The sequence below is a fragment of the Virgibacillus oceani genome, from assembly GCF_014638995.1.
In the GTDB taxonomy this organism is placed as follows: domain Bacteria; phylum Bacillota; class Bacilli; order Bacillales; family Amphibacillaceae; genus Virgibacillus_E; species Virgibacillus_E oceani.
In genome coordinates, this window is the sequence record NZ_BMFR01000003.1 from 230,687 (window position 1) to 323,249 (window position 92,563).

A 92,563-nucleotide genomic window follows, 5' to 3' on the forward strand; every position below is an offset into this window, starting at 1 on the left:
ATCACCTTGAGAGGTACCGCCATCACCTGTATATGTTACAGCTACAGCTTTTTTGCCGCGTTTTTTAATTCCTAGAGCTACTCCAGCCGTTTGTGTGTATTGAGCACCAATAATTATTTGTGGGCTTAATGCATTTACGCCCTCCGGAAATTGGTTGCCATGGAAATGCCCTCTAGAGAACAAGAATGCCTGGTATAGTGGAAGACCATGCCAAATAAGCTGTGGCACATCACGATATCCTGGTAAAATAAAATCTTCTTTTTCCAAAGCAAACTGACTGCCAAGCTGGGACGCTTCCTGTCCAGCCGTCGGTGCATAAAATCCAAGGCGTCCCTGGCGATTTAACGCGATTGAACGCTGATCTAATATACGAGTATAAACCATTCTGCGCATAAGCTCTTTCAAATCATCATCTGAAAGATCAGGCAATGCATCTTTATTAACAATCTTCCCATCTTCATTTAGAATTTGGAACATTTCGAACTGACTCTCAACACTATCAAGTACGTGTTTCAAAATAGTTCACCTCTTCCTTTCTTTACATCCGTTTTGGTATTTTCCTTTCTAGCCTTCCCAAAATATGAAAAAATCTGTACCTTTTTTGCTCTTATTCTTGTACCCTGTTTGGATTCATATAAATCATTATTAATATTAATTTCATAAACTGTTACATTCATTTCGCAAAAATTATTGGTACAATTCATAATCTAATTAGAGTTTAGCTCAACATATCATATTGGTCAATTACTTTGTTTGTATTTCTTTTAAATAAATTATCATTTCTAGCCAAAAACAGCTAAACACTTTAATCTGTTACAGTAAATCATTAAAACTGTATTAGTTCTGCATAAAAAGGGACTGCCCTCCGCCATATAACGTTACCCGCACGTTATATAGCGAAGGGCAGTCCCTTGCTAAAAAGCGTTATTCCCCTTGTTTTCCACCTTTACTGTCTGGTACATCTGCTTCATATTTTACATCGATACCTGCTAGATCATAGAATTCCTTCTTTAATGCGTTATAATCAGTTGTTGATGCATTAAATTTATCATTAGCATCCAATACCTTTTGATAGCTTTCATTTATATTAGAAATATGATCAGTTAACTTCTCTTGCTTCATGTCTTTATCCTGAAGCATGGTATACAGTTCCTTCTCCAGCTTTAATGAGTTATTGTACGCATTATTGAGTTTCTCATATGCTTCGTAACGATTCATCATAACATCATACATTTCATTTGCTTTCTTCCTGACCTTATCTTCCTCCAGATCAGCAATCAGCTCTTTAATTTCTTGGAATTCCTCTTTAGAAGCATCGATACTTTCTTTTTCAAGCTTTATTTTATCCGTTCGTTTTTCAATTGATTCAATTGCCTGCTTTGAAAGCTGTTTTATTTTATCAAATTCATCCATACCAAGATCAATTATCTGACTATACAATTGCTGCTCTTCTTTTTCCAATTCAACAATAGAATCCTGTTGTTTCTCAAAAGCATCTTCCAGTGTAACTGCCTTCTCCAAGTGATCATAAATTTCGTCTTTCGTTGATGCACCTGTACAAGCAGATAATAGTATGATGCATAATATAGCCAGAATTACGATTGCTTTTTTTCGAATCACTTGATCTTCCTCCTTCGTTCATTGCTGCGATTGTAAAGATATTTAATATGTAACAATATAACATATGTGAAATGTTACATGCTCTCGCACAATAGATTAGCTTGTCCTATATCAATTTTATGAATTAATAGGATTAAATATGATAAAATCATTGAATGGAACATATGAAATCGCTTATGATAAATTATTAGTAACCATGCACAGATGAGGAGTGGAATACGTGTTAACAATGAAGGATATTGTTCGTGAAGGACATGCGTCATTACGCACAGTTGCTGAAGACGTGAGCCTTCCACCAACAGATGAAGAGAAAACGCTATTACAGGATATGCTTGAATTCTTAAAAAATAGCCAGGATGATAACATCGCCTGTGAATATGATCTTAGACCTGGTGTAGGATTAGCTGCGCCCCAGCTAGGTATTAATAAACGAATGGCAGCAGTTCATTTTGAGGATTTTAAAGGTAAACACTATTCTTACGGATTAATCAATCCTCGTATTGTCAGCCATTCCGTTGAAAAAGCTTACTTATCCGGCGGTGAAGGCTGTCTGTCGGTAGATCGGAATGTTGAAGGATATGTTCCGCGCTATGCACGTATTACGGTTAAAGCAACTGACATAGATGGCAATGACCTGAAACTGCGTCTGCGTGATTATGCTGCTATAGTCTTTCAACATGAAATCGATCATCTGAATGGGGTTATGTTTTATGATCACATTCATAATGACAATCCGTTTCACATACCAGAAAATGCAAAGGCAATAGAATGAACCTTATTTAAAGAAGCTGGGACATAACTAAATTGTTTAATCCAAAGCCGAACATTTCACCATACTACAGAAGGAAATACACGGAGACTCCGGCAGGATGAAAAGCCTAGGTGAGACTACGTAGAGCGATAGCTCAGAGTAGGCTCAGGGGCAGCCCGCGGAAAGCGTAGTGTATTTCCGCAGCGGTATGTATGCACCAACTATGTTCGGATTTTATTTTGGTTAAAACACTTTTGTACCAGGCTGTTTCTTATTAGATTAAATGCAAATGCTTTAGTGCTTTGTAAATACCTTCTTCACCAACATCGGCTGTTACATAGTCAGCAATTTTTTTCAATTCGTGTACAGCATTTCCCATTGCAATACCTGTACCAATTTCCTCTATCATTTCTATATCGTTCAATCCATCCCCAAATGCATACGTATCATTAACTTTTAATCCGCTAGCTTCAATTAGCTTTTGAACACCAATTGCTTTTGAACCACCATCTGGCATGATATCACAAGATAAATCGTGCCAACGAAGGAATCGGAAACTTGTGTGTACGTTTTGAAAGGCTTTTTCCGCATCGCGCTCACAAAACAAAAGTGCTTGATAGATAGATCTATCGTCATAAAATTCAGGGTCTACATCAGGATAGTTGAATTTCAAGCTATCAAAGCTTTCTTTAATATATTTACTGTCCCCTTGTGATGCACGCATTTCTTCAGCACCCATAAATATCATCGGATAGTCACCAGCTAATGAAGCATTATACAGACGTTTCAATTCTTCTTGCCCTAAAGGGTTATCATACACTAATTGCCCTTCAAATACGACATACTGCCCATTGAAACTTACAAACGACTCAATACCAAGCTCTTTTCGAATATTTTCAAACATATATGGCGCCCGACCAGTAGCAATAGCAACATAAACACCATTTTCCTTCAGCTGTTGTATAGCAACCTTTGTTGATAAAGGAATTTTTTTATCAAAATCAACCAACGTTCCATCAATATCAAAAAAGACAATTTTTTTATCCATCTTTCAAACCCCTTTGTTTCATAAATTAACCATTATTTACGATACATTCACTTTTCACTGCGAACAGAAGAATAACACTGATTGATTTAAAAAACACGAAATGAAAAGCAATATATTAGGATGTACAAAAACAGTACTGCATAATAATCAGTTTCTCAGTAAAAAATATCCGTAAATGAAAAGTTTCAGCTAACAAGCATATATTATAGTAAAAATTAATCTTTTTTTACACAAATATAGTATTTTTATTTCAAAATTCCTCAAACAGTACTATACTATAAATAAGAGGGATTGGATCGGTAGAACGTTTTTGCTTTTCTTACTATTTGAAAGGAGACGAAATACCATGTTAAAACGCCTAAAAGAAAAGCTGAAAAAACGCTGGAAGGATTTTTTAGGCCAAGGACGTGTACCAACTACTTGTAAAAAAGACTACCATTAATGTCACCAATCACACAGTAATTACGATATCATACGAAATTTAACCATGCTGCGGAATTGAAGGTATAGCGTAAGCGAATTATTGTCGGAAATAGAAATCCACTAATCGCTGAACGTTTAGCTGGAAAATTAAGTGATGATGACTGACGAGCGGAAATAGATAACTTACAATAGAGAAAAATTTCTTTCATACTAGCTGTTCGTTTTATCGTCAGCTCTATTCAGTAATCATTAAAAAAGAATAAAGAAGAAGTTAGGAGAGATGGAATGATTTACAAAGTATTATATCAGGAGCTGAAACAAGAAATTCCTGTAAGAGAACGCACAAAAAGTCTCTATGTTGAGGCAGAATCCGAAAAAGAAGTACGAACCAAGCTATTAGATCGCAATCTTAATATCGAGTTTATCCAAGTGCTAGATGAGGCCCATTTAGCATACGAAAAACAATCTGAACATTTTATGCTGGAGTCTGTGTAATCTTATGAAATTTGTAAAAAATGATCAGACAGCAGTTTTTGCACTAGGCGGTCTAGGGGAAATTGGAAAAAACACGTATGGTGTGCAATTTCAAGATGAGATAATTTTAATCGATGCTGGAATTAAATTTCCGGAAGATGAATTGCTTGGCATTGATTATGTTATTCCTGATTATACCTACCTGGTACAAAACCAAGATAAAATAAAAGGTTTAATTGTTACACATGGTCATGAAGATCATATAGGGGGCATCCCTTACCTTCTACGTGAAATTAATGTACCAATATATGCTGGAAAACTCGCGATCGGATTAATCAGAAATAAATTAGACGAGCATGGTCTATTAAGAAACGCTAAATTAAATGTTATCGGAGAAGATGATGTTATTAAATTCCGTAAAACATCTGTTGCCTTTTTCCGTACAACACACAGTATCCCGGATTCGTATGGTATCGTTGTCAAAACCCCTCCTGGGAATATCGTTCATACTGGCGATTTTAAATTTGATTTTACTCCAGTTGGAGAGCCAGCAAATTTAACAAAGATGGCAGAAATAGGTAAAGAAGGCGTACTTTGCTTACTTTCCGACAGTACAAATAGTGAAGTGCCTGGATTTACAATGTCTGAACGTGTGGTTGGCGGCAGTATCAATGACATTTTCAGCAAAACGAATGGCAGAATTATTTTTGCAACTTTTGCTTCTAACATCTTTCGTTTACAGCAAGTAGTTGAAGCTGCAGTTAAATTTAATCGTAAAATTGCAGTTTTTGGCCGCAGTATGGAGTCTTCCATCACGATTGGACGAGAATTAGGTTACATTAATGCACCAAAGGAAACTTTTATTGATGCTAACCAAATTAATCGTCTCCCTGCACAAGAGGTAACCATTCTTTGTACTGGATCTCAAGGGGAACCGATGGCAGCTTTATCACGTATTGCAAATGGTACACATAGACAAATCCAAATTATCCCTGGTGACACGGTTGTATTTTCTTCATCTCCAATCCCTGGAAATACAATCAGTGTCAGTCGCACAATTAATAAATTGTACCGTGCTGGCGCAGACGTCATTCACGGTAAACTTACTAATATTCATACGTCAGGCCATGGAAGTCAAGAGGAGCAGAAACTAATGCTGCGCTTGATTAATCCAAAGTACTTCATGCCTATCCATGGTGAATACCGCATGCAAAAGGAGCATACAAAGCTTGCTAAATTATGTGGTATAGATCCTGCAAATTCTTTTATAATGGATAATGGTGATGTACTGTCCTTGGGTAAAGACAACGCAACTATTGCCGGTAAAATTCCTTCTGGATCTGTCTATGTTGATGGCAGCGGTATTGGTGATATCGGAAATATTGTGTTACGTGACAGACGTATACTATCTGAAGAAGGCCTAGTTATTGTTGTGGTAAGCATTAACATGAAAGAATTTAAAATTTCTGCGGGGCCAGATATTATTTCACGTGGATTTGTCTACATGAGAGAGTCAGAAGATCTGATTAATGAGGCACAAAAACTCGTTTCTGCACATTTAACGAAGGTTATGGATCGCAGAACAACACAATGGTCTGAAATTAAGAATGAAATTACAGATACAATTGCACCATTCCTCTATGAAAAAACAAAACGCAGACCAATGGTACTACCAATTATTATGGAAGTTTAATTCACAGGTTTGCGGCCAGGAGTCAATGACGCAAATTAGGTTCCATTGACAGTTGGCCTATCTTTCAAATTAATTGGGATGACATTATAATATAAGCATTAACATAAACTATTTTATGATGATACTTATAAAACGATGTCATCCCTTATTCTATACTAGGAGTTGATTTCATGCTTTGGCTTTATATTATCGTTCCAATTGCTGTCGTATTTGTTGTTGCACTCCTTTATGATCGTAATGCTAAAAGGAACGGACAATCATTTGATACATCGTATAACGGTACTAAGAATCAGCGTGAACAGAATGTCCAGGCACAAAATGATACACAGCGAATGTATGAAAATAACGATTCGTTTTTCAATTATTAATATAAAACCCTTGATACGTCGTGCTTTGAAGATGGTTTAGATATATATAACCTTATTACACTACTTCACTATTTTCGGCATCACTAAATGCAGTGGACCTAAATCCACAGGTCAATTTTCCTCGTTATGAAGAATTGCAGTTGCAACCCCATTGTACTGTGGTTACTAATGTTTTTAGCGTGGCGAGTAATCGCAAACCCGAGCACAAATCCGAAACAACCTACCTTTTGAAAAATAAATATCAGCTTATCTTTACATTAACCTTCTAATTGATTCTTTCATATTTGGGAATTCCACTTTATTATTTGTGAAAAATGCTTTAATTAAATATTGACTATACGTAATTGCTTGATCATATGTTATTTTCCCTGGTAATGGAGCCTGATCTTCTATTACTACATCAATAATGGTTGCTTTGTTTGATGTGAAAGCTTGTTTCATAACATTGGCCAGCTCTTCCTGTTTTTCAACCCGAAAACCATCCCCACCACATGCATCAGCAAATGCCGCAAAGTCAATCTCTCCTAAGTCTGTTTTGTAATGAAGATTACCCATTTCTTCTTGCTCGTATTTAATCATACCAAGTTTACTGTTATTTAAAATAATTAATTTAATCGGTAAATTATATTTAACTGCTGTAACGAAGTCTTGCATAACCATTGTAAAGCCGCCATCACCACAAATACCGACCACCTGTTTTTCTGGATACGCTAATTGAGATGCAATTGCTCCAGGTAATCCAGAACCCATAGAAGCTAGTTTGCCGGAAATAAGAAATTTTTGATTCGTAAACGGGAAGAATCGTGTTGTCCATACTGTTACGTTTCCTACATCACAGGCTATAACAGCATCTTTCTCAACAACCGTTTCCAATTGATACATTACCTGTGGAGCTTGAATTGGATTAGTTTCTTCTTTTTTCTCCTTTTGCATTTGAATATGCCATTTTCTCATTTTGCCCTGATATTTATTCAGAAATGAACGATCTGTCCTTTCCTTAAGTAGCGATGTGAGCATAGGTAGCATTTCATTGACATCACCGCATAAACCGTTCGTAATTGGATAAATATTTCCGATCTTTTCAGCATTAATTTCCAATTGAATCGCCTTCGTATCCTGTGGCAAAAACTCACGATATGGAAAAGAAGTACCGATTAAAAGCAATAAATCAGCTTCCATGATAGCTTGGTAGGCAGGTTTTGTGCCAATCTGACCATGCTGACCTAAATTTAACTCATGATAATCTGGTAAAATTCCTTTACCTAACAGACTTAATACAACCGGGGCCTTAATCTGCTCTGCAAATTCAATAAGCTCACTTCTAGCGTCTTTTGCACCTCTTCCAGCCAATATTACAGGTTTTTTTGCTTGATTGAGCAATTGAACTGCCTTTTGAATAGATTCCTGATCGGGGATCTTTGTTGGTTTGGTAAATCCCTGTGCAGTTAATTTTTTATTGTAATTCTGTTTAACAGCAAATAGATCATCAGGAACAATCAGTACAGCAACACCTTTTTCAGCATATGCAGTTCTGATAGCCATGTTTAACATATCAGGCAATTGTTCGGCAGACTCAGCACGCCTGTTAAATACAGAGACTTCTTCAAGTAATTTTTCTAGATTAATCTCTTGAAATGCATTTGTACCAACATTAGCTGACGTTACTTGGCCAACAATTGCCAGTACCGGTACTTCATCTTCCTTAGCATCATATAAACCATTTAATAAGTGAACTGCACCCGGCCCTGCAATAGATAAACAAACACCAAGATTCCCAGTCAATTTTGCATAAGAGCTTGCCGCTAATGCTCCCACTTCCTCATGGCGAATTTGTATAAAATCTATATAATCCTTTACTTTTCTGAGGTCATCAACAAACTCATTAATTGAATCCCCAGGCATTCCATAAATATGCTCAACCCTCCAATCAATTAGAAGATCTGTAAGTATTTCTCCAGTTCGTTTTTCAAACAAATGTATACACACCCTTTCTTTCAATCACATTCTCATTATTCCATTACCTTTTATTCACAAAAAAAAACCTGTTTCCACAGGTTTTTAAAAGCATTTATTTATCCTCTACTACTAAATGTTTTTCAAATCGGGATATATCTTTATCTGCGCCGATGACTATTAATATATCATCTTCCCTCAATGCATCATCTGCACTTGGAGACACATTAATATCCTTCCCTTGTTTAATCGCCACAACGTTACAACCGTAATTAGCTCGAATATCCAAATCAATTAATGATTTTCCAACCATTTTTTCTCCTACTTTTACTTCAACAATACTATGATCATCAGATAATTCCAGATAATCAAGAATGTTATTTGAAATAATATTATGCGCAATCCGTTTACCCATATCCCGTTCTGGATGGACCACCTGATCTGCGCCAATTTTGTTTAAAATCTTTTCATGGTAATCATTTTGTGCTTTAACAGTAATTTTTTCAATGCCCAAGTCCGTTAAAACAACTGTTGTTAAAATGCTTGCCTGAATGTTATCTCCAATTGCTACAATTACATGATCAATGTTTTTAATACCTAACTCCTTTAATGTTGCTTCATCGGTGGAATCTGCTATTACGGCATGCGATGCAATGTTTTTGAACTCGTTAACTTTATCTTCGTCATTATCAATTGCTAATACTTCCATACCTTCCATACTTAATTCACGGCAGATACTTCCACCAAATCGCCCTAATCCTATTACCGCAAATTCTCGTTTCATCCTGTTTCCTCCATGATCCAAATTACTTCTATATAGTCTACCATATTCTATTGGATAATTATATAACGATAAGGTCTACCCTATCAAATTAACTATACTAAGCATAAGGGGAACGATAATTACTCAAATGTTTGCTCAATAGGGAAATAGTTACGGCTAGAATGTTTAGAACGTACTTATTCAACAGCAGGATCTTAATATAAAGTTGACGTAAACTGCGACGTAATATTCTCGGGTCGCCGTCCGGAATCGCTCCGGGCTGGAAAAGTGTATGATAAGATATCAACTCTAGTTAGTGGTATTATTATAACACTTGTATCACAGATGTTTTGCTTAATAATTCCTTTTATTTATGTAAAACAAAGTATCACGTAAATATGCATATGCACTTACTAGCAGCCCGTATACACGGAGACTCCTGTGGGAGATGAGGCATCGGTGAGACCCCGGAGCGCGTAAGCACGAGGAGGCTCATCAGCCGCCCACGGAAAGTGAAGTGTATACGGGCTGCGGAATCGAAGAGCATCGCAAAATGTAATATTTACTTCGCAGTTTACGGACAATTCGCTGTAGGGATTACGACTACCAAAAAGAAAAATCCGAACTAATTCAAATTCTAATGGAAGAATTCATAGTTCGGATTTCTCTTCGACTAAAATACTTTTACTTTTGTACCAGCTATTTCTATCAATTTAAATTTACATTGCATCCAACATTTGAAACTGTGATTTTACTAAATCAAAATATTCACCGTGTTGACTCATTAATTGTTGATGATTACCATGCTCCAACACTTTTCCGTGCTGCAAAACAAATATTTCATCTGCTTCACGTATAGTAGAAAGTCTATGTGCAATAATGATTGCGGTTCTTCCCTTTAATAATTTGCCAAGTGCAGTCTGGATTTTTACTTCTGTTTCTGTATCAATGCTTGCCGTAGCTTCGTCTAGAATCAATATTCGCGGATCCGCAAGAAGCGCTCTTGCAAATGATAAAAGCTGCCGCTCACCAGCTGACAATATATTTCCACGCTCTTCTACTTCTGTGTTGTATCCGTTTGCTAAGCGACTGATAAATTCATCAGCTCCAACAACCTTAGCTGCTTTTAGAACCTCATCATCAGTAGCATTTGGCCTTCCAAAGCGGATATTTTCCATAATTGTTCCAGAAAAAATAAATGTATCCTGAAGCACGACGCTAATTTGCTGCCGTAAACTATCCAACTTTACATCTCTTAAATTATGCCCATCAATGGAAACAGTTCCTTTTGTCGGATCATAAAATCGGCTTATCAGATTTGCGATAGTTGATTTTCCACTGCCAGTATGACCAACAAGTGCAATGGTTTGACCTTGCTTAATGTCTAACGATATTTCATGTAAAGCAATACGGTCTTCTTCATAGGAGAATTGAACACGATCAAATTCAATCTCCCCTTTCATATCTGTAAACTCAAATCCATCCTCTTTATCCTTAACATTTGGCTGTTCGTCTAGAAATTCAAATATTCTTTCCGATGCCGACATTGCCATTAGCAGCTGGTTATACATCTGCCCAAGCCTTGATATAGGCTCCCAAAACATTCCTAAGAAAAACGCAAATACAACAAAGGTTCCAATTTCAATTCCGCCATAAAGAATCAAATATGCACCATATGTGATTAATATAATCGTTCCAATTGCATTGCTCATCTCAACAAATGGACGAAACAATGCACTCTTTTTCGAAGCGATTCTCCAGCTTTCAAAATTATCCTCATTAACTCCATTAAAGTATTCAGCGTTTTCCTGTTCCTGTGAAAAAGACTGGGTAATCCTGATTCCTTGAATGCCTTCATTCAAATGAGAATTTAGGCGGGATTGCTGAATTCTTACATTTTGCCATGACCGACGAATATTCCGCCTGAGCTTTGTTGAAATATAGAACATAATTGGTAAAACGACCATTATTGCCAATGCCAATTTTGGACTTAGCACTAACAAAATTACGATTATACCCGTTAATGTAACGACATCCATTAGTAAGTTAATAATTCCATTTGTAAAAAGCTCCTGCAGTGATGTAATATCGTTCATTATTCGTACAAGGATAGAGCCCGCTGACCTAGAATCGAAAAACCGATGAGAAAGCCGCTGGACATGGGAAAATAAATGCTGTCTGATATCATAAATAACATTTTGGCCTAATATATTTACCCATTTAATTCTTAATATATTACTGATATAGTTTAATAAATACAAGAAACCAATTCCAAGAACAAGATACGTAAGCAGTGTTGTATCTTTATTGTATATTGCGACATCAAGAGCAACCTTCCCTATTATTATCGGAACGACTAACCTGACAGCAGTTGAAATCAGCATTGCAATGATAGCTCCTGGCAGATAGGTTTTGGAATATGGTTTTATATATTCCAGCAAACGCCACATTTGCTTCCAGTTAAATGGTTTATCTACAGCTTGATCAACAGTATAATAAAACCGTTTAAGATGCCGGCTTTTTGCTGGTTTATTTTTTACTTTAGCCAATTTGAATCCCCCCTTAGCTGACACCATTCATAATTGCTTCACGATCCTGATATTGAATATCATAAATACGCTGATACGGTCCATTGTTATTCAACAGCTGTTCGTGTGTACCACGTTCAAAAATTTTCCCATCCTCAAGCACTAATATTTCGTCCGCGTGCTTTAACGAAGATATCCGATGGGCAATAATAAACGATGTTCTTCCTACCATAACCTCTTTTAACGCCTTTTGAATTTTGAATTCCGTTTCCATATCAACTGCTGATGTAGCATCGTCCAATACTAAAATACTTGGATTAATACAAATAGCCCTGGCAATTGCAATCCGCTGCTTTTGCCCACCTGACAGTCCCATGCCCCGCTCGCCTAACATCGTGTCGTATCCTTTAGGCATTTCCATTATAAACTCGTGTGCTTGTGCTCGCTTTGCAGCATCAATGATTTGTTCATCCGACATGTCGGGATTTCCGTATGAAATATTTTCCCGAATTGATGTTGAAAATAAAAAAGGTTCTTGCAGTACAAATCCGATATGTTTACGTAAAGACTTTAATTGATAGTCTGAAACAGGTTTTCCATCAACTAACACTTCTCCCTTTTCCGGTTCATAAAAGCGGGTGATCAATTGTGTAATGCTTGTTTTACCTGAACCTGTTGCACCAATTAGTCCAATCACTTTTCCAGGATGAGCATCAAATGAAATATTCTTTAAAGCTGAATCGTCATTTTCCGTATACGTTAATGTAACATCCTTAAATGTTACGTGACCTTTGATTGGTGTATTAATTGCATGCTCTTTCTCAACAATATCCTCTTTGGCATCTAAAATCTCAATTAACCGCTCCCCAGACGCTTTTGCCTGTGAAAATAAGTTAATGACAAAGCCTAGGTTCATAAGCGGCCCAAGAATATACCATACTAGACTAAAGAACGCCACTAATTCCCCGGGTGTTACCTTTCCATCAATAACTAGGTAACCACCAAATGCAAGAAGCGCGACAGCACAAACGTTTCCAATAAACTCCATTAACGGGAAGAATTTTGCCCATAATTCTGAAGTTTTAATGTAATTTTGTTTATATGTGCCATTACTGCTTGAAAACCTATCAATCTCAAAGCCTTCCCTGGACAATGACTTTACCGTGTTCATCCCGCTTATGTTTTCTTGAACCCTTGTATTCAAGTTGCCGAACGATTTTCGAATACTTCTAAATGCAGGATGCACGCGCTTATCGAAGCGAAAAACAACTACAGCCAAAAAAGGCATGGCAGCCATCGTTACGATTGTTAACGGAACCGAAAAATAAAACATGACACTTAAACTAAAAAGAATCAATAATGTTATTCGAACAACCTCGGCAAATCCGACCGATAAAAAAAAGCGGAATCCTTCAACATCCGCAGTCAGTCTCGACATTAAATCCCCTGTCTTGGCATTATCATAGTATTTAAATGATAATACTTGGAGTTTTTCATATAATGCATCACGCATTGTATAAACAGATGTAATACCGAATAAATCCCCTAAATATTGATGAAGATACGTAGCAAATCCTTTTACAATCATCACAATCAAAAACGCCAGTGCAATGTAAGGAATAATGTTGTATCTATCCTTCAGTACAACCTCATCGATTGTTTGCTGTAAAATGATTGGATACACTACAGTTATCGCAGTTACAAAAACTAGAAAAAACAATGACCAGAAAAAGTATTTTCTAAATGGCCAATAAAATTGCTTTAATCTTTTAAATGTATCCAATTTCTTCCCTCCTCATGTTTTTACGTAATTACTAATATAACGGGTTCCGAAATAAATTGCTACTCTTTTTGCTTAATTTTTTAAAAAATTTTTAAAAGGGTGAAAGCAGAGTAAATGGGTAGGAGAAGTTATAATTTTCGTACCCCTAACATAACAACGAAATCCATTTTAATTAGGTCGTTTTTTGTTGTGCAAACATATAAGCACCAATACATTAAATAAACCTATACAATTACGTTTTCTTTAAAATTGTCCTTCATTACCGTCCTGACTATTCTCTAAGTAAGTTTGAAGCAACAAAAAAAGCAGGAGCAATTCGAATGCCCTGCTTTTTTGCTGTTATTTATTATGTTATGTGAATACTGAATACTTTTGATTTGCACTTTAAAAAAGTGAATTGCATCTTTATTTTTTCTCTGTATTGCCCAATACACGATTCACACGTTTGCGCAGCATTTTCATACCGCCGCCGCCAGCTTGGAAATGTCTTAATTTACCTTCCTCATCGAACACATAGTATGCTGGTACATATTTGTTATCAAATGCATCTGTTAATGTATGGTCATTATCCACGAAAATCGGCTGTGTAATATCATGTTCCGCTGCAACGCTTTTTACTTGATCAAGGTCTAGATCCTTCTCGGAACGCGGCATATGAACGGCAATCACGTTGAGATCTTCCTTATACTCATCTCTAAATTCATTTACGTTCGGCATTGCTTCTTTACAAAGTCCACAACTAACTGACCAGAAATGAATTAATGTAGGTTTGTTGTCAATTAAATCACTCTTTTGAATCGGATTGCTATTAAACCATTCCGTAGCGCCGTCAAGTTCAGGCATTTGATCTCTTAATTTCATTTTCTTTTCCTCCCGCTGTATCTTCATAGAATACCCAGCTTCATGGGCAAGCTGCACGAAACATACAAAATTTCCGGGTTGTGTTGCCTAATGAGTATGTTTATTCGAGCCATACATGCCCATTTCACTTTTGATTCAAAAAGAAGCCAACCCACAGAAAAAATCTTGTCTAATTTTTAGTGAAGTCAGCTCCTTTAACTATTAATATGTTAATAATTTTTAAAGTGTTTCTTGGCCAGGTTTCCAGTTAGCTGGGCACAAGCCACCAGTTTGAAGTGCTTGTAATACACGTAATGTTTCATCAACATCACGACCAATGTTGTTATGGAAAACTGTTTGATATTGTAATTCACCTTCTGGATTAATGATGAATAATCCACGTAATGCAATACCTTCTTCTTCAATTAATACACCATAATCTCTAGAAACTGCATGATTATGATCAGCAGCTAATGGATATTGTAATTCACCTAATCCATTATCATCACGGCTTGTATTAATCCAAGCTTTATGTGTATGAATAGTATCCGTTGACACGCCAATTACTTCTGCATCTAAGTCTTCAAATTCATCATAGCGATCAGACATTGCTGTAATTTCTGTTGGACAAACGAATGTGAAGTCCATTGGATAGAAAAATAATACTGTCCATTTATCTTCTTTCATGATTTCTTCTAAACTTACTTTTCCAAACTCTTTATTTGGCATTACTGCTTCCATTTCAAAACGAGGAGCTTGTTTTGCTACCATTCTTTCTGCCATATGTAATCCCTCCAGCGTGTAATAATTTAATGTCCATAACAGATTATAGACAATCACTTAATACTAGTCAATATTAAATGATAATTAATTTAAAAAGGTCAATTAATATTCACAATATCGTCAATTACCTGAAACAATCGTCTTTTAGTATGTCCTAATCACTTCATTTTAAACAGAATAATCACAAAATATGAAGTCTATAATCATAAACACTATACTACCCTAACACTCGAACTAGTAATTTGTCTACTAATTGAGAATAGAGTACTGATTAATGTTTAAGTGCCTACATAATAGGGTATTTATTGATAAAGGGTTTCACTTTCGCTATCATAGAAAAATGAGCATTGAGAGGAGTCTACATATGGATATTTTTAAAGATGGTTTAAATTTTGATTTGGGCGGAATTTTAAATGCTTTATTGCCAGTTGCCCTGCAAATAGGATTAATCATTATAGGTTTTATTATCCTTGTTCCGATTGGAAAGAAAATTATTGAGAAATCACTGCAAAAGGCCGGGAAAAATGAAAAGCTATCACCTAGCAGGATGAAAACGTTAGAGAAACTCTTAACGAATTTATTTGCTTATGTAATGATTTTTATATTACTTGTCATGATCCTTGGAACTCTTGACATTAATATTGGACCACTTTTGGCAGGTGCAGGAATTATTGGGTTGGCAATCGGATTTGGTGCCCAAGGACTTGTCAGCGACATTGTTACAGGATTTTTTATCCTATTGGAACGTCAAATTGAAGTGGATGATTATGTAACTGCTGGCGGATTTGATGGAATTTGTGAAGAAGTTGGCTTACGTACGACAAAAATCCGCAGTTTTGATGGGACATTGAATTTTGTTCCTAATAGGCAAATAGCAGGCGTTGCAAATCATTCACGCGGAAACATGCGTGCACTAGTCGACATTGGAATTAGCTATGATGACAAAATTGATGAGGCAATTGTTGTTCTTGAGCAAGTGTGTGCTGAGTTTCAAGCGGATGAACGCTTTAAAGACGGTCCTAATGTATTAGGTGTTCAAAGTATTGGTTCTTCTGATGTTGTCTTGCGTGTTGTTGGACAAACAGAGAATGGTGCACAATTTGGCTGTGAACGGGATATGAGAAAACGAATAAAAGAAACCTTTGACAAAAATAATATCGATATCCCATTCCCGCACCAAGTATTTGTACAAAAAGTAACAAAATAATAATAGTATAAAACCCAGCTCAAATAATAAGAGCTGGGTTTTTTATTTATATGACAGTTACTTCAGCTTTTGTTCTACCATCTGACAGATTTCTTCTGCATTATAGCCCCGTGCGTCAATCACTGGTCCTGCAATACTAGTTTCCTGCATTCCCATCACATTTTCATCCTGACCAGATATAACACAGCAGTCGCAATAAGCTGTGTCTTGTTCAGAACCGAGAGTTACTACCTCATATCCTTTTTCCATAAGTGCATCTTTTACATCTGTAAGTGTTTCCTCTACTCCGATTCTAGCCATACAATCTACCTCCTCTACATACATTAAAGTTTTCGTGTGTAGTTTTTCCTGAAAGAAAAAATGTATGCAGAATGGATCCAGGTTAAAGTAAAGTTATAGGTCGGACTATCACACTAAAATGATCGGAAAATTTTAGTGACTGTTTTTACCCCTATTTCAAGGGCTTCTTCTTTTGGTTGCAGTTTTGAATTATGCAGTCCATATGGTGAATCGACACCGAGCCAAAACATAAAACCAGGAATTTCTTTTAGCATATAACCAAAGTCTTCACCCGTCATTGCTGCATTCGCTTCTTGAAAGGTTACGCCAATTTTCTCAGCCAAATCTCTAAACTTATCTACGTATTTCTGTTCATTATATACCTGATAATAATTTGATCCATAATCAATTGAAATGGAACAGTCATGTATTCTTTCAAAACCGCGGATCATTGCCTCTAATTTCTCCTTAATCATTTCAATTGTATTTGGATCACCAGTTCTTATCGTACCTTCCAAACGTGCTGTTTCTGCGATTGCATTTTGAACAAATCCGCTTTCCATTTTGCCAATTGTTATAACGGCACTCTCTAATGGGTTCAGCCCACGCGAAACAATTTGCTGCAATTGTACGACAAAATTACTTGCCGCAACTGTCATGTCCTTCGTTAAATGTGGATATGCAGCATGTCCGCCCTTCCCAGTAAAGTCTAAAAATAATTCACTCGTGTTTGCAAACAACAAGCCCGGTTTACTGGAAACAGTTCCCACTGGAAGCTCAGGTGCAATGTGTAATGCAAAAATCACATCAGGTTTCCATTTTAAAAACTCATCTGACTTAAGCATTGGCAGTGCACCACCAGGGCCCTCTTCGGCAGGCTGAAAAAGGAATACAGCATTATCGTTAATCGGATGCTCAATCAAATGGTGTAAAGCCCCAAGCGCAATTGTCATATGAAAATCGTGACCGCACGCATGCATTTTCCCTTCATGCAATGATTTAAATGAATAATTCGTTTGTTCCATGATTGGCAATCCATCAATATCTGTACGGAAACCAATTGTTTTGGTTGGATTGGTTCCGGCAACCCGAACAAGGATTCCTGTACGCCATACCTTTACTTCCACTCGTTCCGTCAGTAATGCTCTAATTTTCTCAAGCAACAAGGTTTGTGTTTTAACCTCTTGAAACCCTAATTCTGGAATCTGATGCAGATTTCTTCTGATTTTCTGTAAAGCGGATAATTTCATAGCTGCACCCTGCCCTGCTTTAATTATCTAATTTACGTAATTCTTGTTTGATTTCCGTTTTGGATTTAGTGTTCTGATCGATTTCTTTAAGAACTTTCGCTGGTGTACCCGCCACTAATGTATTTGGAGCTACATCCTTTGTCACAATTGCTCCAGCAGCTACAATTGCACCTTTTCCGACTGTTACCCCTTCTAATACTACGACATTCGCACCGATTACAACATCGTCCTCGATAACTACAGGTTTAGCTGATGGAGGCTCGATAACACCGGCAAGTACGGTACCTGCACCAATATGGCAGTTTTTCCCTACGGTAGCACGTCCGCCTAGCACGGCATTCATATCAATCATCGTCCCCTCACCTACTACGGACCCAATATTGATCATTGCCCCCATCATAATAACAGCTCCATTACCAATCGATACTTGATCACGAATTACTGCGCCCGGTTCTATACGAGCATTAACTCCTTTTAAATCAAGTAAAGGAATAGCTGAATTACGGCGGTCATTCTCCACAACGAAATCGGAAATGGCATCTTCATTGCCTATTAAAAAGGCCTGAACCTCTTCCCATTCCCCAAACAATACACCGCTTTTACTTTCAACAAACGCTTGAATGGAATCGGGATAATTCAATTTATCAAGCTGCAGCCCATTTATGTATACCTTTACAGGTGTACTTTTTTTGCTATTCGAAATAAAACTGATAATTTCATTTGCATCCATCATTTTCATTTTTGTTATTCCCCCTAAATGTTATATTGAACTTACTTTAGCAGACTGAAGGATTACTCGCAACAACTATTCATCAGTTTTTTTGGGCATAAAGCAAATGAAAACAAAACTGATTACTGCTAACACCAGTAAACCCGTATATACAACGTGCAAACCAGTTGTCAGTCCCTCCTGCAAGATGGTTTTAGTCTCTTCAGTCAATAACGCATTTTGGTCAGGATCTAATAATTTATTGGCCGAATCTACGGATACATGGTTTGCCAATCCTTTGTTTTCAATGTATGTCTTCATTTGTCCATTTAACAATCCACCAAGCATTGCGGCACCCAACGCACTTCCGAGTGAACGCATAAACATATTTGCAGCTGTTGCAATCCCACGTTTTTCAAAGCCAACTGAACTTTGAATTGCGACAATAAATGAAGTATTTGTCAGTCCCATCCCTGCACCAATGAAAAACGAACCGATTCCCGCCCATAGTGGACCATTATCGGGGGTTAAAAGAAAAAACAAAATTCCCCCGGTTATTAACGACATACCTCCTAATATAGAGGTGGACCGATAGCCAATAATTAATAATAGCCGCCCAGCAACTGTGGATGCAATTGGCCACCCGATTGACATGGCGGTTAAAGTAAACCCCGCTATTGTCGCGGAATATCCCATTACACCTTGCACAAACGCAGGTAAATAGCTAGAAACTCCAATCAATATCATACCGGTGGTTAAGGAAGTCAGATTTGCTACACTAATGATCCGCTGCTTCCAAATCTCAAAAGGCATCATTGGATCGTTCGTTCGACGCTCCTGAATGACAAACAATAATATTCCAAATAAAGTAATTCCAATAAGCGCAGCCATTAATGGCGAATCCCACGCAATTCCTATGCCTCCTTCAACTAAAATGAACATGAATGAACTGACGGCGGTCACAATCCAAATTGCCCCCGGATAATCAATCGATGTCTTTTGTTTTTCAATATCTTCATGTAAAAAGATTATGATGCCAAGCATGGCGAGCAGTCCAAGCGGGATATTCATCCAAAATACAAATCGCCAGCTAAGAACATCAACAAAGAAACCACCTAACAATGGTCCCGTTACAGCGGAAACACCCCAAACACTAGCTAAATAACCTTGAATTTTAGCCCGTTCCTTTTTGTCATAAATGTCGCCAACAATTGTTGTAGCGATTGGCATCAAAGCCCCAGCGCCAATTCCCTGGATAAATCTGAAAATGATCAGCATTACCATCGAATTACTGAACCCGGAGAATGATGATCCTGTTAAAAAAATGATTACACCAATTACAAAAATAGGCTTTCTTCCAAAAATATCAGAAAGCTTACCAAAAACAAGTACCGTAGCAGCATTTGTTAATAAATATGCCGAAAATACCCAGCTATATAATGAAAATCCACCAAGATCTGCAACAATACTAGGCATTGCTGTAGCCACAATCGTTGCTTCAATAGCTGCCAAAAACATTCCTAACATAACCGAGGCTAATATTAATGGCCTCTTTAACACTTTTCTCTTTTCATTTGTATCCATGTGAATCCCATCTTTTTATTAAAACTAAATACCCCTGTCATACTCTTATGGCAAGGGTAAAAAACTTAAAATCCTTCTATTTATGCTCGTTATTCGTATAATAGTCCCGTTTTATATGTTTTAAAATGGCACGTCTGGTTACTATTCCATCAAAGTAACCATCCTCATCTGCCACACAGACAAATGGATGATTAATAACTGCCTTTAACCCGTCCATAAATGTATTGTTTCTAGACAAACTAGGGATGTCTGTTATCATTACCTCGTGTACTTTCATCTCCGCTAATTTTTCAACTTCAAACCGTTCCAGCCCTAAAATTTCATTTAAAATTTTCGTTTTGCCAATTGTGCCAACCAGCTTATAGGATGAATCTAACACTGGTACAGACGAATATCCGGATTTCACCAATACTAATAATGCATGTTCTAAAGGATTATTTACTTGTACGTGCGCTACTTTTTCAGATGCTATCATTAAATCTCCAATAACAATTTCTGTTAATCGTTTATCCTGTAAAGTACTCATACAAAACGCTCCTTTTCTAATTCATAAAGATTTGCGCCTGTTAAAAGGAGTATACATTTAATCCACATACAGAGTTTACCATACTTCATGTTAACGAATCTATTTATATACCACTTTTTAGTTTACTATTAAAGCAAAATTAAGTTAATAAAAAGCGAATACCATTGTATACTATGGTTAAAGACGGAGTTTGGAACGAGGAAATTTCATGAATACTTATACATTTACGAAGCAAGAAGAAATGGCCCATGCTATTACTCACGGAATCGGAGTATTATTAAGTTTAGCTGGATTATTACTGTTAATTAATTATGCAAACCTTGATAAAAATCCGTGGCAATACATCTCAGTAATTATTTTCGGGTCTTCTATGCTGATCATGTATTTAACTTCGACAGTCGTACATAGCTTGCCTAATGGACGCTGGAAGGATATTTTTCAAATCTTTGACCATGCATCCATTTTTTTATTTATCGCAGGCACGTATACCCCAATCTTACTTGTACATTTAAGAGAAGAAATGGGCATGCTGCTATTTGGAATAGTTTGGGGCATTGCCATAGCAGGAATTATATTTAAAATCTTTTTTGTTAAAAAGTTCCTTGTGTTATCAACTATTTTATACGTTTCAATGGGATGGCTCATTATGTTCGTTTGGCAACCCCTTACAGCCGTTATGCATGAAAACGGTATTCAATTGCTATTGACTGGTGGTCTATTTTACACCTTTGGGGCAATCTTTTACGTGTGGAGGAGTTTTCCTTATCATCATGCAGTATGGCACTTGTTCGTTTTAGCAGGATCCGCATTTCATTTTCTTACTATATTTTATTATGTACTTTAATATATGAGCGTGTTATAAATCTAGTTAACACGCTCTTTTTTCACCACTATTGTCACTAAGTTTTCGGTAGCACCCGATTTGATTAAAAAGGAAACTTATTTAACCATTGTCCTCCATCCATTGTGACTACTTCACCATTAATGTACGAAGCTTTTTCTGAAAGTAGGAAATGGGCAAGTTCAGCAATTTCCTCTGGTTTTCCCAGTCTTCGTAATGGTACTGAATTCAATGTACGCTCGGCTGCTTTTTCAGATTGAAATAACTTCTCTGCTCCCCCGGTGCGCTCGATTGGTCCTGGAGCTATCGCGTTAACTCGGATTCCATATTTAGACCCCCATTCCACCGCTAATGTTCGTGTCATATTTAACACACCTGCTTTTGCCGCGGAGGAATGAATAACACCTGCACCTGCATTCCACGCATATGTTGCAACCATATTTAAAATCGATCCTTTTTTCCCAGTTTCAATCCAGTACTTTCCAACTTCCCGGCTGCAATAGAATGTTCCATTTAACACAATGTCAATCACTGAGTTCCATCCATTTACAGAAAGATCCTCTGCTGCACAGATAAAATTTCCTGCAGCATTATTAACTAAATAATCAATTCCGCCATATTTCTCAACTGTTTTTTTAACCATTCGTTCTGCATCCGTAGGTTTTCTTACATCCATTGGCACGATTAGAATATCACCTGTTGCTCCTGACATTAATTGATCTTTCGTCTGAATTAATTTATCTTCATTTCTTCCAGTGATGACGACATTTGCACCTTCTATTACGAATTTTTCTGCCATATACTTACCCATACCACTAGAACTGCCTGTTACAATAACGGTTTTATTATTCATAACTTCCTCCTAGCTATCTTTTTACTAGATTTTATAAAAGAATATTAATTACTTTCACACAAAATCCGTAAACTGCGACGTAATGAAATGTTTAGACTACCGTTCTGGAAATACACTAATATGATATTTTATAACTTCATACTTTATGGGGATGAGGAAATAAAAAAAGCATATTCATACCTGCTAGCAGCCCGTATACACGGAGACTCCTGTGGGAGATGAGGCAACGGTGAGACCCCGGAGCGACGAGCAAAACATCCACCGAATAAGCTACGAGTTGTGAGGATTGCAGCATCACCGAAAATGCTTGCAACACGACGAACACCCAGCGTGAGGAGGCTCATCAGCCGCCCACGGAAAGCGGAGTGTATACGGGCTGCGGGTTCAAAGAGCAACATAAAATACAAAATTTACGTCGCAGTTTACGTCAACTGTGGAGTAAAAATCAATAAAGTTCTGAAAACAACTTTTAAATAATAGTCCTAACATTATAGTATTGCTATTATTTCAAAATGTCAAAGAGTTAACTGACAATTAAGATAAATCAATAGAACTGATAAAATTTTACGGTATATCAGAAACACTATTCCATGCTATAATTCTATTATCTGAGTTCTTCAGAGCAGAAAGGTTTGACAAGGTATGAATAGACGGTCATTTTTAAAAAAAATTGCTGGCAGTGTTCTTGCTGTCTTTGGTATAGGCGGAGGTACTTATTACTACGCACGTGACATAGAACCAAATATGCTAAACATTAATAAGGAAACAATTGAATCAGCAAAAATCCCAAATGCATTTAACGATTTTAAAATAGTACAATTTTCTGATACACATATCGGTTTTCATTATACCATTGATCAATTAAACGACTTGGTAACAAAAATAAACAATTACAATCCAGATATAATCGTTTTTACTGGTGATCTAGTTGATGAACCAAATACGTATCACTGGAACAATAAACTGATTAAAGTGCTGCGACAATTAAATGCAAAATATGGGAAGTATTGGATTTACGGCAATCATGATCATGGCGGGTATGGAACAAATATTGTAAGAGACGTTATGAAACAATCGGAATTTACATTATTACAAAATAATAATACCATTATTTCAAGAGGAAATGAACATATCAATCTAGCAGGAATAGACGATGTTATGCTCGGTAAACCTGATCTTAAACAGGCGTTGAACGCAGCAAGCCCCAAACTGTTTACTATATTGCTTGCTCATGAGCCCGATTTTGCTGATTGGGCAGTTAAATTCCCTATTGATATACAGTTATCCGGTCATAGTCATGGTGGACAAGTCCGTTTTCCTTTCATTGGACATCTTTATACACCGGCATATGCGGAAAAATATGTACAAGGTAAACATACTTTCAATGATGGCAAATTCACCTTGTATGTCAGCAGGGGCATAGGTACAACCCGTCTGCCGTATCGTTTTCTATGTAAGCCTGAAATACATGTATTTACATTAAAGAGTTCTATTTAATAGCAGTCATACATGCTCCCTTTTCATTAATAAGCATAGGCTATAGTGTAAGCTTTTTATGAAAGGGATGATTAAATCTGAATTATCCAGTAATGTATTTCGATAAACGGCAATACGACGGCAACTCTTTCCCAGATCAAGATGAGCGTGTATTTCCAGTGGTTCCTTTCCTTACTGGACTTGCGGTTGCCCCTTTTCTATATGGGGCATTTTATCCTGGTTTTGGCGGTTACTATCCATACCCACCCCGCCCTCCATATTATCCTTATGGGTACGGCTATGGTCCTGGTTATGGATATGACCCGAATTTCAATAAAGGATATTATTAATTACGATGGTTTGATCCAAAAGTGAATGGATCAGACCATTTTTTATAAGTGAAATGATAAAATTTAACTACTGTAGATACCCAAACCACTAATTAAACCACATCCAAATTCACATTTCACCAAATCTAAACAACCCTAATCGTGCAGCTTTATATATGTAACAGTTTTTTCATAGTTTTTCAAGCATAATCATGCTACACTTGATACGGTCTAAGTTACATGAAGGAGTGTACATATGAAATGTAAAAGTAAATTTGCCCTTCTGTTCATTGTAATGATAATTGTTTTAAGTGCATGCGGTGACAAATATGAGGGTGATATCTCATATGAAGTAAAAGACTTTTCGTTTACAAATCAGAATGGCGAAACAGTAAGCAAAAGTGAATTAGATGGAAAGTTCTGGATTGCCGATTTCATCTATACTAGTTGTACAACGGAATGCCCCCCTATGACATATAACATGCAAAAGCTTCAGCAGCAATTAAAGGAAGCCGGTTTACATGATGTGCAATTAATGTCATTCAGTGTTGATCCGGAAATAGACAAACCAGCTAAATTGAAAGATTACGGTGAGTCACGCGGGATTGATTTCAGTAATTGGAATTTCTTAACGGGTTATGATATGGATACAATCAAAGAATTCTCAATTAAATCCTTTAAAACCCCACTTGAAAAAACTGATGAAGGAGATTTTATGCACGGTATTAACTTTTTCCTTGTTTCCCCTGAAGGCAATGCTATTGAGCAATATAATGGTATGGAAAGAGAAAATATGAAAAAAATTATTGAGGATATTCAGAATTTAAAACAGCAAGCAGAAGGGGCTTAGAGGGCTCCTTTTCGCTTTATCCAATTTCTTCTTGAAAGTGGTCAAGCTTTAAGATACTATATAGACAAGCTATATTAGAAAGGAGGAAAATAGCATGAGTGATACGAAATCGGCACCATTAAGCGAGCTGGCAAAAGCAATTTATACAATAAACCGCCATGCCAAAACTGCTCCAGAGCCACAGCATTTATACTATATAAAAAAAGAAACCATTAAACGGCTGCTGAAGGAAAAACGTGCCCGAAAAATCGGTCTTCACTTTTCAGACCACCCGAAATTCAGTAATCAGCATTCTACACTTCTAGTGAAAGTGGATAATTATTATTTTCATATACCTCCAGCTAAAGAAGACTTCAATGAGCTTGAGCATCTAGGTACACTCGATCAAAACTTTCGAAACCCTCAAACAAAAATGTCTTTATCACAAGCGAAAAAACTAGTATATCAATATATTAACTGGGAGCCAAAAAATCAGCAGAAACCAAAGAAAAAAAAATATACCTCTGCATATTTTACCCCATCATCACTCGGAAAAATGGAATGGCCGCCTAAAAAATCATATCGAAATTTCTAGACTTTAAAAACGCATGTACAAAATTTTGTACATGCGTTTCTCATGCGCTTCTTTTTTTCTTATTAAAAATGAAACGAAACCATTGGACTAGAAAAAGAATACAACCAAAAGCCGCTAAACATTGTAATGAAATTTTTATTAAATTCGTAAATGCGTCCTGCTGGTGAACACTAATAAATAAAATACAAATTAATATAAGTAAACTGGAAATGATGTAGCTGAGGATTCTAGTAGATTGAACTGTTACAAACCATTGAATGATAGGTTGTAATAAATGATAAAAAATTAATATCCCAATAAAAATAAGGATAAAAAATAGCTGTTCTGCACTAAGACCCATCAAAAAAAGCTGTGTGAAATGAATCAAATCAAAACTAGAAAAAAGCACCAAATACAACCCCTTTCAGTATGGTTTATTAGTAAGCATTGACCTTTATTTGCTATAATAAACATAAATTATTCTAAAAAGACTGATTGTTTATGGGAGAGATCTAACGTTGAACAAAGCCTTTATCTATATCATCCTGGGAGCAGCATTATGGGGCACAATTGGCTGGTATGTCAAAAATTTAAACGAATTAGGCTTTACACCTATGGAGGTCGTAACATTAAGAGCGTGGACTACTGCTATTATTTTGCTTATTTATATGCTATTTCGCTCCCCTAAAAAATTAAAGCTCCAATCATTTGGTGATATTAAATATTTTATAGGTACAGGAATTTTCAGTATCATCTTTTTTAACTATTGTATGTTTACAGCAATTGACTTATCTACTATACCTGTCGCAACAGCTTTATTATATACCGCACCTGCTTTCGTAACGATTCTTTCCTACATACTGTTTAAAGAACCGTTAACACGAATAAAGCTACTAGCCCTGTTTATTACATTACTTGGAACCTGTTTTATAGTCGGATTAATCCCATTAAATTTAAATGCATTTAAAATTACCAGTGTCTTATTTGGAATAGGATCTGGACTCGGATATGCTTTGTATAGTATTTTTAGTAAATTTGCATTGAAAAAGTATTCGAGTTTAAGTATAACGACATACACCTTTATGATAGCAAGTGTCACATTACTGCCTTTTTTTCCATACCAAACAAAATTTCATCTATTACTTAACCCTACTGTTTTACTATATGCATTTGGACTAGGATTTCTTCCGACAGCACTAGCTTATATCGTTTATACATATGGATTGAACCAAACGGAAGCATCAAAGGCATCTATCTTAACAACTATAGAGCCTGTCGTGGCAACACTTATTGGCGTCTTTATTTTTCATGAAGCATTTACCTTTATCCAATTGATAGGCATGGTCTGTATTATAGGATCAGTAATTCTAATTCAAGCGTATTCCAATCGGCCAATAAAAAAGAGAAATTGGGAATCTGTATCATGAACAAGTCAATGAAAATTTTTACCTGCAAGTGTGATTTCTATCACTACATTGTTCAGGGTTAACCGTTATCATGGAATTGAATTAACAAATAGGAGGTAATGATAATGGTATTTACCGCTGAACATACACCAGCTGAAATTGTAAAGGTTTTCCCAAAGGCAAGTGATTTATTTAAGCAGCATCGGATTGATTTCTGCTGCGGTGGCGAAAAACCACTGAGTCAAACATTTTCAACAATCGAAATTGATGCAGCAGCAGTGTTATCGGAATTAAACACAGCATACGATAAGTGGCAAAACGAGGATCATGAGATAACAGATTGGGATGCGCTTTCCCCTGCTGAATTAATTGATCATATTGTTCATACGCACCATGCTTATTTAAATGAAGAACTGCCAGCATTAGGACAATTTGTAACGAAAATACTTCGGGTTCACGGGAAAAACCATCCTCACTTAGAGGAATTACACAAGTCATACAATGAATTTAAAGTAGAAATGGAAAAACATATGATCAATGAGGAACAGGAAGTTTTCCCTTTAATCAACGAATATGAAAAGAATCCGAACAGTACACTGCTGCAGCATATTCACGAGGCAAATGGCGGATTGGAGAATGAACATGAAACTGCGGGAAATCTGCTGAAAAGAATGCGGGAAATCACAAATGGCTTTGAACCACCGCAGGATGCATGCAGGTCGTATCGTATTACCTATTCACGATTATCCGATATGGAAACAGATACATTCCAGCACGTTCATTTAGAAAATAATATTTTATTTAAGAAACTGTAAAAAATTAATGTAAAAAAAAGAATGGCAATTTACGCCATTCTTTTTTTTACATAACCCTAATCATCCTATGTTATCATATAGGGAATAACGATTTTGTTTCTCTGCAACAAGTTTCGTTTGTTTTTTTTCTAAACGATTTTCAATTTGCATTAATCTTTTTTCATCCTGCATTAACTCTTGTCTATTTTGATTTACAAGTTGTTCGAAACGTTGTGTTTTTGGTCTCATCTGTAACACTCCTTTATTCGGGTACCTATGTTTGTAAGTTTTCTATACTAAGTATACCCTAATTTTTGATTTATAAATCTAAATTATTTGAACATTATGTGAAACTTTTATACTACTATACTTTTGGAGGGGTAATATTTTGCAGCAATCACTTAATAGAATGGTAAAGAGTATTGAAATATCTGGAATACGGAAATTTTTTAATCTAGTAGCAAATGAAACAGATATTGTTTCTTTAACAATTGGGCAGCCCGATTTCCATACGCCAGAGCATATTAAAAACGCAGCATCTCATGCGTTGATGCAAAACAAAACAACATACACACACAATGCTGGTATCATCGAATTACGCAAAGCAATTTCAGAATATAACGAAGCAAATTATTCCATTTGTTATAATCCCGAAAATGAAATAATTGTTACAACTGGGGCTTCACAGGCACTGGACATAACCTTTCGCACAATTTTAAATCCAAATGATGAAGTTATTCTTCCCGGACCTATCTATCCAGGCTATGAACCACTCATAACATTAGCGGGAGCAAAAGCAATTCATGCGGATACAACGAAAGATAACTTTAAATTAACAAAAGAAGCCTTAGCAAACCATATAACGGACAAAACAAAATGTGTTGTGCTCCCCTACCCATCAAATCCGACAGGGGCTTCATTCACGAAGGAGGAATTATGTGACCTTGTGTCTGTTTTAAAAAATAAAGACATTTTTATTTTGGCAGATGAAATATACAGTGAACTGGTATATGACCATAAGCATGTATCGATTGCGAGTTTTCCTGAGGTTAGGGACAAAACTATTGTTGTTAATGGATTATCGAAATCACATGCAATGACAGGGTTCCGTATCGGTTATCTGCTTGCACCTGCGTGGCTTTCCTCCCACATGTTAAAAGTGCATCAATACAATGTATCCTGCGCTTCTTCCATAAGCCAGTATGCCGCATTAGAGGCTTTAACAGCTGGTCAAGCAGATCCTGCATTAATGTGTGAGTCATACAAAAAGCGGCGGGATTACGTTTATGAAAGATTGGTAAGAATGGGCTTGGATGTAAATATACCTGAAGGAGCTTTTTACTTCTTCCCAAAATTCCCTATTCATAACATGACATCGTTTGAATTGGGATTAGAATTAGCACGTAAAGGAAAAGTAGCATTAGTACCGGGAGAATCGTTCTCTAATTTAGGCAAAGGATATATGCGGCTGTCTTATGCGTATGATTTCAATACGCTTGAAAAAGGGTTGGATCGCTTAGAAGACTTTCTTCAGGTCCAATGACTAAATGCATGAAAAAAGATACTGAAACAGCGTGTGTATAACCATTATTATTATTTTTGCGATTGTTTTACATTATTGTATAAATTTAATAACCTATCCAGTTCCTGACTTATATTTATTGATTCAGCACTAGTAAAACCTTTATCCAAGGCTATTTCTGTCATTTTATTTCGTAAAAATTCAATTCGTTCTAAAAGCTTTTCTGTAGCGCACATTACTATTTCTCTTCAACCTCCCGCTTCGTACCTGTGTTCGATATAGTTAACTTTAGCATAGTTAAAGAATTTATGACAAGCTTTTCAACCCAATAATAAAGATTATTTTAATATGCAAATAACTATTATTATTAGTGGATAAATGTTATTTTTTATATAGACTCTAATAGAGGAGAATTTTGCCATGTATTTTAAACGAAATGAGCCATTACGCTATTCTTTTGACGAGCCTGTTAGCGGTACTTTAACAAAGCTGAATGACCATGATACTGTTACAATTAGTGTTCTCCTTTTGGATATAAGTAATCAAGGTGCCAAAATAAAGTGTAAAAATAATATTGCACTTTCAAAAGAAACGGAAATTAAATTAGCTTATACATTAAATTCCGTCCATTTTCATGCATTAGGCAAGGTGAGCTGGACAAAATCGTATAGTAATTTAATCGAAATTGGCTTACAATTAAATACAGACGAATCGTATCAAAAAAACATGATAGCAGCACTTAAAGAAATTGTAAAAACGAAACAAAAAAATGCCGAGAACGTTTAGTATCCCAACTATTTCGTGTCTCCTTTGCAGCATGCTATAGTGTAAAACCTGAGCTTCAAGAGAGGATGTCTTCTTTGGGTGAAACGAAAAAGAAAAATGAATGGTTAGAATGGGCAAAAGCTATTTTTATTGCAATATTACTTGCTTTTTTTCTGAGAACTTTTGTATTTGCTACATCTATAGTTGAGGGTGACAGCATGTATCCAACATTGGAGGATGGAGAACGAGTAATTTTCAATAAATTTGTTTATTTAATCGGTGAACCGGAACGCGGAGATATCATCATAATCCAGCGCCCTATTAAAAATTATGTGAAAAGAGTTATAGCGTTACCTGGGGAAACAGTAGAAATGAAAAATCATCAATTATTTATAAACGGAGAAAAATATACGGAAACGTTTATTAGCAATGAAGCCATTAATAATACTGGCAATTTTGGACCTGTTAAAGTAAAAGAAGGTAAGTATTTTGTAATGGGTGATAACCGCGCCATCAGCAGAGACAGCAGAAATGGCCTAGGGTTTATTAACGAGGAAGACATTATTGGAAGATCAGAATTTATTATTTATCCATTCGATGACTGGTCAATGACGAGATAGATTTTTAAGGGTCAGACATACTTTGTCCGGCCCTTATTTATTATTCATTATCAAAAACACAGTAACCAATAAACAGCACTATGATTCCAAAACAGATAATCCCAAAAGCAGTTTCCCACATCATGCGACACCCCCTAATATGTAGTAGCATAACAACCCCAATAGATTGTAAAACGTATAGCGTTATCTCTTCCCTATCATACCAGCATTCTCGTCCTAAATAAAGAAAAATATGATAAAATGAAGTTATTCGTGCTAAAATTGTTTACTCGCATTGAAAGTAGGTTTTAGAATGCCCCATTGTCCTTATTGCGGCACAAAAGTTAAAGAAGATGAGCTTTATTGTATTAATTGCGGCAGACAGCAGCCCAATGATGTTTACGATCGTTTGGGAATTAAAAAGCAATTCAATAAACTCTGGTATGTACCTATATTCATTACAATATTTCTTTTATTTACTTCTGGAATATATTACTTGTTCTTGCAAAATAAAACCGCTGAAGCGAAGGAGCTTTATGAGCAAGGTGAAAAAAGTGCACTTGAAGGAGATTACAAAGAAGCAAAAGAACTTTTTCAAGATGCATTTAATCATAAACAAAATATGACTGAGGCAAAAGTTTCCAGAGATTTTATGGGAAATGTTCAAAAGCTTCAGGCAAAATTACAGGATGCTCAAGAACAAGTAGAAAATCAAGAATTTCAGAAAGCCTTGTCGTTCATTAATGAAGCTGAGAAATTACTTAAAAATTTCAATGGTACGATCGTAACGGAATTAATTAATACCATTGTTTCACAGCGACAGTCGACTAAAATTGAACAGCTGAATTATGAATTGCAACAAAGCCCAACTATTGATGATTTGAAAATATTACTATGGGAAGCAGATGCCATCAAAAATGATGAAGCCAAGGCAATAACAGCTACCATTCGCAACCAAATAATTGATTACTCGTTTTCCAAAGCAAGTGAATTACTTAACAAAAAGCAATTCTCCGATGCAAGTATTATGGTCGACGACGGTTTAAAATATGCACCTGAATCAGACAAACTGCAAAGCTTAAAAACAACCATTGATAAGGAGAAAATTGCATTTGAAACCGCACAGCAGCAACGTATTGAGCAAGCAATCAGCACCGCTGCCGAAGAACAGAAGCTAAATGAAAATGATGCCATAGAACTAGTTTCTGTAAAAGCAGAAAGTGATGAACAAGGAAAACTGGTTGTTAAAGGCAAAGTCAAAAGTATTGCAACAATTCCAATCAATTCTGTGCAAATAGAATATTCATTAGCAACAAAGAATGGAGAAGAATTTCTTACAAATGAAATTTATGTTTATCCTGATACACTCTATCCTGATGAAACTGGAAAATTTGAATTTACCCATTTTGATATAGACAAGAAAGAGAAAGACATTGATATAAAGGTTAACAAAATTAAATGGTATACGGATTAAGTGGTCAGAAACCAAAACAGAAGTCAGATACGAAGAAATCGGCGGGACTGCCGATTTCGTTGTTTAAATTATACTAGCCATTAACGGAGTGAACTTCATGCATAAAAAACAATACGGACCAATTATTGTATCTATTCTGATTGTAATCATTGGAGTAACTGGAATGTTTCTTATACACCAGCAATGGCGGTCTGAAGGAGTATCCGTAAATAACCCGGGAATTAATAAAGTAAGTACAAACGAAAAGGTATTGGATCTTAAAACAATCATCCATGATGCTGAAAAAAATGTCATGCAAATTGAAGCACAAAATTCAGAAAGCACCTTAACCGGATCAGGTTTTCTTTATAATGAAAAAGGAGATATCATTACAAATGCCCACGTTGTAAAGGACGCAGATGTTATTTATGTCCGTACAGTAAATGCTAAGATTTTCCCGGCAGCTGTCGTCGGTATTGGCGAGGATACGGATATAGCAGTGATCCGTGTTCCCCAGCTTGCTGGTCAGACACCACTTCCAGTAGCATCTGAGGATGATAAAACGGATATCGGTGACGAGGTTATTGCACTTGGCAGTCCGCATGGATTTCAGAATACAGTTACACTTGGCATTATTTCTGGGACAGAACGAAATTTTTCACTTAACAATTTTAATTATGAAGATATCTATCAAATTTCCGCCCAAATCACTCATGGGAACAGCGGGGGTCCGTTAATAAAACGTTCCACCGGTGAAGTAATCGGGATAAACTCAGTTGGTACTGAAGACGGAACAATTGGATTCAGCATCCCTATCGCGAATGTTTATTCACAAATTGAGGAATGGTCAGCCCAAGCAAAGGCAGATCAGTTAGATTATGCAAGTACATCTGATATTGTCAACAACTTTGATCCCGAACAATTTAAACAAGACGCACAATATTTAATTGAATACTATTTTGATAGTATTCTAGCGCGTGATTATGTCGGTGCCTACACATTGATTGGCAGTGATATGCAGGCAGAAAATACCTATTCGAACTTCAGGGAAGGGTATGTTCATATCACAAATTTGGTATATGATGATTTTTCAGGTACTATTTCAGATGATAACAATATAATAACATCAGTAAACGTAACTTCGGAAACAAAATTGCAAAATCAACAGGAAACGACAAAGAAACAGTACACCTATTCATTTACGATAGGTTATGAAAATGATCAATTAAAAATATTGAATATTGATGTCAAAGAAAATAAAAAGTGAGTTCAACATTGCTGTACTCACTTTTTATAATCCTTTATCAACGCTGCTAATTATCGCCAAAGACATAAATGCTACGTATCTGATGCCTCCGCCGCTATTCCGGAAAGCGAAGTTATATACAGGGGCGTTTTTATTTACGCAACAATTTACTGGAAGGATGAAAAAATATAAGAAAATAGCCGATAATACATGAAATAATTTATGTGCTATTTACTTATTTTTTTATACACATCTAATGAAAACGTCCATACATTTTGGTTGTTTATACATATAGTATAACTGTAAACATTCAGGAGGTGAAATGGTATGCCATACGGTTATGGTGGATACGGTGGTTGTGGATATCAAGGATATGGTTATAACAATAATTTCGCGCTGATAGTGGTGCTTTTCATTCTTCTAATCATTGTAGGAACAGCATTTTATTGCTAATTCATTTTTTCGCTTGTGCTAACGTTTTTAGCACAAGCATTTTTTTAAATTACGATACATTTTTTAAAACCAAATAAAGTAATGTACAATGTTCAAAACAGCTGGTATTTAATAATGTGAGGGAATCTATTTTTTTCAATCTATAAATCAGTGTATTCCGGTGAATATATAAAGCTTTTGCCGCCTTACTTATATTCATATTATTATCACAGTAGGTTATAAAGTTATACCTTAATTCATCGAAGGCATCGTTATCGAGAAGTGGCCGTAAACGCAGCAATAATTTCCCATGCATGTCAGAATCAATTCGAAATGGGAGCATTTCAAGCAATATCTTCCAATTATAATATGTATAAACAGCTGGGCTTATTGCCGTTTTCCGGCCAAACCTTGTAAGTGATTCAGCTTCATGATAAGACTGATATAAACGATCAATGGACGAGCACATATTTCCGGCTGCAATGGACACTTGATGAATATGATAGACAGTCAGCATTTGCAGAAATTGCTGACTTTTATTCATAAACTCTTTCATCATGACAAGATATTCATTCTCATTTTCTGATGTATTCAGCAAAACAATTTTTTCTGTATTTAAAAATGCACAAATACTGGATCCATGTTGACCAAATGCTCTTGTGACACAGTCAAGCAACGTTTTCTTAAAACTATCAAGCAAAAAAGCCTGTTGCTTATCCTGTACGTTTTCAAGCAATGAATCCCCGATATCTATTAATATACAATATCTATTACAGGAATAATCAATTTGCAGCATGCGGCAATATTCCCTAACTCTCTCTTTATTTACTGTTTCATTTAATAAAATGTATTGTACAAATGTTTCTATCGTTTTTGCTTCTAAATCCTCTATATGTGTACGTATCGTTTCGTTCCACATCATCTCTACATACTTTTTTATAAGATCTGCATACGGTTCTACTTCTTTTGGGTCGCCAATAATCCCTAATACTCCAACCGTTTTGTAGTCCAACGTTAATGGTACCGCTACGCCAGGTAAAACATTATTCATTTTTGAGATTTTCTCATTATCATACAATATAGCGTTATTTTCCTGAATTACTTCAATTGAGGGCTTATGCAAACTGCCAATCCGCGATATGTTTGTATCTCCAATAATATACCCTTTTTCATCACTTAAACTTATAGGAAATGGAGAAATTTCTGAAACCGCTTTCACTATTCTTTGTGCATATTGTACGAAGCTATCCATGTCACATCCCCCTTATATTCTAACCGTAATATTATTTTAACACAATTCCGATAGTTTAAATAAGTCCATACTTATGAATAATTTTTGTTCAAATTATACATAGATTTTTATCATAACAATACGTTATAAATAGATATAATCTTAGGAATTATCTAATTACGGTGAATCTGGGGTGAAACTGTTGCAAAAGAAAACGGATATTATCATTGTTGGTGGCGGTGTTATCGGCTCAAGCATTGCATACAATCTACTAAATGATGGGTATAACGGTGAAATTACTATATTTGAAAAAGACAGATTATACGAATTCTCCTCCACTCCAAGGAGTGCCGGTGGAATCAGACAATTATTTACGACAGCTATAAATATTCAAATTAGTCGCTACAGCCTTCAAAAATATAAATCCTTTCCTGAAGATATGGCGATTAATGGGGAAAAAGCTGAAATCGATTTTAAACAACGCGGGTATTTATTTCTCACAAAAAATGAAACAATAAATCAGCTGCAAAAGCAAATGGAATTGCAACGGCATTACGGTGTACCATCAGACCTGTTAACTAAAGAAGAATTGCTGACAATTATTCCTGAGTTAACGATTGATGATTTAGAAGGTGGACTTTACTGCAGCGAAGATGGCTATTTGGATCCCTATTCCGTCATGCAGGGGTATGCAAGAAAGGCAAAGCAGCTAGGCGCAACATATGTATTCAAAGAGGTAGATACAATCTTACGCGATGAATCGGGCTTATTCGGTATTCGTTTATCCAATGGGGACATCTATCGCTCGCCTATCGTAATTAATAGTGCCGGTCCATGGGCTAAAGAGCTTAGCGATACAATCCATCTTCCTTTACCAATTGTTCCATTAAAAAGGCAGATCATTCAATTTGATATTGCAAAACCATTAACCAATGACCTACCATTAACGGTTGATCCGACGGGCGTTTATTTTCGCCACGAAGGAAACCAGCTGATATCTGGTTTCTCTGAAAAAGTAAAGCCAGGTATTGATTTTACTTGGAAACGATCGTTTTTTATGGAACAATTGTGGCCCATATTGGCTCAACGAATCAGCAACTTTGAACAGGCCAAAATAGGTGGTGGATGGGCAGGAATGTATAGCTACAATACAGAGGATCAAAATGCAATAATTGGTGAACATCCCGAACTGAAAGGTTATTATATTGCCTGTGGATTCAGCGGGCACGGAATGCAGCAGGCACCAGCAATTGGAAAAGGATTATCCGAGCTTATTCGAACCGGTCACTATGAAACACTTGATCTGTCGCCACTATGTTTCGAACGCTTTGCAGAAAACCGATTGATAGTCGAAGGTGCGATCGTTTAACAAGACAACCCTACTACAATAGAAAGGATGAACCTAATGTTATTTTTAAATGAAACTGCTATTAAGAATGCTGTGTCAATGAAGGATGTTATCGATGCTATTGATGAAGCCTATCATGTATATGAATCCAATCATTTTCATATGCCAACTCGGATGCAGGTAGTGGACAAGGATAATACATTGCTTTTAATGCCGTGTATAACCAATAATGCCATCGGAACAAAACTTGTTACCTCATTTCCCAATAACACAAAACATCCGGTATTACATGGACTAGTAATCTTAAATGACCATGAAAATGGTGAAATAAGAGCATTGCTTGATGGATCCTTTCTAACAGGATTCAGAACTGGAGCTATTGGCGGTTCCGCAGTACGCCATTTGGCAAAAGCTGATGCTGCGAAACTTGCGATTATCGGGACCGGTGTACAAGGTCTATACCAAGCAATCGCAGCTTGCACGGAACGCCCGATTACAGATATTTACTTATATAATCGTTCGATTGATAGACTTCCAGCGTTTATTGAATCCCTTAAACCTTGGCTTGCAAAAGAGATCCAGATCCATTCAATGGAATCAGCTGACACAGCTATCGAATATGCAGATATTATCATTACCTCCACAACTTCTAAAGTTCCTGTACTCCCAGAAAATCCAGACCTATTAAAAAATAAATTGATTATCGGCATTGGATCGTTTCAACCCACGATGCGGGAATTTCCTGATGTCTTGTATCGCCTAGTGGACCACCTATTTGTTGATACAAACGATGCAATAATAGAATCAGGTGATATTGCCGTCCCAATAGAAAATGGCTGGATAACAAATGATTTTATTCAAACAATGTCTTCCCAAATAATCTCCAAATCTAATATTACTTTACAGCGTGATAAAACAATCGTATTCAAATCTACGGGAATGGCATTGTTTGATGTAGTTGTTGCAAATTTGATCTATCAACAGGCGTTACGCAAAGGGGTTGGTATCCCATTAAACTAAATTGCGTAATACTGGTTTAATCAAATAAATCTGAGGTGGAGGGTGTTATGAATATAATCATTGTTGAGTTTATCTTGTATTGTATTGTCATTTTGGGTATCGGGTATTATTTTAGTCGGCGAAGCAAGACCCACTCGGACTTTTTACTAGGAGGAAAAAAACTTCCTGGCTGGGCACTTGCCTTTTCCGAACGTGCAACAGGAGAATCGGCATGGTTATTATTGGGGTATACTGGATTCGTCTTTATGACAGGATTATCCGGTGTTTGGGTTGCCGCTGGAATTGCGATTGGTATCATCTTTTCATGGCTATTTTTAGCAAAAAAATTCATGAATGAAACCGATAAATATAACGTCTTAACCCTTCCTGATTACTTAGCAGTACGCTTCGGGCAAAAGGCGAAATTAATACGCTGGTTAACGGGGGTATTGATTGCTGGATTTCTGATGTTTTATGTAGGTGCGCAAATGGCAGGTGCAGGCAAGATGCTATTTACTACCTTTGGTCTCGCCCCTGCTGCTGGTGTTATATTAGCTACAATCGTAATCATCGTAGTTTCAATCGGTGGCGGATTTATTTCTGTCGTTTGGACTGATATGATTCAAAGTATTATGATGCTAATCACTTTAGTCGCTTTACCAATTGCTGCCCTAATTTATATTAACACCAATGATTTATCGATCAGTCAATCACTTGTTGAGGCAGGAAATTCCTATAATTCCTGGTTTGGTGGCTTGACGGGATTTGCCATAGGGGTACTATTTTTTAACAACTTCTCATGGTTCTTTGGTTTTTTAGGTGGACAGCCTCAGTTAAGCGCCCGTTTTATGGCGCTTAAGAATAATAAAGAAGCCAACCAAGGAAGTACAGTTGCAATCATTTGGACATTCCTGGCATATGGTGGTGCATTCATGATCGGACTTGCTGCAATTGCCATGTATGACCAAGGCTCGTTTAATGATGTAGAAATCATTTTACCAACAATGATTCTTGATCTCTTCCCCGCCTGGTTTGCTGGCATTTTGCTTGCTGGGGTGCTTGCAGCAATTATAACAACGGCAGATTCCCAGTTGTTAGTCGTGACTAGTTCTGTTAGTGAAGACATTATTCACAAAGCATTAGGAATTGAATTGACTGAAAAACAATTAGTATGGATTTCTCGCTTGTCTGTTGTCATATTCGGCCTAATCGGGATGACAATCGCTCTTGTGTCAGAGTCACTCCTATATCTTGTGGTCAGCTGGGCCTGGGCAGGTGTCGGTTGTACCCTTTCCCCTGCCATTTTAATGACATTTTTCTGGAAACGCTATTCTAGTGCGGGAGTTGTGGCGACCGTTAGTGCTGGATTATTATCTACAATTCTATGGATCAGCACACCATTAGAAGGCATTATAACATCAAAATTCACCACATTTTTTATTGCTTTGCTATTTGGGGTTGTCTTTAGTCTGGTAATGCCGGACAACAAAGAAAAGGTAAACACGATTTCAGCTAAAGAAGCCTTATGAATAGATATATAGCTTGATAAAGTGATAATCCATTATCACGGGCAATGAAATAAACACCACCCGCATCCTATTTTTTGCAGGTGGTGTTTATTATTGAACTGGCCTCAGGAATTTCGTTAAATCTTTTGGTGGCAGCGGTTTACTGAAATAAAATCCCTGCATTTCATCACATTTTTCTTTTTCTAGAAAGGTCAGCTGCTCTATGGTTTCTACTCCTTCAGCGATTACCTTCATATTTAGAGAATGGGACATGTGAATAATGGATTTGACAATGGCTTGATTCTGCTTTTGATTTTCATCCATAAACATTTTATCAATTTTAAGCTTTGTTACTGGAAAGATACTTAAATACTTTAATGATGAATACCCAGTTCCAAAATCATCAATGGACACCAGTACACCAAGCTTTCTTAAGCGTACCATAGTTTCCAGTATATATTCTTCGTTAGACATAGCCATGCTTTCCGTTATTTCTAGTTCCAAATAGTGCGGTCTTAATCCTGTCTCGTTCAAAATTTCTTCTACCTTCTCCACAAGTTCCTTTTGATGAAACTGTTTTGCAGATAGGTTAACACTTACAATTACACGCTGATACCCTTTGTCCTGCCATGCCATATTTTGCCTGCACGCTTCTCTTAGCACCCAATCTCCGATATCAATAATTAATCCTGTCTTTTCTGCAAGCGGGATAAATTCATCAGGGGAAATATATCCTTTTAAAGGGTGATTCCAGCGTAATAATGCCTCAAGGCCAACAATTTTACCTGATCCAAGGTTTTTCTGCGGCTGGTAATGAAGCTCAAATTGTCCTTCCTTTAATGCCTTTCGCAGCTCAGTTTCCATCGTAAGCATTGTTTTAAAATTTTCAGAAATGGAGGATTCAAAAAGATTGTAATTGTTCCGATGTCTTTCTTTAATGACATACATTGCAGAATCAGCATGTTTGATTAAATCATTTGGATTTTTGCCATTTTCCGGAAAAATACTTATCCCAATACTTACGGAAGTAAATATCTCATAATCATCAATTTTTATTGGTTTTTCAAATTCAGCAATTAGTTTCTCCGCCAGTTCAACTGCAGCATTTTTATCTTTTGTATGCCGCTGTAGAATAAGAAATTCGTCCCCGCCCATTCTAGCGATGAATGTGTCTGTCTCGAGAAACGCTTTAAAACGTTCACCGCACGCTCTCAGCAACTGATCACCAAACGCATAACCCAATGTATCGTTTATTTCCTTAAAATAATCTAAATCAATAAAATAAACAGCCAGCAGTTCATTATTTTTCTCAGCTTGATCGATCGCTTCTCTTAATACTTTGTTAAAAAAGTTTCGATTCGGCAAATCAGTAAGCTCGTCATAATAGGCCATAAATTCTATACGCTTTTCATTTTCAATTCGATCAGAGATGTCTTTGACGATAGCAACACGTATTATTTCACCTTGATTGTTGTATGGATGAACCATCATTTCGATATAAAAATGCGTGCCATCTTTCTTCAATGCCGTTAACTCATATGACTTTTCAGGATTGTTATGGATTACTTGTTTCAGCTGATACATGCTCTTTTCGTCAATTAGCGAAGAGATATGGCTATTGATAATTTCCTCCCTGTTATACCCAAACATCTTGGCAAAGGTGGAGTCACAATCTATTACCTTATCATTATCGTACATCACCATACCCTCAGCACTTTTCTGTATTAGCTTGTTAATATATTTTTTAACCTCTTCTGTCTTGTCCTGTAATGAAAGGTGACTCATGATTAAACAATAAACCAAATTATTAATCCTAATCGACTTAACTTCGATCAGTTTGCCATTTTCATTTTTCTGTTCCATTAATAAATGAGATTCATTTTTTTCCTTTAATAGAGCAAAATCCAAATAATCGAGAACAGAAGCACTATCCTTATTCTCCATATTTAACAATGCAAAGGCTGTGTTATTCCCGCTAAGTATTGCTCCATTTTCATGAACAAAAAGAACCGCTTCTTTCAAATTAGCTAAAACCTGCTGATGGATGGGTATTTCCAATTCATAATTAGACATTGACTTCCTCCCCAAAACCTAAAAGCTTGATTATCCGATAATAATTCTTTCTTTTGGATAATGGTATTTCCCGCTCTTTTTATTATTTTTAAACATAAATAAAAATGTGATTATCCCTACCCTGCCTATGAACATTAAAATCATTAGGATTACTTTGCTCAGTGCTGTTAATTCATCCGTTATGCCCAGTGATAGACCGACTGTCCCAAACGCAGAAGTAACTTCAAATAAAATTTGTGATAATGAAAATGGCTCCATTATAGAAATAATAAGAATGGAGAAAAACACAAAGATAAACGCCATTAATGTTACTGTAACAGCCTTCAGCAAATCTTCATCATGTACTTCACGTCTAAACAGACGAATGCTGTTTCCACCCCGTGCATAAGTGATGATAAAAATAACAACCAATGCAAATGTTGTTGTACGAATACCTCCTCCTGCACTGCTCGGTGATGCACCGATAAACATTAAGAATGACATAAATAGATGATTTGGTTCTGTCAGCAAACTAACGTCCATTGTCGCTAATCCGCCACTTCTTGTTGTTACGGATTGAAACAATGAATAGAACAGTATCTCATGCCATGATTTATCATTAAAAAAATTTCCAATATCCAACAGGGCGATGAAAACTGCACCAACAAAAATTAATGAAAAAAATGTAAATGTTGTAACCTTTGTAAATAAAGAAAAACGCATGTTTCTTCGATTATCTGTCCTTGCAAACATAAATTCTTTCAGTTCTACCAGCACAGGATATCCGATCGCCCCGAAAATAATTAAAAGCATATTAATAAATTGGACAAAGTAATCATCTTTAAAAGGTATCAGTGATTGTCCTGTTATATCAAATCCGCCATTTGTTGTAGCACTGATTGTTTGGAAAAAACCGTGTAAATAAGCTTCAGAAGCAGTCGGGAAATATTGAAGAAAATATGTACCAAGAATAATAAAACCAATGAACTCTATCGTAAATAAAACGAACACAATTTGTTTAATTAAACGAACCATACCCTCGAACGTTGTCTGGTTTTGGTCTGTCATAATCAAACGCCGTTCTTTCAAGCCAATTTTTTTACCGAGCAGCAGCCAAATAAATGTTCCAATTGCCATTACACCTACTGCCCCTAATTGAAGAATAAAAGCAAGCAAAATAATGCCTATTGAATTAAAACTTTCAGCAATATTGATGCTGCTTAAACCCGTCACACTCATAGCACTTACCGCAGTGAACAGAACATCTATAAATGGAATATGTACGCCATCCAGATGTCCTACCGGCAATGCCAGGATAATTGTCGAAACGATTACTGCAAGAAAATAAAATACTAATATAAGCTGTACCGGGGATAATTTGCTAACCCAGCGAAACAATGGATGTTGAACAAACATAATGCTACTCCTTAATATCTTCTAATATTATATCGGTTACTGCTTGTAAAACTTTAACCCCATTATAGCAGGCAGGAAAAAGAATTGCTTGCATTTTCGGCAATTTTATATTTTCACGAAAAATTCCATAGCAAAATTGAAAATTATATCTCAAAATAAAAAGGTTAGCAATGGGTGTCTGCTAACCTAATCCTATATTTCTTCTTTAAACTTTTTAATTAATGATTCACCTTGATAGCCTTCCTCGACTAATTTTTGCAGAGTTTCTTTGATTATCCCTTTTTGCCGGTCCACAATTTGACCCATAAATAAAATGTTCATATGGGGGCCAATCTCGTTCACTGAGATAATCTGTGTAATAAACGTTGCAGGTGTATTGCTTTCTTTCGTTATTTTAACCTGGACCATTACTTCATCTTTTTTAGACTTTAAATCATTGAAAAATGTTAGAAGATCATGCTTTACATAAGCTTCAATAACCCAGCGGTTCTGGTCATCTTCCCTGTTTATAATTAATCCGTCTAATAATGGAATCTCATGGTGTATGATATCTTCATCATTACTTTCAAGAATATCCAATGTCTTCAATTTAAACGTCTTCAGTTCACCCACCTCCTAAAGTATATAAAAAATAATCAGCCGCCAATATAGGACATTTCAATTTTTTTCTTGTTTTTGCTTATTTGCTCTGTTCGCTCATCTGAATAGCGATCTTTTCTCTGGTGCCATAACGATGCTAAATTTTCTTTCAATTGCTCTTCCGTCAGTCCCTCACGTAATTCCCTCCGAATGTCATAACCGCTTGATGCAAATAAGCAAGTATACAATTTACCATCCGCTGAAAGCCTGATCCTTGTACATGTCCCGCAAAACGACTCCGTTACAGATGAAATAACCCCAATTTCTCCATCTCCATCTATATAACGGTATCTGGAGGCAACCTCGCCATAGTAATTCTCATCAGCAGGTTCTAAAGGCATTTCCTCATTTATCTGATCGATAATCTGTTTCTTGGAAATAACATTATCCATGTCCCAGCCATTATGATTGCCAACGTCCATAAATTCAATATAGCGCAAAATAATGTCTTTCCCCTTAAAGTACCTCGCCATCGGTAAAATTTGATTATCATTCATTCCTTTTTTTACGACCATATTAATTTTTACTTTTAGTCCAGCTTTTTGTGCTGCCTCGATGCCTTTCAAAACTGGAAGTGTAACAACGCCTTTTCCATTAATAGCCTTAAACACTTCATCATCAATTGCATCTAGACTAATATTAACACGTTTTAATCCAGCTTCTTTTAATTTTTTCGCTTTTCTAGGTAAGAATATGCCATTTGTCGTGAGTGCTATATCATGGATTCCGGGTATTTTATTCAGTTCCATAATGAGCTGATCAAGATTCTTTCGAAGCAACGGCTCTCCACCGGTAATACGAATTTTTTCAACTCCTAATTCTGCAAAACTTTTAGCTAAACGAGTAATTTCCTCAAAGCTCAATAATTCACTTTCAGGTAGAAATGGGTAATCATCACCAAAAATTTCCTTTGGCATGCAATACGAGCACCTGAAATTACATTTATCAATTACAGAAATGCGCAAATCCTTTAATGTTCTGCCAAAATGGTCTTTTATTGCTTTTTCCGACATTGGATTCACCTCTTTAACATATTCATTCAAAAATCCTTTTGACCTTCCTGTTCGTTTAGCAACAATACCTCAATAGGTGCACCTGATTTATAGCCTCTTGTCCCTCCTGGCAAAACCATTAACCCACTGCTGTATGCTAATGAAGTAACAACGTTTGATTTATCCATACCCGCCAAACGTACACCTACTTTTCCATTCTCATAAACCAAATAACTTCTAACAAATCTAGTAAATGGGTTGGGCTTTGGAAAGTCCTCCAGCAACACGGCATCAATTCGTTTTAAAAAAGGCTTATTACTGTACTGCAGCCTCTGGATGATTGGACGGACAAACAATTCAAATCCAACATAACAGGCTGATGGGTTACCTGATAAACCAAATAATAGCTGTTCTTCTCTTACTGCAACCGTTGTTACACTGCCGGGACGCATGGCCACTTTGTTAAAAAGTACATTAGCACCTAATTTATCATAAATCTGAGGCATTAAGTCGAAATCACCAACAGAAACACCTCCAGTAGTAATTAACATGTCTACCTTATGCAGCGCATTCTTTATCGTATCGTAACTTGAAGCAAACTCATCCTCCAGCTTTCCAAAATAAATGACTTGACCGCCTGCCCGCTTAATTTGCGATGCAATCATATATGCATTCGAATTACGGATTTTTCCAGGCTGAAGTTCCTCATTAATGTCTAATAATTCAGTTCCAGTGGCAATGACACCTATTACAGGTTTTTTGGCAACCGTTACCTCACTATACCCAAAAGTTGCAAGTAATGCCTTTACCCCTGGGTTTATATATGTACCAGCTTTGATGAGAATATCATCCATCTCTACCTCTGATCCTTTATTTATGATGTTCTGTCCTTTATCCATAGTACGTTTTATTGCCATGTAATTTTTACCGTTTCGTTCATAGGATTGACAAATCTCAAACATCGCTACACAATCAGCACCTTCAGGAATTTGGGCCCCGGTCATAATTCTGGTCGCTTGCCCTTTTCGTACCCTTTTCGTTGGGACGATTCCCGCACCAATGTGTTCAACCACTTCAAATTCAACAGGATTATGAAGTGATGCTTGCTCCGTATCAGCCGATCGCAGTGCGAAACCATCATAAGGTGATTTAGTAAAGGGTGGAATAGGATGCTTAGCAATAATTGGCTCGGCTAGACGTCTATCATCACAATCGTCCAGGGAAACCTTCTCCAAATTACCCAGTCTACTATAATTCATTACTTTATTTACTGCTACTTGAATAGGTATTGGCTTTCGTATTTCAACCATCTGATTCACCCTTTCACACAAGACTTTATAGTTAGTTTAACAAAGAAAACGCGTAATTGATAATTTTTCCTTCTACATTATTATAACGCTTGTAATTTGATAAGATATGATAAATATCACATCTCAGCTCACAATGTTTGATGAAAATTTATAATGGGTATTATGAAGTATAGAATTTTGGAAACGCTATAAATCAAGTATAATTTAGGGGCGGATTGAAAATGACACTGTTATATATAGTAATTATCATACTAATTGCTGCAGGTGTTTTCATTACAGTTAAATATAAAGGTAAAGATCCAAACTCGGATGCTTCCCTGTCCATTAAAGAAAAAGAAGAATTAAATGAAGACTACCTATCACATGGCACAAGCAATGATGAACAAGAGGACCAAAAGAACATATAGTAAAAAAAGAGCATCGCTTCATGCGGTGTTTTTTTGTTTTATCAATAAATTATTGTATAATTTATTATATTCTATAACTAATTACTTTTAAATGGGAGCGTACAATATGTTTAAACGAGTTAGTTTATTATTTTTACTATTATTGCTGCTTGCGGCTTGCTCAAAGGATGATCCAGTTATCGTAAAAAAGGGTACTAAAGCAGCGGATCCAAATGAAGAACCGGAATTGGTTGAACAGAAAAACAAAGAAGACATAGATCAATTTATTGAATTCGCTCTTCCGGATGAAAAAGTAATGATTAATTTAGAAATGGTGCCGATTCTAAACGAATACCTTTATGCCATGAAGGATCAAGAAATAGCAATTGAACAAATGAAGATGCTCAAAATTGATGCGATTGAAAGGGACATTTATTTACTTGAATTCTCATGTCAGAAGGAATTATGTTCCTATTTACTGCTTGATCAAAGTAAAGAGAATCAGGCTTTTCTTGTGGCGGATTTGGCAAAAGCAATTCAGACAAAGCTTTCACCGGATCATTCAAAAATTCTGCTGCAATTTAATCGAGAAACATTTTTACCCGTTCCATTATCCGATTTAGTCGTAATTGACTTAAAGAATTGGCAGCCTGTATCATTGGTAAATGAAACAAACGAATCAAAACTATTACATTTCAGCTGGCCGATTGTTACTGCTGAGTGGCTTGATGACCATACATTGACAGCAAGAATTCCCACAGTAACAGAACCATCTGCAAATCTTCTCAAGAACTGGCAAGAGACCGGCAGTAAAACGACTAGTATACAATTTAGCATTCAACAAAATGAGTAAGGAGCTTTTAACATGAACAGTACAATTGAAACAATCCTTCGTCACCGTTCCATTCGAAAATTTAAGAACGATCCAATTACACCAGAGCAAATAAAAACGATTGTTAAATGCGCACAGCATGCATCAACCTCCAGTTATGTAATGGCCTACACAATTATCGGCATAACGGACGAAACCATTAAAGAAGAATTAACCACTATTTCTGGACATGAACATGTTAAGAATAGTTCCCATCTCTTTCTATTTTGTGCTGACTTGAATCGTATATATCATTTAGCATCAAAGGAAGACCAAGAAAAAATGAAGGAAAGCATAGAAAGTACCGAACAATTTCTAGTTGCGACAATTGATACTGCTCTTGCAGCACAAAATGCCGTAATTGCCGCAGAATCTATGGGATTAGGTGTTTGTTATATTGGAGGAATTCGTAATAATATCAAATCTGTAAATGATATTCTGGAGCTTCCAGACTATGTAATACCCTTATTCGGTTTAGCTGTCGGATACCCTGCTCATCAACCGGAACAAAAACCTCGTTTACCGTTAAACGTCATTTACCATGAAAATACATATGATATTAAAAAACAAACAAGCCTAATTGAACAATTTGACAAAGACCTTGAAAAATATTATATACAACGAGGAGAAAATGCAAGAACAGATACTTGGTCTGATCAAATGATCCGAAAGTACACCAACCCAATTCGGATGGATGTAACCCAATTTGTGAAGGATAAAAAACTAAACAAACGATAATAAACATCTTCATTATTACGCACAAACGAATGAAACAACACTTTAAGTCACCATTTATAAATTGGCGCTATTGATTCAGATTAGGAAAAAACAAAATATATTCAAAAAGTGACTGGGACAAAAGTATGTTAGTCAAAAAGAAAAATCCGAACAATGAATTCTTAAATTTGAATTTGCATTTGTTCGGATATTTTTTTAGGTATTCGTAATCCCTACTGCAAATTGTCTGTAAACTGCGACATAAATGCTTGTGGTGATTTTGCATCATTTTGGACGCTCTTTGGTCCCGCAGCCCGTATACACTACGCTTTACGTGGGCGGCTGATGAGCCTCCTCACGCTGACGCGCTCCGGGGTCTCACCGATGCCTCATCTCCCACAGGAGTCTCCGTGTATACGGGCTGCTAGTATGAGGGTAAATCATTGCAATGAGATTATAATGCACTACATATGATATTGCCGGTTATTTTATAATATTCTCAAGCTAGTTTTAATTTATCGGAATATGAATTATTCCTTACGTCGCAGTTTACGTCAACTGCGTATTAAGTTCCTACCGTTGGAAAAGTAATCTATGCAGTCCATCCTGTTAATCGTTCGTCTTTTGAGCATACGCTTCAATTATGTACCAGTCCCTTTTTGTATAAAAACCACCTGCCAGTTGTTTTATTCGAATACAAGGTTTTCTACATAATCAATTACTATTTCCTCACCATCAACACTGAACCGCGCCCTACTATACAAATCATATGTCCCTTTACCTGGAGATTTAACCAATATAGAACCATGCGGATGATAGCTATTGCCTTTCTCCAGTTTTTTCGTTACAGGACTTCCAGTAAAATCATGGTTTTTATTATTTAAAGAAACAGATACTAATGGGGTATAATGTGTAATTTCAATTGGCTTATCACCAACATACTGAATAGATCGATAAACACATATTCCATTATTTGTTTTTTCCACCTTAATATGTAATATAAAATCATCAATTTGCTTTGATCCAGTCTTATTTACCGCCAATGTCGCATTGTCTGCCTGGAATATCCAATAAATGATTCCACTCAGGCAAATAAACAGAATAAGGATAACTGGAATTAACTTCATCTTTTTCAATGCTAATTGCCTCCCCAAAACCCCTTACTATATATGACGTAATAAATCAGTCAAATGTTTCAATTTTTTACAATAATATACGCAAAACTTTCTTATTATTACAATATTAACATATATAGGAAATAAACAATGAGTATAATTATGTGACAAAAATACAACTATAACTAGTGAAAGCAGGTTAATAAAAGGAGGATAAATACATGACAGTAGCATCACAGGTTAAACAAACCATTGCAGGGTTAAAAAGTGCACAGGCAAGCTTTGAACAATTTGCCCTTCAAACTCAAAATAAACAAGCAAAACAACTATATCAAGATGCAGCAACTCAAACGCAGGCTATCTTACAAAATGTTGAACCAAGAGTTGCACAAATAGAACAAGAAGAACCGCAATACAAACAACAATAAAAGGATTATGCGAGGTTGCGTGAGGCAACAACCTCGCACTTACATATCCGTAAAGAAAAAGGTGATCAACATTAACGTTAAAAAATTAATTTTATATTTTGGATTAATGCTTTTTTTATTTGGCTGCAGTCCCAACAGTAATTCCAACTCAGCGAAAAATGACGTTCAAGACGTTGAATACACCAAAATTGCCAACAATAGTTTTGTTAACCAGCAAAAAGCGAATAAGGCAAAAAAAATCTTAAGCAAACATGATGAGATTACAGCAATTAAGGCAGTCAATTCGGATGAAACCTTAGTTGTAGCTATTGAAGTCCATCAAAACAAACGTTTTCAATTGGCTGCTATACGAAAAAAATATGCAAAAGAACTAAAGGAAGAATTTCCTAAACTACACACCGAACTGTCAACTGATAAGAAAATAATATTTGAACTCAATCGACTGGAAAGGCAGATTAAAGCAAAGGAAATTTCAAACAAACAAATAAAAAAAGAATTAAAACACATTACTAAATTAATGAAGGAACAAACATAACGAAAAGAGTGGATTTCATAATGGCAGATAAAAAGAAAAAAAATTTACCTCCATCAGCTCAAGAATACCAAGCATTTCAAGAGCAAAGAGAAGTTAAACGGCCATTACTTAAAAATTGTATAAAAGCGTTTCTTGTAGGTGGGTTTATCTGCTTTATCGGCCAATTAATAGCAACGGCGTACATTTATTTCTTTGATTTCACTGAACAAACCGCTGGAAACCCAACAACAGCCACACTCATTTTTATCACAATGCTGTTAACAGGATTTGGCATTTATGATCGAATAGGACAATTTGCCGGTGCAGGTTCTGCAGTTCCAGTTACAGGATTTGGCAATGCCGTTATTTCCGCTGCAATCGAACACCGGACAGAAGGATTTGTTCTTGGTGTAGGTGGAAATATTTTTAAATTAGCTGGATCTGTTATCGTATTTGGCGTATTCTCTGCATTTATCGTTGCCCTGATAAAAACCATATTAATTCAATGGGGTGGGTTGTAATGCTAGTTGGACATCGTACCTGGGTTTTTGAAAATAAACCGACCATCTTATCTACTGGTACTGTAGGTGGTCCATTTGAAGCTAATGGAAATATTCCGAATGATTTTGACCTGCTTCATGATGATATGTGGCTAAAGCAAGCATCATTTGAAAAGGCACAGCAAACCATGATGGAGGAAGCTTGCCAGTTCGCTGTAAAAAATAGTCCAATTGAAAAAGAGCAAGTTCAGTTTTTTATTAGCGGGGACTTAATCAACCAGATTACCCCGACAAGCTTCACCGCTAAAACCATGGGTGTCCCCTACTTCGGGCTATTCAGTGCATGTGCAACATCAATGGAAAGCCTAGCGTTATCGGCATTTCTAATTAACGGAAATGGTGCAGATTATATATTAAGCGGCAGTTCCAGCCATAATGCTGCTGTTGAGAAGCAATTCCGTTATCCGACCGAATATGGTGGCCAAAAACCCCCAACAGCACAATGGACTGTGACTGGTGCAGGAGCTGCCTTAGTTGCTAAGGAAGGTAATGGACCTAAAATAACTTCAGCAACAATTGGCAAGGTTGTTGATATGGGAATGACAGATCCGTTTAATATGGGTGGTGCAATGGCCCCGGCAGCTGCTGATACAATTTCAGCCCACTTTAAAGAGAGGGATATTGACCCCTCTTATTACGATTTAATTATTACAGGTGATCTTGGCCACATCGGAAGAGAAGTTTCATTGGACATGTTAAATAAAGCGGGATTACAAGTTTCTGCAGAAAGGTATGTGGATTGCGGTCTAACAATTTACCGCGAAGGTCAGCCTGTACTTGCAGGCGCAAGTGGCTCGGCATGCTCTGCTGTGGTCACCTATGGGCATTTTTTAAATTTAATGAAGCAAGGGGAAATCAGCCGTATACTTGTAGTAGCAACAGGTGCACTGCATTCAACCTTGAGCGTTCAGCAAAAAGATCCCATACCATGTATTGCACATGCAGTTTCTATTGAATCAGGAAGTGATCTATCATGATATTCTTTTGGGCATTTGTGATCGGAGGCATTATTTGTGTAATTGGACAAATCATGTTTGATGTATTCAAATTAACCCCCGGACACACTTTAAGTATTCTTGTTGTTGTTGGAGCCATTTTAGACGGATTCGGCCTATATGAACCACTTATTGATTTCGCTGGTGCTGGAGCTACTGTACCAATAACCAGTTTCGGTAACTCGCTCGTTCACGGAGCAATGGCAGAAGCTGAAAAACATGGTCTAGTTGGTGTCATAACCGGTATGTTTGAAGTGACCAGCTCAGGTATTTCAGCAGCAATCATTTTCGGTATGCTTGGTGCACTTCTATTTAAGCCAAAAGGGTAATTCATTTTCCACGAAAGGACGAGTTGTAATGACTGTTGGATCACAGGTTAAAGCATGTTTTTCTTCATTAAAAAGCGCTGATGCAACATTAGGTATTTTAGCTAATAAAACGCAAAGCGATCAGGCAAGAGATGCATTTAGCGATGTCCAGAAAATTGTTTCAGAAGTGAAGGATGATTTACAAAAACAAGTAATTCGACTCAGTAAGGAAGAACCGCAGTATAAAAGTTGATTTGACCTTGTTTTTTGAAAGGATATGTGAAGACGATGCCAGAATGGTTAAATATATTGTTACGTTCCATAGGCTCATTAATTGTACTGTTTTTCCTAACAAAATGGCTTGGAAAAAAACAATTATCAGAAATGAATGTTTTCGAATACATTACAGGTATTGTTATCGGAAGTATTGTTGCATTTGTTGCAACGGATTTAGATGGCAGTGTTTTTCATGGATTAATAGCAGCAGGAGTCTGGTTTGTAATCCCATTTGCAGTTGAACAAGTTTCGTTAAAAAACAAAACATTTCGCAATATCACACAAGGTAAAAGCACCATACTTATTCAGGACGGCAAAATTATGGAAGACAATTTAAAAAAAGAGCGTTACTCAACTGACGATTTACTCGAGAAATTACGTGATAAAAACGTTTTTCGCACTGCTGATGTTGAATTTGCGATACTTGAACCATCGGGAACATTAAATGTACTCCCCAAAAAAGAGAACCAGCCATTGACTCCAAAAATAATCGGTATGACACCTGCCCCAGAAAAAGAACCGCAGGCAGTTATTATGGATGGGAAAGTTATGCTTGAACCGTTGGCAAATCTTTCTCTGAACACAAATTGGCTGGAAACAGAACTAGATAAAATGGATGTAAGTATTGAAAATGTTTTTTTGGGTCAAGCAGACAGTGATGGTCAGTTAACTGTTGACTTATACGATGATAAAATTGCTGTACCGAGTCCGTCGGAAAAACCCCTGTTGCTTGCCTCTTTGAAAAAATGCCAAGCAGATTTAGAGTTGTTTGCACTGGCTACAGAGAACACGCACGCGAAGCAAGTGTACCAAATAAACAGCCAGAAATTAGCGAATGCAATTAATCTTATATCCCCTTACTTAAAATCATAATTACTACCTCTTCGGTTTCCATTTAACTGAAGGGGTTATTTTAATTCCAGGCTGTTTGTTAAAATAGTGTTTTATTATGAGTGACCGTTCTCTTGGTTTTCAGCTTGATTGGGCGCTCGTCGGCGTTATCCTCACAGACTAGACGGTGAAGGGGATGGACTTGTCTGTTGAGACTAAAAAGTTAAATTAGGAATAAAGTCAATCCATTAGATAAACCCTAATAAAAAATACATAAGGGGTAGTCAAAAATGGCAAACAAAAACATTAAATTAACTTCTGCTGAAATAGGTGCACTATGGACGGCCTATAATGAGTGTTCATCTACTAACTGTTTTTATAAGCATTTCCTTATTCATTTAACAGATCAGGCCATTAAACCAATAATTGAAGAGGCTCAATTAATAAATGACAGGCTGATTCAATACATGGAAGATATTTTCACAGAAGAAAACTTTCCAATCCCAAAAGCATTTTCAGATGACGATGTAGATTTCACTGCACCAGCCCTATTTACCGATTTATACGCGTTAAGCTTTGTTTATCGGGAAAGTAGAATGATGAATATCTTTTATGGAACTATGCTTGGCAAAGTGGCGCGCGAGGATATTCTGAATTTTATGGAAGATGGCCTTTATTCTTCCATTCGTATTTATAAAAATCCATAGAGCTTATGTTAAAAAAAGGTATCTATGATCGTCCGCCAAAGATGGCATATCCAGAAGATGTGCTATTTGTTCAACAACAGCAAACGTTACTGGATACGTGGTTCGGTGAAAGCAGGCCACTAAACGCGATTGAGCTTGCGGAGTTATTTTTTGCTATTGAACGAAATGCAATTGGGCAAATTTTATTAACCGGTTTCGTTCAAGTTACAAAGGATAATGAAGTGAAGGAATTTTTAAAGAAAGGTAAAAAGTTAAGTGAAAAACAAATAACAACATTTAATAACATATTAAAAAACAGTAACGAACCTCAAGCATTTCCAATCACGATGGAGGTTACGGATTCTACAACTCCACCATTTTCTAATCGATTAGTAATGTTTTTTATGACGGCAACCAATCAGGTAGGGATTTCTACACTCAGCAATGCTCTATCTGTTTCAATTAGAAAGGATTTAAGTATTCATTATTCAAAATTTATAGCTGAAATTATGAAATATGGGAACGAGGGTCATAAGCTATTGATTAAAAATGGATGGATGGAGCAGCCCCCTCAATCAGCGAATAAGAAATATTAACTTAGAAATAGGCTCTCTAATACGGCGAGAGCCTACATAAAACATTACCCTATCCTAATAGCAACCTTCCCAAATTGCTTTCCCTGTTCAAGATGATCCATTGCCGCATTAGCTTGCTCTAAAGTATACGTACTGTCTACTACTGGATGAATGCTATGCTTTTCAATAAACTTCAGCATTTCCCGAAGTTCTTCTCTTGATCCCATCGTGGTGCCAAATAATTGATATTGTCCGTAAAAGAATTCGCGCAAATTTAGCTCAACAGTATCCTCAGTTGATGATCCAAAAGTAACCATTCTGCCACCTTTTTTTAGGATAGCTAAAGACTTCTTAAATGTAGCCCGGCCAACGCTCTCGATCACCAAATCAACCGTTTCATCTTTTAGCTCTTCCTTCCAATCACTGTTTGATTCAAGTGCTATATCCGCACCTAATTGTAGTGCTTTGTTCCTTTTTGCTTGACTTCTGGAGGTAACAATCACACGTGCACCCGCATGTTTTGCAAATGAAATCAAATATGTCGCAACCCCACTGCCCGCACCAGGGATAAATACCGTTTCCCCCTTGCGCAATTCTCCCTTCGTAAACATTGCCCGATAACCTGTTAATGCAGATAATGCAAGAACCCCAGCCTCATCCCAGCTTAAATATGCTGGCTTTTTTTCAACCTGTTCTGCCGAAAGTACTATTTTCTCAGCGATTGTACCATTATCCGGCATTCCCAAAATATCGAATTCCTTCGGTGGTGCTACACTGTTTTCATACCAGCGAAGCCCTGGGTTAATAATCACTTCATCACCGATAGCTACATTATTCACACCATTACCAACGCTTTCAATTACACCTGCACCATCTGATCCAATCACAAGTGCATCCGCCTCATCACTCCTGCGATTAGGGATAAATAGGTCACGATGGTTTAAACCAGCTGCCCTCAAAGCTACAATTACCTCACCATCCCCCGCTTCTGGATTGCTAATTGTTGATACTTTTAATCTTCCACGATCGTGAACAAAAGCTTTCATACTTGTGTCATCCTTCCTGAAAATAGATACTGAATTCTTCTAATTCCTGCTTACATGTAATATCATTTGCAAATAACGGTACATATACCAGCCGCTGCTTTTCAAATGTCTTTTCTATCATGTCGAGGTATTGCTTTTCGTGTTCTCTTCTTTTAATGATGAAATCACCATCAGCATCCTCAGGCAATACTTTATTTACAATTAATGATTTCACATGCAGGTGGTATTTATCAAGTAATTGAATCGCCTTATTCGTTTCCAGAATAGGAAGTCGTTCCGGATTTAACACAAATACAAAGCTTGTCTTATGTGGATCCAATAAAATCTCTCTTGCCTTCGCAAAACGTTCCTGCCGTTCTTTTAAAACATCATAAATTGGATCCTCTATCGGCTCCCCGTCATTTAAAAGCTGTGTATAATTTTCGTTTGTTTTCCTGCGTTTTTCCAATAACCCTTCAATCCAAACACCCATTAATTCTGGTAATGTCAACAGCCGAATGGTATGTCCCGTCGGTGCTGTATCAAAAACGATCGTATCAAAATGATCCCGTTCTTCTAATATGACTGAAATGAGTTTATCAAATAATGCCGCTTCATCAGCACCAGGTGACATTTTAGCCGTATCTAATTGCCGGTGAACCTCATTGATCATGCCAGAATGTACAACACCTTTAATATTTTCCTTGACTCCGCTTATGTAATTGGCTGTTTCAATCTCGGGGTCTATTTCTAACGCTGAGAGATATTTTGATAGATTTGTTATCTTTCCACCAATTCTTTGGTTAAAAATATCTCCTAAGTTATGTGCCGGATCGGTTGAGACAAGTAATGTGCGATGGCCATTAATCGATTGTTCCCAGGCAATGGCTGCAGAGGCTGTTGATTTACCAACTCCACCTTTTCCACCTACGAAAACGATTTTGTTTGTCAATTCCTGCATCATTTAAGCTCCTTTCATGAATTTAGCAGCATCTGATTCCTGTCATTGGTGATTTGTCCATTCCCATACGCAGGTGCCAGTCATGGAATTTTTCAATCATGTAAGGATATAGCTCTAATGTGTAATAGTAAACTGGGTTTGGGATACCAATCATTTCCGAATAAAGCAATAATAAAAATAAATCATCCTCATCCCTTAGTTTTCTGGCAATTTCCTGACGGTGTGGCATGTTCAGAACTTCTTCGTAAAATTGTACAAGTGTTTTCAACTTATCTAGCAAAATCTCACCTCCGCCTAATCATCAGATGATGTATGAAAGGGATCACTGAAAAAATGATCCCTTTGTGTGGAAACATATCTATTTCACTTCGATATTTTTATCCAACTTACTAGTCAATGCAGTGAAAGCAGTCAGAATGATCCAGACTGCAAACACAAAGATGATCGCGCCGAATACGAATAAAAGCGTATTGGAATTTGAACCGAACCATGACCATTCAAACAATACTTGCTGAAACATGGCATAAAGTGTCATAAACATTAAGAAAATCATTGGTATCAAGACAACTGCATAATTTCTGCCCAACCGTTTAAGCCAAATTGCAATCAGCAGTAAACTGATTCCTGCCAACAGTTGATTGGCGGTACCAAATAATGGCCAAAGCAGATACCCACCTGAACCAAAGCCTTTTGGGCCTTGTGGCAATAATACAAGAGCAGCACTAGATACTACCGCAACAGTTGTAGCCACATGTGGTTTTGCCAAAACTGGCATCTTATACTCAACACCCAGCTCAGCGATAATGTAGCGCATAAGTCTTACAGATGTATCCAATGTAGTTGCTGCAAAACTTACGATAATAACGGACACAAGTGTGGCAGCAACATCAGGTGGAATAAGTAAACCCGTTGCCAGCTTGCTTGCCCCCTCAACAAACACATTTAATCCGGCCCCGCCAGCAGCAGCAAAACTACTATATGTTGCTAAAAATTCATCCGCACTTCCGAAAAATGTAACAGCTGCAATAATCGCAATTAATGCCAATGCACCTTCACCAACTGCACCTAAATAACCAACAAATCGTGCATCTGTTTCTTTATTTAATTGTTTTGAAGAAGTTCCCGATGAAACAAGTCCATGGAATCCTGATATCGCACCACATGCAATTGTAATGAACAACAGCGGGAACCATGAAATGTCGGTATCCAAATTAGTCACAGGAGCAGTAATCTCAGGGTTGGTGAATAATAATCCCAAATATAGAATTCCTAATCCAACAACAAGCTGATGTGAATTGATAAAATCACGCGGCTGCAACAATTTCCATACAGGTAATGTTGAGGCAATATACACGTACACCATTAATATAATGATCCAAATGAAAAATGCTGTTGAAACAGCACCCAAGCCAAATAACCCTGCACCATTTTCTCCACCCATGTATTGAACCAAATCAATTTGCAGAAAATCAACTTTACTTGCTATTACCGCTGTCAAATACATAACAGCTAATGCAATCAATGATGGGATAAGCATATTCTGTTTCCGTTTATAGACGGCAAATCCAATCCATACTGCTAACGGAATTTGAATAAATACTGGTACTACACTAGCTGGGAATGAAACAAATAGATTTGCAATAACCCAAGCAAACACGGCATTCACCATCAACACTAGAATAAGAATAATGAATAAAAACAAAATCTTAGCCCGCTGTCCAATTAACTTATTAGCAAGCGTTCCAACAGACTGCCCTTTATTGCGAACGGATAATACAAGCGTACCAAAATCATGTACACCAGCAGCAAAGACTGTTCCTAGAACCACCCATATAAACGCAGGCAGCCAACCCCAATAAACAGCTATTGCAGGTCCAACAATCGGCGCTGCCCCCGCAACTGATGTAAAATGGTGACCCCACAATACAAACCGATTCGTTGGGACAAAATCAACGCCGTCTTTATACTGGTGTGCTGGTGTAACATAGTTGGGATCCAATCGAAATATTTTCTCTGCAACAAATTTTGAATAATATCGATAACCCAAAGCAAAAACCAGCATTCCGATTATTGCAAGCAATATACCATTCATCACTCTACCTCCCCTAAATTTAGTTAGGACTTACCCTATTAAAGGCTATGTGATGTAGTTTTGATTTAGTACAACTTATTTTTGGGATTAGGACTCACGTGGTTTTATATATTCTGGCTTTTCTGCCGATATTCCGGCTCTCCTCACGATATTCTGGCTTTTCTGCCGATGTTCCTGTTCTTCATAATAAAATAAAGAGCCGCACCTTTTGAGTGCAGCTCTCTGCCTAGTATTCTCTACCCATACCACGCAAAAATTTCAGCAGCATGGTCACGCTTCGATTAATCTCTGGGTCTTTTAATGCCTTTATCAGACTCATATAAGATGTTTTCCCGGTACCATCTGACTGCTTTGCTTCTTCCATGCCCCTATTTAGCTTTTCGGTAAAATATTGAAGTTCATCCATTTCCAACTGACCGAGATACATAAATAATTTACTTAAATTTTCAAGGGTTTCGGAATATTGCGGTTTATTTAATTCTTGCATGACGTTTTCCAGTGCATCCTCTTTATGCTTTACAAATGCATTCATCATATCGAGTGTGCCATTTCTATTTATTGTTGCGAGTAAATCGATCCCTTTTAAAATTGCATCTTTATTTTCACTTAATGCCTCCGAAACTACCCTAAGATTTTGTTCGTAAACAACCTCTTTTGGGACTTCCTTCCGTTTAATTTTTGTAATTGGATTAGCCATTATGCTTCACCTTGCTTCCTGGAAAAGTATATTCATCTCGCTTCCATTTCCGCTCAACATTTACCCCGATTTGCGATTGCGGATTTCCGCGCCGGTGATTGGTTGGCGGCAATGGGCTTTTTCCTTTTTTCTTTAAAACCTCCATTTTAACAGCAATCTCTTTGTATGCAGGTGTGTTGCTATCCTTATCTACTCGATTATCCGTTAAATAATTTACGGCTGTTTTCCCATTATCATTTAATGGCAGATACAGTTCTTTGCCACTAACACGGTCTGTAATGTGAACGATCCCAGTTACATAACCAGCTTTTGAGGTTAATCGGATCTCTGCACCTTCCTGTATTCCGCGTTCATCAGCTAATTCTGGCGAAACCTCAATAAATGCTTGTGGTGTTTTTCTTGAAATACCAGGGGACTTATATGTCATGTTCCCTTCATGAAAATGTTCCAGTAATCTGCCGTTGTTTACATGTAAATCGTATTCTTCACTCGTATCATATGGCAGTTCAAAATCTAACGGATAAAGTTTTGCCTTGTTGTCGGCGAAAGGAAACCCATCGACATATAACAATGGTGAATCCGTTCCATCAGCTGCTACCGGCCATTGCAAACTGTTATAATTTGTCAACAGTTCATATTTTACTCCAGCAAATAATGGAGCCAGACTAGCCGATTCCGCCATAATTTCGGATGGATGCAGGTAATTCCAGTCATAACCCATTTCATTTGCAATTTCCATTATAATTTTCCAATCGGCTTTTGATTCTCCGACTGGATCGAGTGCTTGATACAATCGCTGAATACGGCGCTCCGTGTTTGTAAATGTTCCTTCCTTTTCCAGACTTGGAACTGCTGGTAAAATAACATCAGCATATTCTGCGGTTTTTGTTAAAAATAAATCCTGCACAACGAAAAAATCAAGTTTCTCAAATGCAGCAGTTACATAGTTAATATTCGAATCAACTACCCCAGTATCTTCTCCCAAAACATATAATGACCGCAATTCACCATCATGAATTGCGTGCATCATTTCATGGTTATCCTTACCGGGGTCAGTTGGCAATTCCTTCTTCCACGCCTTCTTATAGCGATTTCGTGCTGCATCATCTGAAACTTTCTCATATCCGGGTAAAAAATCAGGCATGCTTCCAAAGTCACTGCATCCTTGAACATTGTTATGACCTCGCAATGGATATGCTCCTGTACCATTTCGCATGTAATTACCAGTTATGAGCAAAAGATTCGAAATTGCTGTACTTGTATCACTGCCGAGCTGGTGCTGTGTAACACCCATTGCCCAGCAAATGGCTAATTTATCTGCAGCAACAATCTCTTTTGCAATTTCCTTTAACGTTTTTTGTGGGATACCGGTTAATTTTTCCGCATAATCCATTGTAAATTTAGCTAAACTTTCTTTATAAGCAGCAAAGTCATTAACCCATTTAGTAATAAATTCGCGTTTTTCCCAGCCTTGATCGATAATGTATTTGGAAATTGCTTGGAGCCATACAAGATCTGTTCCGCTTTTCGGCTGCAAAAATCGATCAGCCCGCTGTGCCATTTCATGCTTTCTTAAATCGAACACGAATAGTTTTTGGCCAAACAGCTTTTGTGAACGCTTAATTCTGGAGGCTAAAACCGGGTGTGATTCTGCCGTATTCGATCCAATTGTAATCACCAGCTCTGCCTCAGCAATATCATCAATAGAACCGGAATCACCACCATGACCAACCGTGCGGAAAAGACCTTTTGTTGCCGGCGCCTGACAATATCGTGAACAATTATCTATATTATTCGTACCAATTACCTGCCGGGCAAGCTTTTGCATTAAATATGATTCTTCGTTTGTTGCTTTTGACGAGGATATAAATCCAAGTGCATCCGGACCGTGCTCAGCTTTTATTTCATCAAAACGTTTTGCTACGTAAGCAAGCGCCTCATCCCATTCCACTTCAGTAAAATGGCCATCTTTACGAATTAGCGGTTTGGTAATTCGTTCTTCAGAATTCACGTAATCCCAACCGAATTTCCCTTTAATACAAGAAGAAATTCCATTTGCAGGTGAATCTTTCTGGGGTTCTACCTTTAAAATTTTGCGGTCTTTTGTCCAAACGTCAAACGTACACCCCACACCACAATAGGTGCAAACTGTTTTCGTTTTTTCAATTCTTTCCTCGCGCATCGCAGCCTCTGTATCAGAAATTGCAAACAAAGGACCGTATCCAGGTTCAGCTTTTTTTGTTAAATCAATCATTGAACGCAATAATCCTGGCTTATGATCTGTCATAAATCCGGCCTCACCGACCATAGAAGTCTCCATTAACGCATTACAAGGACAAACCGTAACACACTGACCACAGCTTACACAGGATGATTGGTCAATCGGCACATCACCATCCCATACGACACGTGGCTGCTCCCGTTCCCAGTCGATCAGCAGCGTTTCATTAACCTGTACGTCCTGACACACTTCTACACAACGTCCGCAAAGAATGCATTGATCTGGGTCATAACGGTAAAAGGATCCTGAATTATCAGCCTCATACTGCTTTGGTTTAAATGGTCTAGATTGGTGTTCTAATCCAAATTCAGCTACTGTATTATGTATTTCGCATGTTCCATTGTTATAATCACAGACCGTGCAATATAATTCATGATTTTCTAAAATAGTATCTAGCGCTTCTTTTTGTGCCTCATAAGCTGTATCAATTGTTGTATTCACTTCTATACTGGAATTGACTGTAGTACCGCACGCCCGCACGATCTCACCGTTCACTTCAACCATACACGTATCACAAGTCTGCACCGGTCCAAGGGATTCGTTATAGCAGATTTGCGGTACAAATTCTTCCGTTGTATTTATTAAGTTAAGTAAATTTTGCCCCGGGTCAGCTAAATATTCTTCACCATTAATAATTACGATGATATGTTCCTGCAATTTCTTCTCCTCCCTATCTATATTTTCAGCTAAAAACGCTTTCAGGTATATACAATTATCAATTACCCTAGCTGCCACCATATAAAACCATGTATATTCACAGCCATCCATAAATATTTATAGTTTGTTAGTAATTAAAGTAAATGTTGATGCTTATTAAGCCTGAAGTTTCAATAAATGCGACGAAAGTGCTACTTGTGGTTTGGCATCATGTCTAGCCGCATTTCGTACTTGCAGCCAAAAGAACAAAAGCGGAAGCGACCGATGCGATAGTTTAGTTATCCACAGCATTCTAATTTTATAGTTTCCCAGAAACAAAAAAAGACATTCCCTTATATATGAGAATATCTTTTTAACATATCATTAATATAATTTTCCCTGCCGATAAAGAATCGTTGACAGCTTCATCACTGCATAGATAAAGCAATTTTGTCTCAGTGGGAATGGATCACCGAAGAACTGTGGCAATACCGTATCAAATGTATGCTTCATCTTTGCAAATTGACGCTTGAATATTTCATCCTCACTTAGAAATTGTGTATCTCTCCCTTGCAGCCATTCGAAATAAGAAACGATAACCCCGCCAGCATTTGCCAAGATATCGGGAATTATTATGACACCGTTATCACTCAGAAATTTATCCGCTTCTGCTGTGACCGGTGCATTCGCTCCCTCAACGATAATTCGCGCTTTAATGTCCTGCATATTCTCTTTATGAATTTGATCCTCTAATGCTGCTAAAACAAGAACATTAACATCTAAATCGAGAACATCATCGCGATTCATTATTGTTGCTTTAACATCGGCATGTGCAAGTTCGTCTTCACTCGTTGGAAGATCTCCGTTATTTTTTTCTGTATATGCCACAAGTCCAGGTATATCGAGACCGTCAGAATTGTATAAAGTAACATGGCGATCACTGACGGCAATAACTTTATTATTCAAATATTTGCAGTGATAGGCTTCCAATGCGGCAACGGATCCAACATTGCCGAACCCCTGTATCGCTATTGTTAATGACTTATCAGCATGGTTTAGTGCCGTTTTAGCAAAAATATTATCACGTTCTTCAAGCCACTTACGCTGATCTTTTAAAAAGTCATGAAGCATGTACCGGAATGTATAATATACCCCTTTTCCAGTTGCTTCGCGTCTTCCAAGTGAACCCCCGTTCTCAACACTTTTACCGGTAAAACTTCCACGATATCTCATACCGGGATGAATACTTTTGAATTCCGCCATCATCCAGTCCATTTCCCTTGCACCAGTACCGACATCTGGGGCTGGAATGTCTTTATCTGTACCAATAACATCACTGAAATACTGCACATATTTTGTACAAATCAGATGCAATTCCTTCATGCTGTATTCACGCGGATTGATCACTACCCCGCCTTTTCCGCCACCAAATGGTACATCATGCAGCGCATTTTTTAATGTCATCAATGAAGCGAGGTTAATTATTTCATCCTCATTTACAGATTCATGAAAACGAATTCCCCCCTTATACGGACCCATCGTATCATTATGCTGAACCCGAAATGCAGGAATCCGAACAACTTTACCATTCTCCAATGCAATTCGCAAGAAAGATTTATTAACATGATTTGGTGTTGAAAGGATGGAAACCAATGATGTAAATGCTTTATTTCTCGTTTCATCCTGCAAATCTGGTAAAAATGTCTGATCATCAAATAGTGCATTCAATGATTCCTGTACAATAGTACTTGTATTGCTTGCCATAAACGACAACCTCCATTAGTTAGAAAATATTGTATATTTTAAGTTTAACAAAAGATTAGTCGAGAACCAAACAAATATCATGCTATAGCTGCGGCAAGCTTAACGTTACAAATCTGAGATCCTTCATAAACGTCCAGGTTAAAAAATTAATATCGCCAATAATGTAGACGCGATTAGCCCTACAATTACCGGAATAAAGTTTTTCCGAACGAGATCCATTACTGAAACTCCACAGAAACCAGCTATTGCGATTAACGACGACCAGGCGACAATCGTACCCCCACCAGTCCAAATCGCTCCCATTTGACCAATAGCCGCTAATGTACCCGAATCGATTCCAGCATTGTCTAACGACGCTGCAAGTGCACCAGTGAGTGGAAGCCCTGAAAAACCGGAGCCATCCAAACCAGTAATGATTCCAATGATTAACACACTAAACGCAGCTAATAAAGCACTTTGCGGTAAAAATTCCTGTGTTGATTGTACAAGGTCAAACAATAATGCCGGAGGATCCTCAACACCTAAAATACTGCCGGCAAAATCTCCGCTGCCTAAGAAGAAGAACCCCGCAATCGGAATTACTGGACCCATTGCCTTAAAAGCAAATACAAATCCATCTGTAATATGGTTGCTAATGTAATCCAGTGCATGCTGTCTGCCAAATGCAACAGTTGATAAGAGCAACAGGATAACAGCTACCCCACCGACAAATGCTGCTCCATCACCGCCCTCAAATCCACTCATTCTGCCGGATACTAATTTCGTATACATCATATAAACGACTACCGCAACTAATGCTATCGGTACCAAAATAGCAAAAAGTTTACTCCATCTTTTTAAGTGAATAGCATGCGGTTTGTTGGTAGATTGTGTTTCCGTCTGCAAAGCTTTCAGATCCTTTTCGATTAACGGACTATCCTTGGGCCGAATTGTTTTTCGGTACAACAAATACGCAATTAAGATCGCTATACCACCTGTAATTAATGACAGCACTAATGCTTGATCCGCTACTATCCCCACATCAATCCCTGCCGATTTTGCTGAAAGACTCGGCGCAACCTGCACGATATAATCAGATGATAACGCCATACCTTGCCCCGCGAGTGCAATTGCAACAGCAGCCGTCATTGCTGGTAATCCAGCTCGAACTGCTGCAGGTACTAGCAATGCACAAATCAATGGTACTGCTGGTGTCGGCCAGAAGAATAAGGAAATAATATATGTTATTCCGATTAGTACGAAAAAGGATACGTGTCCATTGACCATCATTTTTTGGATTGGCTGAATCATCCTTCGATCTGCTCCAAGGTCTCTTAATGAATGGAGCAAAGCCATCATGAAGGTAATGATGAGAAAAATACTGAAAAGCTCTTTAGCAGCTACAAGGTTCGCGTTAAAAATGGCTGTGAACCCTTCTATCACGCTTCCGTTGTACACCCAGGCAATGACAAACGTACCAAGTAATGTTGGAAGTACAACACCTTTTCTGAAAATCATAGTTAAAATAATAACTAGCGTAAATAACCCATATAACCAATGTGATATCGTTAGCTCCACATTAACCTTCCTTTCTTTCCTACGTGTGCTATAGCCTATGCACATTGGTGAAAGTGGGTGAGAAAAAACAGGTATTTTTTACTATGCAGTTTTGCTGCTTATCCATCCGAATTCTGTCCAAGGGTCGATATTCACGCTCTACCGTTATATTCCGGTTCTCCTCTACTGCAATTCGCTTCTCCATAAAAAAAACGAATAAACACGTTACCTGTGCTTATCCGTTTCCTTATTTTCCGCACATTCATTGCAATGCAGTACACCATCCAATTGTACACCGTCAAAAAATCCATTTTCACAGTATACATGTTTACCACATGACTGGCATTCTCCGATCAATTCCCGCATTCGAATCACCCCTATTTTTCAGTATACAAGAACTAAGAACGTAAGCGCAAGCGCCCGTTTAGCGACGTGTGGACTGCACCTCGCCATGCGGGGTGGTTCGGCGTTGCCGCGCAAAGCGGCGGTTTTAGCCGAACATTCCTTCGCAGGAGATAAAGGAAACACGATAAGCTAAAGCGTCGATGTTGACCTTATCGTACGGTAGGAATCGGTCAGTCCATCACGGCTTTAGCGCTGGAGCTGGACTCGGCTTACCATGTCACTAGCTGAACAGCACTAAATTTTATATTTCCTTTACTAATTAAAAAAGGTAACCTCCACCAATGCGGAAGCTACCCTATTATGTGAGCGGTATTTTAACTATTATGCTGCATTCAATAATGTTCTAGGCTGTTTATTAAACAAAAAGCTTACAGCAATCGTACAGATTATAAACGACGGTGCCATGTAGGACAGATTATATACGAAAGAATAAATCCAGACAGACTGCCCTGGTGGTGCATACTCCGCAAAAAACGCAATCCCCGCTGTGTAATGTGCGATGAAACGTAATGAGGAACCAATGAGCACACCTAGCATAATATATGCAGTACTTGCTTTAGCTCTTCCATCCTTTATAGCTTGCTGGACTGGTTTCTGGAATACACCAGCAAACCCTAAAACTGTAAACGCGAGCCCATATTCGATAAATCCTTGTAACGGTGTATATATACTTGCCGGGCCAATTGCAACTTGCAGTATTCCCCACAGCAATCCAGACAACAATCCACCCTTTAATCCCCAGCGAAACGCTATAATAAAAATTGGGATCATGGCAAATGAGACAGAACCACCCTGTGCCCATATTTTAAAGGATAAGAATGGTATAATATCTAATAAATAAGCAAATGCAGCGAAAATTGCAACCTCAATCAAAAACAATGTACGTTTAGATCTCATAATTTCTACCTCCCCTGCTAACAGACTTGTAATCTGCTAACGCGAATAATTTGCACACAAAAAAAGCAATGTCAAAGGGGAAGCTTCCTGATAGGGAATCCGCTCACATTGCTTTTTATTCCATCAAAAAAGCTACCATCCCTACGCTAGTATTAACTAACAGGTTCAAAGGGTAAGAACTTCAATTGTTCACTCTCAGCCAATAGGCTCCCCCTGTAGACTTTTCATTTTATGCTTTTTTCATTAATTGCATTATAACGTACCTGTTATTCAATGGCAACGCTAAAATGCTTTTATTAAAGGGATAAAAATTCTTCAACATCATTTACGCACAGTTGGATTGCATTCTCCCAGAAATCAGCCTTCGTTAAATCGACTCCCAGATGTTTTTCAGCTAATTCTTCCACCGTCATACGTCCAGTATCGCGTAATAATGCAATATAGCTATCTTCAAAGCTATCATCCTGCTCAAGTGCGTGTGCATAGATGCCCAAGCTAAATAAATACCCAAAAGTATACGGGAAATTGTAGAAAGGAACACCAGTAATATGGAAATGAAGCTTCGATGCCCAAAAGTTTGGATCATAATCACGGACCGCATCACAATATGCCTCTTTTTGCGCTTCAACCATCAGATCATTTAATCGATCAACGGATACCTGCCCCAGTTTACGCTCTTCGTAAAACCTTTGTTCAAAAAGAAACCGTGCATGGATATTCATAAAAAATGCGACACTGCGCTGAATTTTATCTTCCAATACATTTAATTTCTCCTCTTTCGTTTGAGCCTTTTTTACTGAAGCATCCGCTACAATCATCTCAGCAAATGTTGATGCAGTTTCCGCTACATTCATAGCATATCCTTGATTTAACCCATTTACATTGTTCATTACATGCTGATGATATGCATGACCCAGTTCATGGGCTAATGTGGCAATATTAGATGACGTTCCAGAATACGTCATAAAAATCCGTGTCTGTTCACTATCCGGAAAGCTGGTGCAAAATCCCCCTGGACGTTTTCCAGCACGGTCTTCTGCCTCAATCCATCTGTTTTCAAAAGCCATTTGGGCAAAATCAGCCATTTTCGGACTAAATTTACGGAAATTATCCACAATAAAATCAGCACCTTCCGTATAGCTCGACTTCTTTACAGAGTGTGTTAAAGGTGCTCCGATATCGTACATACTTAATTTTTCCAGCCCCAAGACATTTGCTTTTTTCTGCAAAAATGCAACGAATGGCTGTTTATTTGCAGAAATTGCATTCCACATCGCATCCAATGTTTCCTTTTTCATACGATTTATTGCTAATGGTTCTTGTAGTACCTGATCCCAGTTACGGTGTTTATACGTTTGCAGGCGAAATCCAGCTAAATGATTCAGCGTTTGTCCAAATAAATTCGCATTGTCTGACCACGCTTTTCCTAATTGTTCAAAAACGTGCTTGCGTACAGAACGATCAGGACTGGTCAATTTATTTGATGCTTGACCAACTGAATACGATTTGACATCACCATTTTCTTCAATGTTAACGCTCATATTTCCTACAATTGTATCGTACATCTGACTCCATGCATGATATCCATCAATAGCAAGGTCATTCATTAAAACTTCCTGATCTGCGGATAGCCTTTCCTTAGCTTTTTCCCTGTTTTCATTCAGAACATAGGATACATCCTTTAAATTGGGGAGATTAAGCATATCTTCCCATGTCGTATCGTCAAATGAAACAAACTTTTGTTCTAAATTCGTTTTTACTGCATCCATTTCTGCTTTTAATTCACTTCTTTTTCCAACAAGTAGACTTGCCTTTTCGTCTTTAACATTCTGTGCACTTAGGCAGCTGATAAATGCAGATGTCTCGCGCAAATTTTTCATTGTACGTTCAAGCTGTTCAACAATATGTTCTAATTTACTAGCTTCTGCAGCTCCATTTGCCGGAATAAAGTTATCCACGTTTTCAGAAAGATTATTCACCTCATGTTCTACCGTTTCAATGTATGTATGAAAGTCTTCTGATTCACTGCCACCTGGAAAAATAACATCTAAATCCCATGTTGGCTCATACGTTTTTAACATCCAATCTCTCCCTTTGAATATTTCTTACTTATCCTATTATACCGATAAGTGTGAATATTTTCATTGCAATCGGCTTATTTTTTTGAAAATGCTTCCCATTTTGATAGTGAGAACATAAAAGGGACTGAGACATAACTAAAAAGTTAGCTAAAAAAGGAACGATTACAGGATGGAATGTATGGAACGTTACCTTTTCAACAGTAGGATCTTAATACGCAGTTGACGTAAAATGCGACGTAATATTCTCGGGTCGCCGTCCGGAATCGCTCCGGGCTGGTGAAGTGTATGATAAGATATCAACTCTAGTTAGTGGTATTATTATAACACTTGTATCACAGATGTTTTGCTTAATAATTCCCTTTATTTATGTAAAACAAAGTATCACGTAAATATGCATATGCACTTACTAGCAGCCCGTATACACGGAGACTCCTGTGGGAGATGAGGCATCGGTGAGACCCCGGAGTGCGTCAGCGCTTCGGAGGCTCATCAGCCGCCCACGGAAAGCGTAGTGTATACGGGCTGCGGTACCAAAGGGTATCCAAAATGAAGCGAAATCACCACAAGTATTTACGTCGCAGTTTACAGACAATTCATAGTAAAATGATGAATACCCAAAAAGAATAATCCGAACTAATATAAGAATTCATAGTTCGGATTTCTCTTTGACTAAAATACTTTTGTCCCAGCCCCGTTATCCCTAACGAATTGTTGCCCCTGTATTCGGATGTGCATAAATTTGCACCTTACCAAAATCACGTGTTTGAATCACATATACATTTGATTGTGGACTTCCTAAAATGTCATAGGTGAGACCTGAAAACTTAGCCGGGTTTAAATATCCCTTTTCATTTCCAATTACTGGCGCAACCTTGAGTGGGTAAACACGCCACGACTTAGCAGTACCTGGTAAATGCAGTTTTTTTGGTTTCTCTACATTTTTACCACCATGATCTTCAAGGTCATACGTATAGTCATTAAAATCACAAAATGCTTTCACTACTGCTTCAGCATACTTCCTCCAATTTTCCTTTAGCTGCCGCTTATCATCCTGCCGTGAATCTGCAAATCCATATTCAATTATGGTTGTAGTAACACTGCCTGTTTCCCGGTTCATAAAGTAGTAATCTCGCTTTGTTTCCCCTCGAAGTGTTCTAGTAAACACCCTTCGTACATTTTGATCAGCTTTTCTTAACTCCGAGGCAATTTTTTCAGCCATTTCCTTACCGCCAAAAATGGAATGAATGACCTCAGCGCCATCGCCTCCACCAGAATTAATATGATTAGAATGGCAATACCTTGCACCACTTTCCCGAACCAATTTCGTACGTTGATCAGGACTGAGCGTTTGATCCATTTTTCTTGTTATTGCCACAGGAACACCCAATTGTTTATATCGTTCATATTGGTAGAGAGATATAGTTAGATTCATATTTTTTTCAATCCATTGATTGTTTGAACCACCCCCTGGATCCCGCCCGCCATGACCGGGATCAATAATTAAAATTGGCTTCACTTAGATTTCCCTCCTTTTTGTTTTGTAAGCCCGTTTATCTGCAATAATTCTCGCTGTTTCGCTCCTGTCTTCGTTACATAATTGTTTTTAAACCAAGCAATTACCGCCGTGATGATTGTAATAAGTGAAGCCGCAAATTGTTCAACCACTTCACTATCAATTGGCAACGGTGATTTTCCATAAATTACAAGAACCTGGTTAACTAGTGCAAAAAGAAGTGCTGCTGTTCGAATAATGGTACCTTTATCCAATACCCCCACCTCCTAAACTATTCTATATATTATTATTTTCACTTCCCTACATTGTTGGAACGGCTTTATAACTGTATAGGCATCTATTTCAGGTTGGGGAAATGCTCTACTAAAACTATCGAATAATTTGGCACAGATAGTGGCATGAGATGTAGACAAGCACAAAAAAACAACCCTGTCATAATGTGCTGACAGGATTGTTACATTAACGCCGCGGGGTCCTTTTGATTGGCAGAATTCCATTTGTAATGCTGGATACGATCGTATTGAATAGAAGTACACCGAAAATGACAACAATAATTGCAGTAAAAAATTGTATAACAATACTTAGCACTTCATTAGAGGTAAAACTAATTAAAAATCGAACACCATAAAATAGGATAGTTCCTCCAATTCCCGTAACGAAGATAAATGTTAAGAGCACCCCAAGCGTTTGCATAAACGTTAACTTCTTCCATATTTCTTTATGCTTAAATGCGATATAGATAATATATGCAAATAAAATAATTCCAATTAATATTGCACGATTCATAATTATAAATTCTCCTTAGTTAAGGGTTTTCCTTCTTCTACAGCTTTTTTTAGCAATTGCTGCATATAACCGATTCCCTTGCATTGCAATAGCGGGAATGACCGAGGCATCGAATCATCAAAGCTTTCATTAATAACGATTTTGTATTTTTTGCCGGTCAAAACAATTAATTCATCAAATTGTGCGAGTCCTTTTTCCTTTACCTGCTCACGTAAATGATCATAGGAGATAATTTCTTTGTTCTTTTGATTAAATGTAACATCATAATTGCGGTCCACAATATCCTCTTTGAACAAAAACCCGTGCTTTGCTGACAAAACTACCCACTGATCTGTAAACATTTCTGCATAATTCTGACACAGTCTATGGAACGTTCCTATGTATGCTTCGCCCGCTGGTACCGGACCCAATTCTGGCTGTTTGTCCCAAATTTTTTTAATCCCGCATGGAATAACACTTAGCTGTTTCACATACAAAACCTCAACTTCCATTGTACTATCTATCATTATAGCATTTCTGCCTTTTTCTTTGTAGCACAATTGTTTATAAGAGAATGAATTAGGGAAAGGAAAAAAATAATAAAATCATTACAAAAGATTACTTGACAACATTAATTTATGAATATATACTTAGTTACATAAAGTAAGTATATTGATTAATAATTACATTTGGAGGGATTTACGTATGGGAAAATCAAAATGGAACGTTGATGCTGCACATAGTTCTTTGGAATTTGTAGTCAAGCATATGATGATGTCTAAAGCTAAAGGAGTATTTAGCGATTTTGAAGCCGTAATCGAGGCAGATCCAGAAAATCTTGAAGGGGCAACAGTTGAATTTACGGTTGACGCAAACAGTATTGATACACGTAATGAAGCGCGTGATAACCATTTGCGTTCTGCTGATTTCTTTGATGTGGAAAATCATCCTAACTTAACGTTTAAAGCGACAACGATCACCAAAAAGTCTGATAGTAATTATGATGTAACAGGTGATTTTACCATTCGCGATACTACAAAACCAGTTACATTTAATGTAACATTGGAAGGATTGCACAAAGACCCTATGAGCGGAAATCAGGTTGCAGGATTTAGTGGAACTGGAAAAATCAGCCGCAAGGAATTCGGTCTAACATGGAACGCTGCTCTTGAAACAGGTGGCGTACTCGTTGGTGACGAGGTTAAAATTAATATTGAAATTGAAGCACATAAAGAAGCATAATTTAGTGTAATCACTGAAAAATATATCTATTAAAAATGCCAGAGTTAGATTGGATAGAGAACAGTACGTCTTTATCCATCTACCCTGGCATTTTAATTTAAAATAAATCTAAAATTTAGCGCGTTAGTATTATTTCCTATTTGGCTCATTATGCTCTTTTTTTCATCAGCCACAAAAAGTATGGAGCACCTATAATTGCTACCAATATCCCTGATGGAATTTCATTAGGTGCAAGCAAGGTTCTGCTTAATAAATCAGCCAGAACTAAAAGTGCTCCACCAATTAAAATCGTAACAGGCAGCAATCGTTGGTTAGATGGTCCAACCAAAAGCCTTGCTAAATGTGGTGCAATTAAGCCGACAAAACCAATCGCACCAACTGCGGCAACACTAAATGCAGCAAGTAACGTTGCCAGAAATGCTAATTGAAACCTGGAAGCCATAACTTTTAGCCCTAGTCCTTTTGCTGTGTCATCACCCAATGATAGTGTATCTAGCACCCGCATTCGCACAAGCAATATCGGAAATAGAATCACTACCGGCCAAATTAAATAGTTTAAAAGCTCTGTCCATCCTTTTGCATACGTGGTTCCAGATAACCAGGTTAATGCAGATGTGACATTAAGATCAGCACTAACTACGAGTATCTGAATAATTGCTGATCCAAACGCTGAAACACCAATACCTAACAATGCTAAAATGGTAGGCTGGAACTCTGCCCGAATGGCCAATACCATTACAAAAATAAAGAAAACCATAGCCCCAACCATTGCACCTGCAGGGATCCACACTGCAGACACTCCAAAAACGAGCATGGTTAATAGCGCCCCTACACCAGCACCAGAAGTTATACCAATTACGGACGGGTCAGCTAATGGATTTCGCAATACGCCTTGAAAAATTAATCCGCTGACCGCTAAAACCATTCCACTTAACAGCGCAACTAGCGACCGAGGCAAACGTAAATCAATAATTAAATTTTTCATAAATTCATTGGAATCACCAAACAGCGCCTGAAGCATTACCATTGGTTCAAACCCATAATTTCCTGAAGCAAGACTGACAAACATCGTTACTGCAATCAACCCAATCAGAGCTGGGACGATTATCTTCAGGGGCATTCCAGCTGAAGCCTTTCCAGCCATAACGGCTGCATTTTCTTCTCCATATGATGCTTTTTTCATGCGCAAAACCAGCCAAATAAGCCATGGTGCACCAATTAATGCTGTAATTGCACCTACTGGTAATTCTGAAAAAGATGGATCGATAATTCTTGCCAGTATATCTGCAAATAATAACACATTGGCTCCCCAAATAAACGAAGCTGTAACAAGCGGCAAATGCTTCCGATAACCGATAAGTTTAATGATATGCGGTGCTACAAGTCCGACAAAGCCAATAGGTCCAACAACAGCGACAGTAACAGATGTTAACATTACCGCAGCTGTAATGGAGATAAATTTTACTATGTTAACATTTTGGCCCAGGGCAACAGCTACGTCATCCCCTAATGACAGTGTATCTAATCTAAATGACAGTGTGAGAAGCACTAAAAGTCCGACAGTGATAAATGGCCAGGAAAAGATTACACCGCTCCAGTCATTCTGCACAAGTGTCCCAGATCCCCATAAAAATAAACCCGCTGTCTCATTTTCATAAAAAATTTGCAATACACTTGTTAACGATGAAAATAAGAAAGTAACAATCATACCTGCCAATACCATTCGGACTGGTGTTGCACGATTTCCGCCAGACAGTAAAAAGACGATTAAAAATGTAATGATGCCTCCAATAAATGCTACTATTATGCCATTTCCAAAGAGTGCTGCCGGAAAAAATACCGTACTAAACACAACGGCAAAATATGTCCCGGAATGTATGCCAAGTGTACTTGCTGAAGATAGCGGATTTTTCGTTACTGTTTGCAATATCACACCAGCAACAGCTAATGCCCCGCCAGCAAGAATTCCCATTAGCGCTCTTGGCATACGCAAGACTCGTACCGTATGATGTGCCAACGTGTCCTGGGGAGCAAAAATGGCTTCCAAAATAGTAGTAGTGGGAATCTGGACACTCCCCTGATTAATATGTATAAAGGATAAGATGCACAAAAGTGCGGCCCCCCCTCCAAAGGTAAGAACCGCAACGATTGATTTTCGGAATGCACTGCTCATATCATCACTCTTTTACCATTGCGTCAACAAATTGTTTTGCTAATACTTTCGCTGACAATACACCACCAAATGTCCATGTATCCCCTGGAAGCTGATGAGTATTGCCTGCTTTTACAAAACTTAAATTCTCCCAAACCGGGTTTCCTTTAAGCTCATTTTCAAAGATATTATTTTCCTCTTGAACAATATATAGAAATTGCAAATTTTCATTTTGGAAATGTTGAAGTGCTTCAACAGTTACTTCACTAAATCCATATTTTTCAAATTTATCTGGCTGAAAAGCGTTCTTAAATCCTAATTCATTCATAATTTGCGAAACAATTGAATTATCGGTAAACAATCGAATTATCGGTGTATTTTGTGACGTATATGCTTGCGTGACAACATATTCAGAACCTTCAAGTCCGGCTTCTGTAACACGTTGTTTCTGTTCTTTCATATAGCTGTCCAAATCTTCCAATGCAAGCTGTGCTTCCGCTTCTTTATCAACTATTTTAGCCAGTTTTTTAAAATCGTTTATCACATTTTGATAATGATCCTTTGATTCCTTATCACTATAAGGATCAAACGTAACAGTTGGCGCAATATCTTTCAAACTATCTAAAATTTGTTCGTGACTATTTTTAAATGCAATAATCAGATCAGGATTTAATCGTGAAATTGCTTCCAGGTTCGGTTCTTGACGTGTCCCAACATCCTCAACACTTTCCGCAAATTCTTTATCAACGTTAACCCATTTATTATAGCCATCTATATCCGCTACTCCTGCAGGCTGAATCCCCAATGCAAGTAGATTTTCCGCGTACGCCCATTCCAAAACAACGATTTTTTTCGGTGTCCCTTTAATGGTTTGTTCTCCCATTGCATCTTCAATCGTAACCTCCCGTTTTTTATCCGATGAGTTGGAATCATTCTTTGTATCCTTTGCTTCCTCGCCACTGCCGCATGCAGCCAAAAGCAGCAGACAAACAATAAGTGCAAATAAACCATATTTCTTCATGCTTAGCTCCTCCTTTTATATTTTGTTTTTGGAATCATCAATTAAATTATTAAATTTTAACGATGTTTACGTAATGCATAGGATGTCATATGTAGTCAAGAATCGTTCAATTGTTTAAGCTGATACATACAGTGCTTTCATTACCTATCTTAAACAAAAAAATTCTAATTGAAAAAGATTCTCATTTTCAATTAGAATTTTATCGTAATGTCATTATACTGTCAACAAATATTTGGGCTATTTAGTTTGCGGTGGTCATTTTTACAAATTTATTTTCATATTGACGCTTTTTCTTTGTATTATTTCCAGCATCAAAAAAGGATATAACATCTGCTAATGCATTTTCTAACAGCTCTGGATCATTAGTTTTTTCAAGCTGTTCTATTGCGTTTTCATAGTTTTTTCCAGCAAGATGTTTATCAGCCTTCTCCTTGTGTTCCAAGCAATAAGCATATTGCATGTAAATCATTCCAAGTTTCCTTCTTGATGTAACTTTAAGTTGATTATAAATCGTTATTGCCTTTTTATAATATGGGATGGCACTATCTAATTTCGATTGGTCGAAATAGTAAAAGGCCATTTCCGTTAAGGTCTCTGCATGAATCAGCGTATTTGTTAACGTGGAATCGTTCAGCAGTTTAAGCGCTTGTTCCAAATATGGGAAAGCTTTCTCATTGTCATTATTGCTTCCATATAATTTAGCAAGACTGACATAGCTGTTTATTTTCATTTCAGGATAATCCCCTGCAAGATCAATCGCTTTTTCCAGGTATTCAACAGCCTCTGCTTTAGCATTTTTTTCAGTGTAAAGCATTCCTATTTTAAAATGCAGGTAAAGTATCATATATTTGTCGCGTTTATCATCATTCTGAAAATACGTTAAACCTTGTTTATAATACTTAATAGCTCGTACTAACTTTTCCAGTTTTTCTTCAATTTCACCTAATACCAAATATCCCCGAGCAAGCTTAATTCGATCAGATTCGTTTACCGCTTCCATCTGTTTAACTGCTGTGGACATGATTCTCCGCGCCAGCTTGTAATCGCACATAAATGCCAGTTCACCAAGCATTACTAACTCACTAGTTTTTATTGGATCTGTTTCCCCATACAATTGCTGGATTATTTCGGCCGATGCTTTATATTCTTCGATCTCAGCATGACTAATTGCTTCCATAAGCAGCAATACTTTTATCAACTCTTTGTTATCGTTATATTTGTCTCTAAATTGGGCAGATTTGGACAGTACATTAGGATAATGGCCACGTTTAAACTCCTCCAATAACATTGCCAAGTCATGTTTATTTGCCTCATCAGAAACCTTTTCCACCTGTTCGTTAAAATTGAAAATATCCATGTTTTCCATATTACAGTCCCCCAGTATTTTCCTATTATTGCATCGTGTATTCATTTTATATCCATTTAAAAAATAATGCTAACCTTTCTTTCATTTTAACCAATTACCATCATTTGCACTGCATTTTTTACGAAAGTTCAAGAAATAATCATAATATCTTGCTGCATAAAAAGAAATTAAAGAATTTAAAACCACCTCTGCTGATTATATAGAACAGTGGTGGTCGAGTTTATCCTAAGGAAATTGTATAGTGTTGTGAATCAACATTAATTTATTTGGAACTAAATAAATAGATTTTAAAATCCATTCACAGTTCACATGAGACTATTCCCCGCTTATATCTTCAGAAGAATAAATCTTAACATACATCCTACCATTCATTGATTTTGCACGTATCAGCACTGGCTGATGGTATTTATTTTTAAATGCAAAGTCAGGACCAAACCAGCTAACTGTTGCATCACGGCCGGGAGGAACATATGGAACTTTTCTGCTATGGGAGTATCTTTCCACAACCTCCAGTCCTGCTAAATCTACAGCATTATACAATGTGGATGAAACCTGACATATGCCGCCACCGATATCCTCTGCTAATTCTCCTTTAACAATGACTGGTGCACGCTTGTACCCCTTTTCCTTTGTACGCTTTCCAACAACCTTGTTAAAAGAAAATGTCTCCCCTGGAAAAACCACATAATTATTAATTGCTTCTGAAGCTAAGTCTATATTATGCGAACGCTCCTTATTACTTTGTTTAAAGTAAGTAACATAATTCCCAATTTCGTTGACCCGAATGCTTGCCAATAGCTCACTATCAACGCGAGGATAGATTGCCTTCGTTGGAACGTTAACCTTTTGGGGTTGACCATAATAGAAATATTTGCGAAATTGCAGATTTAACTTATCCCTATCCAGTGTCCTGCCAGGCTTTTCAGATACAATTTCACCCGCATCGTCCAATCTTGCATCAATGGGCTTTTGATAGATTTTCTGTTCTAACTTATCAAGTAAAAATTGGATCTTATCCTCGTCAATGAAGGGATCACTTAAAAACGGCAGCGTATAGTAATCACGGGTCACGGTGATGATCTGTTTCCCTTCACTCATTACGGCAAAATCATGTGGAACCATATTCGGCGGAACAATAAAAAACATTATGGAAAGAAAAAGTGATGTCATAATGATTGATAACCTCCTGTACTTAGTATTAAACAAAGAGGTAAAATCATGTAAAAAACCAAGGTTTCCCTTGGCCGACATTTAAATAATATAAACTGCAAATACGATCAGTGATAATACAATTGTTATCGTATAAATTATTAATAATAACGGAACATTCGATTTTAGAGAACTTGTTTCATATTCATGTGATCGTCTTAACTGGTCCTCTATACTATCTCCCTCTTCTTCATATTTCTTAAGCTTTCTTTCCTCCTGCTTGAATGCAACTATTGTCCCCGCTAGTGCAGCAATAAATATAATAATTAATAAAATCAGCAGCCCAGGACTCATGAAAATCACTCCTATCGTACTCTTAACTATAACCTCTTACCACTATCATCGTATGAATTGAAGAAAATTGCTACCAGGAAAAACATAAATTTTTGACAATTTTATGTCCAAAAAAAACCACCTATTGCCATTCATCGCAAAAGGTGGTTTTATCATCTATTATTTAACGAAAATCTCTGCTATCTTCCATACTGCGCGTTGCTACTGCATATCCTACAAGGGATGCCAGCAAAGCCAGGAAAAAATATAATGTGCCTTTCATTCTATACCCCTCCTCCGTTTACCAAACTTTTAATAAGGCAGATCACAGTGGCTCAAGTAACTTTCATGCCTGAATCACTTTTGATCATCCAGCTTTACGGTTAGCTGCCTAGCGTTTCGCTTTTGATTTTAAAATGGAAGCTTTCCTTTTTTCAAGATCAATTTCGGTCCACCAAGTAAAAATAAGTAACGATTATCAATAACATTTTTCATTGCAGCTGCTGGTGTTCCATAAAGCCTTTTATCTGAAAATACTGTTCCCATCGCATCTTTTTTACCTAATGAAGCTACAGTCCCTTTATTATCAAACACAAAGCTTTCCAGTGGTTCACTGTATAGGAGTGCTTTAATGTTTGCAGCGCATGTGTCAGCTTCTTGAATTGCCAGTTGTGCAGTTGGAGGATAAGGACGACCTGCTTCTTCATCCATTACCCAAGAGCAATCTCCAAGAACGAAAATATTTTCTTCCTCTGGTGCACGTAAGTCTGCATTTACAGAGACTTTGCCTTTTGTTAATTCAAAGCCTGATTTTCCAAGTATGGAATTACCAGTCACACCACCAGTCCAGACAATTGTACCTGCTTTAATTTCTTCGCCTTCCCCTATGACAAAGCAGTCCTCTTTACATTCAGAGATTTTTGCATTTTCTCTGAATTCCACGCCTCTATCTTCAAGTGATTTTTTCGCATAAGCTACTAATTCATCATCAAAACCCGGCATAATTCTAGGCGCTGCTTCTACGTCAATGATCCGCGCTTTGCTTCTGTCTATATCATATTTTTTGCATAGTTTCGGAATCTGCTCGGCGAGTTCACCTACAAACTCAATCCCGGTGAAACCGCCGCCGCCTACTAATATAGTAAGACTGTCATCACTTGCATCTTCTTGATTATACTTAGCAAATTGATATTCAATATGATCATGGATCAGGCGGCATGAATCAATATCCTGGATTGAAAAGGCATTTTCTTCCATACCTTTAATTCCAAACGTATTTGATTCAAAACCTAAAGAAATAACAAGATAGTCATATGTAACCTCACCATTTTCTAAAACAACGAGATTTTCATCTTTCTTAATCTCAACAACAGAATCATAAATTAAACGCACCCGTCGAGGATTAATGACATCGCTAATCATCATTCTAGCTTCATTTGGTTTTTTCGTACCAGCGGCGACCTCATGAAGCCATGTTGATTGGTAGTGGTAATTGTGTTTATTGATTAGAACAATTTCCGCTTCGTCAACACCTAGCTTTTGCGTTAATCTTTTTGTCGTCATCATTCCCGCATAGCCTGCACCTAGAACGACAATTTTTGGTTTGTTCGTATTCACGTTACATCCACCTTCCTTTTTTTAAAAGCGTTTTCAAACTAATTAACTAACGCTTTTGCAATTGCTTTGGTAAACTTATATTAATGTCATATACAATAATATCAAAGTTTCTATTAATAGGCTAACATTCAGAAGTTTGCCAAATAAACCTTTTGTATTTTCTCCAATATTCACTGGAAAATACTTAGCTTAAAAGAGGTGTTCCCATGGAAAAGTTAATTATAAAGAAGGACGACAAAGCAGTAAGAGAGCTATGTAAAGCAGATCCAGCCATGAAAAAATTAACTGCAATTGTAGGAGATATTGAAGTTTTATTAAGACCGAACTATTTTATCTCATTAGTAAGATCTATTATAGGACAGCTGATTTCTGTCCAGGCAGCAGATGCTATTTATCGGCGGCTGGAGATATTACTAAATTACGATATCTCACCTGAAACGATAGAAAAGGTTTCGGATGAACAGTTGCGCGCAATAGGTTTATCTAGCAGAAAGGTTTCCTATATACGTGATTTCAGCCAAAAAGTTTTGCAATCAGAGATTAATTTACAAAGTCTTAACCAATTAGACAACAAACAAATTATCAATCAGCTAACTAGCATTAAAGGAATTGGAAAATGGACCGTGGAAATGTTTTTAATATTTTCCTTGGGCCGCATGGATGTTTTAGCTTCGGTCGACATAGGAATTCAGCGTGGTGCCCGGTGGCTTTATCAAGTAGATAAATCCGAGCGCCGCAGCATCTTGGAGGAGAAATCCAAATTGTGGAATCCGCATTTTACGATAGCATCTTTTTATTTGTGGGAAGTTGTTCAGCTCAATTTTGTTTCATTATATAAATCTTTGGAAGATCTTGCAGCAGACCAGAATAAATAGCACGGCATTCTGGTCTACTCCCTTTACGGCATTACCGTCACGTGACCACATCGCAGTCTATATTAAGATCCTGCCATTTAAAAAGAAACGTTCTGATATTCCAAGCTTCTTCTAAGTTATATTCAGCCCGTACAGATCATAATGACATTTCCATCTGGATCTTTAATCGTAAAAAATGAAAAATTATTAAAATCCACAATCTCTGAATCTATCGTATAATCCAGATCCCTGACATATTGATAAGATTTTCGGATATCGTCTGTATGGAAATTAAACAATGGATATGCAGAAGGGTTTTTCCCCTTAACCATCCCAGCTTGCCCCGCGTCTAACGTTAATCCTGTATGGTGATTGATCATCATATTATAAACAGGGTCGTGTACTGAATCTAAATCAAAGTTAACTCCTAATAAGTTTGAATACCATTTAACTGCTTGTTTAAGATCACTAACATGAACAAAAATAGTGTTGATTTGATTTATAATTGGACTTACCATTTCATCTCACCTTTCCTATTTCATCCAGCATCCTTGTTTCTGCGCATTTTCACTTCCTTCATTTTACTGTAGAAACTTTCATTCAGATCAATCTCGAGGTAATTAGCAAATTTCATTATGTAGGCAATACAGTCCGATAATTCCTTACCAACATTTTCTTTATGCATGTTTTTGGCAAGTTTAAAAGCCTGTTCTTCGCTTATGTTATTTTCTTCTGCCAGTTCTGATGTTCTCGTAAAAATTGACCTAAATTCCTCAGCAACCTCTCCTACTTCGGTAGTCAATAACATATAGTTGTTCAGCATGGAGCTTCTTGATTCCTGATAATTTTTATCCGTAATTTCCCAGTTCATTTCCTTTTGAAAGTCTTTCAGAAAGTTTTGTACATCCTTCATCAGCACACCTCTTATATACGATTTTATTGTAAGGATAAAATAACAACGGAATTTTTGCAACATTTTTAAAACAAGCTAGTTTATTTTTTTACATTCGTGCATAAATATTGCAGTGAGGTGATGAAAATGCCGTGGAAAGATATTGTTACAGACGATACTGGAATAATGCTGAAATCATTAATTGAAAAAAAGAAAAAGAAGGAAAAAATGAAGGGCTGGCACTCGTTTTTTGTAATTGCAACTTTAATTTTATTGGGTGCTCTGACTGTCCGTATTTTCATTTTCCAGCAGGAGCTATTGAAAGAAAATCCATTCAATATACTTTCAGAGAACTATTTATTATTGATGGCTGCAGTTACCTGTTTTCTCTTTCAAAATTATTATTATACGAAAAAGAAAAAGGAAAAGGATAAATATGATCGTTTGCGGGATGAAGTTATCGATCATTTGAATTATACCTGGTACTTGAACATACAGCCGGAGATAAAAGATCAAATCTCTTCCTATATGCAAGACACGCATGATATTAATGTGACATTTAAAACGAAGTAATTGACCATCACTAGGATAGGGGGGCATAATGAAATAGCGCTCGGCTAATGAGTGCTATTTCATTATGCTTGATTAAAACATGTCGCCTCGTTCCTCTTTCCTTTGCCGCATACGCTCTGTCCATTTTTCAACTCGCTTATGAATTTCCTCAGCGCGCTTGTCGATTTCATCGATTTTGAAAGAACGAAATCTTCCCATCTCATCTATCATTTTGCTGTATCTGTCAGCTCCTAATTCGCGGAGCTCACTGCTCACCTCCGAATCCACCATTTCTTCATCCCTTAATATGTTTATGGCTTCATCATATCGTTCTTTTTCCTTTTTGATAACATCTTTAATTATTTCAAGCTCTTCATCAAATCGGTCATATTCATCAAGCCGTTCCCAAGCATCTGGTGCCTTTGTAAATGCCCAGGCCAAGTCAATATAAGAAGGCAGCCATTCCTTTTCAATTGTTGTTTTTAAATCATCTGCACTATTTGCAGCGTAATATTCACCATTACCAGCCTCTGATACTTTTTTCAATTGACTTTCAGTGTTCTGGTCCACATGAAACCCTATAATATTTATTGATCTTTCATCATTATTTTTAACAAAACTTTTTGCCTCTTTTACTGGATTACCGTCACACGTTTCTACGCCATCGCTAACAATGTAAACCGTTATATTTTCATCATAATCCTTACTCATCTTTGCAGCCTTCTTGATTGCTCCAGCCAATGGTGTCCATCCCTTACTTTCAAACATCGTTAGTGATTTCTCAAATTCCTTTTTCTCATACGATCCCATCGGGTAAATTTCTTCTATACCAGTACAGGACAGCACCCTGTCTTCATCAGACTCAGACCCTTTGTGACCATATACTACCAGGGAAACATCATTCTCCTGTCCAATCGCCTCACCAAAACGTTCGACAGCTTCTTTCGCAATATCCATTTTTAACTGATTATCTACTTTTAGCAGCATACTGGAGCTTGCATCAAGCAGAATAATCGCTTTTCCTTTAGCTGGTTCACTTTTCACTTCTTCCTTGGACTTTTCCGGATCTGGCAAGAATGGTTCTTCAAAATCAGGCTCAAAACTTTCCGCACTTCCTATTATCTCCCTATAATAATGTGTTCCCAATAACTGCACTAGAGCTCTTTGAAGGTCTTGCGGATTTTGTGTCTCCTTCGTTATTTTTGCCAACTCGGTGTTTAATTTTTCCTGAATTGTGGAATCTAAATCTGTTGCTCCATCAGCCAATTCATCCTCTAAAGAAATATCCGTAACTAAAGTACCCCCCTGTTGTTCCTTTAGTTCCCCCCTGGTTAAAGCAAGCGGAACTAAATTTAATTCATCTGTAGTTGTTTGTTCCTCTTTTACAGGTTCCTTCATATCTTTTTCGGTTTTAGCATCCGTTGCTTTATCGTCACTACAAGCAGCAATGAATACAAACAATACCATAAAGACAAAAACTCTTTTCAACAACCATCCTCATCTCCATCCATATTTTGTATATATTTAGATTGAACATATTTACCCTGTGAGTCAATGATACAAAATGACCAAAGACACTTCTTTCATAGATATTTAGAACTATTTTAAGGCACAAAAATCCCGGTCAACATTGTGACCGGGATTAGGTATAATGACTTTAATTAACCTTAATTTGATGCTCTTCATGTTCATGCAAACCCTCATCATTTTCAACATGTACGACTACCACGTATGAACCAGATTTCTTGAATAAATGTATTGCTTTATATTCACCGGGATTAGCTTCCTCTGTTTCAACCCATTCATGCTTGTCCGGACTTTCCTCATTCCAGATTTCATAACGAACGCTGGCATTTTCAAGTGGGGTTTCATCCATTTGTAAATGTACAGTCATATCGTTTTCTTGATTTACCTTTACATTTTCCGGCTTCATGAAATGCATACTGAAACCTTCTGCATGTGCGCTGTGTTCGTGACCATTTGCTTCATCATGCTGTTCATCTTCATTCTCGGCCACTGTACCATCACCAACAGTAATAGACTTTTTCGGCATCGTGTGAAGACCTTCCGCTGTCACATGTGCATACATTTCATATACCCCGTCATGATCAAATGTCACTTCTGCCGAATACGTTCCATCTTCATTATTGGTTGATTCTATTTTAGTGCTGTCATCCTCTTTGCCTTTTTCCCAGTATTCAAATTCGACCTTTTCGGCATCTTTTACTTTTTCATCTCCGTATGTTACCAATGCATGTAATTTGACCGTCTCGCCGGTATCTGCAGTTTCTGGAACCTTAAATTCCACATCAAGTGTCTTTAGTTCATCTTCCGTATTTTTTTCGTTATCCTTTTTTGTTTCACCACATGCTGTCAGCGAGACTAAAGCTGTTATTACTAGTAAAAAGACTATTTTCTTCATTTCATTACCTCCATTAATTCTATCTATTAATGATGTTTACTGCATCCATGTTCATGACCGTTCATTTTTTGAAAGATTTCTTCGACGGCGTCATGGAAACTGAATATTCTTCCACCAAAACCTTTGACAAATTTTTCTGCATGCTCCTTCCACTCAAATGTTAATACTTGTGGATGACAGCAGCCTATATGTAAAGAAGTATCCATTACGTACCATGCTAGTTTAGCGCTTATCGTGGTCTGCTTGAAAAAATCAGGACATATTGCTTGCATAACCTCATCGCCTAGTTGACGATGGCGGAGGAGTCCACAATGTGCACAGCAAGCCATTTCTATTTTATTATTTGGCAGGATCAATCGATAAGCCATTCTTTCATTTATCTTACGGCTGCAGAAAATGCACGCATCGGGGTTAGCGGTATTTACTGAATGCCCCTTTGCAAGTGAAATTCCACCAAAAGTTTTAACAATTATCCCCTTATCAATTAAAGGTTTTAAATCCCGGTGTATTGTCATTTCCGAAACATTAAGTTCTTTGCTTAATTCAGCTATTTTCATGTTTTCTTTTTCTTGAATTAGCTCCTTAATTTTATTTTGTCGTTCAAGTGGCAGCATTACATTATCCTCTCCAATCTAACCATCAATACTTTAACAATTTCAAACAAACTATAACATAAATATACCAATGGAATGCTGTTCTAACAATGAACGTTGTGTGAAAGAACTGTGAATGTTTTGAGAAAATGTAACATAGGATGATATAGAGGGGGAATTATATGTCATTTGAAGTATTACTGGCTGGTCAACTAGAGTGGAATTTCCCATTAATGGCAGTATTTATATGTATAGCACTTTTATATTTATACTTCATAATGCAATTCACAAAAATAAAATCTTATAAGAAGCAAGCCATCTTCTTTATAATCGGGATTGGCTTATTATTTTTTACAATCGGAAGTCCAGTTACGGCAATTTCTCATCTATCTTCCAGTTTCCACATGATACAAATAAGCATTCTTTATTTTATCATACCACCGTTATTATTATTGGGAATTCCTGCTCAATTGGAAAGGGCTCCATTCATAAAAAAACGTAAAAAATTATTATTTCCACCCATGCTTGCTTTAGCTATCTTCTCCTTGATGTTCTTTCTGTATCACCTGCCACTGGGTACAGGCTTCCTTTTTTCAAATACTTATTTCCACATTACTTATTTATTTTTGTTATTCATAATCTCACTCCGGATGTGGTGGCCACTTGTTTCTCCATTTGAGAAAAAGCAGCTGTATAAAAAACAAATAAACCATTACGCATTTCTAAGCAAACTTCTTATTACACCTGCATGCCTGCTATTTATAGTAAGTGCTTTAATTGGTGGTATGGACAATCACTATATTACCCATTTCACATCCCAGCTTTGTATTCCCCCTGCCTTTGCTACCTCAAATATATTACCCTTCCCTTTCAATACGAGACTTGATCAGGTGCTGGCAGGTACATTAATGCTAGGAATACATAAGTTAAGCATCATGTCTGTATTACAGATTAAGTTTTTAGATGAACGTTCTAATCAAGTCTAATTTAAAATAAACTACTATTAAAAAGTAAAGTGATGGTGAATCATACCATGCCAGAAACCAACTACATAGATGTAAAAGGAATGCATTGCGCCGCATGTGCTGTAAGAATTGAAAAGGCAGTTTCAAAAATAGATGGAGTGAATGAAATAAATGTTAATTTAACAACTGAAAAGGGCCGTGTTTCATATAATAAAGATCGGACAAGCATTTCAGTCATCATCAATAAAATTAATAAAATTGGATTTGAAGCAAAACTAATTATGCAGGATCACACCCAATCGGGGCTTGATAAACATAAAGCAATCCGTATTCTTTATTGGAAATTCATTTTTTCAAGCCTGCTTACCTTTCCGCTTGCTTGGGCAATGTTTGCACATTTTCAAGTGGCATCATTTATCAAAGTCCCTGCATTATTTACTTCCCCTTTGTTTCAGCTTGCACTAACCATACCTATTCAGTTTATAATAGGGTTTCAATTTTATGAAAGAGCCTGTAAATCATTGAAGAGCGGCAGTGGCAATATGGATGTATTAGTCGTACTTAGTACATCTGCCGCTTTCTTCTACAGCCATTATTTAACCATTGTTTCGTTTAAAATGGTTAACCATCCACAATCCATTGTTTTGTATTATGAAACTAGTGCATTTATCATTACATTTATTTTGTTAGGGAAGTTATTGGAAGCTAAAACAAAAATGAGGACAACAGACGCTATTAAAAATCTATATCAATTACAATTAAAGACAGCTACATTGTATGTGGAAGGAAGAGAATTTAAATCATCAGTTGAAAACCTTATCCCAGGCGATACCATCATTCTTAAACCTGGTGAAAAAATACCAATCGATGGTCAAATTCTCCAAGGAACTTCAATGATTGATGAATCCTTGTTAACCGGGGAGAGTTTACCGGTTAATAAGATTGCGGGGGATATCGTATATGCTGGGACAATCAATCAGAACGGATTACTAAAAATCCAAGTAACCAAAAAAGACTCTGAGACGGTTTTGTCACAAATTATTCGTATTGTCGAAGAAGCTCAAAGCTCTAAGGCACCGATTCAGCAGATAGCAGATAAAATTACCTCTGTTTTTGTCCCGGTCATCATCATAATCGCTATGGTTACATTTATAGCATGGTATACCATTTTTCAGCCGGGTAATTTTAATGAAGCGTTGGAAAAAGTTATTGCCGTCTTAATTATTGCATGCCCTTGTGCCCTCGGACTTGCAACACCAACCTCTGTTATGGTTGGAAGTGGACAAGCTGCACAAAAAGGCATTCTATTTAAGGAAGGAAAGTTTCTGGAATTATTGGGAAGGTGCAACACCGTAATCCTTGATAAAACCGGGACACTTACCAAGGGCACACCACAGGTTACCGATATTTATGTTGATCACTTCAGTGAAAATGCGTTTTTGGAAATTATCGGTGCAGTTGAAACTGGTTCGGAGCATCCGATTGCGAAAGCGATTTTAAGTGAGGTGCATAGGAGAATCCGCATACTTCCTGAGGCACTGCACGTTACTGCCCTGCCTGGTTTAGGTATCAAAGGTTACGTTAATAGCAAAAAAGTTGTCCTTGCTAGTCGAAAATACATTATTAAAGAAAATATTGCAATCCCCTTTCCAGCAAAACAGATAGCAATCGATCTTGAAAACGAAGGAAAAACAGTTATGATTGCATTGGTTGATTCACGATTTGCCGGAATAATCGCGGTCGCTGACGAAGTAAAAACATCTTCATTCAGCACAGTATCTCGTTTAAAACAAATTGGGTTAGATGTAGTTATGTTAACCGGCGATAATAGGAATTCGGGAGTTGCCGTAGCGAGAAAAGTCGGTATAGAACAACTCGAAGCAGAGGTCACACCGCAAGAAAAAGCCGCGATTGTACGTAACTATCAGCAAAATGGTAATCAAGTTGTAATGGTAGGTGATGGCATAAATGATGCACCTGCATTGGCTGTGTCCGATATCGGTGTTGCAATAGGAAGCGGATCAGACATTGCTATTGAATCTGGTGACGTGACTATTATCAAGGGTGATTTAAATCGGTTGGTTGATGCTATTACAATCAGCAAGAAAACAATGACAAATATCAAACAAAACTTTCTTTGGGCTTTTCTATACAATATCGTAATAATCCCATTTGCAATGCTCGGATTTATGGCACCATGGCTAGCAGGAGCAGCCATGGCGTTTAGCTCTGTATCGGTCGTGTTAAATTCCCTTAGGCTGAAAAAGTTAAAATTTAGAATCTGACAAATTATTGATTGTCCGCCAGATCATTTGAGGTACAGCAAAAATAGTTACCACTATTAGGTTGTTGTCAGCGAGCACATTAGTAGTAATAGGATCCAACACTTGAGTTGACCAATTGATGATCAACTCAAACATTTATTTATCGCCTAGAATAGTTTCCAATGCTTGGTCAATATCCGTTGTCGGCTGCCTGCATGCAAAGTTTTCACAGACATACACGGTTGTTTTATCACCCAATTTTCGATATTCGTTCGTAAATGGGGCTATATTTACCAATGCTTCAGTCGAGTCACCTACCAATATTTCGACATTCGGTAAAAAAGACTGATTCATTTCCGCTAGCAGCCTTTGCCTTGATGGATCATCCCCATTACCGATAACAACCATTTCCTTCACAGGAGTCCCAGTTAACAATAGGCTTTGCATAAAAAACGTACTGGCGTTAGCATAGGAATCTAAATCATCTTTAAACGTATAATACATCTCTTCCACTTTATCAAGATATGCTGTATCACCTGTCAAATGAGCCAACCTAACAAGCATCACGGAAGCAACACTATTTCCGGAAGGGATCGCACCATCATATATTTCCTTTTCACGCGCAATTAAATTTTCACTGTCACTTCCATAAAAAAAGAATCCACCCTGATCGTCATCCCAAAACAAATTCAGCATATCATCAGCAATCGTTTTGCCTTTTTCCAAGAAAACCAGTTCATGTGTTGAATCATACATCTCCAAGTAGGCCCAAAGCAAAAATGCATAGTCATCCATGTATCCTTTGTGTTTCACTTCCCCATCCCGATATCTAACCATTAAACGATCATCCATAACTAACGTATTTTCAATAAATGTTAATGCATTTGCAGCCATATTCGTATACGCTTCACCGCCAAATGCTTTGCCCGCTTTTGCTAGTGCCGCAATCATTAATGCGTTCCATGATGTCAGTATTTTATCATCTACGTGCGGAAATACTCTTTTTGCCCTTGCTTTATGCAGTTTTTCTCGTGCATCGTCCAGCATTGTATGTAAAGCATCAATAGAAAGATGATTTTGAGAAGCAATCCATTCAAAATCGGCACGTATAAGATTAGGTATGTTTTTCCCTTCAAAATTACCGGTTGAAGTAATGTCATATACATCACAAACTATTTTACCTAGTTCATTACCGAGAATAGTCAAAACCTCATCCTTTTCCCAAACATAATACTTCCCTTCCACACCCTCAGAGTCAGCATCGATGCCAGAGTAAAATGCTCCTTCCTTACCCGTCATTTCCCTTCGTACAAATGTTATGATTTGCTCACTGATTCGTTTATAGAAAGGATCATTGGTAATTTGGTAACATTCTGTATATGTCATCAGCAGGAGTGCATTGTCATAAAGCATTTTCTCAAAATGCGGGACAAGCCACGCTTCGTCTGTTGAATACCGGGCAAATCCAAATCCAATATGATCATTAAGCCCGCCAACAGCCATTTGCTTTAACGTTTTCTCCGCCATTTCCAATGCTGATTGCGTTCCAGTCGTTTTGTAATACCGCAGCAAAAACAGTAGATTTTGTGGCGCAGGAAATTTAGGTGCTGGTCCAAATCCGCCGTATTCAAAATCAAATTGCTGTTCAAGCTGTTCAAATGCTTTTGCTGTCGCATTAATCGTAAGCCTGTCCTTACTTTTTTGCTGTGCTGTCCTTTGAAGCGCATTTGTAACACTTTCCGTCACTTTCTTAATATGTTCCGGATCCTCTTTAAATTTTTTATAAAGCTGCGTTATCACCTCGACAAATCCCGGCATACCATATTTGCTTTGTTTTGGAAAATAGGTACCCGCATAAAACGGAATTTTATCAGGAGTCAGGAATACACTTAATGGCCAGCCGCCTTGTCCGTTCATCATTTGACAAACCTTCATGTACACCGAATCAATATCGGGACGCTCCTCTCGGTCAACCTTTATTGAAACAAAACGATCGTTTAAAAGCTTTGCAACAGATTTGTCCTCAAACGATTCATGGGCGAATACATGGCACCAATGACAGCTCGAATATCCGACAGAAAGAAATATCGGCTTGTTTTCCTTTTTTGCTTTTTCAAATGCTTCCTCGCCCCACGGATACCAGTCTACTGGGTTATATGCGTGCTGGAGCAGGTATGGTGATTTTTCTTCCATTAATCTATTAGGAATAGTATGATTTGATCTCATTGCCTCCACCCTTCATCTATTATTACCTTTTCAGCTTATCGTATCTATTATCCCATGAAAAAGATATTCAATCGAATGCTCTTTTAAATTGTGCGACAAATTGTAGTGTATTAGTATTAATTTGTGTCCATCTCCTAATTTTCTTTTTTTGGGGCTTTAAGGATAACTTACAATTATTTTCAGCATACTTGCTCATCTATATTCTTGAAAGTTAGGAAGTGGAGATAAACCTTGAAAAGATTATCTAACAAATTGCTGATTGAGTCTTATGTTAAGGCTAAAGAATTGAATTTAGATCAGGAATTTCGCCAAATAATTGAACAGGAAATTAGCCGCCGCGGGTTATTGATTACACAATCAACCAAAAACGAAAGTCATAAATGATCCATATAGAGAGATTATTAACTGGGGAAAACGCGGGAAAGAGAATATAATTACAGATATGAGTAAAATGATGAAAGTCGGTTAAGTTATATTTTCTAAAAGTTTCCAGAGAAAGGAGATAAGGAGTGGGCATGCAAAAAATTCATCCAAATCCGAAAACGACTATCTTTAATTTGATAGTCGTTTTCGAGTTATAGCCCTATTCTACATTATTGCTGGATGTCTTTTCCAGTTGTTTTTCTGGAAATTGATTCGGTGATGATTGTTCCAGTGTATTTTTTATATTGTCTTTTCCTGAGAAGTTTTCAATTAATTCCTTTACATCGATTCCCGACGATGCTTTTAAGGATTCCTGAAGTGTGGACATCAAGTTGGTTGCGTAACTAGTAACTTTATTCGCACCACCGTTTTCACCACTGCCACCAGTATCGACAACGGTAATTTTGTCAATATTAGCCATTGGACTTGCAACCTGCTTCGCATAATCTGGAAGCATTTTTAGAATCATATCTAAAATAGCGGCATGACCGTATTGTTCAAATGCCTCAGCAACTTTTTGCTTCGCTTCCGCTTCTGCAAGACCTTTTAGACGAATAACGTCAGCTTCTGACTCACCTTGTGCTCTTTCAGCTTCTGCATGAGCAAGCCCGTCAATCCGGACTTTTTCTGCTTCCGCTTTTGCCATTGCTTCAACACGATATTTATGCGCATCCGCTTCCGCGAGCTGCTTCCTTTTTTCCGCTTCGGCAGCCTGTTCAACTGAATAACGATCAGCATCAGCTTTCTTCTTAACTTCGGAATCGTATTGTCTTTCACGACGGGCAATTTCTTTTTCTTCGAGTTCAATTTGTTTTTGCCGTTCAATAATTTTGATTTGCATTTGCTGTTCAGTAACTTCCTGTTGAGAGCGCGCTTCCTCTAAATGATATGCTTGGTCAGCACGTGCCTTCGCACTATCCTGTTCTCTGCGGTACTCTGCAATTTTAAGCTGATTAACCTTTTCTGCCTCGGCAATTTCCGTTTCCCGCTCGAGCTCGGATTTCTTCGCGTCTTTATTTGCTTCTGCCCGTTTAATCCGTGTTTCTTTCTCTGCATCAGCTGTAGCAATATCGGCATCCCGCTTCACCTGTGCGATACGCGGTTTACCTAGTGATTCTAAGTATCCATTCTTGTCACGAACATCCTTAATTGTAAAGGAAACTATCACAAGTCCCATTTTAGCCAGGTCCTGCGTTGCAACGCGTTGAACTTCCTGGGAAAACTTCTCCCGGTTTTTATAAATTTCCTCAACAGTCATTGAACCTAAAATCGATCGTAAATGCCCTTCTAAAACTTCTCTTGCCTCATTTTCGCGATCATCTTTTGACTTGCCCAAAAATTGTTCCGCGGCAGTTGCAATTTCGTTGATGGAACCACCAATTTTAATAATCGCTGTTCCATCAGCCATCACTGGTACGCCTTGCTCCGTATACACTTCAGGTGTCTGCACATCAAGCTTGCTCGAAAGCAAACTTAATGGTTCCGCCTGTTGAAATACTGGAAGAATAAATGTACCTCCACCACGGACAATCTTTATTTTGTTACCCGATTCATCCACATTTACATTTTTTGACCCTAAATAACTCCCCGTTACAATCAACGCTTCATCGGGCCCAGCAGTACGGTATTTAGAAACAAAAGTACCTATTAAGACTAATAATAAAACAACAACAATGCCAATAACGATAAATATCGGTGACATCTAACATCCCCCTATCTTTTTTATATAAAAACCTGCAGCTGCAGCGTTTCTAACCATCGTCTATGCTTTAAAATTTACTTGATCATGAACAGATACAAATACGACACCATTTTTAATATCGATAACTAAAACCTCTGTTCCCTCAGGTATAGGCTGGTCCTCAAAGCTTTTAGCAGACTTTGAGATTGTACCGCCTTTTCCTGATATGACCACCTCTCCATATCCATCATCTGGAATGGAAATAATGACTTTTCCAACTCTTCCCTTTAAATCATCATCCGTGTAGACAAGTGAAGACTCGGCTGAGGATAACGGAATAAGAATAAATAAATTTAACAGTGTGACTAAAATTCCAGATAGTACGAGTGAAATAATAAAAATGACCAAACTATGAATAGATGTGGAAATTTCCAATATGTAACCAGCTGCACTTAAAATAGCAATAAATGATAGTACAAGTGTTGGATTGAAAATACCACCAGATAAAAATTCGAACATTCCCTCTAAAATATCTGATAATAAAATATAAATAAAAACTAAACAGCCACCAACAATTAAACCAATCAAATAAATAGTTTCAAGCGAATAGCCGAATATCTCCATAATGACACCTCCTCGTATATTATATTTAGGCCCTTTCATTCAGCCTAGAAATCACACTTGAAAAACCTGCTTTAAG

Annotated in this window: 92 protein-coding genes and 1 riboswitch (1 of these 93 only partly in view); of the genes, 39 read left to right on the forward strand and 53 right to left on the reverse strand. The window is 37.3% G+C overall.

Features of this window, described 5'->3' with window-relative positions; translation table 11 throughout:
* Window positions 1–477 carry the 5' end (the start) of a pyruvate dehydrogenase (acetyl-transferring) E1 component subunit alpha gene (pdhA, locus tag IEV74_RS06440; protein WP_229683080.1) on the reverse strand. It extends 567 nt beyond the left edge of the window, so the window shows 477 of its 1,044 coding nt (coding positions 1–477); the start codon lies at window positions 475–477; its stop codon lies beyond the left edge, outside the window.
* 447 nt (window positions 478–924) lie between these two features.
* A complete protein-coding gene (locus IEV74_RS06445) occupies window positions 925–1,620 on the reverse strand; it encodes a YkyA family protein (protein ID WP_188454538.1) in 696 nt (231 codons plus the stop codon).
* 220 nt (window positions 1,621–1,840) lie between these two features.
* On the opposite strand from IEV74_RS06445, the gene def reads away from it, so the two are divergent.
* A complete protein-coding gene (def, locus tag IEV74_RS06450; protein WP_188454539.1) occupies window positions 1,841–2,392 on the forward strand; it encodes a peptide deformylase in 552 nt (183 codons plus the stop codon).
* 253 nt (window positions 2,393–2,645) lie between these two features.
* On the opposite strand, the gene IEV74_RS06455 is transcribed toward def, so the two are convergent.
* Window positions 2,646–3,419 carry a Cof-type HAD-IIB family hydrolase gene (locus IEV74_RS06455; protein ID WP_188454540.1) on the reverse strand — a complete coding sequence of 258 codons (774 nt, stop codon included), beginning with the start codon at window positions 3,417–3,419 and terminating at the stop codon, window positions 2,646–2,648.
* A 708-nt stretch (window positions 3,420–4,127) separates the two neighbouring features.
* Here IEV74_RS06455 and IEV74_RS06460 point away from each other — a divergent pair.
* The 3 genes from IEV74_RS06460 to IEV74_RS06470 all read left to right on the forward strand — a co-directional run bounded on the left by IEV74_RS06460 (window position 4,128) and on the right by IEV74_RS06470 (window position 6,377).
* On the forward strand, window positions 4,128–4,337 hold the full coding sequence (locus IEV74_RS06460; RefSeq protein ID WP_188454541.1) for a DNA-dependent RNA polymerase subunit epsilon: 210 nt from the start codon (window positions 4,128–4,130) through the stop codon (window positions 4,335–4,337).
* A gap of 4 nt (window positions 4,338–4,341) precedes the next feature.
* Complete coding sequence (gene rnjA / locus IEV74_RS06465; protein WP_188454542.1) at window positions 4,342–6,009, forward strand: ribonuclease J1; 1,668 nt, start codon at window positions 4,342–4,344, stop codon at window positions 6,007–6,009.
* A 170-nt stretch (window positions 6,010–6,179) separates the two neighbouring features.
* Complete coding sequence (locus tag IEV74_RS06470; RefSeq protein WP_188454543.1) at window positions 6,180–6,377, forward strand: hypothetical protein; 198 nt, start codon at window positions 6,180–6,182, stop codon at window positions 6,375–6,377.
* A gap of 252 nt (window positions 6,378–6,629) precedes the next feature.
* Here IEV74_RS06470 and IEV74_RS06475 read toward each other — a convergent pair whose 3' ends face one another.
* From IEV74_RS06475 to IEV74_RS06500, 6 genes are all read right to left on the reverse strand, one after another.
* The gene (locus IEV74_RS06475) at window positions 6,630–8,351 is read right to left on the reverse strand and encodes a pyruvate oxidase (RefSeq protein ID WP_188454544.1); all 1,722 of its coding nucleotides are present in this window, start codon (window positions 8,349–8,351) and stop codon (window positions 6,630–6,632) included.
* Between the two features lie 94 nt (window positions 8,352–8,445).
* Entirely contained in the window at window positions 8,446–9,114 is a 669-nt protein-coding gene (locus IEV74_RS06480; RefSeq protein WP_188454545.1) for a potassium channel family protein, read from the reverse strand.
* Between the two features lie 698 nt (window positions 9,115–9,812).
* A complete protein-coding gene (locus IEV74_RS06485; protein WP_229683078.1) occupies window positions 9,813–11,642 on the reverse strand; it encodes an ABC transporter ATP-binding protein in 1,830 nt (609 codons plus the stop codon).
* Window positions 11,643–11,655: 13 nt separating this feature from the next.
* Entirely contained in the window at window positions 11,656–13,404 is a 1,749-nt protein-coding gene (locus IEV74_RS06490) for an ABC transporter ATP-binding protein (RefSeq protein WP_188454547.1), read from the reverse strand.
* Between the two features lie 405 nt (window positions 13,405–13,809).
* A complete protein-coding gene (locus IEV74_RS06495) occupies window positions 13,810–14,265 on the reverse strand; it encodes a TlpA family protein disulfide reductase (protein ID WP_188454548.1) in 456 nt (151 codons plus the stop codon).
* 219 nt (window positions 14,266–14,484) lie between these two features.
* On the reverse strand, window positions 14,485–15,027 hold the full coding sequence (locus IEV74_RS06500; protein ID WP_099157926.1) for a peroxiredoxin: 543 nt from the start codon (window positions 15,025–15,027) through the stop codon (window positions 14,485–14,487).
* Window positions 15,028–15,391: 364 nt separating this feature from the next.
* On the opposite strand from IEV74_RS06500, the gene IEV74_RS06505 reads away from it, so the two are divergent.
* On the forward strand, window positions 15,392–16,234 hold the full coding sequence (locus tag IEV74_RS06505) for a mechanosensitive ion channel family protein (protein ID WP_188454549.1): 843 nt from the start codon (window positions 15,392–15,394) through the stop codon (window positions 16,232–16,234).
* Window positions 16,235–16,291: 57 nt separating this feature from the next.
* Here IEV74_RS06505 and IEV74_RS06510 read toward each other — a convergent pair whose 3' ends face one another.
* From IEV74_RS06510 to cbpB, 5 genes are all read right to left on the reverse strand, one after another.
* A complete protein-coding gene (locus IEV74_RS06510) occupies window positions 16,292–16,534 on the reverse strand; it encodes a YkuS family protein (RefSeq protein WP_188454550.1) in 243 nt (80 codons plus the stop codon).
* Between the two features lie 113 nt (window positions 16,535–16,647).
* Window positions 16,648–17,763, reverse strand: coding sequence for an N-acetyldiaminopimelate deacetylase (locus IEV74_RS06515; RefSeq protein ID WP_188454551.1), 1,116 nt, complete (start codon window positions 17,761–17,763; stop codon window positions 16,648–16,650).
* Window positions 17,764–17,782: 19 nt separating this feature from the next.
* Complete coding sequence (gene dapD, locus IEV74_RS06520) at window positions 17,783–18,502, reverse strand: 2,3,4,5-tetrahydropyridine-2,6-dicarboxylate N-acetyltransferase (RefSeq protein WP_188454552.1); 720 nt, start codon at window positions 18,500–18,502, stop codon at window positions 17,783–17,785.
* Window positions 18,503–18,568: 66 nt separating this feature from the next.
* Complete coding sequence (locus IEV74_RS06525; protein WP_188454553.1) at window positions 18,569–20,056, reverse strand: MDR family MFS transporter; 1,488 nt, start codon at window positions 20,054–20,056, stop codon at window positions 18,569–18,571.
* A 76-nt stretch (window positions 20,057–20,132) separates the two neighbouring features.
* Window positions 20,133–20,582, reverse strand: coding sequence for a cyclic-di-AMP-binding protein CbpB (cbpB, locus tag IEV74_RS06530; RefSeq protein WP_188454554.1), 450 nt, complete (start codon window positions 20,580–20,582; stop codon window positions 20,133–20,135).
* A gap of 208 nt (window positions 20,583–20,790) precedes the next feature.
* Here cbpB and trhA point away from each other — a divergent pair, with 208 nt between their 5' ends.
* Window positions 20,791–21,426: a PAQR family membrane homeostasis protein TrhA gene (gene trhA / locus IEV74_RS06535; protein ID WP_188454555.1), complete on the forward strand. Its 636-nt coding sequence runs from the start codon at window positions 20,791–20,793 to the stop codon at window positions 21,424–21,426.
* Between the two features lie 82 nt (window positions 21,427–21,508).
* Here the strand turns inward: trhA and fadH are convergent, their stop codons facing one another.
* Entirely contained in the window at window positions 21,509–22,276 is a 768-nt protein-coding gene (gene fadH / locus IEV74_RS06540; protein ID WP_188454556.1) for a 2,4-dienoyl-CoA reductase, read from the reverse strand.
* Window positions 22,277–22,918: 642 nt separating this feature from the next.
* On the opposite strand from fadH, the gene IEV74_RS06545 reads away from it, so the two are divergent.
* The 6 genes from IEV74_RS06545 (at window position 22,919) to ric (ending at window position 27,705) form a co-directional block, all read left to right on the forward strand.
* The gene (locus IEV74_RS06545) at window positions 22,919–23,773 is read left to right on the forward strand and encodes a metallophosphoesterase (RefSeq protein ID WP_188454557.1); all 855 of its coding nucleotides are present in this window, start codon (window positions 22,919–22,921) and stop codon (window positions 23,771–23,773) included.
* A 92-nt stretch (window positions 23,774–23,865) separates the two neighbouring features.
* The gene (locus tag IEV74_RS06550; protein ID WP_188454558.1) at window positions 23,866–24,102 is read left to right on the forward strand and encodes a hypothetical protein; all 237 of its coding nucleotides are present in this window, start codon (window positions 23,866–23,868) and stop codon (window positions 24,100–24,102) included.
* A 235-nt stretch (window positions 24,103–24,337) separates the two neighbouring features.
* Window positions 24,338–24,931, forward strand: coding sequence for an SCO family protein (locus tag IEV74_RS06555; protein WP_188454559.1), 594 nt, complete (start codon window positions 24,338–24,340; stop codon window positions 24,929–24,931).
* A 94-nt stretch (window positions 24,932–25,025) separates the two neighbouring features.
* Window positions 25,026–25,505, forward strand: a complete 480-nt coding sequence (locus IEV74_RS06560) for a YkyB family protein (protein WP_188454560.1) — start codon at window positions 25,026–25,028, stop codon at window positions 25,503–25,505.
* A 497-nt stretch (window positions 25,506–26,002) separates the two neighbouring features.
* Window positions 26,003–26,911 (forward strand): DMT family transporter, encoded by a 909-nt coding sequence (locus tag IEV74_RS06565; protein WP_188454561.1) that lies wholly within the window; start codon window positions 26,003–26,005, stop codon window positions 26,909–26,911.
* Between the two features lie 98 nt (window positions 26,912–27,009).
* Complete coding sequence (gene ric / locus IEV74_RS06570) at window positions 27,010–27,705, forward strand: iron-sulfur cluster repair di-iron protein (RefSeq protein WP_188454562.1); 696 nt, start codon at window positions 27,010–27,012, stop codon at window positions 27,703–27,705.
* 60 nt (window positions 27,706–27,765) lie between these two features.
* On the opposite strand, the gene IEV74_RS06575 is transcribed toward ric, so the two are convergent.
* The gene (locus tag IEV74_RS06575; protein WP_188454563.1) at window positions 27,766–27,933 is read right to left on the reverse strand and encodes an FbpB family small basic protein; all 168 of its coding nucleotides are present in this window, start codon (window positions 27,931–27,933) and stop codon (window positions 27,766–27,768) included.
* 139 nt (window positions 27,934–28,072) lie between these two features.
* Between IEV74_RS06575 and IEV74_RS06580 the strand changes: the two genes are divergently transcribed.
* Entirely contained in the window at window positions 28,073–29,227 is a 1,155-nt protein-coding gene (locus tag IEV74_RS06580) for an aminotransferase A (RefSeq protein WP_188454564.1), read from the forward strand.
* 50 nt (window positions 29,228–29,277) lie between these two features.
* Here IEV74_RS06580 and IEV74_RS06585 read toward each other — a convergent pair whose 3' ends face one another.
* Entirely contained in the window at window positions 29,278–29,442 is a 165-nt protein-coding gene (locus IEV74_RS06585) for an aspartyl-phosphate phosphatase Spo0E family protein (RefSeq protein ID WP_188454565.1), read from the reverse strand.
* A gap of 184 nt (window positions 29,443–29,626) precedes the next feature.
* Here IEV74_RS06585 and IEV74_RS06590 point away from each other — a divergent pair, with 184 nt between their 5' ends.
* From IEV74_RS06590 to IEV74_RS06610, 5 genes are all read left to right on the forward strand, one after another.
* Window positions 29,627–29,992, forward strand: coding sequence for a PilZ domain-containing protein (locus tag IEV74_RS06590; protein WP_188454566.1), 366 nt, complete (start codon window positions 29,627–29,629; stop codon window positions 29,990–29,992).
* Window positions 29,993–30,066: 74 nt separating this feature from the next.
* Window positions 30,067–30,591, forward strand: coding sequence for a signal peptidase I (lepB, locus tag IEV74_RS06595; RefSeq protein WP_188454567.1), 525 nt, complete (start codon window positions 30,067–30,069; stop codon window positions 30,589–30,591).
* Window positions 30,592–30,883: 292 nt separating this feature from the next.
* Window positions 30,884–32,044, forward strand: coding sequence for a zinc ribbon domain-containing protein (locus tag IEV74_RS06600; protein ID WP_188454635.1), 1,161 nt, complete (start codon window positions 30,884–30,886; stop codon window positions 32,042–32,044).
* Between the two features lie 97 nt (window positions 32,045–32,141).
* Window positions 32,142–33,290 (forward strand): S1C family serine protease, encoded by a 1,149-nt coding sequence (locus IEV74_RS06605; RefSeq protein WP_188454568.1) that lies wholly within the window; start codon window positions 32,142–32,144, stop codon window positions 33,288–33,290.
* A 306-nt stretch (window positions 33,291–33,596) separates the two neighbouring features.
* Window positions 33,597–33,722: a YjcZ family sporulation protein gene (locus IEV74_RS06610; RefSeq protein ID WP_099157903.1), complete on the forward strand. Its 126-nt coding sequence runs from the start codon at window positions 33,597–33,599 to the stop codon at window positions 33,720–33,722.
* A 49-nt stretch (window positions 33,723–33,771) separates the two neighbouring features.
* On the opposite strand, the gene IEV74_RS06615 is transcribed toward IEV74_RS06610, so the two are convergent.
* On the reverse strand, window positions 33,772–34,953 hold the full coding sequence (locus IEV74_RS06615; protein ID WP_188454569.1) for a PucR family transcriptional regulator: 1,182 nt from the start codon (window positions 34,951–34,953) through the stop codon (window positions 33,772–33,774).
* A 181-nt stretch (window positions 34,954–35,134) separates the two neighbouring features.
* Between IEV74_RS06615 and IEV74_RS06620 the strand changes: the two genes are divergently transcribed.
* From IEV74_RS06620 to IEV74_RS06630, 3 genes are read left to right on the forward strand one after another with little or no spacing between them, the layout of a single operon-like run.
* Window positions 35,135–36,301 carry an NAD(P)/FAD-dependent oxidoreductase gene (locus IEV74_RS06620; RefSeq protein WP_188454570.1) on the forward strand — a complete coding sequence of 389 codons (1,167 nt, stop codon included), beginning with the start codon at window positions 35,135–35,137 and terminating at the stop codon, window positions 36,299–36,301.
* A 36-nt stretch (window positions 36,302–36,337) separates the two neighbouring features.
* A complete protein-coding gene (locus IEV74_RS06625) occupies window positions 36,338–37,300 on the forward strand; it encodes an ornithine cyclodeaminase family protein (protein WP_188454571.1) in 963 nt (320 codons plus the stop codon).
* A 47-nt stretch (window positions 37,301–37,347) separates the two neighbouring features.
* Window positions 37,348–38,808 (forward strand): sodium/proline symporter, encoded by a 1,461-nt coding sequence (locus IEV74_RS06630; protein ID WP_188454572.1) that lies wholly within the window; start codon window positions 37,348–37,350, stop codon window positions 38,806–38,808.
* 90 nt (window positions 38,809–38,898) lie between these two features.
* Here the strand turns inward: IEV74_RS06630 and IEV74_RS06635 are convergent, their stop codons facing one another.
* The 5 genes from IEV74_RS06635 to IEV74_RS06655 form a co-directional block, all read right to left on the reverse strand.
* Window positions 38,899–40,860, reverse strand: a complete 1,962-nt coding sequence (locus IEV74_RS06635; protein ID WP_188454573.1) for a sensor domain-containing protein — start codon at window positions 40,858–40,860, stop codon at window positions 38,899–38,901.
* A gap of 30 nt (window positions 40,861–40,890) precedes the next feature.
* Complete coding sequence (locus IEV74_RS06640) at window positions 40,891–42,255, reverse strand: TrkH family potassium uptake protein (RefSeq protein ID WP_188454574.1); 1,365 nt, start codon at window positions 42,253–42,255, stop codon at window positions 40,891–40,893.
* Between the two features lie 192 nt (window positions 42,256–42,447).
* Complete coding sequence (locus IEV74_RS06645; protein WP_308418980.1) at window positions 42,448–42,867, reverse strand: YwpF family protein; 420 nt, start codon at window positions 42,865–42,867, stop codon at window positions 42,448–42,450.
* Between the two features lie 23 nt (window positions 42,868–42,890).
* Window positions 42,891–43,907, reverse strand: a complete 1,017-nt coding sequence (moaA, locus tag IEV74_RS06650) for a GTP 3',8-cyclase MoaA (RefSeq protein ID WP_188454575.1) — start codon at window positions 43,905–43,907, stop codon at window positions 42,891–42,893.
* A 26-nt stretch (window positions 43,908–43,933) separates the two neighbouring features.
* Window positions 43,934–45,196, reverse strand: coding sequence for a molybdopterin molybdotransferase MoeA (locus IEV74_RS06655; protein ID WP_188454576.1), 1,263 nt, complete (start codon window positions 45,194–45,196; stop codon window positions 43,934–43,936).
* Window positions 45,197–45,417: 221 nt separating this feature from the next.
* Here IEV74_RS06655 and IEV74_RS06660 point away from each other — a divergent pair, with 221 nt between their 5' ends.
* The 3 genes from IEV74_RS06660 to nfsA all read left to right on the forward strand — a co-directional run bounded on the left by IEV74_RS06660 (window position 45,418) and on the right by nfsA (window position 47,191).
* Window positions 45,418–45,603, forward strand: a complete 186-nt coding sequence (locus IEV74_RS06660; protein WP_188454577.1) for a hypothetical protein — start codon at window positions 45,418–45,420, stop codon at window positions 45,601–45,603.
* Window positions 45,604–45,709: 106 nt separating this feature from the next.
* On the forward strand, window positions 45,710–46,435 hold the full coding sequence (locus IEV74_RS06665) for a hypothetical protein (RefSeq protein WP_188454578.1): 726 nt from the start codon (window positions 45,710–45,712) through the stop codon (window positions 46,433–46,435).
* Window positions 46,436–46,447: 12 nt separating this feature from the next.
* Window positions 46,448–47,191 (forward strand): oxygen-insensitive NADPH nitroreductase, encoded by a 744-nt coding sequence (gene nfsA, locus IEV74_RS06670; protein WP_188454579.1) that lies wholly within the window; start codon window positions 46,448–46,450, stop codon window positions 47,189–47,191.
* Between the two features lie 665 nt (window positions 47,192–47,856).
* On the opposite strand, the gene IEV74_RS06675 is transcribed toward nfsA, so the two are convergent.
* Complete coding sequence (locus tag IEV74_RS06675) at window positions 47,857–48,306, reverse strand: hypothetical protein (protein ID WP_188454580.1); 450 nt, start codon at window positions 48,304–48,306, stop codon at window positions 47,857–47,859.
* A 200-nt stretch (window positions 48,307–48,506) separates the two neighbouring features.
* Between IEV74_RS06675 and IEV74_RS06680 the strand changes: the two genes are divergently transcribed.
* The 9 genes from IEV74_RS06680 to IEV74_RS06720 all read left to right on the forward strand — a co-directional run bounded on the left by IEV74_RS06680 (window position 48,507) and on the right by IEV74_RS06720 (window position 53,479).
* Complete coding sequence (locus tag IEV74_RS06680) at window positions 48,507–48,713, forward strand: DUF1657 domain-containing protein (RefSeq protein WP_188454581.1); 207 nt, start codon at window positions 48,507–48,509, stop codon at window positions 48,711–48,713.
* 61 nt (window positions 48,714–48,774) lie between these two features.
* Complete coding sequence (locus IEV74_RS06685; RefSeq protein ID WP_188454582.1) at window positions 48,775–49,248, forward strand: hypothetical protein; 474 nt, start codon at window positions 48,775–48,777, stop codon at window positions 49,246–49,248.
* 20 nt (window positions 49,249–49,268) lie between these two features.
* Window positions 49,269–49,748, forward strand: coding sequence for a stage V sporulation protein AC (gene spoVAC / locus IEV74_RS06690; protein ID WP_188454583.1), 480 nt, complete (start codon window positions 49,269–49,271; stop codon window positions 49,746–49,748).
* Window positions 49,748–50,764: a stage V sporulation protein AD gene (spoVAD, locus tag IEV74_RS06695; RefSeq protein WP_188454584.1), complete on the forward strand. Its 1,017-nt coding sequence runs from the start codon at window positions 49,748–49,750 to the stop codon at window positions 50,762–50,764. Before spoVAC ends, spoVAD begins: the two co-directional genes overlap by 1 nt.
* Entirely contained in the window at window positions 50,761–51,111 is a 351-nt protein-coding gene (spoVAE, locus tag IEV74_RS06700; protein ID WP_188454585.1) for a stage V sporulation protein AE, read from the forward strand. Before spoVAD ends, spoVAE begins: the two co-directional genes overlap by 4 nt.
* A 28-nt stretch (window positions 51,112–51,139) precedes the next feature.
* Entirely contained in the window at window positions 51,140–51,343 is a 204-nt protein-coding gene (locus IEV74_RS06705; RefSeq protein WP_188454586.1) for a DUF1657 domain-containing protein, read from the forward strand.
* A 35-nt stretch (window positions 51,344–51,378) separates the two neighbouring features.
* Window positions 51,379–52,239, forward strand: coding sequence for a DUF421 domain-containing protein (locus IEV74_RS06710; RefSeq protein ID WP_188454587.1), 861 nt, complete (start codon window positions 51,379–51,381; stop codon window positions 52,237–52,239).
* A 248-nt stretch (window positions 52,240–52,487) separates the two neighbouring features.
* On the forward strand, window positions 52,488–52,904 hold the full coding sequence (locus IEV74_RS06715; protein WP_188454588.1) for a DUF3231 family protein: 417 nt from the start codon (window positions 52,488–52,490) through the stop codon (window positions 52,902–52,904).
* A gap of 41 nt (window positions 52,905–52,945) precedes the next feature.
* Window positions 52,946–53,479, forward strand: a complete 534-nt coding sequence (locus IEV74_RS06720) for a DUF3231 family protein (protein ID WP_188454589.1) — start codon at window positions 52,946–52,948, stop codon at window positions 53,477–53,479.
* 44 nt (window positions 53,480–53,523) lie between these two features.
* Here the strand turns inward: IEV74_RS06720 and IEV74_RS06725 are convergent, their stop codons facing one another.
* The 15 genes from IEV74_RS06725 to IEV74_RS06795 all read right to left on the reverse strand — a co-directional run bounded on the left by IEV74_RS06725 (window position 53,524) and on the right by IEV74_RS06795 (window position 70,602).
* On the reverse strand, window positions 53,524–54,504 hold the full coding sequence (locus IEV74_RS06725) for a zinc-binding dehydrogenase (RefSeq protein ID WP_188454590.1): 981 nt from the start codon (window positions 54,502–54,504) through the stop codon (window positions 53,524–53,526).
* 7 nt (window positions 54,505–54,511) lie between these two features.
* The gene (locus IEV74_RS06730) at window positions 54,512–55,444 is read right to left on the reverse strand and encodes an ArsA family ATPase (protein WP_188454591.1); all 933 of its coding nucleotides are present in this window, start codon (window positions 55,442–55,444) and stop codon (window positions 54,512–54,514) included.
* A gap of 22 nt (window positions 55,445–55,466) precedes the next feature.
* Window positions 55,467–55,724 (reverse strand): cory-CC-star protein, encoded by a 258-nt coding sequence (locus IEV74_RS06735; protein WP_188454592.1) that lies wholly within the window; start codon window positions 55,722–55,724, stop codon window positions 55,467–55,469.
* 78 nt (window positions 55,725–55,802) lie between these two features.
* On the reverse strand, window positions 55,803–57,536 hold the full coding sequence (locus IEV74_RS06740; protein WP_188454593.1) for a carbon starvation CstA family protein: 1,734 nt from the start codon (window positions 57,534–57,536) through the stop codon (window positions 55,803–55,805).
* A gap of 226 nt (window positions 57,537–57,762) precedes the next feature.
* Entirely contained in the window at window positions 57,763–58,233 is a 471-nt protein-coding gene (locus IEV74_RS06745) for a helical membrane plugin domain-containing protein (RefSeq protein ID WP_188454594.1), read from the reverse strand.
* Window positions 58,226–61,171 carry a formate dehydrogenase subunit alpha gene (fdhF, locus tag IEV74_RS06750; protein ID WP_188454595.1) on the reverse strand — a complete coding sequence of 982 codons (2,946 nt, stop codon included), beginning with the start codon at window positions 61,169–61,171 and terminating at the stop codon, window positions 58,226–58,228. Before fdhF ends, IEV74_RS06745 begins: the two co-directional genes overlap by 8 nt.
* A gap of 363 nt (window positions 61,172–61,534) precedes the next feature.
* Window positions 61,535–62,914 (reverse strand): Glu/Leu/Phe/Val family dehydrogenase, encoded by a 1,380-nt coding sequence (locus IEV74_RS06755; protein ID WP_188454596.1) that lies wholly within the window; start codon window positions 62,912–62,914, stop codon window positions 61,535–61,537.
* Between the two features lie 138 nt (window positions 62,915–63,052).
* Window positions 63,053–64,471 (reverse strand): hypothetical protein, encoded by a 1,419-nt coding sequence (locus IEV74_RS06760; protein ID WP_188454597.1) that lies wholly within the window; start codon window positions 64,469–64,471, stop codon window positions 63,053–63,055.
* 204 nt (window positions 64,472–64,675) lie between these two features.
* Window positions 64,676–64,816, reverse strand: a complete 141-nt coding sequence (locus tag IEV74_RS06765; protein ID WP_188454598.1) for a hypothetical protein — start codon at window positions 64,814–64,816, stop codon at window positions 64,676–64,678.
* A 360-nt stretch (window positions 64,817–65,176) separates the two neighbouring features.
* On the reverse strand, window positions 65,177–65,752 hold the full coding sequence (gene thiT, locus IEV74_RS06770; protein WP_188454599.1) for an energy-coupled thiamine transporter ThiT: 576 nt from the start codon (window positions 65,750–65,752) through the stop codon (window positions 65,177–65,179).
* 120 nt (window positions 65,753–65,872) lie between these two features.
* A riboswitch (TPP riboswitch) is annotated at window positions 65,873–65,976 on the reverse strand.
* 72 nt (window positions 65,977–66,048) lie between these two features.
* Window positions 66,049–67,833, reverse strand: a complete 1,785-nt coding sequence (locus IEV74_RS06775; RefSeq protein ID WP_188454600.1) for a M3 family oligoendopeptidase — start codon at window positions 67,831–67,833, stop codon at window positions 66,049–66,051.
* A 700-nt stretch (window positions 67,834–68,533) separates the two neighbouring features.
* Complete coding sequence (locus tag IEV74_RS06780; RefSeq protein ID WP_188454601.1) at window positions 68,534–69,349, reverse strand: N-acetylmuramoyl-L-alanine amidase; 816 nt, start codon at window positions 69,347–69,349, stop codon at window positions 68,534–68,536.
* The gene (locus tag IEV74_RS06785; protein ID WP_373284310.1) at window positions 69,346–69,600 is read right to left on the reverse strand and encodes a phage holin; all 255 of its coding nucleotides are present in this window, start codon (window positions 69,598–69,600) and stop codon (window positions 69,346–69,348) included. Before IEV74_RS06785 ends, IEV74_RS06780 begins: the two co-directional genes overlap by 4 nt.
* A 205-nt stretch (window positions 69,601–69,805) precedes the next feature.
* Window positions 69,806–70,132: a hypothetical protein gene (locus tag IEV74_RS06790; protein WP_188454603.1), complete on the reverse strand. Its 327-nt coding sequence runs from the start codon at window positions 70,130–70,132 to the stop codon at window positions 69,806–69,808.
* Window positions 70,133–70,134: 2 nt separating this feature from the next.
* Window positions 70,135–70,602 carry a DUF6884 domain-containing protein gene (locus tag IEV74_RS06795; protein ID WP_188454637.1) on the reverse strand — a complete coding sequence of 156 codons (468 nt, stop codon included), beginning with the start codon at window positions 70,600–70,602 and terminating at the stop codon, window positions 70,135–70,137.
* 214 nt (window positions 70,603–70,816) lie between these two features.
* Here IEV74_RS06795 and IEV74_RS06800 point away from each other — a divergent pair, with 214 nt between their 5' ends.
* Window positions 70,817–71,353 (forward strand): YceI family protein, encoded by a 537-nt coding sequence (locus IEV74_RS06800; RefSeq protein WP_188454604.1) that lies wholly within the window; start codon window positions 70,817–70,819, stop codon window positions 71,351–71,353.
* Between the two features lie 148 nt (window positions 71,354–71,501).
* Here the strand turns inward: IEV74_RS06800 and IEV74_RS06805 are convergent, their stop codons facing one another.
* The 6 genes from IEV74_RS06805 to IEV74_RS06830 form a co-directional block, all read right to left on the reverse strand.
* On the reverse strand, window positions 71,502–73,526 hold the full coding sequence (locus IEV74_RS06805; protein ID WP_188454605.1) for an iron ABC transporter permease: 2,025 nt from the start codon (window positions 73,524–73,526) through the stop codon (window positions 71,502–71,504).
* 4 nt (window positions 73,527–73,530) lie between these two features.
* Window positions 73,531–74,526 (reverse strand): ABC transporter substrate-binding protein, encoded by a 996-nt coding sequence (locus IEV74_RS06810; protein WP_188454606.1) that lies wholly within the window; start codon window positions 74,524–74,526, stop codon window positions 73,531–73,533.
* 241 nt (window positions 74,527–74,767) lie between these two features.
* Entirely contained in the window at window positions 74,768–75,892 is a 1,125-nt protein-coding gene (locus IEV74_RS06815) for a tetratricopeptide repeat protein (RefSeq protein ID WP_188454607.1), read from the reverse strand.
* Between the two features lie 315 nt (window positions 75,893–76,207).
* A complete protein-coding gene (locus IEV74_RS06820; protein ID WP_188454608.1) occupies window positions 76,208–77,062 on the reverse strand; it encodes a VanW family protein in 855 nt (284 codons plus the stop codon).
* Window positions 77,063–77,143: 81 nt separating this feature from the next.
* Window positions 77,144–77,395 carry a hypothetical protein gene (locus tag IEV74_RS06825; protein ID WP_188454609.1) on the reverse strand — a complete coding sequence of 84 codons (252 nt, stop codon included), beginning with the start codon at window positions 77,393–77,395 and terminating at the stop codon, window positions 77,144–77,146.
* 390 nt (window positions 77,396–77,785) lie between these two features.
* Window positions 77,786–78,991: an NAD(P)/FAD-dependent oxidoreductase gene (locus IEV74_RS06830; RefSeq protein WP_188454610.1), complete on the reverse strand. Its 1,206-nt coding sequence runs from the start codon at window positions 78,989–78,991 to the stop codon at window positions 77,786–77,788.
* 206 nt (window positions 78,992–79,197) lie between these two features.
* Here IEV74_RS06830 and IEV74_RS06835 point away from each other — a divergent pair, with 206 nt between their 5' ends.
* A complete protein-coding gene (locus IEV74_RS06835; RefSeq protein ID WP_188454611.1) occupies window positions 79,198–79,866 on the forward strand; it encodes a DNA-3-methyladenine glycosylase family protein in 669 nt (222 codons plus the stop codon).
* 122 nt (window positions 79,867–79,988) lie between these two features.
* On the opposite strand, the gene IEV74_RS06840 is transcribed toward IEV74_RS06835, so the two are convergent.
* Complete coding sequence (locus IEV74_RS06840; protein WP_188454612.1) at window positions 79,989–80,363, reverse strand: VOC family protein; 375 nt, start codon at window positions 80,361–80,363, stop codon at window positions 79,989–79,991.
* A gap of 20 nt (window positions 80,364–80,383) precedes the next feature.
* A complete protein-coding gene (locus IEV74_RS06845) occupies window positions 80,384–80,758 on the reverse strand; it encodes a MazG nucleotide pyrophosphohydrolase domain-containing protein (protein WP_188454613.1) in 375 nt (124 codons plus the stop codon).
* Between the two features lie 126 nt (window positions 80,759–80,884).
* Here IEV74_RS06845 and IEV74_RS06850 point away from each other — a divergent pair, with 126 nt between their 5' ends.
* Window positions 80,885–81,310, forward strand: coding sequence for a DUF2663 family protein (locus tag IEV74_RS06850; protein ID WP_188454614.1), 426 nt, complete (start codon window positions 80,885–80,887; stop codon window positions 81,308–81,310).
* A gap of 72 nt (window positions 81,311–81,382) precedes the next feature.
* Here the strand turns inward: IEV74_RS06850 and IEV74_RS06855 are convergent, their stop codons facing one another.
* The 3 genes from IEV74_RS06855 to IEV74_RS06865 all read right to left on the reverse strand — a co-directional run bounded on the left by IEV74_RS06855 (window position 81,383) and on the right by IEV74_RS06865 (window position 84,325).
* A complete protein-coding gene (locus IEV74_RS06855; RefSeq protein ID WP_188454615.1) occupies window positions 81,383–82,777 on the reverse strand; it encodes a vWA domain-containing protein in 1,395 nt (464 codons plus the stop codon).
* Between the two features lie 169 nt (window positions 82,778–82,946).
* Window positions 82,947–83,711, reverse strand: coding sequence for a FixH family protein (locus IEV74_RS06860; protein WP_188454616.1), 765 nt, complete (start codon window positions 83,709–83,711; stop codon window positions 82,947–82,949).
* A gap of 26 nt (window positions 83,712–83,737) precedes the next feature.
* Window positions 83,738–84,325: a DeoR family transcriptional regulator gene (locus IEV74_RS06865; protein ID WP_188454617.1), complete on the reverse strand. Its 588-nt coding sequence runs from the start codon at window positions 84,323–84,325 to the stop codon at window positions 83,738–83,740.
* 161 nt (window positions 84,326–84,486) lie between these two features.
* Here IEV74_RS06865 and IEV74_RS06870 point away from each other — a divergent pair, with 161 nt between their 5' ends.
* Complete coding sequence (locus IEV74_RS06870) at window positions 84,487–85,290, forward strand: cytochrome c oxidase assembly protein (protein WP_188454618.1); 804 nt, start codon at window positions 84,487–84,489, stop codon at window positions 85,288–85,290.
* Window positions 85,291–85,337: 47 nt separating this feature from the next.
* A complete protein-coding gene (locus IEV74_RS06875) occupies window positions 85,338–87,554 on the forward strand; it encodes a heavy metal translocating P-type ATPase (protein WP_188454619.1) in 2,217 nt (738 codons plus the stop codon).
* A gap of 135 nt (window positions 87,555–87,689) precedes the next feature.
* Here IEV74_RS06875 and IEV74_RS06880 read toward each other — a convergent pair whose 3' ends face one another.
* The gene (locus IEV74_RS06880) at window positions 87,690–89,759 is read right to left on the reverse strand and encodes a thioredoxin domain-containing protein (RefSeq protein WP_188454620.1); all 2,070 of its coding nucleotides are present in this window, start codon (window positions 89,757–89,759) and stop codon (window positions 87,690–87,692) included.
* A 231-nt stretch (window positions 89,760–89,990) separates the two neighbouring features.
* Between IEV74_RS06880 and IEV74_RS06885 the strand changes: the two genes are divergently transcribed.
* On the forward strand, window positions 89,991–90,143 hold the full coding sequence (locus IEV74_RS06885; RefSeq protein WP_188454621.1) for a sporulation histidine kinase inhibitor Sda: 153 nt from the start codon (window positions 89,991–89,993) through the stop codon (window positions 90,141–90,143).
* A 199-nt stretch (window positions 90,144–90,342) separates the two neighbouring features.
* On the opposite strand, the gene floT is transcribed toward IEV74_RS06885, so the two are convergent.
* Window positions 90,343–91,884 (reverse strand): flotillin lipid rafts scaffold protein FloT, encoded by a 1,542-nt coding sequence (gene floT / locus IEV74_RS06890; RefSeq protein WP_188454622.1) that lies wholly within the window; start codon window positions 91,882–91,884, stop codon window positions 90,343–90,345.
* Window positions 91,885–91,944: 60 nt separating this feature from the next.
* A complete protein-coding gene (locus tag IEV74_RS06895) occupies window positions 91,945–92,487 on the reverse strand; it encodes an NfeD family protein (protein WP_188454623.1) in 543 nt (180 codons plus the stop codon).
* Between the last annotated feature and the right edge of the window lie 76 nt (window positions 92,488–92,563).

Excerpts from the sequence above, each read along its gene's own strand:
- spoVAE (WP_188454585.1), top strand. The coding sequence starts at position 50,761 with ATGATATTCTTTTGGGCATTTGTGATCGGAGGCATTATTTGTGTAATT.
- IEV74_RS06745 (WP_188454594.1), bottom strand. The coding sequence starts at position 58,233 with ATGGCTAATCCAATTACAAAAATTAAACGGAAGGAAGTCCCAAAAGAG.
- IEV74_RS06865 (WP_188454617.1), bottom strand. The coding sequence starts at position 84,325 with ATGCTGCCACTTGAACGACAAAATAAAATTAAGGAGCTAATTCAAGAA.
- IEV74_RS06480 (WP_188454545.1), bottom strand. The coding sequence starts at position 9,114 with ATGAAACGAGAATTTGCGGTAATAGGATTAGGGCGATTTGGTGGAAGT.
- IEV74_RS06810 (WP_188454606.1), bottom strand. The coding sequence starts at position 74,526 with ATGAAGAAATATGGTTTATTTGCACTTATTGTTTGTCTGCTGCTTTTG.
- IEV74_RS06710 (WP_188454587.1), top strand. The coding sequence starts at position 51,379 with ATGCCAGAATGGTTAAATATATTGTTACGTTCCATAGGCTCATTAATT.
- IEV74_RS06550 (WP_188454558.1), top strand. The coding sequence starts at position 23,866 with ATGTATTTCGATAAACGGCAATACGACGGCAACTCTTTCCCAGATCAA.
- IEV74_RS06460 (WP_188454541.1), top strand. The coding sequence starts at position 4,128 with ATGATTTACAAAGTATTATATCAGGAGCTGAAACAAGAAATTCCTGTA.
- IEV74_RS06835 (WP_188454611.1), top strand. The coding sequence starts at position 79,198 with ATGGAAAAGTTAATTATAAAGAAGGACGACAAAGCAGTAAGAGAGCTA.
- IEV74_RS06860 (WP_188454616.1), bottom strand. The coding sequence starts at position 83,711 with ATGAAGAAAATAGTCTTTTTACTAGTAATAACAGCTTTAGTCTCGCTG.
- IEV74_RS06845 (WP_188454613.1), bottom strand. The coding sequence starts at position 80,758 with ATGAAGGATGTACAAAACTTTCTGAAAGACTTTCAAAAGGAAATGAAC.
- IEV74_RS06880 (WP_188454620.1), bottom strand. The coding sequence starts at position 89,759 with ATGAGATCAAATCATACTATTCCTAATAGATTAATGGAAGAAAAATCA.
- IEV74_RS06895 (WP_188454623.1), bottom strand. The coding sequence starts at position 92,487 with ATGGAGATATTCGGCTATTCGCTTGAAACTATTTATTTGATTGGTTTA.
- IEV74_RS06505 (WP_188454549.1), top strand. The coding sequence starts at position 15,392 with ATGGATATTTTTAAAGATGGTTTAAATTTTGATTTGGGCGGAATTTTA.
- floT (WP_188454622.1), bottom strand. The coding sequence starts at position 91,884 with ATGTCACCGATATTTATCGTTATTGGCATTGTTGTTGTTTTATTATTA.
- IEV74_RS06470 (WP_188454543.1), top strand. The coding sequence starts at position 6,180 with ATGCTTTGGCTTTATATTATCGTTCCAATTGCTGTCGTATTTGTTGTT.
- IEV74_RS06640 (WP_188454574.1), bottom strand. The coding sequence starts at position 42,255 with ATGTTTGTTCAACATCCATTGTTTCGCTGGGTTAGCAAATTATCCCCG.
- IEV74_RS06625 (WP_188454571.1), top strand. The coding sequence starts at position 36,338 with ATGTTATTTTTAAATGAAACTGCTATTAAGAATGCTGTGTCAATGAAG.
- IEV74_RS06525 (WP_188454553.1), bottom strand. The coding sequence starts at position 20,056 with ATGGATACAAATGAAAAGAGAAAAGTGTTAAAGAGGCCATTAATATTA.
- IEV74_RS06500 (WP_099157926.1), bottom strand. The coding sequence starts at position 15,027 with ATGGCAGAAAGAATGGTAGCAAAACAAGCTCCTCGTTTTGAAATGGAA.
- ric (WP_188454562.1), top strand. The coding sequence starts at position 27,010 with ATGATAATGGTATTTACCGCTGAACATACACCAGCTGAAATTGTAAAG.
- IEV74_RS06805 (WP_188454605.1), bottom strand. The coding sequence starts at position 73,526 with ATGAGCAGTGCATTCCGAAAATCAATCGTTGCGGTTCTTACCTTTGGA.
- IEV74_RS06655 (WP_188454576.1), bottom strand. The coding sequence starts at position 45,196 with ATGGTTGAAATACGAAAGCCAATACCTATTCAAGTAGCAGTAAATAAA.
- IEV74_RS06800 (WP_188454604.1), top strand. The coding sequence starts at position 70,817 with ATGGGAAAATCAAAATGGAACGTTGATGCTGCACATAGTTCTTTGGAA.
- IEV74_RS06875 (WP_188454619.1), top strand. The coding sequence starts at position 85,338 with ATGCCAGAAACCAACTACATAGATGTAAAAGGAATGCATTGCGCCGCA.
- IEV74_RS06850 (WP_188454614.1), top strand. The coding sequence starts at position 80,885 with ATGCCGTGGAAAGATATTGTTACAGACGATACTGGAATAATGCTGAAA.
- cbpB (WP_188454554.1), bottom strand. The coding sequence starts at position 20,582 with ATGAGTACTTTACAGGATAAACGATTAACAGAAATTGTTATTGGAGAT.
- spoVAC (WP_188454583.1), top strand. The coding sequence starts at position 49,269 with ATGGCAGATAAAAAGAAAAAAAATTTACCTCCATCAGCTCAAGAATAC.
- dapD (WP_188454552.1), bottom strand. The coding sequence starts at position 18,502 with ATGAAAATGATGGATGCAAATGAAATTATCAGTTTTATTTCGAATAGC.
- IEV74_RS06590 (WP_188454566.1), top strand. The coding sequence starts at position 29,627 with ATGTATTTTAAACGAAATGAGCCATTACGCTATTCTTTTGACGAGCCT.
- IEV74_RS06765 (WP_188454598.1), bottom strand. The coding sequence starts at position 64,816 with ATGCGGGAATTGATCGGAGAATGCCAGTCATGTGGTAAACATGTATAC.
- IEV74_RS06820 (WP_188454608.1), bottom strand. The coding sequence starts at position 77,062 with ATGACATCACTTTTTCTTTCCATAATGTTTTTTATTGTTCCGCCGAAT.
- IEV74_RS06515 (WP_188454551.1), bottom strand. The coding sequence starts at position 17,763 with ATGAAATTATCCGCTTTACAGAAAATCAGAAGAAATCTGCATCAGATT.
- IEV74_RS06635 (WP_188454573.1), bottom strand. The coding sequence starts at position 40,860 with ATGTCTAATTATGAATTGGAAATACCCATCCATCAGCAGGTTTTAGCT.
- IEV74_RS06575 (WP_188454563.1), bottom strand. The coding sequence starts at position 27,933 with ATGAGACCAAAAACACAACGTTTCGAACAACTTGTAAATCAAAATAGA.
- IEV74_RS06775 (WP_188454600.1), bottom strand. The coding sequence starts at position 67,833 with ATGTTAAAAACGTATGAGCCAACATGGGATTTAGATGTTATTTTTCCA.
- IEV74_RS06630 (WP_188454572.1), top strand. The coding sequence starts at position 37,348 with ATGAATATAATCATTGTTGAGTTTATCTTGTATTGTATTGTCATTTTG.
- trhA (WP_188454555.1), top strand. The coding sequence starts at position 20,791 with ATGAATACTTATACATTTACGAAGCAAGAAGAAATGGCCCATGCTATT.
- IEV74_RS06510 (WP_188454550.1), bottom strand. The coding sequence starts at position 16,534 with ATGGCTAGAATCGGAGTAGAGGAAACACTTACAGATGTAAAAGATGCA.
- IEV74_RS06825 (WP_188454609.1), bottom strand. The coding sequence starts at position 77,395 with ATGAGTCCTGGGCTGCTGATTTTATTAATTATTATATTTATTGCTGCA.
- IEV74_RS06455 (WP_188454540.1), bottom strand. The coding sequence starts at position 3,419 with ATGGATAAAAAAATTGTCTTTTTTGATATTGATGGAACGTTGGTTGAT.
- IEV74_RS06665 (WP_188454578.1), top strand. The coding sequence starts at position 45,710 with ATGTTTAAACGAGTTAGTTTATTATTTTTACTATTATTGCTGCTTGCG.
- moaA (WP_188454575.1), bottom strand. The coding sequence starts at position 43,907 with ATGTCGGAAAAAGCAATAAAAGACCATTTTGGCAGAACATTAAAGGAT.
- IEV74_RS06815 (WP_188454607.1), bottom strand. The coding sequence starts at position 75,892 with ATGGAAAACATGGATATTTTCAATTTTAACGAACAGGTGGAAAAGGTT.
- IEV74_RS06545 (WP_188454557.1), top strand. The coding sequence starts at position 22,919 with ATGAATAGACGGTCATTTTTAAAAAAAATTGCTGGCAGTGTTCTTGCT.
- IEV74_RS06755 (WP_188454596.1), bottom strand. The coding sequence starts at position 62,914 with ATGGCAAGCAATACAAGTACTATTGTACAGGAATCATTGAATGCACTA.
- IEV74_RS06610 (WP_099157903.1), top strand. The coding sequence starts at position 33,597 with ATGCCATACGGTTATGGTGGATACGGTGGTTGTGGATATCAAGGATAT.
- IEV74_RS06615 (WP_188454569.1), bottom strand. The coding sequence starts at position 34,953 with ATGGATAGCTTCGTACAATATGCACAAAGAATAGTGAAAGCGGTTTCA.
- IEV74_RS06555 (WP_188454559.1), top strand. The coding sequence starts at position 24,338 with ATGAAATGTAAAAGTAAATTTGCCCTTCTGTTCATTGTAATGATAATT.
- IEV74_RS06660 (WP_188454577.1), top strand. The coding sequence starts at position 45,418 with ATGACACTGTTATATATAGTAATTATCATACTAATTGCTGCAGGTGTT.
- IEV74_RS06600 (WP_188454635.1), top strand. The coding sequence starts at position 30,884 with ATGCCCCATTGTCCTTATTGCGGCACAAAAGTTAAAGAAGATGAGCTT.
- IEV74_RS06585 (WP_188454565.1), bottom strand. The coding sequence starts at position 29,442 with ATGTGCGCTACAGAAAAGCTTTTAGAACGAATTGAATTTTTACGAAAT.
- IEV74_RS06605 (WP_188454568.1), top strand. The coding sequence starts at position 32,142 with ATGCATAAAAAACAATACGGACCAATTATTGTATCTATTCTGATTGTA.
- IEV74_RS06720 (WP_188454589.1), top strand. The coding sequence starts at position 52,946 with ATGGCATATCCAGAAGATGTGCTATTTGTTCAACAACAGCAAACGTTA.
- IEV74_RS06560 (WP_188454560.1), top strand. The coding sequence starts at position 25,026 with ATGAGTGATACGAAATCGGCACCATTAAGCGAGCTGGCAAAAGCAATT.
- IEV74_RS06495 (WP_188454548.1), bottom strand. The coding sequence starts at position 14,265 with ATGAAATTAAGAGATCAAATGCCTGAACTTGACGGCGCTACGGAATGG.
- IEV74_RS06790 (WP_188454603.1), bottom strand. The coding sequence starts at position 70,132 with ATGAATCGTGCAATATTAATTGGAATTATTTTATTTGCATATATTATC.
- IEV74_RS06725 (WP_188454590.1), bottom strand. The coding sequence starts at position 54,504 with ATGAAAGCTTTTGTTCACGATCGTGGAAGATTAAAAGTATCAACAATT.
- fadH (WP_188454556.1), bottom strand. The coding sequence starts at position 22,276 with ATGAATAATAAAACCGTTATTGTAACAGGCAGTTCTAGTGGTATGGGT.
- IEV74_RS06840 (WP_188454612.1), bottom strand. The coding sequence starts at position 80,363 with ATGGTAAGTCCAATTATAAATCAAATCAACACTATTTTTGTTCATGTT.
- IEV74_RS06715 (WP_188454588.1), top strand. The coding sequence starts at position 52,488 with ATGGCAAACAAAAACATTAAATTAACTTCTGCTGAAATAGGTGCACTA.
- IEV74_RS06740 (WP_188454593.1), bottom strand. The coding sequence starts at position 57,536 with ATGAATGGTATATTGCTTGCAATAATCGGAATGCTGGTTTTTGCTTTG.
- thiT (WP_188454599.1), bottom strand. The coding sequence starts at position 65,752 with ATGAGATCTAAACGTACATTGTTTTTGATTGAGGTTGCAATTTTCGCT.
- IEV74_RS06680 (WP_188454581.1), top strand. The coding sequence starts at position 48,507 with ATGACAGTAGCATCACAGGTTAAACAAACCATTGCAGGGTTAAAAAGT.
- IEV74_RS06730 (WP_188454591.1), bottom strand. The coding sequence starts at position 55,444 with ATGCAGGAATTGACAAACAAAATCGTTTTCGTAGGTGGAAAAGGTGGA.
- spoVAD (WP_188454584.1), top strand. The coding sequence starts at position 49,748 with ATGCTAGTTGGACATCGTACCTGGGTTTTTGAAAATAAACCGACCATC.
- nfsA (WP_188454579.1), top strand. The coding sequence starts at position 46,448 with ATGAACAGTACAATTGAAACAATCCTTCGTCACCGTTCCATTCGAAAA.
- IEV74_RS06870 (WP_188454618.1), top strand. The coding sequence starts at position 84,487 with ATGTCATTTGAAGTATTACTGGCTGGTCAACTAGAGTGGAATTTCCCA.
- rnjA (WP_188454542.1), top strand. The coding sequence starts at position 4,342 with ATGAAATTTGTAAAAAATGATCAGACAGCAGTTTTTGCACTAGGCGGT.
- IEV74_RS06705 (WP_188454586.1), top strand. The coding sequence starts at position 51,140 with ATGACTGTTGGATCACAGGTTAAAGCATGTTTTTCTTCATTAAAAAGC.